The organism is Nocardia sp. NRRL S-836, from assembly GCF_001279525.1.
GTDB lineage: Bacteria > Actinomycetota > Actinomycetes > Mycobacteriales > Pseudonocardiaceae > Lentzea.
Map to the genome: position 1 here is coordinate 57,672 of NZ_LGDY01000106.1, position 81,678 is coordinate 139,349.

The following is an 81,678-nucleotide window of genomic DNA, read 5'->3' on the forward strand; positions in this document are numbered from 1 at the left end:
CACCCGTCGAGCAGCACGTGGTGGAACGTCCACCCGACGCGCACGGCCGTCGCGGACTCGCGGGTCAGCACCAGCCGCATCAGCGGCGCGGTGCCGAGGTCGAGCTCGCCTTCGACGTCCGTCTCGCCGATCGGCACGTCGACGTCGCGGCACACCACCTGCACCGGCCGGTCGACGCCCTCCCACACGACGCGGCTGCGCAGGATCGGCGTCCGTGCGACGACCTCACGCCACGCGCGGGCCAGCGCGTCGATGTCGGTGACGCCGTCGAGGACGAACGAGATCCGCTCGGTGTAGAGGCCTTCGTGGCCGTGGGACAGGCTGTGGAACACCATGCCCGCCTGCATCGGCGTCAGCGGGTAGACGTCCTCGACGTCGCGGCCGTCGCCGGCCAGCCGGTCGACCGCGGCCTGGTCCAGGCCCGCCAACGGGAAGTCCGACGGCGTCCGGCCGCCCGCGCCGGGCTGGGCGCAGTGCGCCACGATCTCCCGCAGCGCCGCGGACATCGCCTCGGCCAGGCGCTGAACGGTCGACTCGTCGTGCACCTCGTCGCTGAAGTACCAGGTGAGCTTGAGCCGCTTGTCCTCCACCGCGCCGACGACGTCGAGCAGGTGGGGCCGGGGCGTGTCCGGTGCGGCATCAGCGGACAGGCCGCCGACCGTGCGGAACGCCGTGCCGCCCGCCGTGCCGTCGAACTGCCCGAGGTAGTTGAACGCGACGGAGGGCTGCACCCCGCCGTACCGCGCGCCGTGGCCGATACCGCGCCGGGGTACCGCGCGCAGCCGTTCCTTGGTCGCCTTGAGCACGTCGCCCCAGTCCCCCGCCGGCACGTCGAGCGCCACCGGGAACACCGAGGTGAACCAGCCGACCGTGCGGGACAGGTCGATGCCGTCGAGGAAGTCACCGTCGCGGCCGTGGCCCTCCAGGTCCACCAGGACCCGGTCCCGGCCGGTCCACCCGGCCAGCACCCGGCCCAGCGCGCTGAGCAGCACGTCGTTGACCTGCGTGCGGTACACGGCGGGCACGTCCTGCAGCAGTGCCCTGGTCAGGTCGGCGTCCAGCTCGGCGGTGACGCCGCGCACCGACCCGGTCGTGCCGGTGCCGGGACGGTCCACGGGCACGGCGGGGTCGCCGGTCACACCGGCCCAGTGGCCGGCCTCGTCGTCGAACCCACCGGCCCCGGTGTACTCGGCCAGCCGCTGCGCCCACTCGCGGAACGACGTGGTCTTGGCTCCGAGGACGATGTCCTCGCCGCGCGTCGCCCGCAGGTAGGCGGTCTCCAGGTCCTCCAGCAGCACCCGCCAGGACACGCCGTCCACGACCAGGTGGTGCACGGCGACCAGCAGCCGGCGGGACGTGAGCAAAGCCGCCCGCAGCAACGGTCCGCGAGCCAGGTCGAACCCGCGGTGCGCCTCGCCGGTCACCGCCGCCAGCGCCTCGTCGTCCTCTTCGGACAGTCCGTGCACCGACAGCACGTCCACCGGCTCGACCGGCGCGTTGTGCTCGCGCCACCCGGACGGCGTGCGCTCGAACCGCATCCGCAGCGCGTCGTGGTGCTCCACCAACGCCGTCAGCGCCCGCCGCAGGGCGTCGACATCGGGCTCGTCGGCGAACTCGACGACCACGGACTGGTCGAAGTGCTCGGGCCGGGGCGGTGCGGTGTCGAGGAACCAGCGCTGGATCGGCGTGAGCGGGACCTCGCCGGTCACCGGTTCCTGCGGCACGGCCGCCTCGACGGCGGTGGCGGGCACGGCCGCCGCGAGCGCTGCCACCGTGGGACAGGTGAACAGGTCCCGCGGCGACAGGCGGTATCCGGCCTGCCGGGCCCGTGACACGACCTGGATGCTGATGATCGAGTCGCCGCCGAGCTCGAAGAAGTCGTCGTGCACGCCGACCCGTTCGATCCCGAGCACCTGCGCCCAGATCTCCGCCAGCACCTGCTCGGCTTCGGTCCGCGGTGCGACGTGCTCGGCGGTGGCCGGCTCCCACTCGGGCGCGAGCAGCGCCTTGCGGTCGAGCTTTCCGTTGCCGGTCAACGGGAACCGCTCCAGCTGCACGAACGCCGAGGGCACCATGTGCTCGGGCAGCGTCCTGGCCAGGAAGCCGCGCGGGTCGCTGACCGTGCGACCGTCGAGCGGGACGAGGTAGCCGACGATCACCTTGCGCCCGGCGTGCTCGCGGACGTCGGCGACCGCGGCGGCCACGTCGTCGTGCGCTTCGAGCGCGGCCTCGATCTCACCGAGCTCGATGCGGAAGCCGCGGATCTTGACCTGGTGGTCGGCGCGGCCGAGGTAGTCGAGCCGGCCGTCCTTCCAGCGGGCCAGGTCACCGGTGCGGTACATGCGCGAGCCGGGCTCGCCGAACGGGTCGGCGACGAACCGGGACGCGGTCAGGCCGGGCCGGTTGAGGTAGCCGCGCGCCAGGCCGGCCCCGGCGACGTGCATCTCGCCGACGACACCGGGCGGCACGGGCCGCAGGTCCTCGTCGAGGACGTACACGCGCAGGTCCGGGATGGGTTCGCCGACGGTGCCGTCGGCGGGTGTCCACGTGACGTGCACGGTGGTCTCGGTGATGCCGTACATGTTGATCAGCTCGCCGGGACCGGTCCAGGCCGCGAGCTTGCGCACGTCCAGCGCTTCACCGCCGAAGACGACGTAGCGCAGGCAGAGGTCCTGCGGCTGTTCGGCGATGAGCTGGTAGAACGCCGACGGTGTCTGGTTGAGCACCGTGACCCGTTCGCGCGCCAGCAGCGCCGCGAACTCGCCCGGCGACCGCGAGATCTCGTAGGGGACGACCACGAGCCGCCCGCCGTGCAGCAGCGGGCCCCACAGCTCCCACACGGAGAAGTCGAAGGCGTAGCTGTGGAACAACGTCCACACGTCGTCGGCACCGAACCCGAACCAGGCGTCGGTGGCCGAGAACAGCCGGGCCACGTTGGCGTGCGGCACGACGACGCCCTTGGGCTTGCCGGTGGAGCCGGAGGTGTAGATGACGTAGGCCGGGTTCTCCGGCCGCAGCACGACGTCCGGGGCGGTGGTCGGCCGGTCGGACAGGTCGGGCAGCTCGGTCAGCACGGCCACCGGCCGGGTGTCCTCGACCATGCCCGCGATCCGGTCCTCCGGGTAGGACGGGTCGATCGGCAGGTAGGCAGCGCCGGACTTGAGGACGCCCAGCACCGCCACGACCAGGTCGGTGGAGCGGGGCAGCCGCAGCGCGACGTACCGCTCGGGCCCGGCGCCGCGCTCGGCCAGCGCGTGCGCCAGCCGGTTGGCGCGGGCGTCCAGCTCGGCGTAGGTGAGGTGCTCGCCGTCGCACGTGACGGCGACGGCGTCCGGTGTGCGCGCGGCCTGCTCGGCGAACAGCTCCGGCAGCGTGCCCACCGGGAAGTCCCGGCCGGTGGGGTTCCACTCCACCAGCACCTGCTCGCGCTCGGTGTCGTCGAGCAGCCGCAGGTCGCCCAGCGGCCGGGCGGGGTCCGCCAGCACGTCGTCCAGCAGCATCCGCAGGTGCCGGCCGAGCCGGTGCACCGTGGGCTCCTCGAACAGGGCCGGGTCGTGGTCGAGCTCGATGACCAGGCGCGGGCCGGGTGACACCACGACGGTGAGCGCGTAGTTGGTGGGTTCGTGCGCGTGCACGTCGTACAGCCGCAGGCCGTGCGCGGCCATGGCGTCCTCGTCGAACGGGTAGTTCTCGAACACGAGGATGCTGTCGAACAGGTTCGCACCGCCGGGCAGCGCGCTCCACCCGCGCAGCCGGGCCAGTGGCACGTGCTCGAAGCGCCGCGCCTCTGCCTGGTCGGCCTGCAGCTCCCGCAGCCACGACAGCTGGTCGCGGCCGCGGTCGACGGCGACACGGGTGGGCACGGTGTTGATGAACATGCCGACCGTCGACTCGACGCCGGGCAGGTCCGCGGGCCGGCCGGAGACGGTGGTGCCGAACACGACGTCGGACGTGCCGGCGTAGCGGGCCAGCAGCACCGCCCAGGCGCCCTGCACCACGGTGTTCACCGTGAGGCCGTTGCGCTGGGCCACTTCCCGCAGCCGTTCGGTGCTCTGCTCGGTCAGTTCGAGGCGGACGGTGCCGCCGGACTGCGCCCGGTGCGCGTCGACCGGGCGGTGGTCGAAGGGCAGCGGGGTGGTCTCGCCGAAGCCGTCGAGCACCTGCCGCCAGTACCGCTCGGCCTGCGCGCCGTCCTGCCGGTCCAGCCAGTGCAGGTACTCGCGGAACGGCGGGCGGGCCGCGGTGGGCCCGGACGTGCTGCGGGTGATGGCCGCGTGGTGCTCGCAGACCTCGGTGAACAGCTGGGCCGCGCTCCACCCGTCGAGCAGCACGTGGTGGAACGTCCACAGCACCAGCACCTCGTCGCCGGACAGCCGGGCGAGTGCCACGCGCATCAGCGGCGCCGTGGCCAGGTCGAGTCCGGCGGCGCGGTCGCTGTCGAGCAGAGCGCTCAGCTGTTCGTCGCGGCCCTGTTCGTCGAGGCCGCTCCAGTCGAGGTGGGTGATCGGGAGGGTGACGTGCGGGCGCACCAGCTGCAGCGGTTCCGCGAGCCCGTCCCACACCACCTCGCTGCGCAGCACGGCGTTGCGGTCCACGACCCGTTGCCAGGCCTCGCCCAGCACGCGCGGGTCGGTCACGCCGGAGAGCCGGAAGCGGACCTGGTTGAAGTACGCGCCGGAGCTCGCGCCGTCGACCAGGCCGTGGAAGACCATGCCGGCCTGCATGGGCGTCAGCGGGTAGACGTCCTCGACGTCGCGGCCGTCGCCGATCAGGCGGTCGACCGCGGCCTGGTCCAGGGCCGCCAGCGGGAAGTCCGACGGCGTGCGGCCACCGGAACCGGGCTGGGCGCAGTGCGCCACGATCTCCCGCAACGCCGTGGCCATCGCCTCGGCCAGGCGGTGAACGGTCGACTCGTCGTGCACCTGGTCGCTGAAGTACCAGGTGAGGTCGAGGCAGCCGTGCTCGACCGCGCCGACGACGTCGAGCAGGTGCGGGCGTGGTGCCTCGGGTGCGCTGTCGAGCTCCAGGCTGCCGCGCACGGCGTGCAGCACGCCGCCCTCCACGGCCGACCAGTCGAGCCGGCCGAGGTAGTTGAGGCTGATCCGCGGGGCGCCGGTGCCGGGCTCGTGCAGGGCGCCGTGGCCGATTCCCTTGCGGGGCACGGCGCGCAGCTGTTCCTTGACCGACTTGAGGACCGTGCCCCAGTGGTCACCGGACCAGTCGCCGTCGGGCACGTGCGGTGCGACGGGGAAGATCGAGGTGAACCAGCCGACCGTGCGGGAGAGGTCGACACCGTCGAGCACGTCCTCGCGGCCGTGGCCCTCCAGGTCCACCGGCACCCGCCGGCGGCCGGTCCACTCGGCCAGCACCCGGCCCAGCGCGCTCACGAGCACGTCGTTGACCTGCGTGCGGTAGGCGCCGGGCACGTCCTGCAGCAGCGCCCTGGTGGTCTCGCGGTCGAGCCGGACCGACACGGCACGGGTGGACCCGGCGGTGTTGGGCCCGTCGTGGTCGACGGGCAGCGACGGGTCGGCTTGCGCGGTCGCGGCCCAGTGGACGCGTTCGTCGTCGAACCCGCCCTGCGCGGTGTGCCGGGCGAGCCGGTGCGCCCAGTCCCGGAACGACGTCGTCTTGGCGGCCAGTACCACGGGCTCGCCGCGCACGGCCTGGTCGTAGGCCGTGACGAGGTCCTCCAGCAGGACGCGCCACGACACGCCGTCCACGACGAGGTGGTGGACGGTCAGGCACAGCACCGGGTGCTCGCCCTCGGGGCGCTGCAGGACGGCCCGCAGCAGCGGCCCGGTCGCGAGGTCGAAGCCCTCGGTGCGGTGTGCGGTCAGCAGTTCGGCCTGTTCGGCCGGTGCGTTGTGCTGGCGCCACCCGGACCCGGTGCGCTCGAACCGCATCCTCAGCGCGTCGTGGTGCTCCACCAGCGCGGCCAGCGCCCGGCGCAGTGCGTCGGTGTCCACGTCGTGGGCCAGTTCCGCGGTCAGGGACTGGTTGAAGTGCTCGGGGTGCTCGGGGTTCGTGGCGAACAGCCACCGCTGCACCGGCGTGAGCGGCACGTCGCCCGCCACCCGGCCCTGGTCGGCCTGTGCGGGTCCGGCGACGGCCGCCGCGGCGGCGAGCGCCGCGACGGTGGGGTGGCGGAACAGGTCGCCGGGGGTGAGCGCGAGGCCTGCCTGGCGGGCCCGTGACACCACCTGGATGCTGAGGATGGAGTCGCCGCCCAGCTCGAAGAAGTTGTCGCTCGCTCCCACGCGTTCGACGCCGAGCAGCTGCGACCAGATCCCGGCCAGCACAGCCTCCGGTCCGTCGGCGGGTGCGACGTTGGTGGCGGTGGTGGCGGACCACACCGGGTCGGGCAGCGCGCGCCGGTCGACCTTCCCGCTCGCGTTGAGCGGCAAGGAGTCCAGGACGACGAACGCGGAAGGCACGAGGTAGTCCGGCAGCCCGCGGCCGAGGAACTCCCGCAGCTGCGCCACCTCGGGCGCGGTGTCCACAGTGGTCAGATAGGCGACCAGGCGCTTGCGGCCGGTGTCGTCGGTGCGCACGACCGTGACGGACTGGGCCACGGCGGGATGGGCGGACAGCGCCGTGTCGACCTCGCCCGGCTCGACGCGGAACCCGCGGATCTTGACCTGGTCGTCGGTGCGGCCGACGAACTCCACGGTGCCGTCGGCCTGCCAGCGCACGAGGTCGCCGGTGCGGTACATCCGCTCCCCCGGCGCTCCGAACGGGTCGGCGACGAACCGGGCCGCGGTGAGTCCCGGCTGGCCCGCGTAGCCGCGCGCCAGGCCGGAGCCCGCGATGTACAGCTCACCCGGCACGCCGATCGGCGTGGGCGACAGGCTCTCGTCGAGCACGCGCAGCCGCATGTCGTCCAGCGGGCGGCCGATCGGCACGACGTCCCCGACGCCATCGGCGTCAGCCATGCGGTACGAGGTGGCGAAGGTGGTGGTCTCGGTGGGGCCGTAGCCGTTGACCACGGCGATGCCGGGGCACGCGCGCAGCACCCGGCGGACCGCGGGCGCGGGCACGACGTCGCCGCCGGTCCACACCTCGCGCAGCCCGGTCAGGCAGTCGGGGTCGTCCTGCGCGATGACCCGGAACAGGCCGGCGGTCAGCCACAGGCCGGTGAGGCCGTGCCCGGTGACGAGGTCGCGGATCCGGCCGGCGTCCAGGTCACCGGCCGGGGCGACCACGACGGTGCCGCCGCTCAGCAGCGGCACCCAGAGCTCGTAGGTGGTGGCGTCGAACGCGGGCGCGGAGTGCAGCAGGACGCGGTCGTGCGCGCCGCCCTCGAACCGCCGGTCCCGTGCGAGGTCGGTCACGTCGCGGTGCCGCACGGCGACGCCCTTGGGCACGCCGGTGGAGCCCGAGGTGTGCATGACGTAGGCGAGCTGGTCCGGGCGCGGGGTCACGTCCGGCGCGGTGTCCGGTTCCCCGGTGAGGTCCGCGGTGCCCAGCACGACAACGCGCCCGTCGCAGATCTCCTGCGCGGTCGCGAGCCACGTCTGGTCGGTCAGCACGACGTCGGCGCCGCTGCCCTTCAGCAGCACGGCCAGCCGTTCGGCGGGCGCCCTGGTGTCGAGCGGCACGTAGGCCCCGCCCGCCTTGACGACCGCCAGCTCGGCGGCCACGAGGTCGAGCGAACGGCTCAGCAGCAGGGCCACCGGCTCCTCGGCGCGCAGTCCGTGGCGCAGCAGGTGGTGGGCCAGGCGGTTGGCGCGGGCGTCCAGCTCGGCGTAGGTCAGCGACGTGCCGTCGGCGACGACGGCCTCGGCGTCGGGCGTGCGGCGGACCTGCTCGGCGAAGAGGGCGGTGATCGTGGTCGGGGGCCGGTGCCGGCCGGTGCCGTTGAACGCGTGCAGGACCCGGTCGCGTTCCGTCGGCCCGAGCAGTGCCAGCTCGCCCACGGGCCGGGCGGGGTCGGCGACGACGGACTCCAGCAGGACCCGCAGGTGGCCGGCCATCCGCTCGATCGTGGCGGCGTCCCACAGGTCGGTGTTGTACTCCAGCGACAGGTCCAGCGAGCCGTCCCGCGGCCAGAACTCGACCAGCAGCTCGAACCGGGCCCGCGGGCGCGGCAGGTGGTGCTCGGTGACGCTCAGCTCCTCGACCGCCTGCGGCCGCACCATCTCCTGCTGCAGCACGACGAGCGCCTGCACGAGCGGTGTGCGGCTCGGGTCGCGGTCGGGCCGCAGCTCGTCGACGAGCCGGTCGAACGGCACCTCGTCGTGGGCGAACGCGTCGAGCACGGTGTCCTTGACGTCGGCCAGGAACCGCTCGAACGGCACGGCCGGGTCCACTGTGGACCGCAGCACGAGAGTGTTGACGAAGAAGCCGACCAGGTCGTCCAGCTCCGGGCGGCCGCGGCCCGCGGAGGCGGTGCCCACGGCCACGTCGCTGCGGCCGGTGTAGCGGGCCAGCAGCAGCTGCACGGCCGCCGCCAGGGTGGTGAACAGGGTGGTGCCGCCGGTGCGGCCGAGCTCGGTCAGGCGCTGCACCAGGTGGTCCGGCAGGGATTCGCGGTGCACGGCGCCCGCGGTGGTGCGCTGCGCAGGGCGGGGCCGGTCGGTGGGCAGGTCGAGCGGTTCGAGGCCGGCGAGGACGTGGCGCCAGTGGTCCACCTCCCCGGCGACGGCCGGGTCGTCCAGGCGGCGGCGCTGCCACGCCGCGAAGTCGCCGTAGCGGATCGGGAGCGGCCGGAGGCCGGTTGTTGTTGTTCTTCGCACGGCGGAGCGGTACAGCTCCAGCAGGTCGTCGACCTGGAGCCGGACCGACCAGCCGTCGGTGGCGATGTGGTGCTGGTCGAGCAGCAGCACGTGGTCGTCGTCGGCCAGCCTGGCCAGCACGGCGCGCGCCAGCGGTCCGGTGGTCAGGTCGAACGGCGTGGTCAGCTCCTCCGCGCACAGCCGGTCGAGCGCGTCGTCCCGGTCGGCTTCCCGGACACCGGAGAGGTCCTCGACGCGCAGCGGAACGGGCGCGGGTGCGGCGACGACCTGCACGCCGTGGCCGTCGACCTCCGCGTAGGTGGTCCGCATGACCTCGTGCCGTTCGACCAGCGCGTCCAGCGCGGTCCGCAGGGCGTCGAGGTCGAGCGGGCCGCGCAACCGCAGGCCGACACCGGTGTTGTAGTCGGTGGCGGCGGGGTCGAGCCGGTGCTGCAACCACAGCCGGTGCTGCGCCGGGGACAGCGGCAGCGCGCTGCCGGGCGGCACCGGGGTGATCCGGTCGCCCGCCTCGATGGGCAGGCGGTCGGCGAGCAGCTCGGCGAGACCGGCCACGGTTCCCGCGGCCATCAGCTCGCCGGTGGACAACGGCACGTCCAGCGCCGTGCGCAGCCGCGACACCACCCGCAGGGCCTGGATCGAGTCGCCGCCCAGCGACAGGAAGTCGTCCTGCGCGCCGACCTGGTCAGGGGCGACCCCGAGCACCTCGGCCCACGCCCGCGCGATGGCCTGCTCGGCGGGCGTGCGCGGTGCGACGCGCTCGGTGCGCCGGTCGAGGCCCCAGTCGGGTTCGGGCAGCGCCTTGCGGTCGAGCTTGCCGTTGGAGTTGAGCGGGAGGCGGTCCAGCGTCGTGAACGCCGACGGCACCATGTAGTCGGGCAGCGAACGCAGGACGACGTCACGCAGCTCGTCACCGGAAGGTGCCGTGGCCCCGGCCGGGACGACGTAGGCGACGAGGCGTTTGACGCCGCCCTGGTCGACCTTCGCCAGCACCGCGGCCTGCGCGACACCGGGGTGCTCGGCCAGCACGGCCTCGACCTCGCCGGTCTCCACCCGGAACCCGCGGATCTTGACCTGGTCGTCGACGCGGCCGACGAAGTCGATCGTGCCCTCGGGGGTCCAGCGCACCAGGTCGCCGGTGCGGTACATCCGCTCCCCCGGCGCGCCGAACGGGTCGGCCAGGAAGCGGTCCGCGGTCAGGCCGGGGCGGTTGAGGTAGCCGCGGGCGAGACCGGCGCCCGCGATGAACAGCTCCCCGGTCTCCCCGTCGGGCACCAGGTTCAGGTCGTCGTCCAGCACGTGCAGCCGCATGCCGTCCAGCGCCGTGCCGATGGGCAGGACGTCGGGCACCGCGCCGACGTCGGGCAGGGGGTGGCAGGTGGCGAACGTGGTCGTCTCGGTGGGGCCGTAGACGTCCACCACGACGGTGCCAGGACACGCCTGGAGCACCCGCCGCACCGCCGCGGCGGGCACCACGTCACCGCCGGTCCACACCTCGCGCAGCCCCGTCAGGCAGGCCGGGTCGTCCTGCGCCAGCACGCGGAACAGGCCGGAGGTCATGAAGATCCCGGTCACGCCGTGCTCGGTGATCGCCTTGCGCAGCACCGGCCCGTCCACGTCGCCGGGAGGGGCGACCACGACGCTGCCGCCGTTGAGCAGCGGCACCCACAGCTCGTAGGTCGACGCGTCGAACGCCACCGGCGAGTGCACCAGCACCCGGTCGTGCGCGCCGCCCGTGAACCGCGCGTCGCGGGCGAGGTCGACGACGTCGCGGTGCCGGGCCGCCACGCCCTTCGGCACGCCGGTGGAGCCCGAGGTGAACACGACGTAAGCCAGGTTGTCCGGGTGCACCACCGGAACCGGCGCGTCCTCGACGTCCGCGGACTCCTCGCCCACGACCACCACGTGGCCGCCGTGCACGCGTTCCGCGACCGCCCGCCACACGTGGTCGGTCAGGAGCACCGGCACTCCGGCGTCCGCGAGCATGGCGGCCATCCGCTGCTCAGGTGCACGTGCGTCGAGCGGCACGTACGCGCCCCCGGCCTTGAGCACGGCCAGCAGCCCGGCCACGAGGTCGGCCGAGCGTTCCAGCAGCACACCGACCGGCCGCTCGGGCCGGACCCCCAGCCGCAGCAACCGCCGGGCGAGCCGGTCCGAGCGGGCGTCGAGCTCCGCGTAGGTGAGCTCGCCGTCGTCGGCGACCACCGCCACGGCGGCCGGGGTGCGCCGGACCTGCTCGGCGAACAGACCGACCACGGTGTCGCGCTGCGCGGGGCAGAACGGACCTCCGGCCGGCGTGGTGGCGGGCACGGTGTCGGGGAGCGTCATCGCCGTCCAACCTCTTTCGGGCGCGCTGCAACGGCGCGGGTGTACCAGGGGCAGGGAAAGGTGTGCGGGGCTGTCGCGCGGCCTCAGGCCACGTCGCGCTCGCGTTGCCGGCCGGCGACCCGGCCGCCGATCTGGATCCGGTCGATCCGGCCGCTGCGGGGGTCGCGCAGGAAGCGGCCGGGGTGCCCGGTCGCGCCGTTGGCCAGCTCGGTGACGGAGAAGACGAACCCGTCGTGCACCGCGAGCCGCGCGGCCGGTTCGTCGTCGACGACCAGGTGCAGCTCGTCGCCCTCGACCACCACGGAGAAGGCGGTGTCGCCGTTGACGTACGTGCCGGTGCACTCGCGCGGGATGGACGTGCGCGGCTCAGTGTTGATCGTCGCGGCGCTGTCGGCGAGCTCGATGCCCGCCGCCCGCAGCTCCGGCAGCAGGTCGCGCCAGAGCGCGGCACCGGTGGCGGAGTTGGTGGTCAGCGCGACGACCGTGCCGGTCTCGGGGTTCAGCCGCAGGTGGCAGGAGGTGCCGTCGGCGGTGCCGTCGTGGCCGAGCCAGCCGGTGTCGTTGCCGCGGAAGAGCGCGAGGCCCAGGCCCCAGCCGTCGGCGAGACCGAACGGGTCCGCGCCGGGCACGGGGCGGCGCATCTCGGCGAGGTGCTCGGGGGTGACCAGGCCGGGGTCGATGCCGCCGTGGCCGGCGTCGAGGTGCATCCGCGCGAGCTCGACCAGGTCGGCGGCGCTGGCGGCGAGACCGCCCGCGGGCGCCTCGACCTCGGTCAGCTCCTGCTCGACCGGCCGCACCAGGCCCAGGGCGTGGTTGACGGTGTGACCGCTGGCCGTGGCGGATCCGTCGTCGCCGTCGGTGCCCGCGATGAACCCGAGGTCGATGTCGAGCGGCTTGAGCAGGATGGTGCGGACCGCTTCCTCCCACGACATGCCGGTCGCCACCTCGATCAGGCGGCCGATGAGGGCGTAGCCGGTGTTGGAGTAGGAGAAGCCGGCGCCCGGCGGCTGCACGACGTCCCGCACCGAAGCGGCCAGCGCCGCGGGGCCGTCGGAGGGCGGGGCGGTGACCTCCGAGTGCAGCCCGCCGGTGTGGCTGAGCAGGTGACGGGCGGTGAGCACGTCCGCGTTCTCCCCGAGCGCCTGCCGCAGGTCGGGCAGGTACTCCACGACCGGCTCGTCGAGGTCGATGTCGCCGTCGGACACCAGGACCATCAACAGGGTCGCGGTGAAGGTCTTGGTGATGGAACCGATCGGCACTTTGCTGTCACGCCGCATCGCGCGACCCGTGCCGTGCCGCTCTTCGCCGAACTCGAACTCGCGGGCCTCACCGCCGGACCAGATGACGAGCTGAGCACCTGGTACGTCGTTGTCGGTGGCCGCCCGTTCGAGTGCCGCACGTAAGTGGTCCACCATTTCCTCTCTCATCAACACCCCTACCCGTTCCGATTTGTTCTGCACGGACGTGTGACGCACGTTTAGCACGACGCAAAAGCGCGCGACAACCGTGGTACCCACCAACTGCCGTTGTCACACAATTCCACGTTGCCGGGAATCACATCCGGTGCACATGTACATTGCCGCACATTGCCAGTACTCGCCGGGAGTTCGCCAGCCCCGGAATCTCGATCCCAGGAGGTGAACGGACGCGCAATGCGAAATATTGTTAACTTTCAGCGGTCGCACGTCCGCCGGACACCATTCACCTGAATGCGAGGTTTGAACACGCATGGTGAGCCCGGCGGTCGCCCGGCTGCGGCACAGGTCAGGCGTTCTGGTCCGCCGCCATCTGTTCCCGCAGGCTGCGGGGCCGCATGTCGGTCCACACGGAGTCCACGTAGTCCATGCACTCCTGCCGCGACCCCTCTTTCCCCTCGCTGCGCCACCCCTGGGGAAGCTCCTTGCCCAACGGCCACAACGAGCGCTGTTCCTCGTCGTTGACCAGGACCTGGTAGGCGGCGTCGGCCACGGCTGTCTCCTTCTCGTCATTCGGACATGAGGTGCGGATCGGGGCTCACCGGAATCGGGCGACCGGTGATCACGGCGGAGAAAAACTCCGCGCGCAAACCAGCCCTCACCGCAGACCAGACAACAGTGGCGTTCCGCGACTGCCGAATACACCGCCAAAGGGAGCATTCCCATGAATCCCCGAGCAGCATAAACGAACCATATGTTTTAGCCGCCGCCGATGGGGGAACCGGGCCGTTACCCGAGAGTCACTCGCGACTCTCCGGCCCGTTTCACCCCGTTCTCACTGCCCGGAGGGGTGTTCGTAGCCGCCCGTTAGCCGTTGTGACAGCCCGGATAACGGTTGCTTATGCGGTCGGAATCCGGGCTTGTTAACACAATACAGGAGACGATGTCTTTCTCGTCACAACTGCCCGCATTTTCGACGTGACGGGTGGTACCGGGTGGCCGGCGCGCGGGCGTCAGAGCGCGAGGTCGGGCCGTGCGACCGCGGACGCCTGCCGCAGCGCCTCGACCGCGTGCGGCACGGTCTCGTGCAGCATGAGCACCTGCCCCAGGCCGGTGACCGTGAGCGAGCGCAGGCTCGCGCGTCCGGTCGCGACGACGGCGAACCCGATGCCGGCCTGCCGGGCGCGCTGGTTGGCCTCACCCAGCATCGCCAGCCCCGTGGAGGCGAAGAACCCGACGGCGAGGTACAGCACGATGCCGATCGGGTGGGTGTTCATCTGGTCCTGGATCGCGGCGCGCGCCCGGTCGACGTTGGTGATGTCGACATCACCGTTCAGCGCCATGACCACGACGCCGTCGTGGTCGACGGTCTCGATGCTCAGGTGTGACACACCATCGCTCAGTCCATGCGTCATCGCGTACCGCCCGTGCCCGCCGGGCCGGCCTTCGCGAAGCCGGCTGCCGGTCCCGTCACCGCGATGATCACGCGGCATCGTCCACGCTCGCACCGATCAGCGGTTCTCGCTCGCCCAACCGCCACACGCCGCCCGGCCGTGTATTTGTTGCCGCAACGGGTGCCGGTGTGCGATCGCTCGCATGTTGATAACATCCAGATTTTGGTGACATTTACTTTGGGGGCCGGTCATGGCGACACGCCATCTGTACGTGGTGCGGCACGGCGCGGCGGACCCGTTCGGCGAGCTGACCGACGTAGGCGAACGTCAGGCCCACCTGCTCGGCCGGCGCCTGGCCCAGCTGCCGGTCGACGCCGTGTGGCACTCCCCTCTGCCTCGTGCGGCACGCACCGCGCGGATCCTGGCCGAGTACCTGCCGGACGCGGCCGTGGGCGAGGCACCCGAGCTGGTCGACCACGTGCCGCACGTACCGACCGACGTGCCACCCGCGTGGGCCGGCTTCTTCGACGGCTACGACCCCGAGGAGGCCGCCGCCGGCGCACGCGTGGCGGAGGCGTTGACCGCCCGCTTCGCCCGCCCGGCCGACACCGAGGTCCACGAGGTGCTGGTCACCCACGCCTACCAGGTGGCCTGGCTGGTCAGGGACGCCCTCGGCGCACCGCCCGCCCGGTGGCTCGCGATGAGCTGCGGCAACACGGCGTTGACGGTCATCCAGCACTGGTCCGGCACGTTGCCGAGCCTGCTGCTGTACAACGACATGAGCCACCTCCCGGCGGAGCTGCGCTGGACAGGCTTCGGGCCGGGCACGCGCCCGTGACCTACCGGCGGTAGGTCACGGGCGCGTGCCCGGCGCCACCTACCGGCGGAGCGCGCCGTGGGCCGCCGCGGACCTACCGGCCGAGCACCGCGTGCACCGCCGCCAGGCGTTCAGCGGAAGCCCGGTAAGCGCCGCCGCGAGTCATTCGGCGGAGCCCGGCCTGCCCCGCTATGCCCCTGCCGGCAAGCACAGGGTGCGCCGCCGCCATGCGTTCGACGAGAGCCCAGCGGACCCCGCTATGCCCTACTGGCAAAGCAATGCGTGCCCGCTGCGACTTACCGGCGGAGCACCGCCCTCCCTGCGTGCCCGGCGGTGCACCGCGTGCCCGACTGCGACCTACCGGCGGAGCACGGCGTGCGCTGCGGCGAGCCGTTCGACCTCGTCGCGTTCCCCGCGCTCCCCTGCCACATCGTCCGCCCATTCGAGCAACCGGCGCAGGTGGGTGTCGGCCGCTGCCGTGACGACCTCGGGCTTACCGAGGACGACCTCACCGCTGGTGCCGTCGATGGTGACGAGCGTGCCCGCGCTCAGCGAACGGTCACCCACCCCCACGACGCCGGGTTTCCCCATCGACCGCGCGACGACCGCGGCGTGGCTGGCCGGTCCGCCGCGCGCGGTGACGATGCCGGTGGCGGCGGCGAGGCCGCGGATGTCGTCCGGTGACGTCTCCGGCCGCACCAGGACGACGGGCCCGGCCGCGGCCATGCGCACCGCCTCGTCCGCGGTGAGCGCTACCCGGCCGGTCGCCACACCGGGGCAGACGCCCAGCCCCCTTGCGACGACGTCGACACCGGGCGCGATCCTGGGCGTGCGGACGTGCCGGAGGTGCTGGGGCGAGACGCGCAGCAGGGCTTCGCGGCGGTCGATGACGCCCTCGTCGGCCAGGTCGGTGGCGAGGCGGACGGCGGCGGCCCCGGTGAACCGGCCCGGCCGCACCTGCAGCAGCCACAGCACGCCCGACTCGAAGGTGAACTCGACGTAGCAGGCGTCGCGGTAGTGCCGTTCGATCCGGTTCAGCGCGTCACGAAGGCCTTGCCACACCTCGGGTTCACGTTCCAGCTCCCGCAGCGGCAGGGTCAGCGACCGCCCGGAGACGACGGCGTCGCCCTGCTGTCCGAAGAGGACCTCGCCGAACGGCACGTTCGCGCCGGTGTTGGGATCGCGGCTGAACGCGACGCCGGTCCCGCTGCGGTCGTCGCGGTCGCCGAACACCATCTGCTGCACGACCACGGCCGTGCCCAGGTCGTGCGGGATGCCGTGCAGCATGCGGTAGGTCCGCGCGCGGGGGGTGTCCCACGAGGAGAAGACGGACTTCAGCGCGTCTTCGAGTGCGTCCGGTGTGGGGCGCACGTTGAGGATGGTGTCCATCATGCCGGGCATCGACACGGCGGCCCCGGAACGCACCGAGACCACGGACAGTCCCGCCACCGCCGTCACGAGCTCGTCGCGCAGCCCGTCCGGCAGGCGGCCGTCGCGCAGGAACGCCCGGCACGCCTCCGCGGTGACGACGACCCCGGCGGGCACCGGCAGCCCGAGCCGGTGCAGCACCACCAGGCCGTAGGCCTTGCCGCCCACCACCTCCGGTGGTTCGTCGAGCCGGGCGGAGAGCCGCCTCACCCACCCCATCGCTGGATCCCCAGTGTCGCGAGGAGGTCCTCGTGCAGCTCGGCCCAGACCGTGTGGAACGAGGCGATGCTGTCGGCCACGTACTCCAGCTCCCCCGCCCGGGCACGGGCCAGTGCTTCGCCGAGCCGTGCCTCGTAACGGCCGAACCGGGGCACCGCGGCGGCCAGCGCGGCGATGACGACGAGGGCACGTTCGTGGAAGTCCACGAACAAGCCGAGAACGCGGTCGTCGTAGGCGGTGTCGCCGTGGTCGTTGACGGTCGTGACGCCGTCGACGGACCGGATCTGCCACGCCGTGCAGAGGTCGAGCAGCTCCGGGTTGAGCACGAGGAACCCGTCGAACGCCTCCTTCAACGCCGGCCGGGCACCGCCGCGTTCCAGCTCGGCCGTTATCCGCTCGGCGTCGGCCGCCTTTCCGGCGTCCGTCAACGCCCACCCGCCGAAACCCTTGTGGTGCGTGACGAGGCCGGCGACGGCCAGGTCGATCAGCTCGGACTCCACATCGGACTCGGACAGTCCCGTGAACGACGCCACGCGAGCGGTGCCGGTGGACCCGACACAGCGCAAGGCGTGCAGCACCAACAGTTCGTTGCTCACGACGTCGCCTTCTTCCGCTGCGCCGCGACCGCGTGTCCGGCACCAAGCCCCTGCGCGCGGCTCACGATCACGCCGTCCCGCACCCGCACCGCCGCCTCCGTGCCATCACCGGGATCCTCGACCCCGAGCGCCGACGCCACCGCCGCACCCTCGTCCAGCACCACCCGCAGGTCCTGCCAGGCCGCGGCTTCGAACACCCGCCGCAGACACCCCGCGACATCGCTCAGCCGGAGCCGGACGAGCCGCCCGGTCTCCTCCGGATCACTCGTGACGACCACCAGCACAACCTGCTCCCCCGCCTTGGCGGCCCGCACCGCTTCCTCGGCCGCACCGAGCCGCCCGGCCCCGAGCACCACGACCACCCCGTCCGCGAGGTCGCCCCGTCCACCGCCGAGCAGGTCGACGAGCCCGCCGGGCGTGCTCCAGGTCTCCGCGCAGGTCCGCGCCGGGGCGACGTACGGCAGGTGCGGCGGCGCCCAGGCGTCCGCGAGGTCGATCTGCGCGAGGTGCCGGCACGCGTGCGCCACGTCGAACGGATCACCGAACCCCGGCGACGTCTCCGCCCGGTGCACCGCACCGTCCAGCAACGTCAGCACCAACTCGGCCAGCCGCACCTGCCGCGCGGGCCCGCCCCGTTCGAGCGCGACGGCCAGCAACAGCGCCTCCAGCCGCGCCACCTGCGCCAGCACCACCCCGTGCGCGTCGTCGAGCACCCCGTCCAACGACCGCAACTGCAACCGCCCACCCGCCGCGGAGTCCCCGACCAGCGGAAGCCGCTCCAGCCACACCCGCGCGAACACCCCCAGCGCGTCGACCTTCGACAGCGGCGACCCCTCCGGCGGCACCGCGGCCGTCTCGACCAGGTCGATCAGCACCGCCAGGTACAGCGCCCGCTTGCTCGGGAAGTTCGAGTACACCGCACCGCGGGTCAGCTCCGCGCGCTCGGCGATCCGGTCGACCTTCGCCGGCCCGAAACCGTGCTCGGCGAACTCTTCCTTCGCCGCCGCCAGCACCAACGCACGCGTGCGCGCCTGCTGCTGCACCCGAGTCAGCCGAACCATCGCCGCCCCCAGTCGTTCAGATGTTGCGAACATCCAGATTACACGAGCGCGCGAGATGCCTTGAGGTGGGCACTTGTTGCTGAGCACTCGTCGGTGGCATCGAACGACGCCGGTCCTGCGGAGTCGGCGCAGGAGGCGCGGCGGTGGGCGCAGCAGCGCGGGAAGGCAGGGGGTCGCAGCGCCCGCGCGAGACGGCGCGGGGCGGAGCGGGCGGTCGCGCGAGTGGCGACGCGAGCCTGGGGCGCCGGGCACGGGGCGGCCGCATCGCGCGACGGGCGGGCGCATCACGCAGCGGGCAGGCGCATCACGCGGCGAGCAGGCGCAATGGGCGGCGGGCAGGCGCAGCAGGCGAGCGCAACAGGCGAGCACGACAGGCGGGCACGACAGGCGGGCACGACAGGCGGGCACGACAGGCGGGCACGACAACGGCGCCCGCAGCAGCACGGTGTCAGGCGCAGAACGGTGGCCGGTGGCGGCGCGGAGGTGGCGGCGCCATGCGGCGCCAGCAGCGGTCGCGGCGAGGTGGCCGCGTGGTTGCAGGTCTTGACGGGACCGCACCGCTCGCCGCGGTCGCCGCGCTGGTCGTGGACGTCTACCTCTGCTGAGGCGCCGGAGTGGTCAGGCGGTCGTCTCGATGTCGGTGACGCCGAGGCCGAGGTGCTCGATGTGGTACACGGCCTCGTCGAGCAGCATCGCGACGTGGTTGTCGTACAGGCTGTAGACGACGCTGCGGCCCTGGCGGGTGCCGGTGACCAGGCCGAGTGCGCGCAGCAGCCGGAGCTGGTGGGAGACCGCGGACTGCTCCATCTCGACGGCTTCCGCGAGCTCGCCGACCGAGCAGGCGCCGTGCCGCAGGCGGGTCAGGATGCGCAGGCGGCTCGGTGTCGCCAGCGCCTGGAGGGTGGCCGCCACCGTCGCCGCCGACTCGGCGTCCAGCTGCGCCGGCGGTGTGGCTCTGCCCTCGACTCCGTGACCCATGACAGCATCCTACTCAGTGAACACATGAAGAGGTCTTCAGATGTTCCTGTATGGTGCCCGGCGTGACTTCGACGCTCCTCCTCGACCGGCCGCAGCCCGCCCGGACGGCAACGCGTTCTCCGTTCACGATCACCGAGGTCCGCTGGGCGGTCGCGGCCACCGGTCTGTTCCTGTTCGGCGTCGGCCTGAAGTTCGCGGGAGCGGCGCCGTGGACGTGGTGGGTGCCGCTGCTCGCCTGTTACGTCGCCGGCGGGTGGGAGCCCGCGCTCACCGGGCTCAGGGCGTTGCGGGAGCGCACGCTCGACGTCGACCTGCTGATGATCGTCGCGGCGGTCGGTGCGGCCGCGATCGGGCAGGTCGTCGACGGTGGGCTGCTGATCGTCATCTTCGCGACGTCGGGTGCGCTCGAGGCCGTGCTCACCCAGCGGACCGCGGACTCGGTGCGCGGGCTGCTCGACCTCGCGCCGCAGCGGGCGTGCCTGGTCCTGCCGGACGGCGGCGAACGGGAGGTGGACGCGGAGGCGCTGCGGATCGGTGACGAGGTCCTCGTGCGGCCGGGTGAGCGGATCGGCGGGGACGGCGAGGTGGTCGGCGGGAGCAGCGAGGTCGACGAGGCGTCCATCACCGGTGAGCCGTTGCCGGTGCCGAAGCGGCCGGGCAGCGAGGTGTTCGCGGGGTCGCTCAACGGCACCGGTGTGCTGCGCGTGCGGGTTGGCCGCGAGCCGAAGGACTCAGTCATCGCGCGGATCGTCGCGCTGGTCGAGCAGGCTTCCGCCACGAAGGCCAAGACGCAGCTGTTCATCGAGAAGGTCGAGCAGCGCTACTCGGTCGGCGTGGTGGCCGTGACGCTGACGTTGTTCGCGCTGCCACTGCTGTTCGGCGCCGCGCTCGAACCCAGTCTGCTGCGGGCGATGACGTTCATGATCGTGGCCTCGCCGTGTGCGCTGGTGCTGGCCACGATGCCCCCGCTGCTGGCGGCGATCGCCAACGCGGGCAAGCGCGGTGTGCTGGTGAAGTCCGCCGTGGCCATGGAACAGCTGGGCACTGTCGACGTGGTGGCGTTCGACAAGACCGGCACGCTCACCGAGGGCACGCCGCAGGTCGTCGGCGTCGTCACCGAGCAGGACGAGGACGAGGTGCTGGCGCTGGCCGCGGCCGCCGAGCAGTTCAGCGAGCACCCGATCGGACGGGCCGTCGTGGCCGAGGCGCGGCGGCGGAACCTCCGGCTGCCCGAGGCCCGCGACTTCCAGGCGACTCCGGGCGTGGGCGTGACGGCACGGGTGGCCGGACGCGCGGTTGCCGTGCGGCGGCACGACTCCGAGCGCACCACCGCGGTCGAGGTCGTCGTGGACGGCCGTGCGGTCGCCGTGATCGAGCTGGCGGACGAGATCCGGCCGTCGAGCCCGGCCGCCGTACGTGAGATCACCGTCCTCACCGGACAACGGCCGGTACTGCTGACCGGTGACAACCACGCTGCGGCACAACGGGTTGCCACTGCCGTGGGCATCGAGGACGTGCGTGCCGGACTGCTGCCGCAGGACAAGGTGCAAGCGGTGCGGGAGATGAACGGCAACGTGCTGTTCGTCGGGGACGGCGTGAACGACGCCCCTGCCCTCGCGACCGCGCACGCGGGCATCGCCCTGGGCGGCAAGGGTTCCGCGTTGACGGTGGACACCGCCGACGCGGTGGTCGTCGGCGACGATCTCGCGGTCGTCCCGGCCGTCGTGTCACTGGCCCGCCGCGCGCGCCGGGTGGTGATCGCCAACCTCGCGATCGCGGGGACGTTCATCGTGGTGCTGTCGGCGTGGGACCTCTTCGGAACGTTGCCACTCCCCCTGGGTGTCGCGGGCCACGAGGGTTCCACGGTCCTCGTGGCGCTCAACGGCATGCGGCTGCTGTCCGCCGGTCGGCGGTCTCGCGTCCGCTGAACCGTTTCTAGTGCCGTACTGCGGCAAATGTCCGATTCTGTGCATACAACGGGATGGTTTCGCTGACGCGAGAACGGGTACAGGGCCGGTGTGCGGAAACGTCGATGGGCGGGTCTGGTGGGGGTGGGCGCGGTGTTGCTCGCCGTCGTGCTGCTCGGGGTGTGGCCCGAGTCGCCGAGCAGCTATCGGTCCACTGTGGAGTCGAGCGTCCAGGACGCCGTGTCCGCGGTGGGCACCGCCCGTCTCACGGCTCAGAGTGCCCTGAGCGGCAACACGTTCGGCGCTTACGAGTCGACGGCGCTCGAAGACGTCGGGGACAACCTGACCACCGCCGTCACCGACGTGATCGAGCTGCCGCCGACCGACCAGGACACCCGCCGGTTGCGGGACGAGGTGCTGCCGCCGTTGCAGGACTCCGCCCGCATCGTCGGCGACCTGGACCTCGCCATCCAGAACGACGACCGGGACGCGATCAACGCCTGCGTGGCCGGTCTGACCGCGGTGGGCGACCGCCTCGCGACGACGCTGGAGCGGCTGCGATGAAGCGGTTCCTCGCCGTCACCCTCGGCATCCTCACCGCGATCGGCGGGTTCGTCGACATCGGCGACCTCGTCGCGAACTCCGAGACCGGCGCGCGGTTCGGCATGAGGCTCGCGTGGGTCGTCGTGCTCGGCGTGATCGGCATCTGCGTGTACGCGGAGATGGCCGGCCGGGTCGCGGCGGTCAGCGGCCGTCCGGTGTTCGACCTGGTGCGGGAACGGCTCGGGCCGCGCATCGCGCTGGCGAACCTGGCCGGGTCCTATCTCGTCACGCTGCTGACGCTCAGCGCGGAGATCGGCGGTGTCGCGCTCGCGATCCAGCTGGCCACCAGCGTGCACTACCTGCTGTGGGTGCCGATCGTGGCGTTCGTGCTGTGGGTGGTGCTGTGGCGGGTGAAGTTCGAGCCGATGGAACGGGTCTTCGGGCTGGCCGGTCTCGCGCTCGTGGTCTTCGTCGTCGCGTTCTTCGCGTTGGACCCGCCGTGGGCGCAGCTGGGTGACCAGGTCACGAGCCTGGGGCCGCCGGCCACCGAGGACTGGGCCACGTACGGCTTCTTCACGGTCGCGCTGTTCGCCGCGGCGATGACGCCGTACGAGGTGTTCTTCTTCTCCTCCGGCGGGGTCGAGGAGAAGTGGTCCCGCAAGGACCTCACCATCGAGCGTATCAACGTGTTCGTGGGCTTCCCGCTGGGCGGCCTGCTGTCGCTGGCGGTCATGGCGTGCGCGGCGGTGGTCTACGAGCCGCTGGGCGTGCAGGTCGACAGGCTGAGCCAGACCGCGCTGCCCGTCGCGATGGCGCTGGGCAAGCTGGGCCTCGCGGTGCTGATCCTCGGCTTCTTCGCCGCCACGTTCGGTGCCGCGCTGGAGACCGGCCTGTCCGCCGGCTACACCGTCGCGCAGTACTTCGGCTGGCAGTGGGGCAAACTGGTGCGGCCGAAGCAGGCCGCGCGCTTCCACACCGTGGTGCTGATCAGCATCCTGCTCGGTGTCGCGCTGCTGCTCACCACGGCCGACCCGATCACGATCACCGAGTTCTCCCTGGTGTTCAGCGCGGTCGCACTGCCGTTGACCTACCTGCCGATCCTGGTCGTCGCCAACGACCGCGACTACCTCGGCGACCAGGTCAACAGCCGGTTCACCAACGCACTGGGCGTGACCTACCTCGTGATCATCCTGGTGGCCGCGGTCGCCGCCGTGCCGCTGATGATCCTGACCGGGATGGGACGATGACCACCGACGCACCCGACCCGCTGCGGATCGACTTCCACCTCCTGGACCGCCAGATCGTCGACCTGGACGGCTACCTCGTCGGCAAGGCCGACGACATCGAGCTCGGTGTCACCGACGACGGCAGGCCGTTCGTCGCGGCTCTCCTCGTGGGCCACCACGCGCTCGGCACCCGCATCGGCGGCGCGCTGGGCCGGTGGATGACGGCGGTGGCACGCCGCATGCACACCACCGGGGACCCGAAACCGCTGCGCATCCCCTACGAGCGGATCGCCGAGATCGGCAGCGCCATCCGGCTCGACGTCCGCCACGAGCTGCTCGACACCCCCGCACTCGAACTGTGGTTGAGCGACCACGTGATCGGACGCATCCCGGGAGCCACCGATGCTGGCCAGTGACCTGCTCGGACGCACCGTCCACGACCGCCGGGGCCGCCCACTCGGCCTCGTGGCCGACCTGCTCGCCGAACCCGACGCCGAAGGCCGGCCACGGGTCGTGCGCGTGCTCGTCACACCACGCCGTCGCGGGCGGCTGCTCGGCTACGAACGCCCTGGGCTGCAACGACCCTGGGTGATCGAGAAGCTCTCCCGCCTCCTGCACCGCGGCACCCGCGAGGTGGCGTGGGAGGACGTCGACTGGTCGCCGCGGGAGGACTAGGCGGTCCCCAGGTTGGCGTACGCGGTGCGGACGGACTGCTCCGCCTGCGGGTCGCGGAAGTCGAACGCGGAGCCGTCGGCGAACTCGACCCGCACGAACCACTCCGGCTGCACCTGCCTGCCCAGCGGCACGGCCACGAACCGCCGGGCCACGCTGACCGGCGCCTCCCACCACGTGACCAGCGGCGGCACCTCGCGCTGCGAGCCGCGCACCCGGCTGAGCAGGCCGCCGCGGTCCGGTTCGAGCACCTCCCCCTCGACCACCAGCCCCAGGCGCTGACTGGTCAGCAGCAACCAGCACTCGTCGCGCCCGGTGGTGAACAGGTCGGCCCACCGCACGGCGAGCTGCGCGGGGCTCTGCGCGTGCGCCCAGCCCCACACGGCCGGGTCGTGCGCCCACTCGTCCAGGCAGAACTGACCGCTGCTCACGGCGGCGGTCGGCAGCGGCCACTCGGGCTCGGCGATCCCGGCCACCGGCACGTCACCGACGAGCACGTGCGGTGCCCTGCCCGCCGAACCGATGTGGCCCTTGCGCTCGACGGCCCACACGACCTGCTCGCCGGTGCGGACCCAGTGCTTCTGGGCGATCTCCGCGAGCTTGACCCTGTCCCTGGGCACGATCACCCCTGTCCGTTGGCCATGGCGAGCAACCGGTGCGCCTGGTCGGGACGCGGGCCCGCGAGCAGGTCGACACCCGATCCGTCCACGAAGGACACCCGCAGCACGTGGGCGTCGCGATAGGTGAGGTTCTTGCGCGGCAGCTTGCGTTCCGCGACGGCGATGCCGGCGATCTGCGCGCGCGGCAGCTCCCCCACCGAGCGGATCGCGACGGTCTCCACCGGGCGGTGCGCGGGGTACAGGCCTTTGCCCGAGAGCACGTCCTTGGCGGTCTTCGCGAAGCCGCGCACCTGGTCGAGCAACGACACCTCCTGCTCGGGCCCCTCGCTCTCCTCGACCGCGGCGACCCAGGCGAACCGGCGCGGCGTCAGCACGCACCACACCTGGGCGGAGCCGTCGAGGCTCTGCCACGGCCGCATCGCGAGGGCGTCGGGCCGTGGCCCGAACACGACAACGTTCGGCGGCGTTGCGCTGTCCTGCCAATCGTCGGCCGTGGCCAGCGCGAACGGAACACTGGCCACACCCGCCACGACCTTGCCGACCACTCCGCGTTCGGGCTTGCCCCACCAGTCCAGGCCGCCGACGTCGAAGCGCATCGCGCCGCGACCGCCCGGCACGCACACCAGGACCGGCTCGCCCGGAGCGCACCACGACTGGCGGATGGCCAGCACCCCGTTGAGCTTCACCAGCTGAACCCGCGCTTCTCGGCGTCGCGGCGTTCTTCTTCCGACGGCTTGTTCTGCGCGGCGTCGTAGGCTTCCTGGCTGCCGAACTTGATCGCGCCGTCGACCGCGGAGTCGATGCCGGCGCTGAACAGCGCGCCGGTGATCCTGGTCTGCCCGCCGAGCGCGCCGGTGAGCACGGTCTGCGCGATGTTGCCCGCCAGCGCGCCCTCGCCGGTGACGCCCTGCATGAACCGGTTCGCGGTGGTCGACGCGAGCGAGGTCCCGTCCGCGCGCGTCACGACGTTGACGATCGGGTTCGACCCCAGGTGGCGGCCGGCGAACTGCTGGGCCATGTTGCCGCCGCGCAGGCCGTTCATCCGCTGGATGACCTGGCGCAGTGGGCCGCGCAGCCGCACCAGCAGCTTCTCGATCTGCTGCACGGCCTTGAACAGCTCCATCTGCAGCTTCGTCACCCGCATCGAGATCCGCACGCCGGTGCTGCCGACCTGCACGGTCGTCGTCGCGCCCGCCGCGGCGACCGAGCCGCCCGCGGTGATCCACGACGCCGCCAGCGCCGCGAGCCACTGCACGATCAGGCCGATGATCAGCTCGGTGAGCACCTGGATCACGAACTCGACGAACATGTCGAACAGCTCGGCGATCGTCTCCAGGGTCTGCTTCAGACCGCGGATGTCCTCCGCCAGCGCCTCGACACCGCCGGCGAACTCGGTGACCTGCTTGCGGAAGCCGTCACCGGCGGAGCCCACCCACATGGCCTTGGTGGTGTCGGCGCGCTTCTTCTCGGACTCGGCGACCTCGTCGAGCCACTTCGCGACCTCCTCCCAGCCCGCGCCGGTGGCGCGCATCTGCTCGGGGTCGCCGATCGCCCACTCGGCCAGCTCGATCAGCGGGCTGAGCACGATCGAGACGAGGAAGCCCAGGCCGTTGTCCAGCAACGCCTGACCGGGGCTCGCCAGCGTCTGCAGCAGCTCCAGGCGGCCGGAGATCGTGGCCGCGGTCATCTGCGGCGGTGACGTGGCGTCGGCCAGGTCGGCGATCGCGCTGTAGGCGGAGCTGCCCCGGCCGGCGGCCTGCTCGAACCAGTTCTTCTGGTCGCCGTCGTTGAGGTCGGCGAACGTGCCGGGACCGGTCACCGGGCACCGCCCCCGAGACCCTTGCTGATCTGGCCGAACGCCTGCGTGAGGCCGTCGTCCACACCCCGGTAGACCTCGAAGCTCTCCTGCAGCTGCTCACCGGTCTGCTTCAGGAACGCCTGCGCGTCCGTGGCGAGCTGCTGGCACTCCTGCAGGCTCTTGAAGTAGCCGCTGCTCAACCCGACCGCGTCACCGATCGGGCCGAAGCACTGGTCGTCGACCCTGGCCTGCTCCAGCAGCTTCGCCAGCGCACCGAACTTCTCCGCGAGGCTGTCACTGCCGCGTGCGAACGCGGTCAGCGCCTCGGGCTGAACGTGAAAACTCACCTGACTCCCCCCTACCGCAGGTACGTGCTGGGCGGTTCCTCGTCTTCGACGTGATCTTGAACCGGTCGGTTCCGCGGTGCCGCGGGTGGCGGGAACGGCGGCTGCGCCTGCGGCGGGAACGGGGGCTGCGGCGCGGCGGGCTGAGGCGGCGCGCCGGGCGGAGGCGGCGCCGACGGCATGATCGGCTCGACGCCCGAGGCCAGCATGCCGTCCTTGAACTGCTGCAGCCGGTCGCCCAGGATCGGTGCGACGGCCTGTTCCAGCTGCTGCGCGGCGTTCTGCGTGGCCATCCTGATCGCGTCGAGGATCTCCTGCTGCAGCTGGACGTGCGAGCGGTTCATCGCGTTCGGCGCCAGCTGCAGGCCGAGCACGGCGCCGGAGGTCGCCGCGGTCACGGTGACGGCTCCGTCCCGGCTGCGCCCGACGCCACGCAGGTCCTTCATCGCCTGCTGCAGCTCACCGGCCTTCTTCGCCTGCTCCTCGAACGAGCGCATGAGCGACTGCATCCGCTCCTGGCGGTCTGTCACGGCACTTCCCCCGAAACGTCCTCGATCGACGTGACGAGGCTACGCGACCCGCCGGCGGCCCCGGGTCGCGGTCCTGTGTGGACCGGCTAGCGGCGGTGGGCGCGCCAGGCCGTGACCAGCAACCCCGTGAACACGGCCGCGCACGCGACGGCGCCGAGCCCGACCAGCGCGACCGACGACCACGTCACCCCGGCGATGACGGCCAGCAGGCCGCAGAGGTAGGCGGTGAGAACGCCGAGGAGGCGCACTGTCCGGTGGGACAGGAACGACAGCGGCGACGGCCGGGTGAGCTTGGCCGCGAACCTGGGGTCTTCGTCGAACAAGCGCTGCTCGATCTCCTCGAGCACGCGCTTCTCATGGTCTGCCAACGCCATTGCGGGCCTCCAAGTCTGCCGTGCTCCGACCACTATCGCTCCCGTTCCGCGCTCTGCCAAGAGCATCACCGCCGCAACGGCCGGCAACCGCCTGATCAGCCCGCCCTGCCGCGGTGCCGGAACGCCGCCGCCTTGACCCTGTTCTGGCAGGCCGTCGAGCAGAACCTCCTGGTGCCGTTGTACGACGTGTCGACGTACACGCGGTCGCACCGGGGCGCCGTGCAGACACCGAGCCTGCCGCGTGCTTCGGTGCCGAGCACGACCGCGAGCCCCGCGGCGCACACACCCGCCCACTCGGCGGCCACCCCGCCGGCGGTGCCGCGGTGGTGCACGTGCCAGGCGGGATCGCCGTCGTGCAGCACCAGCTCCGGCCGGACCCGGGCCGCCGTCAGCAGGTCGTTCACGTGCTTCGCCGCGGTCGCGACGTCACCGGTGGAGATCGCGGTGAAGACCAGCCGCAGCGCCTGGGCCGACGCCTGGAGGTCGCGCGCGTCCTGTTCGCCGACGACGTCGAGCCGTTCGAAGCACTCGCCCGCCGACCGGAGGGCCGCGGTGATCACCTCCGCCCGTTCGGCGCCCTCGGGTGGCACATGCGGTCGGCTGCGGCTGTGGCCGGGCGTGAGCGCGTTCACCAGCAGGGCGGCGACCCGGACGGGTGCGTCATAGTGACTGTCGAATCGCAATTGACCAGTCATCCTCTCGCGTGTCACTGTCATTCTAGAGAGCAGCAGTGACACGAGGGGGTGCGTCCTGCGGTCCGACCGGGGTTTCCCGCTGCTGTGGGCCGGTGAGACGTCGAGCCGTCTCGGCGCCGCCGTCACGTCCGTGGCGCTGCCCCTGCTCGCGGTGACCGAGCTGGGCGCGAGCTCGGTGCTGATGGGCGTGCTGAGCGCCGCGAGCTACCTGCCGTGGGTGCTGCTCGGCCTGCACGCCGGTGCGTGGGTCGACCGCGCCCGCAAACGGCCGATCATGCTCGGCTGCGACGTGGCGTCCGGGCTGCTGCTGCTCAGCGTGCCGCTCGCGGCGTGGGCGGGGGTGCTCACGATGGCGCACCTCGCGGCCGTCGCGTTCCTCACCGGCTGCTGCACGACGGTGTTCGTGACGGCGTACCGCGCGTACGTGCCCGTGGTGGTGCCGCAAGCCGGTCTCGTCACGGCGAACGCCCGGTTGCAGGGCGGCGAGCAGGTCGCGCAGGTCGCCGGTCGTGGCCTCGGCGGCGTGCTCGTCCAGGTCCTCGGCGCGGCCGGGTGCCTCCTGCTCGACGTCGCCAGTTTCGCCGTCTCGGCGGTGTGCCTGTCCCGCATCCGGGCCACGGAGCCGGCGCCGGTCGGAGAGGTGGGTCTGCGGGCGCGGATCACCGAGGGCCTGCGGTTCACCTGGGCCGACCCGCACCTGCGCACGCTGGGACTGTTCAGCGCCATCGGCAACCTCGCCTTCACCGGCCTGCAGACCCTGCAGGTGGTGTTCCTCGTGCGCGACGTCGGAGCCGCACCTGCGATCGTGGGTGTGCTGGCGGCGACGATCAGCGTCGGCGGCATCGCCGGGGCGGCCGCGGCACCGTGGTCGGGCCGGCGTTTCGGCACGGCACGCGCGATGGTGGCGTGGGCGCTGGTCACCGGCCCGTTCGCACTGCTGGTCCCGTTGACGTCCAACGGTCCCGGGCTCGTGCTGATCGCCGTCGGCACGATGGCCACGGGCACCGGCCTGGTCGCCATCACCGTGATCATGACCAGCTTCCGGCAGGCGTACTGCCCGCCGGAGCTGCTCGGCCGCGTCGGCTCCACCGCGGCGTTGTTCACCTACGCCGCAGTCCCGGCCGGCACGCTCACGGCGGGTGCGCTCGGCGACGTGCTCGGCAACCGCACCGCCCTGTGGGTGGTCGCCGCGCTGTTCACCGGGTACGGCTGCGTGCTGCTGGTCAGTCCACTGCGGACACTGCGCGACCTCCCCGACCGAGCCGGGCTCGCTGTCCATCGTGACCCTCCGCCTTCTCCGCCGCGCACACCAGGCCGGGGAGAACCGTGGCCGCGAGGTCCTCGCGGCCACGGGTGGTTCAGTGCTGGTGGTGTCCTTCGTGGCCGCCGCCGTGGTACTGGTGCACCACCGCGTGCCCCTTGCCCCGCGAGATCAGCCAGCGGTTGACGGGCACGGTGATGACGAACGCCACCGCGAGCGAGAACGCGAGGCTGACCCAGAAGAGCCAGTTCGTCAACCCCGCCTCCATCGCGCCGGGCACGAGGAGCATCACGCCGTTGTCGACGATCTCCATGACCGCGATCGACACGGTGTCCGCGGCGAAGGCCACACCGATGGCGGCCCGCAGCGGCAGCCCCGACCTCAGGACCGGGCGGATGGTGAGCGAGTAGCCGAACACGAAGGCGAGGACGATCGCCAGCACGACGGTCGGCAGGTTCGACCAGCCGAACGCGGTGCCGATCACCATGCCGAGCACCTCACCGATCGCGCAGCCGGTGAGGCAGTGCAGCGTCGCCGAAACGGCCAACCTCGTCAGACCCTGCCCCGCGCTGCCGTGCTCCATGACGTTCCCCTTCGGATCCGGGTACCCCCTGGGGGTATCTCGGCGTGCACGTTACGCTCATACCCCCTGGGGGTGTCAACACCGATCTGCCGGCTGAGGTGTGATCCATTCGAAGTGGTGACCCGCAGGCACCGAACCTGGGATCTACTAGGTACGGTAGTGGGATGGACGGGAGCACGCGGCGAACAGCGGCCCAGTGGGCCCTGCTCTGCCTGCTGCTCCTCGGTGTCGTCGGCATGCACCACGTCACCCCGGACACCGGGCCGCCCGCCATGTCCACCGCGACCGGCTCGCACGGCGACCACGCGCCGGGCGAACCGGAGCCCTCACACGGCGTGCTGCACCTCTGCATGGCGGTCCTCGCCGCCGTGGTGCCACTGCTGCTCGGCTGGCTGCTGCTGCGCGCGCTGCGCCCAACCCAGAGCGGGGCCACCGGCACACCCGCGTGGCCACGTGCGCCGCAACGGCCTCCCCCGCCAGGCGGCCGCGCACTGCTGAGCTCCCTGTGCGTGCTGAGGCTGTGATCGACACCGCTTCCACGGTCGGTCACATTCCCAGCACAGAAGGTTGCACATGAAGCGGAAATCCCTGATCGGTCTCGGTGTCGCGGCGGTCGCGCTCCTCGCGGGCTGCGGCGGCAACGACATGGCCGGCACGCACGCCATGACCACCACCGCGCCACCGGCCGTCTCCGGCCGGCAGGACGGGCACAACGAGCAGGACGTCGAGTTCGCGCGAGCCATGATCGAGCACCACCGGCAGGCGCTGGACATGGCGGCGGTGGTGCCGGGCAAGAGCACGAACCCGGCGGTCACCGAGCTCGGCAAGCGGATCGCGGCAGCGCAGGCACCGGAGATCGAGAAGATGACCGGGTGGCTGGCGAAGTGGGGCGCCGCGCCCGCCCCGACGTCGATGCCGGGCATGGACCACGGGTCCGGCCACGGCTCCATGCCGGGCATGATGACGGCCGAGGAGATGGCGAAGCTCAACGGCGCCACCGGCGCGGAGTTCGACCGCGCGTGGCTGGAAATGATGATCAAGCACCACGAGGGTGCGGTCGAGATGGCCGAGGCGGAGCAGGAGAAGGGCGCCAGCGCCGAGGCGAGGAAGCTCGCCGAGGAGGTCGCCGAAGCCCAGCGGGCCGAGATCACCGAGATGCGGAACCTGCTGAAGCAGGGCTGAGCGGGCGGCTACAGCGCCGGGGGGAGGATCCCGTTCTCCGCCCGGCGTTCTCAGCGTGGGACGCGGGCCTCGCGCAGCAACCTGTTGCCCCACACCAGACCGGCCGCCGAGAGCACCAGCCAGGCGGCAGCGGCGGCGATGGACCGCGGCGAACCGAGGCCGAGCACGGCGTCACCGAGGAACGCGGCCACCAGCGTCGTGGGCACCAGGCCGATCGCGGTGCCCAGCCCGAACCACAGGGGCCGCACCGCGGTGACACCGGCGCCGTAGTTCGACGCGGCGAAGGGCACGACCGGCAGCAGCCGCAGGACGATCGTGGCCGCAAGGCCGTTCGCGGCGAACACGTCGTCCAGCACCCGGAGCCGTCCCGCGCCGAGCCTGCGTGCGACGGCGTCACGACCGAGCAGCCGGCCCACCCAGAACGAGAGCAACGCACCCGCGGTGAACGCCGCGATCGCCAGTGCCGCACCGGGGACCACCCCGAACAGCAGGCCGGAAGCGGTGGCCAGCACCGGTTTGGGGAGGAACAACGGCGTGCCGAGCGCACCGAGGAGCAGGAACACGAAAGGCGCCCACGCGCCCGCCGCCTCGATCCACGCACGCACCTGCGCCACCTCGGGCAGATCGACCACCGCGACGGTGACGGCCAGCACGACGACCAGCACCACCAGCGCGGTCACACGCACTTCACGCATGAGAGCCCTTCTCGGTGGTCGTCGGACTCGATCGTAAGGCAGCCAGCTGACGTGCCGCGTGACACATACCCCCCACCCGTATCGCCGAACCTCTTGCACACCCATACCCCCCATGGGTATAAATACGGCAAGCGCCCGCCGTTCCCCCGGTCAGCTCGACCGGCCGCGCGGCGGACCGATCGACAGGAGCGGTAGATGCACGGCTACACCGACAACAAGGACGACCACCTGCGGCGCTTGCGGCGCATCGAGGGTCAGGTGCGCGGACTGGCACGGATGATCGAGAACGACGACTACTGCATCGACGTCCTCACCCAGATCTCCGCCGCCACGAGGGCCCTGCAGTCGGTGTCGCTCAACCTGCTCGACGAGCACCTCAGGCACTGCGTCAGCCAGGCCATCTCCGAGGGCGGTGCGGCAGCGGACGACAAGATCGCCGAGGCCAGCAACGCCATCGCCCGCCTGGTCCGCTCCTGACCCCACCGTTTCAGAACCACCTGCGAGGAGCACCCCATGTCCGAGTCCGTCTTCACCGTCAGCGGCATGACCTGCGGGCACTGCGTCAGCTCGGTGACCGAGGAGGTCAGCCGGATCGACGGCGTGCAGAACGTGGCCGTCGAGCTCGACAGCGGCAAGGTGACCGTCACGAGCACCCGGCCGGTCGCCGAGGACGACGTCAGGGCCGCCGTCACCGAGGCCGGCTACGCGCTGGTCAGCAGCTGAGGGGGAGGCAGATGAACACCGCCACGAAGGTGGCCGCCTACGCCGGTGTGCTGGCGATCGTCTTCGGCGGCGCATGGGCTGCGGGCGCCGCCGCCGGGCCGTTGGGCACCGCGGACACGCCACAGGCGATGGACCACGGCGCCGGGCAGCCCACCGCGGCCGCCGTCCCGCCCGGACTGTCCGTCGCGGACAACGGCTACGTGCTCGACCTGGCGCAGAACGCCCTGACCGCGCAGACCCGGCAGACCTTCAGCTTCCGGATCGGCACGACCGGCGGCGGCACCGTCACGGAGTTCGACGTGGAGCACGAGAAGAAGCTCCACCTCGTGCTGGTGCGCCGTGACGGGTCCGGGTTCCAGCACGTGCACCCGGAGATGGCCGCCGACGGCACCTGGTCGCTCCCGCTCACCCTTCCCGCGGCCGGGAGCTACCGCGTGTTCGCGGACTTCAAGCCGGCGGGCGGCGCGAAGACCACGCTGGGAGCGGACGTCCAGGTCGCCGGGCCCTACGAACCGGAGCACTTCGCCGCGGACACCCGTGAGTCCGCTGTGGACGGCTACGTCGTCCGGCTGACCGGCGACCTGAAGGCCGGAGCCGGGTCCACCGTGACCGCCACGGTCACCAGGGACGGCAGGCCGGTCACCGACCTGCAGCCGTACCTCGGCGCGAACGGCCACCTGGTCGCGTTGCGCGCGGCCGACCTCGCCTACCTGCACGTGCACCCGCAGGACGGCCCCGGTGCCGGTCCGGACGTGCAGTTCGCCGTCGAGGTGCCCACGGCCGGGCGCTACCGGTTGTTCCTCGACTTCCAGCACGGGGGCGAGGTCCGCACGGCGAGCTTCACGCTCAGCACCGACGGCACCGCACCCGCGACCGCCACGCCCACGCACGCCGACGACCACGGTGGTCACGGTGGCTGAGCACGACACCCTCGAAGAGGAGGCGCGTTCCATGAGCTCACCGGCAAGTGAGATCGAACTGTCCATCGGCGGCATGACCTGCGCCTCCTGCGCCGCGCGGATCGAGCGCAAGCTGAACAAGCTCGACGGCGTGCGGGCCACCGTCAACTACGCCACGGAGAAGGCGCGCGTCAGCTTCCCGGAGTCGCTGACCGCCGAGGACCTGGTCAAGGTCGTCGAGAACACCGGCTACACCGCCGAGCTGCCCGCTCCCCCGGCGACCGGCGAGCAGGCGGAGGAGGCGGACCCCACGCTGCCGCTGCGTCAGCGGCTGGTCACCTCCATCGTGCTGAGCGTGCCGGTGGTCGCCATGGCGATGATCCCGGCGCTGCAGTTCGACTACTGGCAGTGGCTGTCGCTGACGCTCGCCGCACCGGTGGTCGTGTGGGCGGCCTGGCCGTTCCACAGGGCCGCGTGGACCAACCTGAAGCACGGCGCCGCCACGATGGACACGCTGATCTCGCTCGGTGTGGCCGCGGCGTTCCTGTGGTCGCTGTACGCGCTGTTCCTGGGCACGGCCGGCGTTCCCGGCATGAAGCACGGCTTCGACCTGACCGTGCAGCGCATGTCGGGCGCGGGCAACGTCTACCTCGAGGTCGCGGCGGGCGTGACGACGTTCATCCTCGCCGGCCGGTACTTCGAGGCGCGGTCCAAGCGCCGTGCCGGTGCCGCCCTGCGGGCCCTGCTCGAACTGGGGGCCAAGGACGTCGCCGTGCTGCGGGACGGCCGCGAGGTGCGCATCGCGGTGGACGAGCTGCGGGCCGGTGACCGGTTCGTCGTCCGGCCCGGCGAGAAGATCGCCACCGACGGCGTGGTCGAGGAGGGCAGCTCCGCGGTCGACCTGAGCATGATCACCGGCGAGTCGGTGCCGGTCGAGGTCACCGGCGGTGACAGCGTGATCGGTGCCACGGTCAACGCGGGCGGGCGGCTGGTGGTGCGTGCGACGAGGGTCGGCGCGGACACCCAGCTCGCGCAGATGGCGAAGCTGGTCGAGGACGCGCAGAACGGCAAGGCCGAGGCGCAGCGCCTCGCCGACCGGATCTCCGCGGTCTTCGTCCCGATCGTCATCGCGCTGTCCGTCGGCACGCTGGCGTTCTGGCTCGGCGCCGGCACGGGCGCGTCGGCGGCCTTCACCGCCGCCGTCGCGGTGCTGATCATCGCCTGCCCGTGCGCGCTCGGCCTGGCCACGCCCACGGCGTTGCTGGTCGGCACGGGTCGTGGCGCCCAGCTCGGCATCCTGATCAAGGGGCCCGAGGTGCTGGAGTCGACCCGTCGCGTCGACACGGTCGTGCTCGACAAGACGGGCACGGTCACCAGCGGCCGGATGAGCCTGGCCGAGGTGCACGTCGCCGACTGTGTCGACGAGGAGCAGCTGCTGCGCCTGGCCGGTGCCCTGGAGCACGCCTCCGAGCACCCGATCGCGCGGGCGATCGCCGCCGGTGCCGCGCAACGGGTCGGTGACCTGCCCGCGGTCGAGGGCTTCCAGAACATCGAGGGCCTGGGCGTGCAGGGTGTCGTCGGCGAGCACGCCGTCCTGGTGGGCCGGGCCCGGTTGTTCCAGGAGTGGAGCGTCCGGCTCGGCGAGGACCTGGTCACGGCGAAGAAGGAGGCCGAGGAGAACGGCCGCACCGCGGTGCTGGTGGCGTGGGACGGCGAGGCCCGCGGCGTCCTGGTGGTCGCCGACACGGTCAAGCCCACCTCGGCCGAGGCGATCGCGGGCCTGCGCGGGCTCGGTCTGCGGCCGGTGCTGCTGACCGGGGACAACGAGGCCGTGGCGCGGTCGGTGGCCGCCGAGGTCGGCATCGACGAGGTCGTCGCGGAGGTGCTGCCCGCCGACAAGGTCGACGTGGTCAAGCGCCTGCAGGCCGAGGGACGGGTGGTCGCGATGGTCGGCGACGGCGTGAACGACGCCGCCGCACTCGCCCAGGCCGACCTGGGTCTCGCGATGGGCACCGGCACGGACGTCGCGATCGAGGCCAGCGACCTGACGCTGGTGCGCGGTGACCTGCGGGCCGCCGTCGACGCGATCCGGTTGTCGCGCCGCACGCTCGGCACGATCAAGGGCAACCTGTTCTGGGCCTTCGCCTACAACGTGGCCGCCCTGCCGCTGGCCGCGCTCGGCCTGCTCAACCCGATGATCGCCGGGGCGGCGATGGCGTTCTCGTCGGTGTTCGTGGTGAGCAACAGCCTGCGTCTGAGGGGCTTCCGCAGCGCGAACCGGCACACCGTGTGATCACCTGGTCCGGCTCGCGGCCGCGAGCCGGACCAGCCCGCCCGGACGGGAGCCCGCCCGTGGCGGGCATACTCCGGGTTCTCCTGGAAGGACGTGGGTGATGCACGGGCTCGGTGAGCTGGAGGCCGCGGTGATGAACGTGCTGTGGCACGACGGCGGGCCGCTCAAGGTGCGCCAGGTGCTGGAACGGCTGGACACCGGCAGGCAGCTCGCCTACACGACCGTCCTCACCGTGCTGGACAACCTGCACCGCAAGGAGTGGGTGACCCGCGAGCTCGAGGGCAACGCCTACCGCTACCGGCCCAGGACCAGCCGGGCCGAAGCCGCCGCGAACGCCCTGCGGGACGTGCTCATCGCCTCCGGCGACCCGGAGGCCGCGCTGCTGCACTTCGCGCGGTCCGCGACCGAGGAGGAGTCGGCGGTGCTGCGCCGGGCGCTGCGCAGGAAGTCCTCGGACCGATGACGGTCGCACTCGCACTGCTGCTCGGGTCCGCCGCGATGGGCTGGCTGGCACCGCGGGTGCTGCGGCGGATCGGCGACCCGGTGGTCGCCCTCGTCGCCTGGACCAGCTCGGTCGTCGCCGTCATGACCACCTCCACCACAGCTGTGGTGCTGCTCGTGCTGCCCGAGCACGGCCTCGGCGTCCTGGAGTCCCTGCACCACTGCTGGGACTCGGTGGGCCACGGCACCACGCCCGAGATCGAGGTGGTCAGCGGCCTGACCGGCGGCGCACTGCTGGCCGCCCTGTTGGTCCGCCTAGCGTTCGTCGGCGCCCGCGGCGCCCGGCGACGCGCCCGTGCCCGCGCGGAACACCTCTCGGTGCTCCGCCTCGCCGGGCGCCGGGAACCCGGCCCGCACCCAACCGTGTGGCTCGACCACGACCGCCCGCTGGCCTTCAGCCTCGCCGGGCGGCCCGGCGTCGTCGTCGCCACGGAAGGGCTGCACCGCCACCTGACCCCCGACGAGGTCGGCGCGGTCCTGGCCCACGAGCGCGCCCACCTCGACGGACGCCACCACCTGCTGGTCGCCGCCGCGGACGCCGTCGCCACCGCCCTGCCCGTCCTCCCGCTGTTCACGCGCGCGGCGAGCACGATCCGTGAGCTGGTCGAGATGTCGGCGGACCTGACCGCCGCACGTGCCCATGGATGCGACACCGTCCGCACCGCCCTGATGCGGGTGTCGAGCCACGGCGCCCCGGACTCGGCGCTGGCGATGGGCCGGGACGTGCTGGACGCCCGTCTCGACCGCCTGCGACGCCGCCGGGTGCCGAACCGCACGCACCGGGTGGTCTCCGGTGGGATCGCCGGCGTCACCGCCATCGCGCTTCCCGTCGTCACCGCGGCCGTGACGGTGGTCGCGGTGATGCTGCTGACCTGCTCTCCGGGCTGACGACCGTCGGCTCGGCGGACCGGTCAGCGGCCGAACCCGGCTCAGCGGGTTCCGGTGGCGCGAACCACCGGAACCACCGAACGTCGTGTCCGGAGTGCCGGTCAGGAGGCGGCGCGGTCACCGGACGGGCGCCGCCGCAACGCCGGGGTCGTCAGCGACGGCGGGATGTGGGCGATGTCGAGCTCACCGAGGTCCGTGCCCGGCGGCACGATCCGGTCGACGGCGTCGAGCACGTCGTCGGCCAGCACGGTGTCCGCACCGGCGAGCAGGTCGTCGAGCTGGGCCATCGTGCGCGGCCCGATGATCGCCGAGGTGACCGCGGGGTGCGCGATCGTGAACGCCATCGCCAGGTGCGTCAGCGACATCCCGGCCTGCTCGGCCACCGGGAGCAGCTGCTCCACCGCGTCGAGCTTGTGCTCGTCGGTCATGTGGCGCGGGAGCCAGTGCATGCGGGCGGCGTGGCCGTCGGACGGCCGGCCCTTGCGGTACCGGCCGGTGAGCAGGCCTCCCGCCAGCGGGCTCCAGACCAGCACGCCCATCCCGTACCGCTCGCACACCGGCAGCACGTCGCGCTCGACGCCCCGGTTGAGGACCGAGTAGTGCGGCTGCTCGGTGCGGAACCGCTCCAGGCCGCGGCGTTGCGCCGCCCAGTGCGCCTCCACGAGGTCCGCGGCGGGCAGGTTGGAGCTGCCGATGCTGCGCACCTTGCCCGCGCGGACCAGGTCGGTCAGCGCGGACAGCGTCTCCTCGACGTCGGTGCGCGGGTCCGGGTGGTGCACCTGGTAGAGGTCGATGTGATCGGTCCGCAGCCGCCGCAGCGAGTGCTCCACCTCGGCGACGATCCAGCGCCGGGAGCTGCCGGACCGGTTGGGGCCCTCGCCCATCACGCCGTTGACCTTCGTCGCGAGCACCACGTCGTCACGGCGGCCGCGCAGCGCCTTGCCGACGATCTCCTCGGCCTCGCCGTAGGAGTAGACGTCGGCGGTGTCGATGAAGTTGATCCCCGCGTCCAGCGCGCGGTGGATGATCCGCACGCACTCGTCCTGGTCGGGGTTGGCCACCTGACCGAACATCATCGTGCCCAGGCAGTACGGGCTGACCTCGATGCCGGTGCGACCGAGCACGCGTGTCCTCATCGGAACGCCACCACGATCAGCGCGGTCCCGGCGGTGCCGACGGCCGGGCCGCCGTAGAACAGCGCCGGCCGGTCCGGCCGGGGCGTGCTCTCCCTGCCGAGAGCCGCGGCGTAAGGCTTGGCGAACAGGCCCGCGAACCGGACACCGCCCAGGACGGTGTACGCCACGACGGCGAGCAGGACGGCGATCCAGTCGACCGGGCCCAGCGCGCTGAGAACATTCATGTCCGCATTTCCTCCGATTACAACGGCCTGGTGCCGTGTGCGGACCCACTCTCACGCCGGTAGAGGACAGCATCGGTCCGCTACCCCTGCAGAACCCGGCGCGGGAACCGCTCAGCGCCGCCCGCCGCGGACCGAGTAGGCGGCCATCCCGGTCACGAACACCACGGCGGCGGTCCACGTCGCCACCGGGTCGTCGGACGGGCCGAACGGCCACGTGACGACCCGTCCGGTCACCGACTGCGCGGGGAACACGATCGCGCTCACCGCCCACCACGTCACCGGTGCGGCCGCGGCGAACCGCGCTCCCGCCACGGCCGCCGCCAGACCGGCGAGACCGGCCAGACCCGCCGCGTTCCGCGTGACGAACGCGGCGTCGAACCGCTCGTCGCCCAGCTCCTGCACCAGCAGCACCACGACCGCGGCCAGCAGCGTCGCGACCAGCAGGTGCCCGAACCGCCACGCGGGCCACGGCACGGCGGTCGAGGAGTCCAGCTCGGGGTCCTGCCCCGTGAGGCCGGCCGTGCTCACCAGCACCGCGGCGAGCGAGGTGAGCGTGGCGCTCAGCGGTGTCCACGGTGAATGCAGCACCGACCACGTGGCCAGCACGACGACGACCAGGCACACCAGTGCCGCCGGTACTCCGCGCGACCGCGCGTACAGCGTGAGCGGCCTCATCGCGGTCCCACCAGGGCGTCGAGCACCCGCGCGGAGTCCTCGCAGGCCAGCATCATCCGCCGGGCCTGCGCGACGCGGTCGAGCTGCTCGTGCGCGGGCCGGCTGCGCAACGCCCGCCACGCCGCCTCCGCCTCGGAGCGCAACCTCCCGCTGCGCCACAGGACGCGCTCCGACGCGAGCTCGGCCAGCTCGCCGTTGAAGTAGCCCGCCGTCAGATGCAGCACCACGGACTCGTCGAAGTTCACCGAGTCCGGCGTGGAACAGGTCGGCACGCCCGCCCCGGCGAGCAGTTCCAGCCGCAGCTGGCCGGGGGTCAACGCCGGCAGGCCGGAGCTGCCCTGCGCCCTCACGTAGACGACCCCGGCATCCCGCCGGGGCACGGCGAGGTGCGCCATCGCCGAGGTGTCCTCGCGGACCTCGGTGGGCGGGTCGGGCAGCACCGCGAGCTTCGCCAGCACCTCCCTGCCGACCGCGGCCACCACGGGCAGGTGGTTCTCGTGCACCCGGCTCACGCACACCGGGCCGTCGCACACCAGCCTGCTCGCGGCGGAGTCGCTCACCAGCACGTCGGAGATCCTGGTCGGCAGGACCGAGAGGGCGAGCGCGAGTGCCAGCCCGGCCGGTAGCAGCGCCGCCAGCCGCCCGCGGCGGGTCCGCGAGACCAGCAGCAGGAACGCCGTGATCCCCAGACCGGTGAACCACACGAACTGTCCCATGTCGACGGAGGTGGACGTGGTGACCAGGTTCGAGGCGGGCGGGTCGAAGACGGGCGTGAGCAGTGCCAGCGGGGACACCTCGGCGGCCGGTGACCGCACCTCCAGCGCCTGTCCGGCCGCCGTCGCCGCCATGAACGTCGCCACGAGCGCCACCGGCACGGTCAGCGGGTGGGGCAGCAGCCGGCCGACCGCGAGGCCGAGCAGGACGCTCGACGCCATCGCGAGCACGACGGTGGTGGTGAGCGGGACGAAACCGGGCGAGACGAACCCACCGCCGCTCTCGACCAGCACGACGAGGCCCGCGCACAGCAGCACCGCGGCCGCGGAGACGACGCCGGCCACCGCCGACGCGAGCGTGCCCAGCCGCACCCGGTCGGGGCGCGGGGTCGTGGCGAACAGCTCGGTCACCCGCGCCCGGCCGTCCCGCATCCCCTGCAGGACCGCCAGTCCGACCACCAGTGCCCACACGTACGCCAGGGGCTGCCGGAGCTCGAACACGGCCGATGTCGCGTTGTCCCGCCACGTCAGGTCGGCCGAGCTGGTCAGCCACAGCATTCCCGTGCCGGAGACCAGGAACAGCGCTCCGGCCCAGAGCGCGGTCGAGCGCCGCAGCTCGATGCGCAGCGCGGTCACCAGGCACCTCCGGCGTTCTGGCCGATCAGCGCGGAGTAGCCGCGTTCGATCGGGCTGTCGCCGACGTGCCCGGCGGTCCCGGCGGCGGCGAGATCGGCCGGGGTGCCCTGGAACACCAGGGATCCCTCCGCCACGAGCACCACGTCCGAGCACGCCGCCGCGACGTCCTCGACCAGGTGCGTGGAAATCAGCACGCAGGACCGCTGCCCCAGCTCGACCACGAGTTCGCGGAACCGCAGCCGTTGCGCGGGGTCCAGGCCTGCTGTGGGCTCGTCCAGCAGCAGAAGGTCCGGGTCGTTGACGATCGCCTGCGCGATGCCCACGCGGCGGACCATGCCGCCGGACAACGACTTCATCCGGTCCCCGGCGCGGTCGGCCAGCCCGACCCGGTCGAGCGCCCTGCTGACGGCACCGGGGATCTCGGCAGGCGGCACCTCCTTCAGCCACGCCAGGTACTCGACGAACTCCCGCACCGTGAACCGCCGGTAGTAGCCGAAGTGCTGCGGCAGGTACCCGAGTCGCCGGCGCACCGGCCGCAGCCGGCCGTCCGCCGGGGTGCCCAGCAGCGACAACGTTCCCGAACTGGGCTTGCGCACCGTCGCCAGGGTGCGGATCAGGGTCGTCTTGCCGGCGCCGTTGGGTCCGAGCAGTCCGTGCACGCCCACGCCCAGGCGCAGGTCCAGCCCGTTCACCGCGGCGCGGCCACGCCGTCCGCCGACCCGGACCACGAGGTTCTCCGCTGTGATCGCCCGCATCCCGCTCTCCTCAGGTCGCCTTGGCCTACTACCGGCAAGACGACGAAGGGACCGCGACGGTTCTTCGAGCGCTGTGATGTGGCGCACAACCCTGAACGCCGGTGCGATCTGACGGCCGGGTCGTGCAGGGCAGGGGGCCGGGCACGGTGTCCCGGCCCCCAGGTCGGTTCAGGCGCGCAGGGTCCACTGCTGGTTGGCGCCGCCGCCGCAGGCCCAGAGGATGATCCTGGTGCCGTTCGCGGTGGCCGCTCCGTTGGCGTCCAGGCACAACCCGGACTGCACACCGGTGATCGTGCCGTTGGTGTTGACGTTCCACTGCTGGCTGGTCTGGCCGTTGCAGTCCCAGATCACCACGGCGGTGCCGTTGCCGGTGCCGCCGTTGCTCGCGGCCAGGCACTTGTTGCCGTACACCTGCAGCTGCTTGCCCGAGGTGAGGGTGAAGCGCTGGTTGGTGCCGCCGTGGCAGTCCCACAGCTGCGCCTGGGCACCGTTGGCCGTGCTGGCGCCGTTGATGTCAATGCACCGGCCGGACTGGCCGCCGACGATCGTGCCGCTCTGCTGGCCACCGCCGCCCTGCCGCCGGGCCAGCGACTTCGACTCGGCCGAGCGGTTCCCCTGCGCGTCGACGACGTAGAGCCGGTAGTCGCCGGGCGTGGCCGGGACGTCGATGGTCGTCGCCGTGCCACTGGCCCTCGTCATCGTCGGGCCTGCTGCGAAGTTCGTGGTGCCCAGGGGCGCCAGCCAGATGGTCCTGGTCGCGTCGCCGAGGCCGCGGACCGGGATCGAGGTCGCGGTGGCACCGACGAACGTGCTGTCGGGCAGGACGTAGTCGGGCCGGGACAGGGTGCTCTGCGGGATGATTTCCCGGTAGGCGTCCTCCAGCCCCGAGCTCACCGCGATGGCGTGGGCGGCCGCGGGCCACACGTAGTCGGGGTGGACGAGGATGTCCTGGATCGTGCTGTTGGGCAGCACCTTCTGCGACACCTTGTTCACCGGCCCGTAGGTCTGCGTGATGCTCAGGTCGTGCTTGCGCCCGAAGTCGTCGGAGTTGACGAGCCACGTGACGTTCTTGTCGACGCTGAGGATGTTGTTGCGGAACGTGATGTACGCCGAGCCCTCGTCGGGGTGCAGCCCGTACTTGTGGCCGGACGGGACACCCTGCAGGTAGTTGTCGGTGATCATCGTTCCGGGCTGGCTGCCCAGGGTGTAGATGGGCGCCGTGTCGTTGAGGCGCTGCACCGTGTCGATGATGTGGTTGTAGCTGATGTTGTTGTTGCGCGCGGTGGTCGTCGGCCGGTTGGGTGCGATGGAGCCGGACGAGCCGTCGAAGTTCCACCAGCCCCAGCCGAGCGTGATGCCGTTCCACGGGGCCTTTTCGATCCGGTTGTGCTGGATGGTCAGGGTGTCGGCGAAGTAGGCCGAGATGGGGCTGTGGCCGTTGAACAGCACCGCGCTGTCGTAGAGGTAGTTGTTCTTGATCTCGATGTTCTTCGGGAGCCCCTCGACCTGCGCGGGGTACTTCTCGCGGTTGGTCGAGGTGTGGTCGCCGATGTAGACGTGCTGCGGGTGGCCGACGGTGATGGCCGACCCGGCGATGTCGTTCGTGTAGTTCCCGATCAGCCGGGTGTTCTGCACGTCGTTGACCATGTTGATGCCGTCGACACCGGTGTGCTGCACCCGGTTGCGCTGCAACAGGATCCCTTCGGCGTTCTCCAACTGGACGGCGCCGGGAGCGGTGTCGACGTTGCGGTAGTAGTAGACGTGGAAGTTGCCCTTGGTGTACGCGGTGTTGCCCAGGTTGCCCTGCTGCGCCTGCTTGTACACCGAGCCGGCCACGCTGAAGAGGTTCCAGTCCGAGTGCTGCACCGTGATGCCGGAGAACGTGATGTCGCGGACACGGTTGGCCGTGGCCGTGCCGGCGATGCGGAGCAGGGTGGACACGTTGTTGGGCGCGTAGACCGTCGCGGCCGCCATGTTCTCGGAGTCGGCCTTGTAGTAGTAGACCGTCTGGCTCGTCTTGTCGAAGTAGAACTCACCCGGCGAGTCGAGGAACTCGTAGGCGTTCATGAACCTGTGACTTCCACCGGCCTGGAAGTTGCCGTTGAACGCGCCCTGGGCGATGGCCGCGCCCGGCTGCTGGAACAACGCGACGCGGCTGGCGCCGTCACTGCTGGTGGTGATCTGGCGGACGCCCGCGATGGCTGTGGTCCACGTCGTCGCGGTCTCGATCTCGATGTCGTCCGCGTTGCGGGAGATGGCGGGCAGGTCGCCCAGGCCGTACTTGGCGCCGTCGCACTGCGAGCCCGACTCCCACGCCCACGGCGCCTGACCGGCGGTGACGGTGTAGGTGCCGTAGCAGCCCTGCGAGCTGATCGTCTTGGTGGCCATGAAGGCGCGCTTGTCGTTGACGTAGAGCGCTCGCAGCTTGGTGGCGCGGCTGAGCGGCGCCTTCCAGATGTTGCCGCCGTGCTGCGTCCAGCCGGTCACCTGCACGCCACCGCTCAGCACCGGCGTCTCGTTCTGGTAGGCGGAGTAGAGCACGCGGTAGCCGTTGGTGCCCGAGTCGCTCGGCGTGAAGTCGATGGTGCTGCTCACGGGATAGTTCCCGCCGCGCAGGTAGACCTGGATGTCGCCGGACATGTTCGCGTTCACCGTGCGAACGGCGTCCCGTGCGCGCGGCAGGGTCCGGAACGGGGCCGTGATCGTCCCCGGATTGGCGTCGTTGCCGTCGGGGGCGACGTAGAAGGTCTCCTGAACGGCCGCCGAGGCGCGGTCCACCGACGTGGGCAGCAGTGCGGCGGACACCAGCACCGCGAGGGCCACCAGTGACCTCCCGGCGAGGATGGCTGTCTTCACCTTGCTCTCCCCTTCGCTCGATCCGCACGGACAGGCCGGCCTCGGACCACCCGTGGAGCAACGTCACCTTCCAGCAACGTGGGCGGCTCCGGGGCGTGATGGCAGATATCTGCCACGGTTGTGAGCGTTAACTTTTCCCCGTTCACCCTGCGGCGTTCGAATGCCCCGAATCCAAGCGCTGAGCTGTGGTGATCATCCGGCGCGCAGTGGTTGTGAGCGTCGCGCACGACGGCCCCTTCGAGGACCCGCTCCCCCGCGCGGGACCGGCTCTGCTCGGATGTGCGCACCCGGCCGTGAACCCGATCGGGGCGTTGAGCGGATAACAGGGCGAAGACCCTTCGCCTGAAAGGCCACCATGACAGCAACCGACGCGGAGCTCATCGAGGCGTCGCTGCGCGTGCCGGAGCAGTTCGCTTCGATCTTCGACCGGCACGCTCCCCACATCCAGCGCTACCTCGCCCGGCGGCTCGGGCAGCAGGCCGCCGACGACCTGCTCGCCGAGACGTTCCTCGCGGCGTTCGCGAAGCGGCGGCGCTACGACCCCTCCCGCCCGGACGCCCGGCCGTGGCTCTACGGCATCGCCACCAACCTCGTCGGCCAGCACCGGCGGGAGGAGGTGCGCAGGCACCGGACGCCCGCGGCCGCGCGCGACGTGGGCGACCACGCCGACCGGGTGGCCGCGGACGTCACCGCGCAGGCCATGCGGTCGATGCTGAGCGGCGCGCTGGCGGCGTTGCCGGCCGAGGACAGGGACGTGCTGCTGCTGGTCGCGTGGGAACAGCTCAGCTACCTGGAGGTCGCGGAAGCCCTGGGGATCCCGGTGGGGACGGTGCGGTCGCGGTTGAACCGCGCGCGCCGCAAGGTCCGCGAGGCGTTGGGGACCGACAACCACACCGAGGTCGAGGAGCTTCTCAACAATGGATGACCTTCAGCTCGTCCGGGAACTGGACGACACCCCGCTCAAGTCCGCCGACCAGCTGGCGGCCGCACGCGCCCGGCTCGTGGCGGGCATGAAAGCTCCCAGGCGTGGTCGCGCCGGGATCATCGCCGTCGCCACGCTCGCCGCGGCGGCAGCGGTCACCGCCGTGGCGGTGGTGCTGCCGTCCGACGCGCCGGACCCGGCCCGTCACGACGCCGCGCCCACCGGGTCCGCGCCCACCGGGTCCGCGCTCACCGGGTCCACGACCACCGGGTCCGCGGTGCCGGTGGACACCGCCGTGCAGCTGCTCAACCACGCCGCCGCGGCAGCCCGTTCGAAGCCCGACGAGGTACCGCGACCAGACCAGTTCTACTACGTGCGCGACGGCGGCTGGGAGGGGTGGTTCTCCGTTGACGGCACCCGGGACGGCCGGATCATCCCCAGCCGGGACGCCCGGCCGCTCACCGCGCCCGGCTGCGTCAACGGCCGCAGCAAGGTGCTCGACAAGGGCGACCAGCCCACGGACGAGACCGAGCAGTGCACGCCACGCCGCGCGTACCGGGACGACCTGCCCACCACGGCGGACGACATGCTGAAGCTCTTGCAGGGCAAGGACAGGAACCGGCCGATCAACTCCTACGGCAAGGACGTGATGGGCCTGGTCAACCACTCCTACCTGCCGGGGCCGCAGCGCGCCGCGCTGTTCGAGGCCGCCTCCCGCGTGCCGGGGCTGACGGTGGTCGACAACGTCTCGGCCGGTCGTCCCGGGATCGGGATAAGCTGGCCATCGCCCTCGTCCGCCAAGCCGGTGGTGCTGGTGTTCGACAAGGTGACCTTCGAGTTCCTCGGCACGAAGAACAACCCGCACGACGCGGCCGGGTTCGTCGACCGGGTGGGTGACCGGATCTAGCCCGCGGTCCCTTCAGGGGACGTTCACCGGCCTGCGTTGGCGGTGGGCGTCCCCCGATGACACCGTCCATCAGGAGGCCTGGTCGGCCCCGGTCAGCATCGCGACCATGCTGTGGGGTGCGTCGGCGCCGAACATGACCTCGTAGAGGTCGTCGTCCTCGGCCTGAGCAGCGGCACGCGGGAACACGGCCTGCTCGTACCGGGACAGGGCGGTTTCGACGTCGCCGGGGTGCGCGGCGAGGGCCTGACCGAGCTCGGCACCGTCCTGCATGGCCAGGTTGGCGCCTTCGCCGTCCGGCGGCATGAGGTGGGCGGCATCGCCGAGCAGGGTCACGCCCGGTGTGCGGTCCCAGCGGTGCCCGGCGGGCAGCGTGTGGAGGCGGCGCAGGACCGGCGGGGTGTCGGTGGCGGTGACCAGGGCGGTGAGCTCGGGGGCCCAGCCGGCGAACTCCGCCGCGACCCGTTCGGTCACGGCGGCGGCATCGGCGTCGGCGAGCCAGTCCTCGGGCTTCACCAGCTGCGCGTAGGTGTGCAGGGTTCCGGCGCGTTCGCGGTGGGCCACGAGGCCCTTGCCCGGCGCGAGGGCGAACAGCGACCCGGCGCCGACCGCCTTCGCGGTGGCCGGGTGGCGGGTGTCGCTGTCGTGCAGGAACGTCTCGACGACCGTGACGCCCACGTACGCGGGCACGGCGGCGGAGAGCAGCGGCCGGACCCGCGACCACGCACCGTCGGCGCCGACGAGCAGGCTCGTGACGACCTGGGAGCCGTCCGCGAAGCTCACCTCGTGGCGGCCCGTGTCGACCGTGCGCACACCGGTGACCTTGTGCCCCCACCGCACGGTGCCCTGCGGCAGCGAGTCGAGCAGCAGCTGCCGCAGCTCACCCCGTGGCACCTCCGGCCGCTCGCCGGTGCCGCCGTCGGGCAGGTCGAGCAGCACGGTTCCCTCCCGGTCCAGTACCCGGTAGGACTCGCGGCCGGCCAGCACGAGCGCGCGGAACCCGTCGGTCAGACCGGCCGCGTCAAGTGCCGGCTGGCCGTTCCACGGGTGGATGTCGAGCAGTCCGCCCTGCCGCCGCGCGTCCGGCGAGGCCTCCGCCTCGTAGACCGTGGCTTCGATGCCGTGGACGTGCAGGACGCGGGCCAGTACCAGGCCGCCGAGGCCGGCTCCGATGATCGTGACCGGTGTCGTCATGGTGTTCCTCCGAAACGCTTTGGATCGTTGCTCCAACGACGCTACCACCGATTTGGATCGGCGATCCAAAGGTGCGAGGATGGGGGCATGGCAGCCAAGGCCCACCGGACCCCGCGGCGCACGGACGCGCTGTCCAAGGAGCGGATCATCGAGGCCGCGACGGAGATCCTCGACGCCGAGGGCGAGAGCGCGCTGACCCTGCGCGCGCTCACCGCACGCCTCAACACCGGCTACGGCGCGATCTACCACCACGTGGCCAACAAGGGCGAGGTCGTCGCGGCCGCCACCGACGACATCGTCACGCGCGTGGTGGCCGGCGCGGTCGCCGACGCGGACCCGCGAGAGGCGTTGCGCACCGTCGCGCTGGGCCTGTTCGACGTGATCGACGCGCACCCGTGGGTCGGCGCCCAGCTGTCGCGCGAACCGTGGCGGCCCGCGTTGCTGGAGATCTACGAGTGCATCGGCCGGCTGCTCGACGCGCTGCACGTCCCCGAGGGAGCACTCGTCGACGCCGCGGGCGCGATGGTGAACTACGTCCTCGGTGTCGCGGGGCAGAACGCCGCGAACACCCGGTTCCTCACCGGCAGCGACACGGACCGGTCGGTCTTCCTCGGCAGCATCGCCGCGCGGTGGTCGGAGCTCGACCCCGAGCGGTACCCGTTCGTGCACAGGGCGGCGGCACAGCTGCCCGAGCACGACGACCGCGAGCAGTTCCTCGCCGGGGTCGACATCTTCCTGGCCGGCATCGCGACCTTGCGCTAGCCGGCCGGCCGTCAGGCGTGCTGCACGATCTGGATCAGGTTGCCGCAGGTGTCGTCCAGCACCGCGGTCGTGACCGGGCCCATCTCCAGCGGCTCCTGGGTGAACCGCACCCCGCGCGCGCTCAACCGGTCGAACTCGGCGCGGACGTCCCGCACGGCGAACGCGGTGGCCGGGATCCCGTCCTCCACCAGCGCCGCCCGGTAGGGCTTCACCGCGGGGTGGCCGTCGGGTTCGAGCAGCAGCTCGGTGCCGTCGGGGTCCTCCGGCGAGACCACGGTCAGCCACCGGTCCGCCCCCAGCGGTACCTCGGTCTTCTTCACGAAGCCCAGCACCTCGGTGTAGAAGCGCAGCGCCTTGTCCTGGTCGTCGACGAAGATGCTGGTCAGGTGGATCCTCATGGTGCGCCCCTCGGGGTTTCGGGCCGGAGCCACCGGGTGACGATGTGCTCGAGCGGCCGGGTGTTCAGGTCGTGGAACTTGTAGCGGCCCTCGCGGCGTGACCGGACGAGGTCCGCCGCCTCCAACACGGACAGGTGCTGGCTGACCGCCTGGCGGGTGAGGCTCAGGCCGTGCTTGGACAGCAGCCGCGAGCAGATCTCGAACAACGTCTGGCCGTCGCGTTCCACCAGCTCGTCGAGGATGCGGCGGCGGTTCGGATCCGCCAGCGCCTTGAAGAGCTCTTCTTCCACACCGCCCACGATAGGCAAGTGACGACTTACCTGCAAGCGGCGACTTGCCTGTCGGGGTGGGTGCCGACCGCTCGGGTTCCGCTACCGTCGCCGCCGGAACCCGCGACGTGGTGCCGTGACCGCGGAGGTTCGCACCGGCCGTCCCGCGTTCGACAAAGCCGGTGAGGTTTTTCCGTTATCCACCGGCACCGGGGACATCTCCTGGTCAGAGGACCCTGGACCGGCGAGTGAGGTGGACATGGCGGTGGCCGAGGAACCCGGCGTCGCGACGGTGGTGGCCGCGCGCGACGGCGACCAGCGCGCGTTGGACGACCTGGTGAGCGGGTACCTGCCCCTGGTCTACAACATCGTCGGGCACGCGCTCGGCGGGCACGCGGACACCGACGACGTCGTCCAGGAGACGATGCTGCGTGCGGTGCACGGGCTGTCGTCGCTGCGCGACCCCGCCGGGTTCCGGTCGTGGCTCGTCGTGATCGCGATGAACCAGATCCGGTTGCGGCACCGCGAACGGCAACGGGTGCCGGTCACCGGCCCGATGCCCGACGACGTCGCCGACCCCGGCGCGGACTTCGTCGACCTCACCATCATCCGCCTGCAGCTGTCCGGGCAGCGGCGTGAGGTCGTCGCGGCCACCCGGTGGCTCAGCGCGGACGAACGCGAGCTGCTGTCGCTGTGGTGGCTGGAGGCGGCCGGGCGGCTGACCCGTGACGAGGTCGCCAACGCGATCGGGCTGACTCCGCAGCACACCGCCGTGCGCGTGCAACGGGTCAAGGCCCAGCTCGACGCCGCACGCATCGTCGTGCGCACGTTGGAGCGCACGCCGCGGTGCCCGGAGCTCGCCGCCGTGGTCGCGGACTGGGACGGTGACCCGAGTCCGTTGTGGCGCAAGCGGATCGCCCGGCACAGCCGCGGTTGCGCCCGGTGTGAGCGGTGTGGCCAGGACCTGGCGTCGGTCGAGGGGCTGATCGCGCGGCTGCCGCTGGTGCCGCTGCCCGCCGCGTTCGGGTTCGACCCGTCCGCGCTGGTCGGGTCGCAGGCGACCATCACCCACGTCACCGCGAGCCCGGTGAGTGGCGGCAAGCTCGGCCTGTTCCTGCAGGGCTCGCTGGTGAAACCGCTCGCCGCCGCGGCGGCCGCCGTGCTGGCCGCGGGCATCGTGGTGGCCGTGCTGCCCGCACGGGACGAACCGGTCGCGAGCGCGGTCATCACCACCACGAGCCAGAGGGTCCCCACGACCACGCCACCGCCCACCACTGTGCCGTCGTCCGCGCCGTCCTCGGTGCAGCCGACGACGACAGCGCCCGCCGTCGCCGTGCCGGCCCCGCCCGTGACACCTGTTGTGGCGTCGGCGAAGAAGGGCGTCAGCACGTGGAACTTCACCGGTGTCGGCAAGGCGCTGACCGACGTCCGTGCCGGCTGGTACTACAACTGGGCCGTGCACCCCGACGGCATCCCCACGCCGCCGAACGTCGAGTTCGTGCCGATGATCTGGGGCGCGAAGTTCACCGACGACGCCACCCTCGCCCGGGCGAAGGCGAACGGCAGGGTGCTGCTCGGGTTCAACGAGCCGGACTTCCCCGACCAGGCGAACATGACGCCGGAGCAGGCGCTCGACCTGTGGCCGAAGCTGGCCGCGACCGGGCTGCGCCTCGGCAGCCCCGCCGTCGCCCACAGCGGTGACAAGGCGGGCGGCTGGCTCGACCGGTTCATGACCGGTGCGGACCGGCGGGGTCTGCGCGTCGACTTCATCACGGTGCACTGGTACGGCTCCGACTTCAGCGCCGCCGCCGTGGGCCACCTGAAGAACTACCTCGACGCCGTGCACGCGCGGTACGGCAAACCGGTGTGGCTCACCGAGTACTCGCTCATCGACTTCTCCAGCGGCACGCCGCGCTACCCGACGCAGGCCGAGCTCGCGGCCTTCGCGCGCGGCTCCAGCGCGATGCTGGAGGGCCTGCCGTACGTCGAGCGCTACGCGTGGTTCGCGTTGCCCGCCGACAAGCCCGGCACCGGCCTCTACGCACCCGGTGGCGTCCCCAACCAGGCCGGTCAGGCCTACCGCGACGCGGGCTGAGCTCCCCGCCTCGTCGCTCCCGTCCCCCGTGTCGATTCGCCCTGCCCGAAAGGATTTGCCATGACCCCTGTCCACACCTCGGTGCTGCGGAGGTGGCGCGGTCGCATCGCCCTGCTCGCGGTCGCGGGAGTCGCGCTCTCCGCGGTGACCGCGAACGCGATGTTCGACTCGTCCGAGCCGGAACCGCAGCCGGTCGCCGCCGAGGTCACCACGTCCTCCCCCGCCCACCCGGCCGGTCACCCGACGATCGCGCCGCCGCCGTTCACCCCGCCGGCTCCGGCGGCGGAGCCCGCGCCGGTGGCCGCTGTCGTGGCGCCGCAGGAACCGATCCCGCCGAACGCGGTGCGCGTGGCGGAGTTCGTCGCCGAGTGCCCGTTCACCCACCGGCTGCCGGACGACCCGATCGTCTTCCCGAAGCTGCCCGGCGTGTCGCACCTGCACAGCTTCTTCGGCAACGTCTCCACCGACGCCCACTCCGACGTCGGCAGCCTGGGCAAGGCCACCAGCACGTGCAGCCCGAAGGTCGACCTGTCGTCGTACTGGGTGCCCACCCTGCTGGTCGACGGCCAGCCGGTGGAGCCGACCGGGACGACGTTCTACTACCTCGGTGAGGGTGTGCGCGACGACGTGACCAAGCGCATCCAGCCGTTGCCGCACGGCCTGCGGATCGTCGCGGGCAACGCCAAGGCCACCGCACCGGACAACACCACGATGTCGCGCTGGTCGTGCCTGCACGCCGGTCACGTCGGCGCCTCGAAGGACTTCGTGAACTGCCCGGCGGGCACGATGATCGAGTCCTACCTGGACTTCCCGCAGTGCTGGAACGGCAAGGACCTGGACTCCGCCGACCACAAGAGCCACATGTCCTACCCGGTCGCCGGCGACTGCCCCGCCACGCACCCCGTGCCGGTGCCGAAGCTGCGCCAGGTGCTGCGCTACCCGGTCAACGGCGACCCGGCCCGCTTCACGCTGGCGTCCGGTCCCGGCTACACGATGCACGGCGACTTCTTCAACGTGTGGCCGCAGGCGGAGATGGCCCAGCGCGTGCGCGACTGCATCAACCGCATCGTCAAGTGCGGTCCGGACGGCCGTCCCTCCTGACCACGGCCGGGCGGTCGAGCGGCGAACCGGGTCGTGGTCGAGAATCGCGGGGTGTCACCTGCGAACCACCTCGACCACGCCCGGCTCCTCGTGTCCGGCAGCACCGGCGACGCGGTCACCGAACTGGTGGTCCCGGCGCTGTTGCTGCGCGCACCCCACGCCGAGTGGTCACAGCTCGTCCACATCTACGTGCCGCACGGCCCGACGGTGGCGTTCAGCGGCCGTGACCTCCGCTCCCCCGGCATCGCCGCGGCCACCGAGGTGGCCCGTGCGGCGGGGTTCGAGCCGGTGGTCCGCTCGCCGGGCGGCCGGATGGTCGCCTACGACAGCGGCGCCGTCGTGATCGACCACCTCGACCGCACCACGGACATCCGGCACGCGGGCCGGTCGACGTTCGCCGCGAACGCCGAGAGCCACGTGCGGGTGCTGCGCGCCCTCGGCGACGTCGACGCCCGCATCGGCGAGGTGGACGGCGAGTACTGCCCCGGCGAGTTCAGCATCAACATCGGCGGCGTGGCGAAGGTCGTGGGCTCCGCGCAACGCGTGACCGCCACCGGTTCCCTGTTCAGCACGGTCGTGCAGGTCGCCGTCTCCGACCGGGTGCGCTCCGTGCTCACGGCCGTGTCCGACGCACTCGGCTACGACCTGCGGCGCAGCTCCATCGCGGGCCTGGCCGACTACGCCCCCGCTCTGACCGCCGAGGACGTGGCGGCGGCGTTCGTCGCGGACTACCGCTCGCGCCTCGACATGACCGAGGCCCCGTTGCCCGGCGGGGTGCTCACGCACGCGTCCGCCGCGTCGGGCGAGAACGGCACCGCACCGTTCCACGTGGACGACTGGACACGCGCGCATCCCGTGCCGAACACCTGAACCGCGCGTCGTGCAGACTGTCCGTGCACGCCTTCTCACTTGGAGCTGACCACCGCATGAGCGCACGTTTCCAGGAACTCGACTGGCGCCGCACGCCGTTGGGCGAGCTCACCCTGCGCCGGCGGCGTGATCCCAGCAGCGGCGAGGACATCCACGAGATCAAGCTCAACGACGAGTTCCTGATGTCGAGCCTGTTCACCGTGGCCGAGGTCGAACTGGCCCGCCTCGCACTGGCGGAACTGCCCGGCGGCCCGCTGGACGTGGTCGTGGGCGGCCTCGGACTCGGCTACACCGCGCACACCGTGCTGGACCACCCGCACGTCGGCTCGCTCGTGGTCGTCGACGCCCTCAACGAGGTGATCGAGTGGCACCAGCAGGGCCTCATCCCCGCCGGCAAGGCCCTCGCGGCCGACCCGCGCTGCCGCCTGGTGCACGGCGACTTCTTCGCCATGCTCCGCTCCGGCGCCGGCTTCGACCCGGAGACCCCCGGCCGCCAGTTCGACGCGATCGTCGTGGACATCGACCACTCGCCCCGCCACCTGCTGCACCCGAGCAACGCCGACTTCTACGAGCCGGAGGGCCTGCAACGCCTCGCCGCGCTGCTGCGTCCCGGCGGGATCTTCGCGCTGTGGTCGAACGACCCGCCGGACGAGGAGTTCACCGCGGCCCTCGCCGCGATCTTCACGGCGGTCAGGGCCGAGGTGGTGAGCTTCCCGAACCCGTTGCAGGGCAGGGAGTCCACGAACACCGTGTACCTCGCGAAGCGCGGGTGACGCGCTGGTGACGCTTCACCGTGGAGTCTCCGTGTAGTCGGTCGAGCCGTGGCCGAGCGCTGCAACCGCACGGTCGAGGCGCTCGGCCAGGTCAGCACGGACCAGCCGCCGTGCTTCCTGGAGCGGTACCACAGCGACCTCGCTGATCTCGGGGTCGCGCGGCGCGAGCTGTTGAACGTCGCCGTCCGCCAGAACACCGCCGTCGAAGATGAAGAGCAGCTGGTCATCCCACGGGCCGTGCGGGCCGATCCAGTCGAGCACGAGCACGCGGCCTGGGTGGATCGACAGGCCCAGCTCTTCGCCGACCTCACGGATCGCTGCGGCGCGTGGAGGCTCGTTGTTCTCGGCCATGCCACCGGGCAGGTCCCAGTGCTCCTTGTAGGTCGGGTTCACCAGCACGATGTGCCCACGCCGGTCCCGGAGCAGCACGTCCGCGGCGACGCGCTTGCGCGCTTGCTTCGCGTTGCCCTCGGCGAGGTAGGCGAACCGGGCGTCGTCGTCCGTCAGACCGGCCACGTCGCAGCTCGACCTCCCTTGTCAGAGGATGTTCCACGGCTGGTCGTAGTCGCCACGCAGCTGCGCGATCCGTCGTCTGACCTCCGCGGCCTGCGGGCTTCCCGGCGCGGACTTCCGCGCGTTCGTGGTGATCATCCTCAGCTCGCGGAGATCCCGGAAGACCTCGTAGCCGTCCCACTCCCGGATGTCCCGGCCGTAGCGCTCGCAGAAGTCGTCGTACTGCTCCGGAGGGAACCCGAACCTGCGGCAGTGGACCTCGATCGTGACGAGGTCCCACTCCACGGGGCCGGACACCGCGCTCTCCCAGTCGCAGAGGACCGCGGAGTGAACCGTGTCGTCCCACAACGTGTTGCGGTGCTGGGGATCGCCGTGGATGAGCCGGGGCTCGCTCGGCTCGACCCGTCGCAGCCGAGATGCCACCGCGCTGAGACGTCCTCTCAGCTGACCTCGTTCAGCGTCAGAGATGATCGCGCTGGCATCGATGGAGCGCTGGATCGCGCCCAGCGCGTCCAGGTGCGGCAGGTTGATCGGCGCCGTTTTCACCCCGTGCAGCGAGGCGAGTGGCGCTGCGATCTCGCCGGCCGACATCTCGCGGTCCTGGGGAAGGTGACGCCACAGGGTCACCGCGCAGCCGCCGAGACGCATCGGCTGTTCGATGTCGAGCAGCGGAACCGTGGGTACGCGTTCCTCAACCAGCCAGCGCACCAGCTTGACGACGTCCTCGGTGTGCCTGATGCCCGGACGCACGACCTTGATGATCACCGGTGCCGTGGCGAGCCGGTACACACCGTTCGTCTGGTGCCTGAGCAGGACCATCCCCGTGGGATCGAAGCCTGCTCGCCGAGCTGCCTCGGCCGCGATGAGCGCGGTGCGACCGGGTTCGAACGTGGACTCGGTGAGGTGCGGCAGCTCGCGGGTCGACGCCATCAGTTGCTACTCGCCGGTGCCACGAGCTCACGCAGTTCGCTGACCGCGGGACGTTGCCACCGCTGCGTCGGGATTGCCTTGACGACGTCCGTGGCGCGCGTGAGCACGATGCGTGTCCTGTGCTCTTCAGGCAGTTCGAGAAGCGCGTTCACCGCCAGAGCGCACGCGTCGTCGATGTCCCCCTCGACGGCCTCGCCGACGGCCTGGTCCAGCTTGATCAGCGCCGGGTCGATGACCGGAGCCGGACCGGCGCGGTAGCGGTCCAGGGCTTCCCGCTGCACCTGCCGGGCGCGGTCGAACTCGCCGAGATAGGTCAGGGTGCCGGACAGGTAGAGCAACAAGCGCTTGTCGTTGAACTCGAACGCGGCGTCGGTCGACGGCGCGTCGAGCCGGTCGACCAGACGCTGTGCCGTGGCCATCGCGCGTTCCGCGCCGTCAGAGTCCCCGAACCGCGCGAGTGCGCGTCCTTCCGCCGCTGCGGCGAGAGCGGTGGCGCTGCTGACCGCACCCGCGGCGAGCACCTGCGCCTCCTGGGCCAGGGAGACGGTGCGCTCCAGCCGCCCGTAGTAGTACGGGAGCATCGCTTCGTGCGCCCGAACCTGCGCTCGCAGGAGGCCGTCGGTGGTGTCATCGGCTGCCAGGCGAGCGGTGCCGTACCAGGAGCGTGCACGGGTGACCTGGCCGAGTTTCATCAGGGCGTCCGCGCTCAGCAGGCTGAGGACGGCGGTCGCCGTGGACAGCCGCTGCTGCACCTTCGCGGGTTGCCGGTCTTCGGCCAGCCGGCGCACTTCGAGGAGGTCGGGCATCAGGTCGTCGAGCATCTTGGCGGGCGGGGTGTGGGTGTAGCTGTCGATCCAGTCAACGACCCGCTCCTCGATCAGCTCCAGGCGTCCCATCGACCCGAGTCCTTTCGAAAGGGTGCTGTCGACAAGGCCGCGCGCCTGGTCGACGCGTGCGAAGAGGGCGTCCTGAGTGGACAGCCGGCCAGTCGAGACGACAGCGGTCTGCTCCTCTGGTGTGGCTTGAGCGAGCAGGGTGTCGAGTTCCTGGAGCGACAGGTCGAGCGCGGCGGCCAATCTCTTGCGCTGTCGTGCCTGCGGCCGCTGGCCTGAACGCCACCGTGCGACGGTCGAACGGTCGACCTCCAGGGCCTCGGCCAAGGAGTCGATCGTGTAGCCGGCGTCCTCGCACGCTTTGATGAACGCGTCGCGTTTCGGGCTCATCGACGTCCTCCCCGTCGTCTCCACCCTACGGTAGCGGAGGCGCATTCTCGCAGGTCAACCTGCATATGCGTACAAGATGCACACAGTCTGCGACGGGTCTGCCCACGTGATGCTCTGGTCGAATGGCTCGGGTCCCACTTTGCTGAAAGAGACGCCGCTGGGTTCAGCAGGGCAGCCGCTGCCGGTGCGGCGGCAACACCGTCGAACCGGCTAACGGTGCCCGCAGTCGGTGCGCACGCGGGCGCAGCCGGCCCGTTCACCCACCTCGAACTGCCGGACGCCAGCCAGCTGGGACACGACTTTACGGAAGAGAAAGCACAGGAATTGATGACGACAACCAGCCAGCACAACCTCATCGTCGCGCCACACGTGACCTCGTGGTCTGCTGAGCAGAACTTGCAGTGCGGCCTGATCGTGCGCCCGGACCGCCGCGGCGTCGGTTACGTGAACGAGCTGCCCGGTGACCGCGATGAGCACGGTGTCCTCTGGGTGAAGGTCGCTGAGCGCCACGGTGCGGGCAAACCGGACTTCGCGCGGGTCCACCCGGCACGACAGCGGCAGGCGATGAAGGAACTGCTGTGCCAGGTGTGTGCCAAGCCGGCTGACCGGACGTCGGACGGTGTTCTGTGGTTGATGCGGGATCACCGGGAGACGGAGGACCCGGACTGGCCTGAACACATGGCGTCGGTGGAACCTCCCACCTGCGTTCCGTGCATCGAGATCTCGTTGCGGCGCTGCCCTGCGCTTCGTCGTGGCGCTGTCGCGGTTCGGGTTCACGAGTACAGCGTCATGGGAGTCCGCGGCACCTTGTACAAGCCCGGCGTGTTCGCGCCCGAGCCGCTCAGGATCGAGCACCTCGTCCACGGTGACGCGCTGGCCGGCTGGATGGTTGCGGCGTCCTCGTTCCGGCTGTTGCAGAAGTGCAGCTTCGTCTCGTTCGAGGAGCTGGGCATCGCGGCAGATCTCGGATAGCTGCTGTGCCAGATGGTGGAGAACGCCGTCCAGCCGTCCGCGGTGCTCGATGTCATGGCCCTCGGCCACGTCCACCAGGTGCCGGTGTCGCGGTGGCAGACCGTGGTGAAGCAGGCGCAGCACGCTGGCTTGGTCCGCGCGCGAGATGGCGGCTGAGTTGTCCAACCAGTAGCTGGAGCCTGGTCCAGGAGTGCGGTTCTGCTCAGCATCACGCGCGGGCTCGGTGTCACCTCTTCTTCGGCCAGGGGATCAGCAGCATGATCCCGGCGGCGACGCACAGCAGCCCGATCGTCGTCCACAGCTGCTGCCCGGTCATGAAGCTGCCCTTCAGGTAACCCAGTCCTTGGGCAGTCCACACCCCACCGAGGAGCAGCAGCACGATCCCGAGGCCGACCAGCAGTTTTCTGCTCATGTGCGGAGGCTACCGGTCAGCGGCACGCGCTGGGGTCCACAGTGGAGCGCTGCGTTCAGCCGTTCGCGTCGCTGAGTGGCTGTGGGCACTGGCCACCGGGTGTGGTCAGCAGTTCGAAGTGCCACATCTCGTTGGCGTAGGTCTGGCACAGGCCGTAGTCGGCGCCGTGCTGGATGAGCCAGTCAGCGGCGGCGGTCGGGCCGATGTCGATCGCCTGGCCTGTGACGTGCTTCGACTTCTCCGGCGGGTGCACGAGTTTGCGCGCCTCCTCCACGCTGCGGTACCGCGCGATGGCCTCGTCCAGCAGGCGCTGCTGGTACTGCGTGCTGCGCCAGCCCGACGTCACCCGCAGCTCCACCCCGCGCGCCGCGGCGTTAGTGGCGGCCGTCCGCACCGCGGTCAGCAGGGCGGGGTCGAGGTTGGCGATGGCGGCGTGACCGGTGTCGTTGAGCGAGATGCTGCCGTTCTCGGGGATGCTGCCATCTCCTGCCGCGCGGTTCGGCGTGTTCTGGGACGGGCCCAGGGTGGGTGGCAGGCCCGGGCGGGGCGCGGGATCCGGTTGTGCGGTGCACGCCGTCGCTGCGAGCACGGCGACGAGCGCGGCGACGCTCCGAAGTCGGGTGCCGCCTGGGTTTTGCCGCGTTGCCACTGCCTGTTCTCCTCGTGACCGGTGCCGGAGTTCAACGCTGTCGACACTTCACGAGCCATGTCATCGCGCCTCGAACGGAATGTGCTCGTTGTGCAACGAACCGTCACGCGCGCGACGGCCCAGGTCAGGCGGTCCACGACTGTGGCGGCGACAGCGGCAGGGCGGCGGTTGAGGGGACGCGGCGGCAGAGCGGTGGCGGTGGTGGGCGGGCGCCTCAGGGTGGCGGTCAAGGGGCGGTGGCGGCCGTGGTGAACAGGGCGAGCGCGGCGAAGCCGGTGTGCGGCTGACACGGCGGGAGCCGTGTGACGAACGGGCGCGCTGGCCCTTCGCGGCGGCCGGACGGTGTTCATCGCCTGGTCAGCGGCCTGGTGAGGCGCGCGGGGGTGTCGTTGCGGCCGTGGTTGTCGGTGGTGGGCTGTATCGTCACGGATCCCCACCCCGTACAGGTACTGGTGCATGACTCACGCCGATGACCGAGCCGGCCTCGACACGTCCGTCGCCGGTGTTGCCCGCCGTCTGTGGGGCGTCGAGCCGGCGCCCGCGATTCCGCGGTATGCGGAGCCGGGTTGGCAGCTCTCGCCTCACCCGATCGACCGGCGGTGTCCGCGGTGTGCCGGGGAGTTGCACGGGCTCTACCGGGTTGCGGGCAACGTCGGCAAGCCTCGGCTCCAGGCGGCTGTGGTGTGTCCGCTGTGTCCGGCGTCGTTCAAGCTCAGTGACCTGCAGTTGGCGCAGCGGGCGGTGCTGGGCGAGTTGCGGCCGGAAGCGGTCGCTCGGCGGCTCGCGGATGACGAGCGCCTGTCCAAGCTGGCCGCCGAGCAACGGGTCAGGCCGTCGGCACCGGCTCACCGGCCGGAACCGGCGGTGGACCACCCGGCCGCGGCCGCCACGACGCCCGTCGCACCACGGCCGAGCCGGGTGGAGCGGCCGCAGGAGGAGGCTGGACCGCAGCACAACGGAAAGCAGGCCCAGACCAGGGCACAGTCGCCCGAAGTCGATGCACAGCCGCCCCGGCTCCAAGGGCAACCACCCCAGGTTGAAGCCCAGCCGCTCTGGCCGGACACCCAGCCATCCGCGCTCGACGACCAACCGCCCCACGTCGCGGCACAGCCACCCCGAGCCGAAGCACAACCGGCCCAGGCCGAAGGCGACACCCGGCAACCCGAGACGCAGCCGGAACGCGATCCCGCGACCCCGCCCCGCCGCACCTCGACCATCGTCACCGCGGCCAAGATCCGCCGCATCCTCGCCGACGCCGATGCCACCACGGCACGCGACGACGTGCCGGTCGCGCTCCCGCCCGCGCCCGTCGAGCCCGAGCACCGGTTGTTGTTCTGGTGCAAGACGGTCGACCCCGAGTTGACCGTGCCACGACTGCCCGGCGGCACGGACGTGCGGGTCGTGTTCCCAGACGAGAACGAGTTCGACGAGCTGCGCGAACGGCTGGGCGCGGCGGGCGTCCCGTTCCGGGCGGTGCCGCACTGGGTCGAGGAGGAGTGGATCACCTCGGTCGACGCCGAGGACGGGTCGTTGGCACAACTGCGGGTGACGCCGTCGCTGACCGGGATGGCGGGTCTGGTCGCGGAACCTGCGGCGCCGCTGGACGGGGCGGACGCGCGGGCGGCGCGGGATGCGTTCGAGTTGTTGTGGGAGTTGCACGAGCCGGTTGACCGCACGGTGGCGCCGCAGCCGGTGCCCGCCGAGGAGCTGGTGCCGCGGGATTGGTTGCGGTTCCTGCCCTACTCGACGTTGAACCCGGCGCAGGCGCAGGCGTGTCCTTCCATTGTGGATGGTGACGGGCACGTGGTGGTCACGGCGCCGACCGGTGCGGGCAAGACGGTGATCGGGATGCTCGCGGTGTTGCGCAGCATCCTGGAGGACGGGCGCAAGGCGGCGTGGCTGGTGCCGCAGCGGACGTTGACCGACGAGCTGGACCGCGAGCTGGAAACGTGGCGTGGGCAGGGGTTGCGGGTCGAGCGGCTGTCCGGTGAGTACGCCGTGGACGTGGAACGGGTGCGGGCCGCGGATCTCTGGGTGGCGACCACGGAGAAGTTCGAGGCGATCTGCCGGGCGTCGTCGTTGCAGACGGCGCTGGCCGAGGTCGGCTGCATGGTCGTGGACGAGATCCACCTGCTCGGCAGCGCCGGGCGGGGGGCGTTGCTGGAGGCGTTGCTCGCGAGGGTGCGAGGGGCGGAGTCGCCGGTGCGGATCGTGGGGTTGTCGGCCACGGTGTCGAACGCCTCGGAGGTCGCGGACTGGCTGGAGGGTGAGCTGGTGAGCACGACCTGGCGGCCGTCACGGCTCACGTGGCAGCTGCCGATGTTGCCGGCCACCTCGCGGCACGCCGAGGCGTCGCGCATGCGGGAGCAGGCCGTCGCGGAGCTCGTGCAGCGGCACACCGCCGAGAAGGGCAGTGTCCTGGTGTTCTGCGGGTCGAAGCCGAAGGTGCGGTCGACGGCGCTGATGATCGCCGCCGAGCGTGGTGCGCCGGTGCACCTGGTGGGGCCGACGGACTTCGACAAGCTGGAGACCGTGTGCGCCGAGGTCGGGGTGCGGCTGCACTACGCCGACTGGGACGGCAAGCACGCGTCCGAGCAGGCGTTCCGCGCGAGGGAGGCGGACGTGCTGGTGGCCACGACCACCGTGGCCGCCGGGGTGAACCTGCCCGCCCGCGCGGTCGTCGTGCGTGACACGAAGATCGGCACCGAGCCGATGGACACCGCGACGGTGATGCAGATGTTCGGCCGGGCCGGGCGGGTCGGCGCCGGGGAGACCGAGGGCTGGGCGTACCTGCTCACCGACGAGACCGAACGTGCCGAGTGGCAACGCCGGCTGATGGCGGGTTACTCGGTCTACTCCCAGATCTACGACAGCCTGCCCGACCACGTGCTCGCCGAGGTGTTGCAGGGCCGCATCACGACGGCCGTCGAGGCCGAGGAGTGGTGGCGGCAGACCCTCGCCTTCGCCCAGGGCGACGAGGACGTCGAACCGGTGCGCGACGCATTGCAGTTCCTCGTCGAGAAGGACTACCTCGGCCAGCATGAACGTGACGGCGACACGGTGCTCACGGTCACCGAGCTGGGGCGGCTGACCGCCCAGCTCATGGTGTCGACCTACACCGGTGCCCGGTTGCGGCAGGTGCTCGGCATGCTGCCGGCCCCGGAGGACGCCGACACGGCGGAGGAAGCGCTGACCTGCGTGCTCGGCGTGACGGTTCCGGAGCTGGCCGACGCGCCGGTGGCCGAGGTCAACCGGCCTGCGGTGGCCACCGCGATCCGTGCTCGCGGCCGCACCTCGCGGCTCACCGACACGACGGCCGTCCAGGGGCTGGGGTCGTCCGCCAGCGTCCAGCGCGGTGATCTGGCGTGGGCGGCGCTGCTGCTCGTGGCCCGCTCACCGCAGCTGTTCACCGGCCGCGGGCGGCGGGCGGTCGCGGGCATTCCGCTGGGCTCGCTGTACCCGGTGCTGGAGCAGGCTCCCCGCTATCTCTCGTGGCTCGCGGCGCAGGGGTACCTGGGCACCGTGCACCCGTGGGTCGCGATCGTGTCCGCCGACCTGGACCGGCGGGTGCGGTGGCGTGCCTGCACGCCCGGCCGCGGTGCCGGTCGGCTGCTGTGGATGTGCGAGCAGATGGCCACACGGGCGCACGCGAAGGAACTGGTGCCCGGCATGTGGCGCTCGGCGATCGGACGTGGTGTGCGCGCACCGGACTGGGCGCCGGGCCGGCCACCGGCGCACTGCCAGCTCGACCAGGCCGCCTACACCGCCCTGCTGCGCGAACGGACGACCGCCGCGCAGCTGACCGCACGCGGCGACGGGGTGACCATCACCGGCATCGCGGGCGCGGCGGCGGTCGCGTGGACGGGCCGCAGGCACACCGCGGTCACGATCACCAGGGCCACCACCGAGCTCGGCTACCCGGTGCTCGACGACGACGATCCCGACGCGGGCGCCGCCAGCGGTGCCGCCGTGTTCACCCGCCGCGGCGACCACCGGGCCACCGGCTGGCTCGCCGCGTACGGGCAGCTCACCACGTCCGCCGAGGACGCCGAGGACGCCGACAAGCCGGTGGCGAAGCCGGTACGGCGGGGTCTCGGCCGCGCCTGAGCCCGCACAGCGGTCACCCGGCGATCTTGTACCGGCCCAGCACCATCTGGGCCAGCTCGTCCGCGACCTCGTCCAGGGTCGCGTCGACCCATCCGACGACCCAGTCGTGCATGAGCCCGTTGACGGCACCGATGATGGCGGCGGCCGTCATCCGGTAGTTGCCGGGCGGGATCTCACCGCGGGCGGCGGCCTCCGCGGCGAGCCGGTTGATCAGCTCGATCCAGAGCACGCGGCGTTCGAGGCGCTGGCGGTCCATGCGCGGGCTCACGCCGACGACCTCGACGTAGGCGATGCGGGCGTGGCGCAGGTCGGAGCAGGCGCCCTTCACGTACGCGTGCACGGCCACGGGCAGCAGCTCCGCCATGGACAGACCGGCCAGTTCGGGCAGCACCGCGGCGACCGCCTGCGCCGCCACGTCGTTGACGTGCAGGTGCAGGTCGGCCAGCAGGTCCTCCAGGGTGCGGTACTCCTCGTAGAACTGGCGGCTCGACAGCCCGGCCGCCTTGCACAGGTCGCCCAGCCGCGTGCCCCGGTAGCCCGGTCCGGCACCGAACAGCTCCAGGCCGGCCTCCCGGAACCGCGCGCGGCGCTCGTCACGGCGTTCGGCCGCGTCCTTGCCGCCGTACCGGCCCTCCGCCGGGGTGATCCTGCCTGCCAACTGTTCCTCCGTCGGACGATCTGCGGCCGTTTCCTCGACAGGTCTTGTGGCGGGCGTCACCCCGACCCTACTATCCAGTAGCCAGATCTGAACTTGGCCAAGTTCAGATCTTACCGGGGCGTGTCCGCCGCCGGGACCCTGCGCACTCGTCCCGGAAACGGACCCGTCCCGAGTTCCCGCCATGCGTGTGGCAACCCACCTCACTCGGAGATGCAGCGATGAACGCTACGTCCGACCCTGCACGGAAAGCCCTTTCCGGGAGCGCTCTCACGCGCCGCCTGACCCGCGCCGCCGCGGCGGCGACCGTTCTCGCCGCCTGCGTCACCACGCCGGGCGCCTCGGCCAGTGCCGCGGCCGAGCTGCGCGAGGTGATGTTCGTCGGCAACAACTGGGACGGCACCGCCGACGTCATCCGCTCCACCGGCGACTACGCCAAGATCGGCCGCCTCAACGTCGTCCCCGACAAGAACCAGCGGCTCACCGAGATCTACCTCAACCCGATCAAGCTCGCGTTCTTCCTCGGCATCCGGCAGGGCCCCGGCGAGGGGCACGACCAGCTGGTGGACGACATGTACGCCACGCCGGACGGCACGGCCATGGTCGTCTCCCGCCCCAGCTTCGCCGACGTCGTGTCGATCGAGCTGGCCACGGGCAAGCTGAAGTGGCGGTTCCCGGTGTCCGGCTTCCGCTCCGACCACATGGCCGTCTCCCCCGACGGCGGCAAGGTCGCGGTGTCGGCGTCCACGTCGAACACGGTGCACGTGCTGGACATCAACACCGGCCGGCAGCTGGGCTCGTTCAAGACCGGTGACAAGCCGCACGAGAACGTCTTCACCGACGGCGGCCGCTACCTGTGGAACATGTCGATCGGCGAGGTCAACAACAACTTCGACGCACCGGACCAGGACTGGCTCAAGGGCGACCGGCACATCACCGTCGTCGACACCAGCACCTACCAGGTGGTGAAGACCATCGACATGCGCGGCCGGCTGGACGCGTTCGGCCGCAGCGACCTGTCCGACGCCGTGCGGCCCACGGTGTTCAGCCCCGACTACTCGAAGCTGTACTTCCAGGTGTCGTTCTTCAACGGCTTCGTGGAGTACGACATCGCCACCGACCGGGTCACGAGGGTGAAGACCCTGCCGAAGAACCCGAACACCAGCGACGACCGCACGACGTTCGTCAACGACTCCCGCCACCACGGCCTGTCCATCAACCCCGACGGCAGCAAGCTCTGCGTCGCCGGGACCATGGACGACTACGCCACGGTCGTCGACCGCGCCACCCTCGACCAGGGCCCGCTCGTCACGGCCGCCAAGCCCTACTGGGCCACGGTCAGCGGTGACGGCCGCGCGTGCATCATCTCCGAGAGCGGCGCCGACCAGGTCACCGCGATCGACTTCACCACCGGGCGCAAGGTCGTCTCGGTGCCGGTCGGTGACCACCCGCAGCGCGTTCGCATCGCCCGCATCACCGCCGGGTGGACCGGTCCCACCGGTTGAGCCGAGCGGCCGGCCGGGGTGTGCGCGCAGCTGCCGTACGCCCCGGTCATGCTGGCGGGCCGGGATGCGCACCCCGAAACGAGGGACAGACCGGGGCCGACGACCTCTGCTTTGACGCGGTCGAGCAGGGCGCGGTCCTCCGGCGGCAGCAGCCCGTCGATCACCCGGTCCAGGTAGTCGCACTGCCCCTGGCACAGCGAGGCGTGCCGGTCGGCACACGTGTGCTCGTGCTCGACCTGGCCGACGACGCGGCGGTGGTGGCTGAACGACAGCCGGATCACGGGCCTGCGCAACACGATCAACGACGGCAAGCCCAGCCCAGCCGCCGGAAACGCCACCACGCCCGGCCCCCGTACCGGCACAACGCCGAACGGGGGCCGGGCGTGGGCTCCGGTGCGGTCGCACCGGGTCGTCACCGCCCGGCGGCCAGGCGGTCGAGCTGGTCGCGGACGCTGCGCGGGCGCATGTCGGTCCAGTGCTGGTTGACGTAGTCCAGGCACGCCTGGCGGGTGTCCTCGCCGTGGGCGACGGTCCAGCCGGCCGGGACCTCGGCCAGCGTCGCCGGCCACAGGGCGTGCTGGCCCTCGTCGTTGACGACCACGAAGAAGCGGCCGTCCTCGTCGTCGAACGGGCTTGTGCGCATCGGGATTCCTTCAGTAGATGGTGCGGTCGTTGGCGGTGCGGCGGTGGGCGCGCGACTTGCGGAGGTCGCGGGCGATGTTGAGGCGGGTGAGCCAGCGGTCGGTGCCGTCGAAGCGGGCGGTGAACGGCTCACGGCCGTGCGTGCCGCGGTAGTTGTCCAGGAACAGGACCTCGCCGGGCTTCAGGGCGTAGCCGGCGATGTTGGCGTCGATCGCCTTGACGATCGCGTCCAGCGCGGCGGCGGCCTCGGGGTCGGAGGCCGGGACCTCCATGAAGTACGGGTCGAGGCGCAGGTACGGGTCCTCCTGCGGGCCGAACAGGACCGCGATGGGCTGGGGGTCCGCGTCCAGGCCGGAGATCCACTCGTAGCTGCGGTCGCGCAGGCGGCGCAGCTGCTCGTCGCCGTCGTCGTTCTGGCGGTTCGCGGCGAGGTGGGAGCGGTCGGGCCGGATCGGGAAGCGTTCCTGGCGCAGGACCTCGACCACGTCGGCGGGCAGGTCGACGCCGTCCAGCGAGCCGTAGGTGGTGTTCACGCCGTCGGGGTTGCGCAGGCACATCAGGCCCACGTAGTCGGTGCGCATCGGGTGGAACGCGTCCTCGATGTGCCACGTGAGCAGTTCCTCGCTGCCGGAGCCGAGCTGCTCGTACTGGTGCTCCTTGATGGGGAACACGTCGTGCAGCAGCCGGCCGTCCTGCTGGGTGGACCACGCGATGGGGTCGCCCAGCAGTGACGCGCACAGGTAGAAGAACAGGTCCTCGGCCAGCGTGGGCCGGCCCTCACCGCCGCAGTCCTTCCAGTGCGCGGGCGTGGGGCCGATGCGGTCGTCGTCGACCCGGTAGCCGCCGACGACGCACAGCGGGTGCGGTTCGGTGAGGCGGAACTCGGTCAGGCCGGCCCGCAGGGCGCGGGGCAGCTCGTGGGCGATGACGGTGGCCTCGCGCACGAAGTCCGGGTCCTCGACCGTGCGGTACCGCTCGGCCAGCGAGGCGACGAGCGCGTCCGCCTCCGCGGCGTCCGATGTGGACAGTTCAACTCTGAACACGGGCCTTCTCCCCTGCGATCGCGAGCGTGTCGAGTCCTCTGGTGAACGAGGCGGTGGGACCGCCGTAGCCCAGCCGGACCCGGGTCGGGTCCCCGAAGCACGTGCCCGGCACGAGCAGCGTGCGGTGCTCGCGGGCCAGGTCGTGGCAGAAGTCGGTGGTGTCGGCGTGGCCGACCAGCCGCGGGAACGTGCTGGCGCCACCCATCGGTTCCGGCAGGTCGATCAGGTCGGGGTGGTCGGCGGCCCACTTGCGCAGCAGGCCCAGGTTGTGGCGGGCCTGCTCCATGCGCGGGCCGACCAGGCGCTCGGCGTTGCGGGCGACGCGGGTGGCGAGCAGCTCGACCAGCGGCGAGAGGTGCAACGTCATGCGGTCGCGCAGTTCCAGGGTGCCGCGCAGGACCTCCTGCGGCCCGATGGCCCAGCCGACCCGCAGGCCCGGCAGGCCGTAGCCCTTCGACAGGGTGCCGATGGAGACGGCCCGGTCGTAGTCGTGCACGGGGTCCACCAGCGGCTCGCCCTCGACCACCATCTCGCGGAACGCCTGGTCCCACACCAGGTACGCGCCCGCCTCCGCGCAGATGGCGACGAACTCGTCGCGCTGGGCGGGCGTGAGCGACGCACCGGTCGGGTTGTGCGGGAAGTTCACGACGACGGCCTTGGCGCCGCCGATGACCGCGCGCAGGTCGTCGAGGTCGGGACGGAAGCCGTTCTCCGGCCGCAATGGCCACACGCGCAGGTCGCAGCCCATCGTGCGGGCGATCGACGTGTGCGTGTGGTAGGTCGGCTCGGTGACGACGACGGCGTCGCCGGGGTCGAGCAGGGTGCTGAGCACGAGGTAGATCGCCTCGCTGCCGCCGTGCGTGACCATGACCCGGTCCGGGTCGCCGGTCCCCCACTGCGCGGCGATGGCGGTGCGCACCTCCTCGCTGCCGTAGGAGGTGCTGTCGCGGAACACCACGGCGTCGAGCTCGTCGGCGTCGATGCCGAGCAGGGCCCGCAGGTCGGCGAGCGAGTAGTCCTCGACGCCGCTGCTGCCGATGTCGTCGTCCACCGCGAAGTAGTAGAGACGCATCCAGTCCTCTAGGGGCGCTGGTTCGAACTTCATAGGACGCCTTTCATCGGTAGGCCGAGGACTGCAGCTCGTACAGCTCGGCGTAGAGGTCGGGGTGGGCCATGAGGTGCTCGTGGCTGCCCATCTCGCGGATGCGGCCGCCGTCGAGGACGACGATCAGGTCGGCCATGCGCACGGTGGAGAAGCGGTGCGACACCAGCAGCGTCACCGTTCCCCTGGACTTCCCTGCGCGTGCGGCGGCGGCGAAACGCTCGAACAGCGCGTGCTCGGTCTGCGGGTCGAGCGCGGCGGTGGGCTCGTCGAACACGGCGAGCAGCGGATCGGTGCGCAGCAGGCCGCGGGCGAGTGCCAGCTTCTGCCACTGGCCGCCGGACAGCTCGACACCGCCGTCCCACGCCCGTCCCAGCCGCGTGTCGAGGCCGCGCGGCAGGCCGTCCACAACGGACCGGGCACCGGCCCGGTCGAGGGCACCGTGCAGCGCGGCGTCGTCGTCGATCCGCGCGATGTCCGCCACGCCCACGGTTTCGCGGGCCGCGAGCTGCAGCTCCACGAAGTCCTGGAACGCGCCGCTGACCCTGGTCCGCCACTCGCGGGTGGGGATGCGGTGCAGGTCCACGCCGTCGACGCGGATCTCGCCGCCGTCCGGTTGGTAGAAGTCGCACAGCAGCTTCACGAGCGTGGACTTGCCCGCGCCGTTCTCCCCCACCAGCGCCACCACCGAACCGGCGGGCAGGTGCAGCGACACGCCGTCGAGGACGGTCCGTTCACTGCCGGGATAGCGGTACGTGACGTCGACCAGGTCGATGCCGTGGCTCAGCGCCGCGGGCGGGGCGGCGGGCTCGGCCGGGTGCTTGCCCGCGGTGGCGGCGAAGCGCTCAAGCCAGACGTAACGCCGGGCCTGCTTGAGGCACCACAGGAAGTCGCCGCTGTAGCCGACGGACGTGGCGACGACCGCGGCCATCTCGATGGTGAGCGCCACGACCATGACGACGTCACCGGGCGTGGCCCTGCCCTGGACCGCGAGCCACACCACCAGCGCGATGGCGCCGACGAACCCGCCCGCGTTGACCACCGCGTCGACGCTCTTGAGCACGGCACCCCTCCAGGCGGCCCGGTTGCGGGTGCCGAGGACCTCGTCGGAGACCCGGTGGTGGCGGCGGACCAGCTCGCGGGTGAGCCCGAAGACGCGCAGCTCCTTGCCCGCACCGGCGGTCGTGCCGATGTCGAACAGGTGGCGGCGCAACCGTTCCGGTTCGCCGGTGTCCTCCTGGGCCTCGACGGCGAGGTCGTTGGCCCGGCTGGTGATCCACAGCGAGATGAACGCCAGCAGTGCCAGCGAGATGAGCGCCGGGTGGACATCGGCCAGCAGTGCCGCGGTGGCGCCGAAGCCGACGAACGCGCTGATCAGACCGGCCATGGCGTTGGTCATCTCGGCGAGGCTCTCGCGTTCCTCGCGCACCAGCTGGATCTGGTCGAGGTACTTCGGGTCCTCGTGCGGGGTGAGGCTGTCGATGCCGCCGAGCATGCGCATCAACGTCCGGTCGGACAGCGCCTGGGTGCGTTCGAGGACCGCGAACACGCAGTGGGCGTTGTAGTACTGGGCGACGACGAGCAGCCCGGTGGCCGCAGCGATGCCGAGCCCGGCCGTGAGCGCGGAGTCCAGGTCGCGTTCGCGGGCGGCGTCGACCAGAACGCCGGCGCTGTAGGCGATCAACGGTCCGGTGAGCGCGACCGCGATCTCGGTGAGGATCTGGAACACCGCGTACCAGCGTGCCGCGCGGAAGCCGAAGCTGATCGTGGTGACGAAGGCCCGCCAGGTGTCACGCATCGGTGCCCCCCACGGGCTGGAAGCGTTCCGCCTGCAGCCGGAACAGGTGGGCGTAGCGGCCGTCGCGGTCCATCAGCTCGTCGTGGCCACCGGCCTCGACGACCTGGCCGCCGGAGACGACCACGATCCGGTCGGCCCGCCGCACGGTGGAGAAGCGGTGCGAGATCAGGATCGTGGTGAGCCCCTGGGTGAGGTCCAGGAAACGTTCGTACAGCTCGGCTTCCGCGCGCACGTCGAGAGCGGCCGCGGGCTCGTCGAGCACGAGAACCCTGGCGCCCGCCTCGACGGCGAACATCGCGCGGGCCAGTGCGACGCGCTGCCACTGCCCGCCGGAGAGGTCGACGCCGTCGGTGTAGGCCTGCGACAGCACGGTGTCCCACCCCTTCGGCAACGACTCGACCAGCTCACCGATCCCGGCCCGGTCGGCGGCGCGGCGCAGCATGGCCTCGTCACCGGCGTGCTCGGGGGCGCCGAGGCCGATGTTGTCGCGCACCGGCAGGTGGTAGCGGGTGAAGTCCTGGAACAGCACGGCCACCCGGCTGCGCCACGCCCGCGGGTCCAGGCCGGCGAGGTCCGCGCCGTCCACGGTGATCTTGCCGCCGGTGGGTTCGTAGAAACCGGCGAGCAGCTTCACCAGCGAGGTCTTGCCCGCGCCGTTGTCGCCGACGACCGCCAGCGACCGCCCGGCGGGGATCACGAGGTCCAGGCCGGTGAGGACGTCGCGGCCGGTGCCGGGGTAGCGGAACGACACGCCGTCGTAGCGGATCTCCCGTGCGGGGACGTCCGCGCCGACCGGTGAACCGGACTCGGCGGGGGCGCTGCCGGCGAGGCGCTTCTCCAGGGAGAGCACCTTCGGCACGGTGACGGCGGCGTTGGACAGGTACAGGTGCTCGTCGCCGACGGCGTACTCGTTGGCGTTGGCCAGTGCCTCCACGAACACGGCGAGGGCGGCGAGCGTGAGATCACCCCGCACCGCGGCGTAGGCCAGCAGGCCGTACGACAGGACGTTGATGACCAGGATCGCGGACGCCGAGCCGAGCACCATGGCGGGCCGTGGCCGCCGGGCCCGCCGGATGGGCCCGATCCCGGCCTGCCACAGCGTGTCGAAGCGCGTGACGAGCCAGTCGAGGACGCCCCACAGCCGGACCTCCTTGGCCGGCGGCGGGTCCAGCGCCAGGTCGCGGACGTACTCGGCCTGGCGCAGCTGGGCGCTCTGCCCGAAGCCCTCCTCGCCCACGCGCAGGTAGTCGCGCTGCATGCGGTAGACGATGATCGGCCAGACCACGAGCCACAGCAGGCCGAGCCACCAGTGGAACCAGGTGAGCACGGCCGCCGAGCCGATGGCGCGCAACCACGACGTGAGCACCTCGGGCAGCGCCTCGACGGTCTGGCCCGGCCGGTGCGCGCTCATGCCGAGGCCCCGCACGATGCGGACCTCGTCGAGCACGTCGGGGTCTTCGAGGTGGGCGATGCCCCTGGGCCGGCCCAACGCGCCGAGCACGACCTCCTGGAGGTACCGGTCGACGTCGCGGCCGAGCGTGGACACCGTGGCCCGCAGCAGCGGGGACGTCAGCCGCTCCACGAGGATCGCGACCGCGACGGCGACCAGCAGGGTGCCCACCCGGTCGGCGGCGGGTGAGCCCGCACCGTCGCGTGCGGCACCCTCGATGCCACCGACGAGCAGGCCGGTGAGCACCGCGATGCCGATGGGCAGCACAGCGCTCACCACCACGCCACCCGCCAGGAGCGCCGTCCGCGGGCGGCTGACCCGTGGCAGGACCCGGAGGACGGCGAGGATGCCCTTGGCGGTGGGCGGGAGGCTGCGGAGCGGGTTGCGCATGGGTTCCGTATCCGTCAGATGAGGCGTGCGGTCGCCGAGGCGCGCCGCTCGTGGGACTTCCGCAGGTCGGTGGTGATGCTGACCCGCTTGAGCCAGCGGTCCGTGCCGTCGTAGCGGGCCTGGAACGCCTGGCGGCCGTGGGCGAGACGGTGGTTGTTGATGACGAGGACGTCACCGGGCTCCAGCGCGACGTCCAGGCAGGACGCCTCCAGCAGGTCGCTGACCGCCTCCAGCGCCTTGCGCGCGGCGGGGTCCGCGGGGGTCTCCATGAAGTACGGGTCGATGCGGATGTACGGGTGCTCGCGCGACCCGTAGAGCACGGCCACGCGGTTGTCGTCGGCCTTCATCTCGTCGATCTCGGAGAACTCCGCGTCCACGCCCTCGGTCACGTTGTGCTTCGCCAGGTGCGAGTCGTCCGGCCGGATCAGGAAGTTCGGCTCGTGCAGCAGCCCGAGGTGCTCGGCGCCCAGCGACGGCAGGTCGGGCTCGGACACGATCGTGGCGACCTTGTCGGGGTTGCGCAGGCACTCCAGCAGCAGGTAGTCGGCCCGCCACGGGTGGAACGCGTCCTCGGTGTGCAGCGTGAGCGTGTCGGTGCTGCCGATGCCCATCTGCTCGGTCTCGAACCCCTTGATGGGGAAGATGTCGTGCACCAGCCGGGCGTCCTGCTGGGTCTTCCAGCCGAACGGCTCGCCGAGCAGGGAGCCGTGCAGCAGGATGAGGATCTCCTCCGCGAACTCCGGGGTCGGGGTCGGCCGGCCGCGCCAGTGCCTCGGGGTCGGGCCGATGCGCGCGTCGTCGATGGTGTGGCCGCGGACCACGCAGTAGCCCAGCCGGTCCTCCAGCGCGAAGTCGCGCAGGAAGCGGCGCTGGCCCACGGGCAGCTCGGCGGCGAGCAGCGGCAGGTCGCGCAGCAGCTGCTCGTCCTCCGGGCCCGAGTACTCCTTGGCGATGCGCAGTGTCAGGTTCTCGACCTCGGCGGCTTCCTCGGTCGACAGGTGGTAGATCCGTTTCGGCGTGGACAAGGACTGCTCCCCCTCAATTCCTGTTCAGGTGTTCGACCAGGTCCTCCGCGGCCTGCCGGAAGCGGGTGGCGACCCGCCGCACGGTCTCGGTCCGGTGGAGGTTCGTGCTGTGGTGCCACGCGACGAGGAGCTCTCCCCCGCCGGTGCGCTCGATCTCCAGGTGCAGCGCGTACGGGCGCAAGCCCCCACTCGTGCTCTCACCGCACAGGTCACCCGGTAGTTCGTCGGCGACGATGCCCGCCTCGCCGTCGGTCACGGCGTCGAACCCGCCCGTGAAGTTGACGTTGACCTGGCGGTCGGGCGCCGCACGCAGGCGGCGCACGTCCGGGTCCTCCGCGGTCAGGTGACGCAGTGCGCCGTAGCCGACCCCGTGCCGTGGCACGGAGTCCAGGCTTTCGGCGGCCGCGGCGAGGAGCCCGGCGCCGTCGGTCAGGTCGTCGTGCCGGAGCACCACCGGGTGGACCGAGGTGAACCAGCCGACCGTGCGGGACAGGTCGGTGCCCGGTGCGAGGCTTTCCCGGCCGTGGTGTTCGAGGTCGACCACGACGGTGCCGGTGCCGGCCCACTCCCCCAGCGTCCGCAGCAGTGCGGCCAGGACCAGGTCGAGGACCTGGGCGTTGGGCACGCCCGCGGCGCCGACGGTGACCTCCACGACGGCGGCGGAGTCCTCGGTGTTGGCGCCGGTGGCGTCGACCGGCAGCGTGAACGCCGTCTCCGCCTTCTCCAGCCAGTGCGGCAGCTCGGCGCGAACCTCGTCGCTGCCCGCGAAGGCCTCGACGGACTCGGCCCACCGCCGGAACGACGTCGTCTTCGCCCCGAGCGGTTCGCCGCGGTAGGCCGCGTCGAGGTCCTCCAGCAGGATGTTCCACGACACGCCGTCGACCACCAGGTGGTGCGCGACGAGACCGAGCCACGCGGGTTCCGCACCGCGGTCGAAGAGCACGGCCGCCACGAGCGGACCGTTTTCGAGGTCCAGTGAGCGTTGCAGCGCGGTCATGTGCTCCTGGACGTCGCCCTGGACGACCGTGAACGGGACGGCCCCGCCCGGTTCGGCGACGTGCTGGTGCCAGCCGTCGAGCCCGTGGTGCAGACGGGTGCGCAGGGCGTCGTGGTGGGTGAGCAGGGTGTCGAGCGCGGCGGCGAGCTTGCCGTGGTCGACACCCGGTGCGAGCTCGTAGAGGCCCGACCAGTTCCAGTGGTTCCGGTCGTCGATGGTGGCCCCGGTGAACCACCGCTGGATCGGCGTGAGCGGCACCGGGCCGGTGGCCGGGCCCTCCTCGACGCGGGCGGGGACCGTGGTCACGGCGGCCAGCTCGGCGACCGTCTGATGGGTGAACAGGTCCGCGACCGCGAGGCCCAGCCCGGCGTTGCGGGCGCGTGACACCACCTGCAGCACCGCGATCGAGTCGCCGCCCAGGTCGAAGAAGTTGTCGTGCACGCCGACGCGGTCCGCGCCCAGCAACCTCGCCCAGATGTCCGCCAGCGCCCGTTCCGCGTCGGTGCGCGGCGCCACGTGCGCGTCCGTCTCCGGTGCGGCCGGTTCGGGCAGGGCGCGGCGGTCGAGCTTGCCGTTGGGCGTCAGCGGCAGGGCGTCGAGTGCGACGAACGCCGAGGGCACCAGGTGGTCCGGCAGCCGCTCGCGCAGGAACGCGCGCAGCTCGTCGGTACCGGCCGCGCCGACCACGTACGCCACGAGGCGTTTCCCGGTCGCGGCCGTCGTGGCCACGACCGCCGCCGCGCGCACGTTCTCGTGAGCGGCCAGCAGCGCCTCGACCTCGCCGGGCTCGACCCGGAAGCCCCTGATCTTGACCTGCTCGTCGGTCCTGCCGAGGAACTCCAGCGTGCCGTCGGCCCGCCAGCGGGCCCGGTCTCCGGTGCGGTACAGGCGTTCCCCGGTGCCGGTCGGGTCGGGGACGAACCGTTCCGCGGTCAGGTCCGGGCGGCCGACGTACCCGCGGGCCACGCCGGGGCCGCCGACGAACAGCTCGCCCGCCACACCGGGCGGCAGCACCTGCAGCCACGGGTCGAGCACGTGGGCCCGCATGCCCGCGAACGGCCGGCCGATCGGCACCTGCGCGTCGACGGTCGTGTCGAGGGTGTGGACCGTGCAGGTCATGGTGGTCTCGGTGGGCCCGTAGGCGTTCACGATCCGCAGGCCGGGGCGGCGTTCCCTGGCCGTGCGGGCGTGCTGGGCCTGCAGGGCGTCGCCGCCGACGACGAGCAGGCGCAACCCGTCGAGCACGTCCGGTGTGGTCTCGACCAGCTGGTGGAAGAGGCCCGTGGTGAGCAGCGCGGCGGTGACGGCGTGCTCGCGCAGGAACGTGCCGACGTCCAGCCGCTCGGCCAGGTCCGCCGGGCCGACGGCGAGGGTGGCACCGTTGAGCAGGGCCAGCCAGATCTCGAACGCGCCGGTGTCGAAGCCGATGCCGGCCAGGTGTGACACGACGTCGCCGGGTTCGACGCGCACCGCGGGGTCCGTGCAGACCCTGGCCACGCCTTCGTGGGTCAGCGACACGGCCTTGGGCACGCCCGTGGAGCCCGAGGTGAAGAGCACGTAGAGCTCGCTGCGCGGGTCGCCGACGACCGGCAACGCGGCCTCGGCGCCGGTGAGGCCGTTGTGCGGCAACACCTCCGCTGCGCTCAGGTCGAGGATGCGCACGCCGGGCACCTCGGGTGACCACCCGCCCGCCGTCACGACGAACCCGGCCTCGGCCGTCTCGACCATCTGCGCGAGGCGTGCCGGGCTCTGAGCCGGGTCCAGCGGCACGTACGAGCCGCCCGCACCGATCACACCGAGCATCGCGACGATCAGCTCGATGCCGCGGTCGAGGTGGAGCCCGACCCGGGTGCCCGCACGAACCCCGTGGCCTCGCAACCACTCCGCGACCCCGGTGGCCCTGCGGTCGAGCTGCGCGTAGGTGAGCTCGGCACCGCCGCCCCGCAGCGCGGGCCGGTCCGGGTGGGCGGCGACCTGACGCCCGAACAGCGCGGCCAGGTGTGCCGCGGGCATCTCCCGAGCCTCCGACGCGCTCCACGCGAGCACCTCGGCCCGTTGCCCGGCGTCGAGCAGGGCGATCTCCCGCACCGGTGTGCCCGGCGCGGCGGCGACGGTGGTGAGGATGCGTTCGAGCTGGTCGAGCAACGCCTCCACGGTCGCGTCGTCGAACGCACCGGTCGAGTACTCGCACAGCAGCGCGAGCTGGCCGTCCACGTCCACGACGAGCTTCAGCGGGTAGCGGCCCTGTTCCAGCAACGCGGGCGAGTCGAACTCGTCGGCGTCGCCGTCGTCGGCACCGCCACCGGGCAGGTTCTGGACCGCGACGATGCTCTCGAACAGCCTCGGCACGCCGGCGACCCGCCCGATGTCGACCAGCGGTGAGTGCTCGAACCGCTGCACGGCGACCTGGCCGTCCTGGACGGTCCGCAGCCACCGTTCGAACGGGGTGCGGTCGCCGGGGACCTCGATCCGCACGGGCAGGGTGTTGATGAACAGCCCGACGATGGACTCGACACCGGCGAGTCCGGCGGGACGTCCGGACACGGTGAGGCCGAAGACCACGTCGTCGTCACCGCTGTGCGACGCCAGCAGCAACGCCCACGCCGCCTGGACGACGGCGCTGATCGTGACGTGTTCGCGCCGTGCCAGCGCTTCCAGCGCGAGGGCGACGTGCTCGGGCAGTTCGCGGTGCCGCCTGCCCTGCTCCCAGTGCCGTCGGGTGGTGCGGTCGACCGGCAGGGCCGTGGGCGAGGTGAAGCCGTCGAGGTACTCGCGCCAGAAGTCGTCGGCGTCCGGCTGTTGCCGCAGCCAGGCGATGTAGTCGCGGTAGGGGCGCACCGGCGGCAACGGCTCACGCCGGTACGCCGCGAGCACCTCGTCCCAGACCAGCGGGATGCTCCAGCCGTCCAGGTACAGGTGGTGGAACGTGAACACGACCCACTGGCGGTCGCCCCGGTCGGCCACGTAGACCCGCAGCAACGGCGCGGTGGTGACGTCGAACCCACGCCGCTGGTCGGCGTCGAGCAGCTCGTCCAGCGCGGTGGCGGGATCGGTGACCGAGGTCCAGTCGAGCACCTCGAACGGCACGTCGACCTCGCCGATCACGACCTGCAACGGCTCTTCGACGCCCTCCCACACGAAAGCACTGCGCAGCGCGGGATGCCTGCCCACGACGACCCGCCAGGCTTCCCGCAGCGCGGCCACGTCGAGCGGTCCGCGCAGCTCGCGCACGTCCTGCGCCCAGTAGACGGCGGTGTCGGCGGGTGCCTCCAGGACGTGGAACAGCATGCCCTGCTGCATGGGCGACAGCGGGTAGGCGTCGACCAGGCCCGGCACCCGTGCCCGCAGCGGTTCCAGGTCGGCCAGCGGTTCCGCGGTGGTGGTGGAACCGACGGCGACGCCGGTGTGCGCGGCGAGTTGCTGGAGGGTCTGGTGGGTGAAGAGGTCGGCGATGGTGAGCTCCAGCCCGGCCTCCCTGGCCCTGGCCACGACCTGGAGGCTGACGATCGAGTCGCCGCCGAGCTCGAAGTAGTTGTCGTGCAGTCCCACGCGCTCGACCCCGAGCACCTCCGACCACACCGCGGCGAGGGTCCGTTCGACCTCGGTGCCGGGTGGCTCGTGCCGTGCCGAGCCCGGTGCGTCGGGCAGCGGCAACGCGCGCCTGTCGAGCTTTCCGTTGCTGTTCAACGGCAACTCGTCCAGCGGCACGATCGCCGACGGCACCAGGAACTCGGGCAGCCGCTCGGCGAGGAAGCCGCGCAGGTCGGCCGGGTCGGCGGTGCCCACGACGTAGGCGACGAGCCGTTTGCCCTGCTGCAGCTCACGGACGACCACGGCCGCGTTGGCGACCTCCGGGTGACCGGTCAGCACGTGCTCGACCTCGCCCGGTTCGACCCGGAACCCGCGGATCTTGACCTGGTCGTCGGTCCGGCCGACGAAGTCCACCACACCGTCCGCACCCCAGCGCACCAGATCACCGGTGCGGTACATGCGTGCTCCCGGCACGAACGGGTCCGCCACGAACCGTTCGGCGGCCAGGTCCGGACGGCCCGCGTACCCACGCGCCAGACCGGTGCCACCGATGTACAGCTCGCCCGGCACGCCGACGGGCGCGGGCCGCAGCCACCGGTCCAGCACGGAGAAACGCAGGCCGCGCAACGCATCGCCGATCGGCACGGTGGCCGGTCCGAGTCGGCCGGTGTGCATGTCGTGGTACGACGCGTACACGGTGGACTCGGTCGGGCCGTACATGTTGTAGATCGCCACGGCCGGGTTGGCGTCGAGGATCTTGCGCGCCTGGACCGGTGACATGCCCTCGCCGCCCGCGAGCACCTTGCGGTGGCCCGAGAACACGGCCGGATCGGTGTCCGCCAGCTGGTGGAACAGGCCGGTGGTCATGAACGACAACGTCACGCCGTGCGTGACGTAGAACGTGGCGACGTCCAGTCGTTCGGCCAGGTTCGCGGGCGCGACGGCCAGGGTGGCGCCGGTGAGCAACGCCGTCCAGATCTCCCAGGTCGAGGCGTCGAACGACACCGCGGCCATGTGCGCCACGACATCACCGGGCCGTGCGGCCACCGCGGGGTCGAGCGCGACGCGCACGACGCCTTCCTCGGTGGCCTCCACACCCTTGGGCACACCGGTCGAGCCCGAGGTGAACATCGTGTAGACCAGCCGCCCCGGCACAGCGGGGAGTTCTTGCTGCTGAGCGGAAACGCCCAGATCGGCGGTCGCCGCAGCGAGGTCGGCCAGCTCGATCACGCCCAGGCGCGGGCCTTCCAACGCGTAGTCCCCTCGTGACACCACCAGCTCGACCCCGGCCGCCGCCTGCACATCCCGCAACCGCCCGTGCGGCAACGCCGGGTCAAGCGGCACGTACGTCCCACCCGCCTGCGTCCCACCCGCCTGCACCACACCGAGAATCGCCACCACGAGGTCCACGGACCGCTCGAACCACAGCCCGACCCGCGTCTCGTCCCGCACACCAGCGGCCCGCAACCCGGCCGCCACCCGAGCCACCCGCTCACCCAGCTCGGCATAGGTCAGCTCGACCCCGCCACCCCGCACGGCGATCTCGCCGGCGAAGCGGTCGGCAGCCGCCCGGAACCGTTGCACCAGGCCCTCGAAGGGCTCGTCCACGGCCGGCCCGGCACCCCACCCGGTCACCGGCGTGGGCGTCACCTCGCGCACGGCGGCAGAGGGCCGGCGGGCGGCGGCGGTCAGGACCTCGGCGAGCTGGCCGAGGAGCCGTTCGACCGTGGTCGCGTCGAACGCGCCGGTGGAGAAGTTGGCCTCCACCTTCAGCGTCGCTTCGAGGTCGACGGCGAGGATCATCGGGTAGTGCATCTGCTCGACCGAGTCGGTCGAGGCGAACAGCTCGTCGGGGTCCTCCTCCCCCTCCTCCGGCGCCGCGCCCTGCGGGTAGTTGCCGAAGACGAGCATGCTGTCGAACAGGCCACCGGTGGCGACGCGCTGGATGTCGGCGAGCGGCGTGTGCTCGTGCTGCTGCACCGCGACCTGGTTCTCCTGCAGGTCGCCGAGCCAGTCGGCGAAGGAGCGCTCCCACGGCACCCGCACCCGCACGGGCAGCGTGTTGATGAACAGGCCGACGATCGACTCGACGCCGGGCAGGTCGGCGGGGCGCCCGGACACGGTCAGGCCGAACACGACGTCGTCCTCACCGGAGTAGGCCGACAGCAGCACGGCCCACGCCGCCTGCACGACCGTCGACAGCGTGACCCGGCGGTCGCGGGCCAGTGCGACGAGCGCCGTCGTGACGTCGCGGGGCAGCGCCAGCTCCTGGCGGCCCTGGGCCCAGTGCTCCCGCACCACGCGGTCCACCGGCAGCGGTGTCGGCGAGTCGAACCCGGCCAGGTACTCACGCCAGAACGCGTCGGCGGGCTCACGCCGGCTCAGCCACGCGATGAAGTCCCGGTAGGGCCGCGTCGGCGGCAACGGCTCGCCGCGGTAGGCGGCGGTGACCTCGTCCCACAACAGCGGGATGCTCCAGCCGTCGGCGTAGAGGTGGTGGAACGCCAGCAGCACCCAGTGCCGGTCCCGGCCGCGGGCGACGTGGACGCGCAGCAGCGGCGCGGTGGCGAGGTCGCAGCCGCGGGCGCGGTCCTCGGCCAGCAGCTGCTCGACGGCGGCCGCGGGATCGGCGACGGAAGTCCAGTCGTGCACCGAGAACGGCACCTCGACGTCACCCACGACGACCTGCAGCGGTTCGCGCACACCGGTCCACACGAACGCGGTGCGCAACGCCGGGTGCCGGTCGAGGACGAGCTGCCAGGCCGCGCGCATGGCGTCGACGTCGAGCTCACCGGTCAGCTCGCGGACGTCCTGCGTCCAGTAGACGCCGCTGTCCGGCGACTCGACGGCGTGGAAGAGCATCCCCTGCTGCAACGGCGACAACGGGTAGACGTCGGCCAGTCCGGGCGTGCGGGCGACCAGACCGTCCAATGCGGACTGATCCAGCGTGGCCAGCGGCACGTCGGACGGCGTGAGACCGTGCGCGCCCGACCGGCAGTGGTCCACGATCTCGGCCAGCGCGGCAACGTACGCCTCGGCCAGCCGCTCGACCGTCGAACGGTGGTGCAACCGGGTGCTGTACTGCCACTCCACGGCCAGCGTCCCGTCGGCGGCCTGGGCCACCTCGACACCGAGCACGTGCGAGCGCAGGCCGCCGTCGCCCTCGGCCGGGCCGCACAGGTCCTCGGGCAGCTCACGGGCGAACAGACCCGCGGCGTCCTCCGCGGTGTCGGCGCCACCGAGGTAGTTGAAGACGACCGGGCGGTCCGGCGCGGACCGCAGCTGCGGATCGCGCTCGCGCAGCACGGTGTAGCCGACGCCGCGGCGTGGCACGGCCCGCAGCTGTTCCTTGACCGCCTTGATGACGCCGGCGGTGTCGTCGAGCGAGTCGTGGTGCAGCCCGACGGGGTGGATGGCGGTGAACCAGCCGACGGTGCGGGACAGGTCGATGCCGTCGGCGATCGGCTCGCGGCCGTGGCTCTCCAGGTCGATGGCCGCGGCACCGGTGCCGGTCCAGCGCCCGAGCACCTGCAGCAGCGCGGCGAGGAGCAGTTCGTGGCCCTGGGTGCGGTAGGCGCGGTGCGCCTGGGTCAGCAGCGTCGTGGTGCGGCCGGCGTCGAGGGTGACGCGGACGGAGCCGGTCGAGTCCTCGGTGTTGGGGCCGTCGAGGTCGGTGGGCACGGGCGTGGTCGTCCGCACGACCTCCCGCCACCAGGGCAGCTCGTCGTGCGGGTCGAACGCTTCCAGCGCGGCGGCCCACTCCTGGTACGAGGTGGTCTTCGGCGGGAGGGCGCCGCCGGAGCACGCGGTGTCGAGGTCCTCCAGCAGGACGTTCCACGAGACCGCGTCCACGACGTAGTGGTGCACGGTGAGGCCGAACCACGCGGGCCGGTCGCCGCGGTCGACGTACACGGCACGCAGCAGCGGTCCGTCGGTGAGGCTCAACGACGTCTGCGCGCTGGTCATGGCCGCGGTGACGGCCGCCTCCAGCGCGGGACCGTCGAGATCCGTCCTCAGCACGGTCACCAGGTCGGCGGTCTCGGCGGGCGCGTTCTCCTGGGTGTCACCGCGCAGGCGCAGCCGCAGGGCGTCGTGGTGGGCGACGACGGTGGCGAGCCCGGCCCGGATCGTGGCCGCGTCGGTGCCCGGTGCCAGCTCGAACATGCCCGACCAGTTGAAGTGGTCGCGTTCGGGCAGGTCCTCGCGGAGGAACCAGCGCTGGATGGGCGTGACCGCCACGGGCCCGCTGACGGTGCCCTGGTCGGCGGCGCCGGGCGCGGCCGCGGTGACGTGGGCGGCGAGCTCGTGGACGGTCTGGCGGGTGAACAGGTCGGGGATCTCCAGCGCCAGTCCGGCGGCACGGGCCCGCGCGACGATCTGCAGGCTGACGATCGAGTCGCCGCCCAGCTCGAAGAAGTTGTCGTGCACGCCGACGCGCTCGACGCCGAGCACTTCAGACCACACCGCGGCGAGCGTGCGTTCGGCGTCCGTGGCGGGTGGTTCGTAGGCGGTGGTGGTCTCGGGGGCGCCGGGGTCGGGCAACGCGCGCTTGTCGAGCTTTCCGTTGCTGTTCAACGGCAGCTCGGCCAGTGGCACGATCGCCGAGGGCACCAGGAACTCGGGCAGCCGTTCGGCGAGGAACCGGCGGAGGTCAGCCGGATCGGCGGTGCCCACGACGTAGGCGATCAGGCGCTTGTCGGTCACGACCACGGCGGCGTTGGCGACGTCCGGGTGGTCGGTCAGCACGTGCTCGACCTCGCCCGGCTCGACCCGGAACCCGCGGATCTTCACCTGGTCGTCGGTCCGGCCGACGAAGTCCACCACACCGTCCGCACCCCACCGCACCAGGTCACCGGTGCGGTACATCCGCGCACCCGGCACGAACGGATCCGCCACGAACCGTTCGGCAGCGAGATCCGGACGGCCCGCATACCCACGCGCCAGACCGGTGCCGCCGATGTACAGCTCGCCCGGAACGCCGATCGGGGTCGGCTGCAGCCAGCGGTCGAGCACGTAAAAACGCAGGCCCCGCAGGGCGGTGCCGATCGGAACGGACGACGGGCCGAGTCGACCGGTGTGCATGTCGTGCGACGAGGCGTACACAGTGGACTCAGTTGGGCCGTACATGTTGTGGATCGCCACGGCCGGGTTCGCGTCGAGGACCTTGCGCGCCTGCACGGGGGACATCGCCTCGCCGCCGGTCAGCACCAGCCGGTGCCCGGCGAAGACGGCCGGATCGGTGTCCGCGAGCTGGTGGAACAGGCCGGTGGTCAGGAACGACAACGTCACGCCGTGCGCCGCGAAGAGCTTGGCGACGTCCAGCCGTTCGGCCAGGTTCGCCGGTGCCACGGCCAGGGTGGCGCCGGTGAGCAACGCCGTCCAGATCTCCCAGGTCGAGGCGTCGAACGACACCGCGGCCATGTGCGCCACGACATCACCGGGCTGCGCGGCCACCGCCGGGTCGAGCGCGACCCGCACGACGCCTTCCTCTGTGATCTCCACGCCCTTGGGCACACCGGTCGAGCCCGACGTGAACATCGTGTAGACCAGCCGCCCGGGAATGCCGACGACGTCAGGCCATTCCGCGGGCGCGGTCAGCAGCTCCGCGAACTCGACGACCCGCGTCGCGTCCAGCGCGTAGTCCCCGCGTGACACCACCAGCTCGACCCCGGCCGCCGCCTGCACATCCCGCAACCGCCCGTGCGGCAACGCCGGGTCAAGCGGCACGTACGTCCCACCCGCCTGC

Annotated in this window: 64 protein-coding genes (1 of these 64 cut by a window edge); 24 read left to right on the plus strand and 40 right to left on the minus strand. The window is 72.0% G+C overall.

From position 1 onward, the window contains the following. From ADL03_RS24060 to ADL03_RS24075, 4 genes are all read right to left on the minus strand, one after another. Positions 1 to 11,063, minus strand: partial view of a non-ribosomal peptide synthetase gene (locus ADL03_RS24060; protein ID WP_053735801.1) — the 5' portion only. 2,710 nt of this gene lie to the left of the window's left edge; 11,063 of the gene's 13,773 nt are visible here — the first part of the coding sequence; the start codon lies at positions 11,061 to 11,063; the stop codon falls past the left edge of the window. 83 nt (positions 11,064 to 11,146) lie between these two features. Continuing rightward, positions 11,147 to 12,490, minus strand: a complete 1,344-nt coding sequence (locus tag ADL03_RS24065; RefSeq protein ID WP_063798687.1) for a serine hydrolase — start codon at positions 12,488 to 12,490, stop codon at positions 11,147 to 11,149. Between the two features lie 337 nt (positions 12,491 to 12,827). Further along, positions 12,828 to 13,031 carry an MbtH family NRPS accessory protein gene (locus ADL03_RS24070; RefSeq protein ID WP_053735803.1) on the minus strand — a complete coding sequence of 68 codons (204 nt, stop codon included), beginning with the start codon at positions 13,029 to 13,031 and terminating at the stop codon, positions 12,828 to 12,830. Positions 13,032 to 13,491: 460 nt separating this feature from the next. Continuing rightward, entirely contained in the window at positions 13,492 to 13,869 is a 378-nt protein-coding gene (locus tag ADL03_RS24075; protein ID WP_053735804.1) for an STAS domain-containing protein, read from the minus strand. A gap of 253 nt (positions 13,870 to 14,122) precedes the next feature. Here ADL03_RS24075 and ADL03_RS24080 point away from each other — a divergent pair, with 253 nt between their 5' ends. Beyond that, positions 14,123 to 14,710: a histidine phosphatase family protein gene (locus ADL03_RS24080; protein ID WP_053735805.1), complete on the plus strand. Its 588-nt coding sequence runs from the start codon at positions 14,123 to 14,125 to the stop codon at positions 14,708 to 14,710. A gap of 336 nt (positions 14,711 to 15,046) precedes the next feature. Here the strand turns inward: ADL03_RS24080 and ADL03_RS24085 are convergent, their stop codons facing one another. The 4 genes from ADL03_RS24085 to ADL03_RS24100 form a co-directional block, all read right to left on the minus strand. Next, positions 15,047 to 16,336, minus strand: a complete 1,290-nt coding sequence (locus tag ADL03_RS24085) for a PEP/pyruvate-binding domain-containing protein (protein ID WP_053735806.1) — start codon at positions 16,334 to 16,336, stop codon at positions 15,047 to 15,049. Continuing rightward, complete coding sequence (locus ADL03_RS24090) at positions 16,324 to 16,932, minus strand: hypothetical protein (protein ID WP_053735807.1); 609 nt, start codon at positions 16,930 to 16,932, stop codon at positions 16,324 to 16,326. Before ADL03_RS24090 ends, ADL03_RS24085 begins: the two co-directional genes overlap by 13 nt. After that, complete coding sequence (locus ADL03_RS24095) at positions 16,929 to 17,993, minus strand: helix-turn-helix domain-containing protein (protein ID WP_053735808.1); 1,065 nt, start codon at positions 17,991 to 17,993, stop codon at positions 16,929 to 16,931. The genes ADL03_RS24090 and ADL03_RS24095 overlap by 4 nt, the downstream gene beginning before the upstream one ends. 618 nt (positions 17,994 to 18,611) lie before the next feature. After that, entirely contained in the window at positions 18,612 to 18,971 is a 360-nt protein-coding gene (locus tag ADL03_RS24100; protein WP_053735809.1) for a metalloregulator ArsR/SmtB family transcription factor, read from the minus strand. Positions 18,972 to 19,021: 50 nt separating this feature from the next. Here ADL03_RS24100 and ADL03_RS24105 point away from each other — a divergent pair, with 50 nt between their 5' ends. From ADL03_RS24105 to ADL03_RS24125, 5 genes are all read left to right on the plus strand, one after another. Then, positions 19,022 to 20,899, plus strand: a complete 1,878-nt coding sequence (locus ADL03_RS24105; RefSeq protein ID WP_053735810.1) for a heavy metal translocating P-type ATPase — start codon at positions 19,022 to 19,024, stop codon at positions 20,897 to 20,899. Positions 20,900 to 20,989: 90 nt separating this feature from the next. Next, positions 20,990 to 21,442: a hypothetical protein gene (locus ADL03_RS24110; RefSeq protein WP_157529156.1), complete on the plus strand. Its 453-nt coding sequence runs from the start codon at positions 20,990 to 20,992 to the stop codon at positions 21,440 to 21,442. Then, the gene (locus ADL03_RS24115; protein WP_053735812.1) at positions 21,439 to 22,668 is read left to right on the plus strand and encodes an NRAMP family divalent metal transporter; all 1,230 of its coding nucleotides are present in this window, start codon (positions 21,439 to 21,441) and stop codon (positions 22,666 to 22,668) included. Before ADL03_RS24110 ends, ADL03_RS24115 begins: the two co-directional genes overlap by 4 nt. Further along, complete coding sequence (locus tag ADL03_RS24120) at positions 22,665 to 23,063, plus strand: PRC-barrel domain-containing protein (RefSeq protein ID WP_053735813.1); 399 nt, start codon at positions 22,665 to 22,667, stop codon at positions 23,061 to 23,063. The genes ADL03_RS24115 and ADL03_RS24120 overlap by 4 nt, the downstream gene beginning before the upstream one ends. After that, complete coding sequence (locus ADL03_RS24125; RefSeq protein ID WP_053735814.1) at positions 23,050 to 23,322, plus strand: hypothetical protein; 273 nt, start codon at positions 23,050 to 23,052, stop codon at positions 23,320 to 23,322. Before ADL03_RS24120 ends, ADL03_RS24125 begins: the two co-directional genes overlap by 14 nt. On the opposite strand, the gene ADL03_RS24130 is transcribed toward ADL03_RS24125, so the two are convergent. The 7 genes from ADL03_RS24130 to ADL03_RS24160 all read right to left on the minus strand — a co-directional run bounded on the left by ADL03_RS24130 (position 23,319) and on the right by ADL03_RS24160 (position 27,668). Next, complete coding sequence (locus ADL03_RS24130) at positions 23,319 to 23,939, minus strand: hypothetical protein (RefSeq protein ID WP_157529157.1); 621 nt, start codon at positions 23,937 to 23,939, stop codon at positions 23,319 to 23,321. The genes ADL03_RS24125 and ADL03_RS24130 overlap by 4 nt on opposite strands. Before the next feature lie 2 nt (positions 23,940 to 23,941). Next, positions 23,942 to 24,625, minus strand: coding sequence for a hypothetical protein (locus tag ADL03_RS24135; RefSeq protein ID WP_053735816.1), 684 nt, complete (start codon positions 24,623 to 24,625; stop codon positions 23,942 to 23,944). Next, the gene (locus ADL03_RS24140) at positions 24,622 to 25,758 is read right to left on the minus strand and encodes a WXG100 family type VII secretion target (protein WP_053735817.1); all 1,137 of its coding nucleotides are present in this window, start codon (positions 25,756 to 25,758) and stop codon (positions 24,622 to 24,624) included. Before ADL03_RS24140 ends, ADL03_RS24135 begins: the two co-directional genes overlap by 4 nt. After that, on the minus strand, positions 25,755 to 26,084 hold the full coding sequence (locus ADL03_RS48670) for a hypothetical protein (protein WP_053735818.1): 330 nt from the start codon (positions 26,082 to 26,084) through the stop codon (positions 25,755 to 25,757). The genes ADL03_RS24140 and ADL03_RS48670 overlap by 4 nt, the downstream gene beginning before the upstream one ends. An 11-nt stretch (positions 26,085 to 26,095) precedes the next feature. Then, the gene (locus ADL03_RS24150) at positions 26,096 to 26,611 is read right to left on the minus strand and encodes a YbaB/EbfC family nucleoid-associated protein (protein WP_157529159.1); all 516 of its coding nucleotides are present in this window, start codon (positions 26,609 to 26,611) and stop codon (positions 26,096 to 26,098) included. 86 nt (positions 26,612 to 26,697) lie between these two features. Beyond that, positions 26,698 to 26,985 carry a DUF3040 domain-containing protein gene (locus tag ADL03_RS24155; protein WP_063798688.1) on the minus strand — a complete coding sequence of 96 codons (288 nt, stop codon included), beginning with the start codon at positions 26,983 to 26,985 and terminating at the stop codon, positions 26,698 to 26,700. Positions 26,986 to 27,080: 95 nt separating this feature from the next. After that, a complete protein-coding gene (locus ADL03_RS24160; RefSeq protein WP_053735821.1) occupies positions 27,081 to 27,668 on the minus strand; it encodes a CGNR zinc finger domain-containing protein in 588 nt (195 codons plus the stop codon). 94 nt (positions 27,669 to 27,762) lie between these two features. Here ADL03_RS24160 and ADL03_RS24165 point away from each other — a divergent pair, with 94 nt between their 5' ends. Next, positions 27,763 to 29,127 (plus strand): MFS transporter, encoded by a 1,365-nt coding sequence (locus tag ADL03_RS24165; RefSeq protein ID WP_255353393.1) that lies wholly within the window; start codon positions 27,763 to 27,765, stop codon positions 29,125 to 29,127. Here ADL03_RS24165 and ADL03_RS24170 read toward each other — a convergent pair. Further along, the gene (locus ADL03_RS24170) at positions 29,039 to 29,524 is read right to left on the minus strand and encodes a DUF4396 domain-containing protein (RefSeq protein ID WP_053735823.1); all 486 of its coding nucleotides are present in this window, start codon (positions 29,522 to 29,524) and stop codon (positions 29,039 to 29,041) included. The two genes, ADL03_RS24165 and ADL03_RS24170, sit on opposite strands and share 89 nt — an antisense overlap. Positions 29,525 to 29,688: 164 nt before the next feature. Here ADL03_RS24170 and ADL03_RS24175 point away from each other — a divergent pair, with 164 nt between their 5' ends. After that, positions 29,689 to 30,048 (plus strand): hypothetical protein, encoded by a 360-nt coding sequence (locus ADL03_RS24175; RefSeq protein WP_053735824.1) that lies wholly within the window; start codon positions 29,689 to 29,691, stop codon positions 30,046 to 30,048. Positions 30,049 to 30,097: 49 nt separating this feature from the next. Beyond that, positions 30,098 to 30,706: a DUF305 domain-containing protein gene (locus ADL03_RS24180; protein ID WP_053735825.1), complete on the plus strand. Its 609-nt coding sequence runs from the start codon at positions 30,098 to 30,100 to the stop codon at positions 30,704 to 30,706. 50 nt (positions 30,707 to 30,756) lie between these two features. Here ADL03_RS24180 and ADL03_RS24185 read toward each other — a convergent pair whose 3' ends face one another. Then, the gene (locus ADL03_RS24185; RefSeq protein WP_063798690.1) at positions 30,757 to 31,401 is read right to left on the minus strand and encodes a TVP38/TMEM64 family protein; all 645 of its coding nucleotides are present in this window, start codon (positions 31,399 to 31,401) and stop codon (positions 30,757 to 30,759) included. Between the two features lie 195 nt (positions 31,402 to 31,596). On the opposite strand from ADL03_RS24185, the gene ADL03_RS24190 reads away from it, so the two are divergent. From ADL03_RS24190 to ADL03_RS24215, 6 genes are all read left to right on the plus strand, one after another. Beyond that, entirely contained in the window at positions 31,597 to 31,878 is a 282-nt protein-coding gene (locus ADL03_RS24190) for a metal-sensitive transcriptional regulator (protein WP_053735826.1), read from the plus strand. Between the two features lie 36 nt (positions 31,879 to 31,914). Then, positions 31,915 to 32,124: a heavy-metal-associated domain-containing protein gene (locus ADL03_RS24195; protein WP_053735827.1), complete on the plus strand. Its 210-nt coding sequence runs from the start codon at positions 31,915 to 31,917 to the stop codon at positions 32,122 to 32,124. A gap of 11 nt (positions 32,125 to 32,135) precedes the next feature. Further along, entirely contained in the window at positions 32,136 to 33,044 is a 909-nt protein-coding gene (locus ADL03_RS24200) for a hypothetical protein (protein ID WP_053735828.1), read from the plus strand. A gap of 31 nt (positions 33,045 to 33,075) precedes the next feature. After that, on the plus strand, positions 33,076 to 35,316 hold the full coding sequence (locus tag ADL03_RS24205; RefSeq protein WP_053735863.1) for a cation-translocating P-type ATPase: 2,241 nt from the start codon (positions 33,076 to 33,078) through the stop codon (positions 35,314 to 35,316). Between the two features lie 100 nt (positions 35,317 to 35,416). Beyond that, positions 35,417 to 35,779 carry a BlaI/MecI/CopY family transcriptional regulator gene (locus tag ADL03_RS24210; RefSeq protein ID WP_053735829.1) on the plus strand — a complete coding sequence of 121 codons (363 nt, stop codon included), beginning with the start codon at positions 35,417 to 35,419 and terminating at the stop codon, positions 35,777 to 35,779. Further along, positions 35,776 to 36,705 (plus strand): M56 family metallopeptidase, encoded by a 930-nt coding sequence (locus ADL03_RS24215; protein WP_053735830.1) that lies wholly within the window; start codon positions 35,776 to 35,778, stop codon positions 36,703 to 36,705. Before ADL03_RS24210 ends, ADL03_RS24215 begins: the two co-directional genes overlap by 4 nt. A 101-nt stretch (positions 36,706 to 36,806) precedes the next feature. Here the strand turns inward: ADL03_RS24215 and ADL03_RS24220 are convergent, their stop codons facing one another. The 6 genes from ADL03_RS24220 to ADL03_RS24245 form a co-directional block, all read right to left on the minus strand. Further along, a complete protein-coding gene (locus tag ADL03_RS24220) occupies positions 36,807 to 37,841 on the minus strand; it encodes an aldo/keto reductase (protein ID WP_053735831.1) in 1,035 nt (344 codons plus the stop codon). Beyond that, positions 37,838 to 38,065: a DUF1761 domain-containing protein gene (locus ADL03_RS24225; protein WP_053735832.1), complete on the minus strand. Its 228-nt coding sequence runs from the start codon at positions 38,063 to 38,065 to the stop codon at positions 37,838 to 37,840. Before ADL03_RS24225 ends, ADL03_RS24220 begins: the two co-directional genes overlap by 4 nt. Positions 38,066 to 38,176: 111 nt before the next feature. Next, complete coding sequence (locus tag ADL03_RS24230) at positions 38,177 to 38,740, minus strand: hypothetical protein (RefSeq protein ID WP_053735833.1); 564 nt, start codon at positions 38,738 to 38,740, stop codon at positions 38,177 to 38,179. Then, positions 38,737 to 40,089 (minus strand): hypothetical protein, encoded by a 1,353-nt coding sequence (locus tag ADL03_RS24235; RefSeq protein ID WP_053735834.1) that lies wholly within the window; start codon positions 40,087 to 40,089, stop codon positions 38,737 to 38,739. The genes ADL03_RS24230 and ADL03_RS24235 overlap by 4 nt, the downstream gene beginning before the upstream one ends. After that, positions 40,086 to 40,844, minus strand: a complete 759-nt coding sequence (locus tag ADL03_RS24240; protein ID WP_053735835.1) for an ABC transporter ATP-binding protein — start codon at positions 40,842 to 40,844, stop codon at positions 40,086 to 40,088. Before ADL03_RS24240 ends, ADL03_RS24235 begins: the two co-directional genes overlap by 4 nt. 168 nt (positions 40,845 to 41,012) lie before the next feature. Beyond that, the gene (locus tag ADL03_RS24245) at positions 41,013 to 43,700 is read right to left on the minus strand and encodes a ricin-type beta-trefoil lectin domain protein (protein WP_053735836.1); all 2,688 of its coding nucleotides are present in this window, start codon (positions 43,698 to 43,700) and stop codon (positions 41,013 to 41,015) included. A gap of 355 nt (positions 43,701 to 44,055) precedes the next feature. Between ADL03_RS24245 and ADL03_RS24250 the strand changes: the two genes are divergently transcribed. Next, the gene (locus tag ADL03_RS24250) at positions 44,056 to 44,625 is read left to right on the plus strand and encodes an RNA polymerase sigma factor (protein WP_053735837.1); all 570 of its coding nucleotides are present in this window, start codon (positions 44,056 to 44,058) and stop codon (positions 44,623 to 44,625) included. Then, positions 44,618 to 45,529, plus strand: a complete 912-nt coding sequence (locus ADL03_RS24255) for a CU044_5270 family protein (protein ID WP_053735838.1) — start codon at positions 44,618 to 44,620, stop codon at positions 45,527 to 45,529. The genes ADL03_RS24250 and ADL03_RS24255 overlap by 8 nt, the downstream gene beginning before the upstream one ends. 69 nt (positions 45,530 to 45,598) lie before the next feature. On the opposite strand, the gene ADL03_RS24260 is transcribed toward ADL03_RS24255, so the two are convergent. Beyond that, positions 45,599 to 46,720, minus strand: a complete 1,122-nt coding sequence (locus ADL03_RS24260; protein WP_053735839.1) for an NAD(P)/FAD-dependent oxidoreductase — start codon at positions 46,718 to 46,720, stop codon at positions 45,599 to 45,601. Between the two features lie 87 nt (positions 46,721 to 46,807). Here ADL03_RS24260 and ADL03_RS24265 point away from each other — a divergent pair, with 87 nt between their 5' ends. Beyond that, on the plus strand, positions 46,808 to 47,482 hold the full coding sequence (locus tag ADL03_RS24265) for a TetR/AcrR family transcriptional regulator (RefSeq protein ID WP_053735840.1): 675 nt from the start codon (positions 46,808 to 46,810) through the stop codon (positions 47,480 to 47,482). 11 nt (positions 47,483 to 47,493) lie between these two features. Here the strand turns inward: ADL03_RS24265 and ADL03_RS24270 are convergent, their stop codons facing one another. Beyond that, positions 47,494 to 47,880, minus strand: coding sequence for a VOC family protein (locus tag ADL03_RS24270; RefSeq protein ID WP_053735841.1), 387 nt, complete (start codon positions 47,878 to 47,880; stop codon positions 47,494 to 47,496). Next, positions 47,877 to 48,179 carry a helix-turn-helix transcriptional regulator gene (locus ADL03_RS24275; protein ID WP_197288605.1) on the minus strand — a complete coding sequence of 101 codons (303 nt, stop codon included), beginning with the start codon at positions 48,177 to 48,179 and terminating at the stop codon, positions 47,877 to 47,879. The genes ADL03_RS24270 and ADL03_RS24275 overlap by 4 nt, the downstream gene beginning before the upstream one ends. Positions 48,180 to 48,285: 106 nt before the next feature. Between ADL03_RS24275 and ADL03_RS24280 the strand changes: the two genes are divergently transcribed. Genes ADL03_RS24280 through ADL03_RS24295 form a run of 4 tightly spaced genes read left to right on the plus strand, consistent with a single transcriptional unit; the run spans position 48,286 to position 52,988 of the window. Then, the gene (locus tag ADL03_RS24280; RefSeq protein WP_197288606.1) at positions 48,286 to 50,244 is read left to right on the plus strand and encodes a sigma-70 family RNA polymerase sigma factor; all 1,959 of its coding nucleotides are present in this window, start codon (positions 48,286 to 48,288) and stop codon (positions 50,242 to 50,244) included. 60 nt (positions 50,245 to 50,304) lie between these two features. Beyond that, the gene (locus ADL03_RS24285; RefSeq protein WP_053735842.1) at positions 50,305 to 51,345 is read left to right on the plus strand and encodes a DUF1996 domain-containing protein; all 1,041 of its coding nucleotides are present in this window, start codon (positions 50,305 to 50,307) and stop codon (positions 51,343 to 51,345) included. Between the two features lie 51 nt (positions 51,346 to 51,396). Beyond that, positions 51,397 to 52,215, plus strand: coding sequence for a lipoate--protein ligase family protein (locus ADL03_RS24290; protein WP_053735843.1), 819 nt, complete (start codon positions 51,397 to 51,399; stop codon positions 52,213 to 52,215). 56 nt (positions 52,216 to 52,271) lie between these two features. Then, positions 52,272 to 52,988, plus strand: coding sequence for a spermidine synthase (locus tag ADL03_RS24295; RefSeq protein WP_053735844.1), 717 nt, complete (start codon positions 52,272 to 52,274; stop codon positions 52,986 to 52,988). A gap of 15 nt (positions 52,989 to 53,003) precedes the next feature. On the opposite strand, the gene ADL03_RS24300 is transcribed toward ADL03_RS24295, so the two are convergent. From ADL03_RS24300 to ADL03_RS24325, 6 genes are all read right to left on the minus strand, one after another. Beyond that, a complete protein-coding gene (locus ADL03_RS24300) occupies positions 53,004 to 53,504 on the minus strand; it encodes an NUDIX hydrolase (RefSeq protein ID WP_053735845.1) in 501 nt (166 codons plus the stop codon). Between the two features lie 21 nt (positions 53,505 to 53,525). Continuing rightward, complete coding sequence (locus ADL03_RS24305; RefSeq protein WP_053735846.1) at positions 53,526 to 54,431, minus strand: phosphotransferase enzyme family protein; 906 nt, start codon at positions 54,429 to 54,431, stop codon at positions 53,526 to 53,528. Then, positions 54,431 to 55,699 carry a helix-turn-helix transcriptional regulator gene (locus tag ADL03_RS24310; RefSeq protein ID WP_082373432.1) on the minus strand — a complete coding sequence of 423 codons (1,269 nt, stop codon included), beginning with the start codon at positions 55,697 to 55,699 and terminating at the stop codon, positions 54,431 to 54,433. Before ADL03_RS24310 ends, ADL03_RS24305 begins: the two co-directional genes overlap by 1 nt. Positions 55,700 to 55,864: 165 nt before the next feature. Beyond that, positions 55,865 to 56,749 (minus strand): hypothetical protein, encoded by an 885-nt coding sequence (locus ADL03_RS47340; RefSeq protein WP_157529161.1) that lies wholly within the window; start codon positions 56,747 to 56,749, stop codon positions 55,865 to 55,867. Positions 56,750 to 56,852: 103 nt separating this feature from the next. After that, positions 56,853 to 57,038, minus strand: coding sequence for a hypothetical protein (locus ADL03_RS24320; protein ID WP_053735849.1), 186 nt, complete (start codon positions 57,036 to 57,038; stop codon positions 56,853 to 56,855). Between the two features lie 55 nt (positions 57,039 to 57,093). Next, the gene (locus tag ADL03_RS24325; protein WP_053735850.1) at positions 57,094 to 57,687 is read right to left on the minus strand and encodes a M15 family metallopeptidase; all 594 of its coding nucleotides are present in this window, start codon (positions 57,685 to 57,687) and stop codon (positions 57,094 to 57,096) included. A gap of 456 nt (positions 57,688 to 58,143) precedes the next feature. Here ADL03_RS24325 and ADL03_RS24330 point away from each other — a divergent pair, with 456 nt between their 5' ends. Continuing rightward, on the plus strand, positions 58,144 to 61,794 hold the full coding sequence (locus ADL03_RS24330; RefSeq protein ID WP_053735851.1) for a DEAD/DEAH box helicase: 3,651 nt from the start codon (positions 58,144 to 58,146) through the stop codon (positions 61,792 to 61,794). A 13-nt stretch (positions 61,795 to 61,807) separates the two neighbouring features. Here the strand turns inward: ADL03_RS24330 and ADL03_RS24335 are convergent, their stop codons facing one another. Continuing rightward, positions 61,808 to 62,452: a TetR/AcrR family transcriptional regulator gene (locus tag ADL03_RS24335; RefSeq protein ID WP_053735852.1), complete on the minus strand. Its 645-nt coding sequence runs from the start codon at positions 62,450 to 62,452 to the stop codon at positions 61,808 to 61,810. Positions 62,453 to 62,670: 218 nt separating this feature from the next. Here ADL03_RS24335 and ADL03_RS24340 point away from each other — a divergent pair, with 218 nt between their 5' ends. Further along, positions 62,671 to 63,954: a YncE family protein gene (locus tag ADL03_RS24340; RefSeq protein WP_157529163.1), complete on the plus strand. Its 1,284-nt coding sequence runs from the start codon at positions 62,671 to 62,673 to the stop codon at positions 63,952 to 63,954. Between the two features lie 412 nt (positions 63,955 to 64,366). Here the strand turns inward: ADL03_RS24340 and ADL03_RS24345 are convergent, their stop codons facing one another. The 7 genes from ADL03_RS24345 to ADL03_RS24375 form a co-directional block, all read right to left on the minus strand. Next, positions 64,367 to 64,597: an MbtH family protein gene (locus tag ADL03_RS24345; protein WP_053735853.1), complete on the minus strand. Its 231-nt coding sequence runs from the start codon at positions 64,595 to 64,597 to the stop codon at positions 64,367 to 64,369. Positions 64,598 to 64,607: 10 nt separating this feature from the next. After that, a complete protein-coding gene (gene gntD, locus ADL03_RS24350; RefSeq protein WP_053735854.1) occupies positions 64,608 to 65,639 on the minus strand; it encodes a guanitoxin biosynthesis L-enduracididine beta-hydroxylase GntD in 1,032 nt (343 codons plus the stop codon). Continuing rightward, entirely contained in the window at positions 65,626 to 66,711 is a 1,086-nt protein-coding gene (gene vioD, locus ADL03_RS24355; RefSeq protein ID WP_053735855.1) for a capreomycidine synthase, read from the minus strand. The genes gntD (ADL03_RS24350) and vioD overlap by 14 nt, the downstream gene beginning before the upstream one ends. 43 nt (positions 66,712 to 66,754) lie before the next feature. Beyond that, positions 66,755 to 68,539 (minus strand): ABC transporter ATP-binding protein, encoded by a 1,785-nt coding sequence (locus tag ADL03_RS24360; RefSeq protein WP_053735856.1) that lies wholly within the window; start codon positions 68,537 to 68,539, stop codon positions 66,755 to 66,757. After that, positions 68,532 to 70,379 carry an ABC transporter ATP-binding protein gene (locus ADL03_RS24365; protein WP_053735857.1) on the minus strand — a complete coding sequence of 616 codons (1,848 nt, stop codon included), beginning with the start codon at positions 70,377 to 70,379 and terminating at the stop codon, positions 68,532 to 68,534. The genes ADL03_RS24360 and ADL03_RS24365 overlap by 8 nt, the downstream gene beginning before the upstream one ends. A gap of 14 nt (positions 70,380 to 70,393) precedes the next feature. Further along, complete coding sequence (gene gntD, locus ADL03_RS24370; RefSeq protein ID WP_063798692.1) at positions 70,394 to 71,404, minus strand: guanitoxin biosynthesis L-enduracididine beta-hydroxylase GntD; 1,011 nt, start codon at positions 71,402 to 71,404, stop codon at positions 70,394 to 70,396. A 13-nt stretch (positions 71,405 to 71,417) separates the two neighbouring features. Then, the coding region (locus ADL03_RS24375; RefSeq protein ID WP_157529166.1) for a non-ribosomal peptide synthetase at positions 71,418 to 81,678 on the minus strand (10,261 nt) is incomplete at its 5' end.

Coding starts and splice junctions, on each gene's coding strand:
- vioD (WP_053735855.1), bottom strand. CDS start 66,711: ATGCGTCTCTACTACTTCGCGGTGGACGACGACATCGGCAGCAGCGGC.
- ADL03_RS24305 (WP_053735846.1), bottom strand. CDS start 54,431: ATGGCGTCGACCCGCGAGCTGCCGCACCTCACCGAGTCCACGTTCGAA.
- ADL03_RS24225 (WP_053735832.1), bottom strand. CDS start 38,065: ATGAATGTTCTCAGCGCGCTGGGCCCGGTCGACTGGATCGCCGTCCTG.
- ADL03_RS24065 (WP_063798687.1), bottom strand. CDS start 12,490: ATGAGAGAGGAAATGGTGGACCACTTACGTGCGGCACTCGAACGGGCG.
- ADL03_RS24185 (WP_063798690.1), bottom strand. CDS start 31,401: ATGCGTGAAGTGCGTGTGACCGCGCTGGTGGTGCTGGTCGTCGTGCTG.
- ADL03_RS24175 (WP_053735824.1), top strand. CDS start 29,689: ATGGACGGGAGCACGCGGCGAACAGCGGCCCAGTGGGCCCTGCTCTGC.
- ADL03_RS24270 (WP_053735841.1), bottom strand. CDS start 47,880: ATGAGGATCCACCTGACCAGCATCTTCGTCGACGACCAGGACAAGGCG.
- ADL03_RS24240 (WP_053735835.1), bottom strand. CDS start 40,844: ATGCGGGCGATCACAGCGGAGAACCTCGTGGTCCGGGTCGGCGGACGG.
- ADL03_RS24180 (WP_053735825.1), top strand. CDS start 30,098: ATGAAGCGGAAATCCCTGATCGGTCTCGGTGTCGCGGCGGTCGCGCTC.
- ADL03_RS24115 (WP_053735812.1), top strand. CDS start 21,439: ATGAAGCGGTTCCTCGCCGTCACCCTCGGCATCCTCACCGCGATCGGC.
- ADL03_RS24330 (WP_053735851.1), top strand. CDS start 58,144: ATGACTCACGCCGATGACCGAGCCGGCCTCGACACGTCCGTCGCCGGT.
- ADL03_RS24125 (WP_053735814.1), top strand. CDS start 23,050: ATGCTGGCCAGTGACCTGCTCGGACGCACCGTCCACGACCGCCGGGGC.
- ADL03_RS24195 (WP_053735827.1), top strand. CDS start 31,915: ATGTCCGAGTCCGTCTTCACCGTCAGCGGCATGACCTGCGGGCACTGC.
- ADL03_RS24310 (WP_082373432.1), bottom strand. CDS start 55,699: ATGCGCCTCCGCTACCGTAGGGTGGAGACGACGGGGAGGACGTCGATG.
- ADL03_RS24080 (WP_053735805.1), top strand. CDS start 14,123: ATGGCGACACGCCATCTGTACGTGGTGCGGCACGGCGCGGCGGACCCG.
- ADL03_RS24340 (WP_157529163.1), top strand. CDS start 62,671: ATGAACGCTACGTCCGACCCTGCACGGAAAGCCCTTTCCGGGAGCGCT.
- ADL03_RS24260 (WP_053735839.1), bottom strand. CDS start 46,720: ATGACGACACCGGTCACGATCATCGGAGCCGGCCTCGGCGGCCTGGTA.
- ADL03_RS24155 (WP_063798688.1), bottom strand. CDS start 26,985: ATGGCGTTGGCAGACCATGAGAAGCGCGTGCTCGAGGAGATCGAGCAG.
- ADL03_RS24265 (WP_053735840.1), top strand. CDS start 46,808: ATGGCAGCCAAGGCCCACCGGACCCCGCGGCGCACGGACGCGCTGTCC.
- ADL03_RS24255 (WP_053735838.1), top strand. CDS start 44,618: ATGGATGACCTTCAGCTCGTCCGGGAACTGGACGACACCCCGCTCAAG.
- ADL03_RS24170 (WP_053735823.1), bottom strand. CDS start 29,524: ATGGAGCACGGCAGCGCGGGGCAGGGTCTGACGAGGTTGGCCGTTTCG.
- ADL03_RS24205 (WP_053735863.1), top strand. CDS start 33,076: ATGAGCTCACCGGCAAGTGAGATCGAACTGTCCATCGGCGGCATGACC.
- ADL03_RS24285 (WP_053735842.1), top strand. CDS start 50,305: ATGACCCCTGTCCACACCTCGGTGCTGCGGAGGTGGCGCGGTCGCATC.
- ADL03_RS24120 (WP_053735813.1), top strand. CDS start 22,665: ATGACCACCGACGCACCCGACCCGCTGCGGATCGACTTCCACCTCCTG.
- ADL03_RS24365 (WP_053735857.1), bottom strand. CDS start 70,379: ATGCGCAACCCGCTCCGCAGCCTCCCGCCCACCGCCAAGGGCATCCTC.
- ADL03_RS24250 (WP_053735837.1), top strand. CDS start 44,056: ATGACAGCAACCGACGCGGAGCTCATCGAGGCGTCGCTGCGCGTGCCG.
- ADL03_RS24320 (WP_053735849.1), bottom strand. CDS start 57,038: ATGAGCAGAAAACTGCTGGTCGGCCTCGGGATCGTGCTGCTGCTCCTC.
- ADL03_RS24295 (WP_053735844.1), top strand. CDS start 52,272: ATGAGCGCACGTTTCCAGGAACTCGACTGGCGCCGCACGCCGTTGGGC.
- ADL03_RS24215 (WP_053735830.1), top strand. CDS start 35,776: ATGACGGTCGCACTCGCACTGCTGCTCGGGTCCGCCGCGATGGGCTGG.
- ADL03_RS24220 (WP_053735831.1), bottom strand. CDS start 37,841: ATGAGGACACGCGTGCTCGGTCGCACCGGCATCGAGGTCAGCCCGTAC.
- ADL03_RS24085 (WP_053735806.1), bottom strand. CDS start 16,336: ATGGGGTGGGTGAGGCGGCTCTCCGCCCGGCTCGACGAACCACCGGAG.
- ADL03_RS24095 (WP_053735808.1), bottom strand. CDS start 17,993: ATGGTTCGGCTGACTCGGGTGCAGCAGCAGGCGCGCACGCGTGCGTTG.
- ADL03_RS24360 (WP_053735856.1), bottom strand. CDS start 68,539: ATGCGTGACACCTGGCGGGCCTTCGTCACCACGATCAGCTTCGGCTTC.
- ADL03_RS24105 (WP_053735810.1), top strand. CDS start 19,022: ATGGTGCCCGGCGTGACTTCGACGCTCCTCCTCGACCGGCCGCAGCCC.
- ADL03_RS24210 (WP_053735829.1), top strand. CDS start 35,417: ATGCACGGGCTCGGTGAGCTGGAGGCCGCGGTGATGAACGTGCTGTGG.
- ADL03_RS24345 (WP_053735853.1), bottom strand. CDS start 64,597: ATGCGCACAAGCCCGTTCGACGACGAGGACGGCCGCTTCTTCGTGGTC.
- ADL03_RS24200 (WP_053735828.1), top strand. CDS start 32,136: ATGAACACCGCCACGAAGGTGGCCGCCTACGCCGGTGTGCTGGCGATC.
- ADL03_RS24230 (WP_053735833.1), bottom strand. CDS start 38,740: ATGAGGCCGCTCACGCTGTACGCGCGGTCGCGCGGAGTACCGGCGGCA.
- ADL03_RS24100 (WP_053735809.1), bottom strand. CDS start 18,971: ATGGGTCACGGAGTCGAGGGCAGAGCCACACCGCCGGCGCAGCTGGAC.
- ADL03_RS24190 (WP_053735826.1), top strand. CDS start 31,597: ATGCACGGCTACACCGACAACAAGGACGACCACCTGCGGCGCTTGCGG.